Here is a 115343-nt window from a genome sequence, read left to right as displayed (position 1 = left end):
GAAGAGAAACAACCGGAAGTAGAAAAACCAGATACTGAAACAATTAAAGATGGAGAGTACAGCGTTCCGTTTAAAGTGTTAAAAGATCAAACAGATGAAGAATCTAAGATGAATACTTACATGGTAAATCCAGGGGTATTAAAAGTAGAAAATGGTAAGAAAAAAGCAATTGTAACACTAAAAAGTAGCTCATTAATTAAAAATTTCCAAACGGAAAAAGATGGTGCGTTTGTTGATGCAAAAGTAGTGAGTGAAGATAAAGAAAAAGATACAAGAGTAGTAGAGTTTGAAGTAAACGACTTATCTAAAAAACTAAATACAAAAGTATTTATCGAAATGGCATCAAGAAACTATAAGCAAACACATGATGTGCAACTTTTATTTGAACAAGATAAGCTTGAACAAATTAAAAATGAAGAGAAACCAGAAGTAGAAAAACCAGAAGTAGAGAAACCAGAAGTAGAGAAACCAGAAGTAGAGAAACCAGAAGTAGAGAAACCAGAAGTAGAGAAACCGGAAGTAGAGAAGCCAGAAGTAGAAAAACCAGATGCTGAAACAATTAAAGATGGCGAATACAGCATCAATTTTAAAACATTAAAAGATCAAACAGATGAAATATCAATGATGAACACATATACAAAAAGTCCAGGTGTGTTAAAAGTAAAAGATGGTAAGAAGTATGTATCATTTACGTTAACGAATAGCGCTTGGATTACAAAGTTTGAATTTGATAAAAATGGTTCGTTTGTTGATGCGAATGTATTAAGTGAAGATACGAAAGCTGATACACGTGTAGTAGAAGTGGAAGTAGCAGATTTATCGAAAAAATTAAACGCAAAAGTAAAAGTCGACATCGATTCAATGAATTATCATCATTTCTATGATATTCAATTTGCATTTGATAAAGATAGCATTAAACCGTTAGATAACCAAGGCGGAAATGATAACCAAGGCGGAAACAACAACCAAGGCGGAAACAACAACCAAGGCGGAAACGACAACCAAGGTGGAAACGACAACCAAGGCGGAAACGACAACCAAGGCGGAAACGACAACCAAGGCGGAAATGATAACCAAGGTGGAAACAACAACCAAGGCGGAAACGACAACCAAGGTGGAAACAACAACCAAGGCAATAATACAACAATTGATCCAAACGCTCTTAAAGACGGTGAATACAGCATTGGCTTTAAAGTATTAAAAGATCAAACAGATGAAATATCAATGATGAATACATACACAAAAAGCCCAGGTGTATTGAAAGTAAAAGATGGTAAGAAATATGTATCGTTTACATTAACAAATAGTACATGGATTACAAAGTTTGATTTTGAGAAGAATGGCTCGTTCGTTAATGCAAAAGTATTAAGTGAAAATAAAGAGCAAAATACAAGAGTAGTAGAAGTAGAAGTAAATGATTTGTCTAAAAAATTAAATGCAAAAGTAAAAGTAGATATTGATTCAATGAATTATCACCATTTCTACGATGTTCAATTTGTATTTGATCAAGATAGTATCAAAGCTTTAGGGAACCAAGGTGGAAACGATAACCAAGGCGGAAACGACAACCAAGGTGGAAACGATAACCAAGGCGGAAACGATAACCAAGGCGGAAATGACAATCAAGGTGGAAATAATACACCGAAAGTAATAGTTGATCCGAAAAATTTAGTAGATGGTCAATATGATATTACATTTAAAGTGTTAAAAAACAAAACAGAAGAACTTTCAAAGATGCATGACTATACTGTAAATCCAGCAAAATTAATCGTTAAAGATGGTAAAAAGTACATTGAGATGACGCTGAAAAATAGTGCGTGGATTACGAAATTCCAAACAGAAAACAATAGTCTTTTTGCTGATGCAAAAGTAGTAAGTGAAGATAAAAATGCAAATACGCGAGTAGTACAATTTGAAGTAGAAGATTTATTTAAAAAATTAAATGCAAAAGTGAAAGTAGACATTGATGAGATGAACTACCATCATTTCTACGATGTCCAAATTCAATTTGATACAAATAATATTGGTGCGTTAGGAACAATTAAAGAGGATCCAAAAAAAGATCCGAAAAATGATCCGAACAATCCAGTGATTACACCGAAAGTAGATAATGTAAAAAAAGTAGATAATCCTGATTTTAACCGAAATGCAGATGATAAGAAGAAAAAAGAAGATCAAAAAAATGATCCAAAAAAAGAGAAAAACTCAAAAACGGCAGATACAGCACAACTAGGTTTATACATGGTGCTATTGCTTGGGTCACTTGCTTTACTAGTTCGTAAATATAGAGCAGGAAGATTGTAATTTTTGGAGTCTTGATGCATGTTCGCATGCATCAAGACTTGTTTCATATTGTTTGGAAAGGAGTGGTGATTGAGAGTGAAGAAAATTGCTAGTGTACTAATGGCTATCATTCTATTAGTGAGTGTAGCTGGATGCTCGGCGCCCAAAAAAGAAGCAGCAAAACAGGTAAAGAGTGAGAGTAAAGAGAGAATTGTTGCAACGACAGTTGCTGTTACTGAAATTATGGATGCGTTAGAAGTAGATTTAATTGGTGTACCAACAAGTACTAAAGATTTACCAAAGAGATATAAAGGTTTACCTGAAGTTGGGAATCCGATGAGTCCTGATATGGAAAAGGTAAAATCATTAAAGCCGTCAGAAGTATTATCCGTGACAACACTTGAATATGAATTAAAGCCAGTTTTTGATGGTGTAGGTATGAAAGCAAACTTTTTAGATCTAACAAGTTTAAAAAATATGCAAAATTCCATTAGTAATTTAGGTAAGCAATATGGACGTGAAAAGCAGGCTGAAGCAGTTGTAACTAAGTTAGATAACAAGGTTGCAGAGATTCAAAAAGCAGTAAAGGGAAAGAAAGAACCGACAGTGCTTATTTTATTAGGTGTACCGGGGAGTTATTTAGTAGCAACAGAGTATTCTTACATTGGAGATTTAGTGAAACAATTAGGTGGTAAAAACATTGTACAAGGTGAACAAGTAGAGTATTTAGCTTCTAATACAGAGTATTTAAAAAAAGCTGATCCAGACATTATTTTACGAGCGGCACATGGTATGCCTGATGAAGTTGTAAAAATGTTTGATAAAGAATTTAAAACAAATGATATTTGGAAACACTTCGCTGCAGTTAAAAATAATCGTGTTTACGATTTAGAAGAGCGTTTATTTGGAACGACAGGAAATTTAGCAGCGACTGAAGCGCTAGATGAATTGAAAAAAATGATGTATCCGTGATGCATTTTAATATAAAGGAAGATTAGCATGAATAAAAAATTTTGGAGTTTCTTTATTGTTACTGTATTACTCATCATTATGACTTTGTTGTCAGCGACGAAAGGTAGTTTAGAAGTAGGTATTATTGACCTTGTACAAGGAATATTTACAGGGGCAAATGAAGATGTTGAAGTGATTAAAGATTTACGTTTCCCACGTATTATTATTGCACTATTTACTGGAGCAGCTCTTGCTGTTTCGGGCGTGCTCTTCCAAGCTGTCATGAAAAATCCACTTGCTGATGCTGGGGTAATCGGGATATCTTCAGGAGCAAGTTTTATGACACTTGTTATTATTACGCTATTCCCGCAATTCTTTTTCTGGACGCCGGTATTCGCCTTTCTAGGTGGTGCGTTTGCGTGTTATCTCGTTTATTCGTTTTCATGGAAATCAGGATTAAGTCCACTTCGCATTATTTTAATTGGTATTGCCATTAATGCGATGTTCACTGGATTAAATGAATCGTTCATTACGATTTGTGGATACTTCATTAAGAGTATTAAGCAAACGACGACTTCTAATATAACGATGAAGACGTGGGGCGATGTAGAAATAATGGTTATTTATGGAACAATTGGTCTTATTCTTGCACTGTTTGTCGGAGCTTGGTGTAACTTATTATCTCTACAAGATAAGACTGCAAAAAACTTAGGCTTGCACGTGACGAGAGTTCGTCTTATTATTTCTGCCATTGCAGTACTCTTAGCGGCAGTATCAACAGCAATTGCAGGTGTTATCGCTTTCGTAGGATTACTCGTTCCGCACATTTCAAGACAACTAGTTGGTTCAGACCATAAAGCATTAATTCCATTTTCTGCTCTTGCAGGGGCGTTATTAATTTTGACGGCGGATACGATTGGAAGGTTAATTGTGCCACCTAACGAAATTCCAGCAGCGACGATTATGGCAGTTATTGGTGGCCCATTCTTAATATTCTTGCTTAGAAAGAGTGATAAAGTTCATGGAAATTAAAAATGTAACCTTTTCGTACGATAATGTAACGGATCGATTAAAGTCGGTTAGTAGTGAAATAGAGATTGGTAAAATTACAACAATTATTGGACCAAACGGTTGCGGGAAATCAACATTACTTGGTGTGATGTCAAGAAATCACGATCCTCGTAGTGGAGAGGTAATACTTGATGGGAAGGCAATTAGCCAATATAAACCGAAAGAGTTTGCTAGAAAGTTAGCCGTTGTCCATCAACAAAATGAAGCACCGGCAGATATGACGGTAGAGAAATTAACAAGCTTTGGCCGTATGCCTCATAAAAATATATTTTCTTCGCAAACTGATGAAGATAGAGAAGCAATAGAAAGGGCTTTAGCATGTACGAATTTGCTAAGTAAACGTGATAAGGAAATTCATGCTTTATCTGGTGGAGAAAGACAGCGTGTTTGGATTGCCATGACGTTAGCTCAGAAGACGCCAATGCTCTTTTTAGATGAACCGACAACATATTTAGATATTTATTATCAACTTGAAATATTAGAGTTAGTAAAAGAATTAAATGAAGCACAAGGATTGACAATCGTTATGGTATTACACGATATTAATCAGGCGATTCGCTATAGTGATCATATCATTGTTATGAAAGACGGCGAAATTGTTACAAAAGGCAAGCCGAATGATGTTGTGACAGAAAGTATGATAAAGACGATATACGGTGTAGATGTCGTTGTAAAGCGAGATGAAGATACAGGATTGTATATGGTCCCAATGGGTATTTAAACATGCGAACAATCCGTTTTGAGGTGATAATTTGAGTAGCAAAAAAGAAAGGAAGAAGAATTCTTTTTTTCAACGAATACTTACAGTTGTTTTTTTAGGTACCTTTTTCTATTCAGTATATGAATTAGGTGATATTTTCATGGATTACTATGAAAATCGTAAAGTAATGGCCGAAGCACAAAACATTTATGAAAAAAGTCCGATGGAAGAGCAATCACAAGACGGGGAAGTGCGTAAACAGTTCAAAGTTCTGCAGCAAATTAACCAAGAAATAGTTGGATGGATTACGATGGATGATACACAAATTAATTATCCAATCGTTCAAGCAAAAGACAATGATTACTATTTATTTCGAAATTATAAAGGTGAAGATATGAGAGCAGGAAGCATTTTTATGGACTATCGTAATGATGTGAAATCTCAAAATCGAAATACTATTTTATATGGTCACCGTATGAAAGATGGTTCTATGTTTGGAAGTTTAAAGAAAATGTTGGATGAAGATTTCTTCATGTCGCATCGTAAATTATATTACGATACATTATTTGAAGGATATGATCTTGAAGTGTTTTCGGTGTATACAACAACAACTGATTTTTATTACATTGAAACGGATTTTAGTAGTGATATGGAATACACATCATTTTTGGAGAAAATTCAAGAAAAATCGCTGTACAAAACGGATACAAAAGTGACAGAAAGTGATCAAATCGTAACACTTTCGACGTGTGACTATGCACTTGATCCAGAAGCGGGAAGATTAGTAGTACATGCGAAACTAGTAAAAAGACATTAAATAAAAAAAGTATAGAATATGAGAAGTGGTAACACTCTTCATATTCTATACTTTAAAAAAGAAATATGCTTACTGTGCTGCAGCCATTGGCATACGTACAACTTTTACATCATAGTAAGCAATTTTATTATCAAGAATATAGTCTGGCATCCCGCCTTGATGTGAGTGAGCATCTTTAAATGCTGAGCTCTTTGTCCAACCTTGGAAATCTTCTTTTGCATTCCAGCGAGTGCTAATTGTTACTTCATCATAATCAACTGTATTTTGCGTTAAAAGAACTTCTAATCCTAAAAATCCTGACATTGTTTCGACTTTACCTACTTTATTAAAACGCTCAATTAATTTATGGCCATTTCCCTTTGTAATTTTAGTTGTATTTGTAACAATAATCATGTTTATTCCTCCTATAAATGTGTAGCCTTTATTTTCAAGAACTCATATACATTAAATGATAATGAAAATCATTATCATTGTCAATAGTAATTTTCATATAAATGTAGAATTAAGGATGAATTTACTATTATATAAATAATTTGACCATATAGTTAATGAAGTTATATATTATTAAAATAAAACAAAATAAGAAATATACACAAGCAAAGTATGGTTTATACCTTGCTTTCGCAATACTATGAACAAGGAGGGGATTATGGTCGAATCACTGTTACTTAGTATCGTTATTATTATTACACTAGGCATCGCCTCACAATGGACTGCATGGCGCTTCCAGCTCCCTGCTATTGTTGTTATGGCAGTTGCCGGATTATTAATTGGTCCAGTTTTCGGTATTATTAATCCAAAAGAGGTGCTTGGAGATGTTTTTAGTCCACTCGTATCACTTTCTGTTGCCATTATATTGTTTGAGGGTAGTTTAAGTTTAGATGTACGTGAACTGAGGGGACTATCAAAACCAGTATTTCGTATTGTTACGTTTGGTGCGTTTATTGCTTGGATTGCTGGCTCACTTGCAGCCCATTACGTCGCTGGATTAGATTGGGCGGTTGCATTTATTATTGGAGGACTTTTTATTGTGACAGGTCCAACTGTAATTATTCCGTTGTTACGCCAAGCACGATTAAAGCCAAGGACAGCTGCAATTTTAAAGTGGGAAGGGATTATCGTTGATCCGTTTGGAGCATTACTTGCTGTATTCGCCTTTCAAATTGTAAATTTCTTAACGAAAGAAAATGTACACTTACATACGTTACTATATTTCTTTGCAGGTTCGTTATTTGCAATGGTACTTGGGTATGCGTTTAGTATTTTTATGAGTTATATGATTTTAAAAGGGAAAGTACCAGAATATTTAAAGGCACCGATTTTGCTCGTTACGGTATTACTATGCTTCGGCATTGCAGATGAAGTCATGCATGAAACAGGTATGCTAGCCGTAACAGTAATGGGGATTACACTTGCACGGATGAAGAAATATATTTCTTCTATCGGTGATATTCGTCATTTTAACGAAAATATTTCCGTACTATTAACATCGACTGTTTTCATCATCTTAACAGCATCACTTCCAAGAACGACGATTATGGAGATTTTTAGCTGGCCTATTATTAGCTTCGTACTTATGATGATATTTGTTGTTCGTCCTTTATCAATTTGGGTATCGACAATCGGAACAGAGTTAACAAAATCAGAAAGGGCGCTAGTTGGTTGGATTGCGCCGCGAGGTATTGTTGCATTAACGGTTTCAAGTTACTTTGCGACGGAGTTATTACAAGAAGGGTATAAAGATGCTTCTATATTAACAGCACTTACATTTGCACTCGTAATTACGACCGTTTGTGCTCATGGATTTTCAATTGGATTTTTAGCAAAAAAATTAGGATTAGCCAATACACAGCCACCAGGTATTTTAATTTCAGGAGCTAGTACATTCTCAACTGCATTCGCTATGCATTGTAAAGAGATGGGGATTCCGAGCTTAATCGTAGATGTATCGGAAGAACATTTGCAATGCGCAAAGGTGAAAGGGCTTAATACATATAACGGCCAAGTACTCTCAGAGCAGTTGCAATTTGAAGTAGATATGAATCAGTATGAATACTTAATTTCAGTTACAGATACGGATTCTTACAATGTATTAGTCGCAAACACATATGTACCGCAGTTTGGACATCATAATACATTTTTACTTCCGATTCATGATGTGGAAAAGATTGAGCAAGAACGCATCTCTCTTTCGAAAAAAGCTCATTTACTGTTTGGTCAAAATGAAATTTATGAAGAGTTAGATAGAAAAATTGAAGAGGGTTATACATTTAAAACGATACAAGTTGAGGAAGAACAAAAAATTAATAAAGAAGAGAGCGATTCAGAGGATGTAATATTATTTATTCGTCACGATGATGGTAGTCTTACTTTTTCAACATTGTATAAATATATAGCGGTTATACCAGGAGATGAGCTAGTTGTACTAGCAAAGCAATAATATGGTATAGTGAAACGAGGCTTTTTTCAGTCTCGTTTTTTAAATGCTTCCTACTAATAGAAAGCATTCAAATGGAAAGGAAGACATTACATGCGATCTGAAGTAACTATAAAAATAAAACCGAAGTTTATAAAAGAAATTAAAGGTGGATATCCACTTATTTTAAAAGATGCAATTCAAAATTTAAATGATGTACGTGAAGAAGGGACAATCATCAACGTAGTGGATGAGAAGAACCAATTCATCGGAAAAGGCTATTATGGAAAACAAAATAAAGGATATGGATGGATTTTAACGAGAAAAGAGAAGGAGGAAGTGAATCAATCTTTCTTTGAAAGTAAAATCAAATCTGCTTTACATAAACGAAAAGATTTTTATAAATCAAATGATACAACAGCATTTCGTGCCCTGAATGGTGAAGGTGATGGCCTTGGCGGTTTAATCATCGATTATTATGACGGCTATTACGTAGTAAGCTGGTATAGTGAAGGGATTTATACTTTCCGAGATGAAATTATAGCAGCTCTTCAAAAAGTAGCAAATTTCAAAGGGATTTATGAGAAAAAGCGTTTTGATACGAAAGGGAAATACATTGAAGGTGATGATTTCGTCGCAGGAGAGCGCGGTGAGTTCCCACTTATCGTAAAAGAGAACGGTGTAAACTTTGCTGTATATTTAAATGACGGGGCGATGGTTGGTGTGTTTTTAGATCAGCGTAACGTTCGAAAACAAATTCGTGATAAATATGCAAAAGGAAGAACGGTTCTAAATATGTTCTCTTATACTGGGGCTTTCTCTGTATTTGCAGCGCTTGGCGGAGCGAGTAAAACAACGAGTGTGGACCTTGCAAATCGTAGTTTAAGTAAAACGATTGAGCAGTTTAGTGTAAATGAAATTGATTATGAAGCACAAGATATTATTGTAGAAGATGTATTTCTGTATTTCAAATATGCAGCTAAGAAAAAGATGAAATTTGATATGGTTGTACTTGATCCCCCAAGCTTTGCACGCTCGAAAAAATATACGTTCAGTGCGGCGAAAGATTATAAAAACTTATTAAAAGAAACAATTGCGATTACAGAAAATAACGGTATTATCGTTGCTTCTACAAATTGTAGCGCATTCGATATGAAAAAGTTTAATGGCTTTATCGATACAGCATTTAAAGAAATGAACGGTAAATATAAAATATTAGAAGAACATTCTTTACCAGAAGATTTCCGTACAATTGATCAATTTAAAGAGGGAGACTATTTAAAAGTAGTTTTCATCGAAAAAATTAAAGGTTAATGAAAATAAGAAAAGGAGCTCAAGTTTAAATGAGCTCCTTTTCTTATTGAATGATATTTTGGACTCTGCCAACTTGCCCGTCCTGCAATCGTACTTTAATGCCGTGCGGATGAGAGGGTGAGTTAGTTAAAATATCTTTTACAATTCCTCTTGTTAGCTTGCCTGTACGTTGATCTTGTTTTAATACAATATCAACTTCAAGGCCTGATGAAATGTTAGATCGTTTTTGCCCGTTCATTTATACACCTGTACGTCTACGTTGGTTGTTTGTTTTCTTCGTTTGTTGGTTTTGTAATTTTTTCGTTTCTTGACTTTGACTTCCATTATTTGAGCCGTTTCCATTTCCTTGCTTTTTCTTTGCAAGTTGTTCGCGCATTAAATCAGCTAAGCTTACTTTTTTGTTTTCTGACATGATAAGTCTCCTTTATATAAAGTTAATTATGAACAATAGTAGTGAATTTCATCATATCATTGTTAGGGAAGGAAGGGAAGTTGGTTTGAAAATTCATATAATTCTTTCCAGTATTCATTCGTTACGATACAATTAAAATGTTAATGTTTGTAAAAAAAAGGGGATAGAAATATGTCACATCATATTTTATTAGTTGAAGATGATATCTCAATTCAGGAGATGGTTGAAACATATTTAGTAAAAGAAGGTTTTCAAGTTACAATCGCATCTGATGGAGAAGAAGGAGTTAACGCATTTTTAAAAGGTTCATTTGATTTGATTATCCTCGATATTATGATGCCAAAGTTAGATGGCTTAGAGGTTGTGCGAATCATTCGAGAAAAAAGTGCCGTTCCGATTTTAATGATGTCAGCGAAAGATACAGATGTTGATAAAGCTGTTGGATTAGGACTTGGAGCAGATGATTACATTTGTAAGCCATTTTCTATGATTGAATTGGCTGCACGTGTAAAAGCGGGGATTCGGAGGTCTACGAAATATTCGGCTACAGAAACAACAGAAAAGAGGATTCAGATTGGTGATTTAACAATCGATCCAATTAATTTTACGGTTGAAAAAAATGGGAAGCATCTCAAACTTACGTTAAAAGAATTTGAGATTTTAAAACTGTTCTTAAAGAATCAAAATCGTGTATTTACAAAAGCACAAATATATACGTTAGTTTGGAATGAAGAGTATTACGGTGACGATAACGTTATTAATGTTCATATGAGAAGATTACGTGAGAAAATTGAAAGTGATCCATCTAATCCAGAATATATTAAAACATTATGGGGCATCGGCTATAAGTTGGAAGTGATGTAGTATGGTTGTATTTTTAACAGTGGTGATTATTATATTGCTTATCGTTATTTATGTGCAATATAAAATTAGAAAAAATAGTAGTAGGAATTTACGCCACACGTATGAGAAGTTAAATCGAATTGTAAAAGAACAAACTGGTGAGAAGCTATTAATTATGACAGATGATCTAGAATTGCAAAAGTTATTAGTGGCGATTAATCATTTATTAGATGCAAAACAGAAAACGAATGCAGATCATGCGAAAGTGGAAATTTCGATGAGAAAAATGCTTTCAAATATTTCACATGATTTGAAAACACCACTAACAGTTATTCTTGGATATACCGAAATGTTAAATAAGGATAAAACGATAAATGAGGAAGAGCAGCAAATATTACTCGAAAAGGTGCATGTAAAAACACTAGAAGTGATGGAACTGATTCATAAGTTTTTTGATTTAGCAAAATTAGAATCCGGTGACAAAGCAATCGAGATGACAAAAGTAAATATGAATGAAGTTTGCCGCGAGAAGATTTTATCTTTTTATGATTTAGTGACGACGAAAGGATTTCAAGTTCATATTGATATACCAGAAAGAAATATATTTGCACTTGGAAATGTAGAAGTATTAGGTAGAGTATTGAATAATTTAATATCCAATGCAATTACATATGGAGACGATGGAAAGACACTTGGTGTGACGTTAAGAGATGATGAAACGAGTGTGTATATAGATGTATGGGATACAGGAAAAGGAATTGATGAATCTCATATTGATAAAGTGTTTGAGCGTATGTACACACTTGAAGATTCCAGAAATAGATTGTACCAAGGGAGCGGTTTAGGGTTAACGATTACGAAAAGACTTGTGGAAGCGATGGATGGAAAAATACATCTTTCTAGTAAGCCGTATGAAAAAACAATTTTTACTGTTGTATTAAAAAAGATGCTGTTTTAGCTTGTAGAGAAGTAGATTCTACAAGCTTTTTTTCAGCGTAAGGAATTTGTAAGGAACGGGTAAGAAAAAAGAGAATTCCGTTGTCTATTATAGAAGTATAAGGTAGTGCGAAAGGAGATAGTGACATGACATATATATTAAAAACGAATCAGTTAACGAAAGTGTTTAAAGGGAAAGAAGTAATTTCTAGCGTTAACATGCATGTGAAAAAAGGTGAGATATATGGTTTCTTAGGACCGAATGGTGCAGGTAAAACAACGATTATGAAAATGATTACAAACTTAATAAAACCGACGAGCGGTGATATTGAAATTTTTGGTGAGAAGCTAACGGATACATCTTATGAATTGTTAAAGCGCATGGGGACAATTATCGAATATCCAATTTTTTATGATAAATTAACGGCGAAGGAAAACCTAGAATTACATTGTGAATATATGGGGTATTACGATAAAAACGCAATTGATCATGCTTTACATTTAGTGAAGCTGCACGGTATAGATGATAAAAAAGTAAAAGATTTTTCATTAGGGATGAAGCAAAGACTTGGTATTGCAAGGGCGATTATGACGAAGCCAGAATTACTCATTTTAGATGAGCCAATTAACGGATTAGATCCAATTGGTATTAAAGAATTAAGAGATTTATTTAAAATGCTTTGCAAAGAATATGGTATTACGTTATTAGTCTCTAGTCATATTTTAGGCGAGATGGAACTAATGGCAGATACAATCGGTATGATTCAAAATGGAAAGCTAATAAAAGAAGTTTCAATGAAGAGTATTAACGGAAAACAAACAGAGTACATTGAAATTACTGTTCCTGATGTGAAGCGTGCAGCTTATATTTTAGAAGATAAACTCGCTATAAAAAATTACAAAATAATGAGTGGAAACATGATTCGTGTGTATGAATTGAAGGCGACGCAGCAAGCCATTTCAAAAGCACTCATTATGAACGATGTAGAAATTGAAAGTATTAATAAGAAACATAGTTCTTTAGAGGAGTATTTCTTATATGTAATGGATGGAGAGGGCATTCATGCTTAATGGATTGTTAGTGAATATAGTAAGTGGATTGATCGTAATGTTCATAAGTGGGATTTTATATTATAGAAAACCTGAGCGGAAATGGATTTTAATTTTATTAGTGATAGGAATGTTAAGCGTAGTTACTGCTGGAATTAGAATGTTAGTAGCGTAGAGGCAGTTATATAAGGAATGGAGGCATGGTTTACATGTTTAAATTAATGAAGCTTGAATGGAAGAAACATCAATTATCTAGTTATTTTAAAAGTGTAGCAATTTGTATTATAGCAATTTTCACCGTAGTAAACCTCATGGCGTTGGGAGCGAAAGACGAGGTAGATGGGCTATTCTCTGACTTCACGCAACAAATGGTTTTAATAAACACTGTTATTAGGATAACATTCATTATTTTTAGTTCGGTCATTTTATCACGTTTAATAATTGATGAGTATAAGAACAAAACAATACAACTATTGTTTATGTACCCACTGCAAAGAAAAATGCTAATGAGGGCGAAATTAACAATTGTTTTTTGTTTTTGTTTTGTGAGCACGATTATCGCTACTTTCAGTATTAGTTTACTCGTATATTTTGTGAGTCCAATGATGGGGCTGATTGAAACGCCAGCTACGATAGGTGAAATAATAGCTATCGTTCCAGCTACTTTTATAAATGCATTTATGATATCTGGTATAAGTTTAATTCCTTTATTTTTTGGGATGAGAAAGAAATCGACACCGACAACAATTACTTCTGCAGTAATAATTGGGATGCTAATTAGTAGTAACTTTGGTTCTGGAAACGGTCAAGTAAGTATGTTTAATTTTATCGCTATCCCAATAGTGCTCTGTTTATTAGGGATTTTTATTAGTTATCTTTCATATCGTAAAATCGACAAGATTGATGTGGCGTGAAGCAAGCTTAAAACAACAACGAACTGGGGTATGAATAGTGGAAAAAATAATAGTAATTGCAATTTTAAGTTAATTTAAGTGGCTTACATGAAAGGAGGACTATCATGCTACGTCTTATGAAGCTAGAATTGAGGAAGTTTAAGCTTGGATGGTATGTGAAGAGAGCGGTTATTGCAAATATCGTTATACTGGCACTACTAATCTTCGTTAGTATCGTTGCTCAAATAGAAGGGGATCCAAAAATAAGGGATCCGCAGATAATTTTGTCGATGGCTAGTGCGTTAGTAAGAGCAACATTTATTATTTTTGGTGGCGTACTAATAGCCAAGTTAATAATTGATGAATATAAAAGTAAAACAATACTACTCATGTTTTCTTATCCAATTAACCGAAAGAAAATGATGGTTAGTAAGTTGGCTATTACAGCGACATTAACATTTATAACAGTTATTTTATCGAACATTTTAGTAGTAGGAATTTTCTTTGGGATAGATAGTTATTTTTCAATTCTTCCTAATTCATTCACAGTAGATCAATTGATTCAAGAAGGGATAAATCTTATTCCTTTAGCCATTGCCACGGCAGGAATAAGCTTAATTCCTCTATATTTCGGGATGCGTAAACGTTCTGTGCCAGCTACAATCGTTTCTTCTATTATCGTTGTATTAATCGCAATTAATAACCCGCCCATATTTCCTATAGCGACGTTTCTTCCTCTTCAATTCACATTTGCAGCGATTGGAGTTGCGATTGCATATTACGGAATTAAAAATATAGAGAAGGAAGATATAACAGTATGACAAGAATACGTAAAAAAGAGTTGGCGTTATACCAACTCTTTTTTGTATATGTATGCTTCGTTACTACTCTGTAAATTTATAGTGTTTGCTTAAATACTCTTGCACTCCTGGAGAAATGTTAAAGTTATTAGAACCTTTATATTCGATAGTAAACTCTCCATCTTCAATTGTTTCAAAGGCGATTGCATAGCTATCCATTTTAGAATCGTAAGAAGTATTTTTGACTTCTGCATCTAGATCAAAGTATTTTGTAATATATTCTTTTGATTCCGTAACTGCTGTTTGTTTTCCCCAAGGGGTACCATAACTTGTGAAATAAAGAGATACACCGATAACTCCAATGATAGAAGTTAGTAAGAGAGTTCTTATTGTTATTTTTTTGTTTTTTGTATTCAATTTAGTTCCCTCCAATTAATATGAATTTATCTTAACGTATTTTCTCATAAAATACCATTTAGTAGAAAATAGTTTCACATGAAACAAGTTACAGAAAAAGACAAGGTGCATAAACACCTTGTCTTTTTCTGTCGTTACATTTGGGGAGCTTCCATTCCAGTAGCAGCCCATTCTTCTTTTTCAGGACCATAAACGCCAGGGACTGTTAAGCCAGCTTGACGCATTAAAACAGTCATCTGTCCGCGGTGGTGATTTTGATGATTGATGAGTGTCATTAAAAATATAGAATTCGGCATAGGACGACCAAAGAAGTTATTAATAGTAGCTAAGTCTTTATCAGTCCACTCACTTTGAAGTGCTTCAATAAAAGCCGTATTCACTTTGCGATACCCATCTGCAATTGTTTTTGCTGAAGTTGGTACAGGATAATCTTTCGTTTCTCCTTCAAACTTAAGTCCTGTCCCTGATAGCATAATAGGAAGTGCTGTAACGATATGCCAAGCGACTCTCCCTAAAGTCCAGTGCCCAGGTGCAATTTCTTGTGATAAAGATTCATCGGTTAATGCATCGAGCATCTTCTGAGTAGACTCAGCCTCGTATGTCCATGATGTTAAAAAATCTTCAATAGTTTGGTACATAGTTATCCCTCCTGTTTTTCGCTCGTATATTAAATTCGTGAGAGATAATATAATCCCTGTTTCATAAGCGATACTTAATTAAGCATTGCTACAATATAAAAATAATTAGAGAATATTTGTAAAAGTGTCAGAAAACCGCTCTATTCATTCGTATATATAATGAATAGAGAATGGAGTAAAGAGTGGTGATAAGGGTGAAGGATATAGAAATAGTAGAAGGTCTTCGAAAACAAGACATGTTAGCGTTACATACAGTCATTGATCAATATGGAGATTTAATTTATAAGGTGGTTCATAGTGTTTTAGATACGGCACAGAGTAAGGTGCTAGTGGATGAATGTGTTGACGATATTTTATTAATCGTTTGGTACAACATTAATAGTTATGATGAAAATCGTGGGAAGTTTAGAAATTGGCTTATATCTGTTGCGAAATTTAAAGCCATTGATTATAAACGAAAAAGTAATAAGGTCTATCAATTACAAGAGTTTCAGCAAGACATATATGTAGAAGGAAAAAATGTTAATTTAAAAAAAGAAGAGCTAGATTGTAATTTTTTCATTTTGATTAAAGAATTGAACGAAGAAGATAAGAAAATTTTTATAAAAAGGTATTTAGATGAATATAGTGTACAAGAAATAGCGCTTGAGTTCGGTATGACACGAGATACGGTGTATAGCAGGCTTTCAAGAGGGAGAAAAAAATTGAAGAAGATGTTGGGAGGGAATAGGGATGAATAAAGAAAAGTTCCTTCAGGAATTAAATAATTTGCAGTATAGTGATGATTTTGTAGATGACGATATAAATGATGAAAAAATAGATGAAAAGAAAATAAATCGTACAAAAGAAGTTGTAACAAAAAAAATTTTAATGAAACGATGTCATGAGGTTGTAAAAGAAGGATTACAGGGAAGTGAAGAGATTTTATATAGTATGTTTGCTGAAAATCCTCGCGTGAAAAATTGGCAGACAGGAACAGCGATGAGCTTAGGGGTAGGCGTTCTTGCAATGAACTTCGGTATTAATAATATGCTAATCGTTACAAATGAACGATTGTACGTGTTTTTTGTCGATCGTTATTATAATGACGTTGATCTAAAGGTATGTTTATTAAATGAAATAGCTTCTATGAAAACAATATTAGACCGTAAAGGTGGAAGTGAATTTCTGTATATAAAGTATAAAAATAATAGAGAATACGTATTGTTAGGAAACGCTGATGATTACAGAGAGCTATTTCAAATAGTAGGTGGATTGAAAATGGCAAGCGGAATAGAACTAAGGTTACAGGATAAGAAATTAAAGAGACAGTTAACTTTAAAACGAAGTGTGTTTAATATAATCATGTATTCAATTGTTATATACTTTATTTACAAAGCTTATATTAATTTTATCCCGCATTAACGGACAGTAAAACCCCCACTGATTAAAGCTTCGCTTTTGCATCTGCAAAGTGATCGTTATTGCTTGTTGATGGATCAAACATAACTGTTGGTGCAATTTGCTCTAATTCATTTTTAATAGCTTTACTACGGAATGAAGCTATGATAATTAAATCTGGTTTTAGACGGCTGATTTCCTCTAAGTTTGGTTGTTGAAGTGTCCCAACATCTACAACATCCTTACTCGGTTTTGTTTCTGTATTTACCCATGTATTATAATTCTTAATGTCTGCCATCCATACTGGCTGAACACCAAGTGCTAATAAGTCTTCTGAATATCCCCACTCAAGTACAACAACTTTTTTCGCTGATTTATCTAACTTCGTTTCCCCTTCAGCGTGTTTAATTGTTATAGCTTGATTTGTATTGTCCGCTTTTGTTTCTTTTTTCTCCTTTTTTTGTTGTTTGTATCTGATATACGATTTATACAAATTTTAATATATTGTATTGAAGTGCATACGTGTATCAAGGTTGAAGGAGCTGAAATTCCTTTAATGAGGAAGGCGAAAGTACAAGCGAAGGGAGAGCGTATTGCATGTAATATTTATTAGAATGTAAGGAAAAAAACTTTGTTTATAAAAGGTTTGTTCCAGAGCGGGTAGTTGATAAGGAAAATAAAAACTGATTTTTATTAGAAAGATATTTTTAATTAGTGGGCTTACTTAAAAAATCGAACACGAAGGAGGGTCAACATGTCTTTATGGAGTAATAATGCAAATGGATATTGTGGATGTAATAATCAAAATGGTGTGCATGTTGATTCATGCTGTTTTAGTTGCGATGGGACAGTTCCTAAGCTCGGTCCAACAGGCGAAACGGGAGCAACGGGAGCAACGGGAGCAACGGGAGCAACGGGAGCAACGGGAGCAACGGGAGCAACGGGAGCAACGGGAGCAACGGGAGCAACGGGAGCAACGGGAGCAACGGGAGCGACAGGAGCGACAGGAGCAACGGGAGCGACAGGTTCAACGGGAGCGACAGGTTCAACGGGAGCAACAGGAGCAACAGGAGCAACGGGAGCAACAGGAGCAACAGGAGCAACGGGAGCGACAGGAGCAACGGGAGCAACGGGAGCAACGGGAGCGACAGGAGCAACAGGAGCAACGGGAGCAACAGGAGCAACGGGAGCAACAGGAGCAACGGGAGCGACAGGAATAACAGGAGCAACGGGAGCGACAGGAGCAACAGGAGCAACGGGAGTAACGGGAGCAACAGGTCCAACAGGAGCAACGGGTGAAACAGGAGCGACGGGAGTAACAGGTACAAGTATAACTGCGACGTATGCATTTGCGAATAATACATCAGGAGCGGCAATATCAGTGCTTCTTGGTGGGACAAATGTCCCACTTCCAAATAATCAGAATATCGGTCCAGGAATTACAGTTTCGGGGGGGAACACAGTATTTACGGCCGCAAATGCAGGGAATTATTATATTTCATATACAATTAATATAACGGCTTCATTATTAGTTAGTTCGCGAATTACAATTAATGGTGCACCGCTTGCTGGAACTATCAATTCCCCTGCATTAGCAACGACTTCATTTAGTGCGACAATTATTACGACTTTGGCAGCGGGTAGTGCAATTAGTTTGCAGTTGTTTGGATTGTTAGCTGTTGCCACATTATCAACGACTACACCTGGTGCAGTTTTAACGATTATAAGATTAAGCTAAGTAACGTGAACTCTCTTATTCTTTTAAAATGAGGAGAGTTTCTACATATAATAAGAAGTTAAGGAAGTAAAGCATAGTTATATAGAAGTCAGAATATTATGATTGTAACGATGTTACGACTATAATATAATGAAAACAACCATCATGAATGAACATTCATTTATTTTCACAAATATTGGAAGGAGGAATGAGAGTGGAAAAACCTTGGTTGCAGAGTTATCCAGAGGAAATCCCAGGTACGATTTCATATGATATTCAGCCACTTCATGGATATTTAGAGAAAATGGCTGCTCGTTATCCAGAAAAGAAAGCGCTTCACTTTTTAGGTAAAGATGTTACATTTTCAGATTTCCATGACAAGGTAAAGAAATTTGCGAATTACCTTCAAAGGCTTGGCATTGAAAAAGGCGATAGAGTTGCGATTATGTTACCGAATTGTCCGCAATCTGTAATTGGTTATTATGGTACTTTGCTTGCGGGGGGGGTTGTTGTACAAACGAATCCTCTTTATACAGAAAGAGAGCTTGAGTACCAACTTCATGACTCAGGGGCAAAAGTTATTCTTTGCCTGGATTTAGTGTTTCCGAGAGTTACTAATGTTCAAACGGCAACAAAGCTTGAGCATATTATCGTAACCCGTATTGCAGATTTTTTACCATTCCCTAAAAATTTACTTTATCCATTTGTACAAAAAAAGCAGGCAAATCTTGTTGTGAATGTGTCGGAAAGCGAAACGATTCATCTTTGGAAATCGGTAGAAAGAGAAAGTAATGCTGATGTTGAAGTTTCATGTGATCCTGAAAATGATCTAGCCCTTTTGCAGTATACAGGGGGAACGACAGGGTTTCCAAAAGGGGTTATGTTAACGCATAAAAACCTCGTTTCGAACACTTTAATGGGAGCGCATTGGTTATATAATTGTAAAGAAGGAGAAGAGGTAATTCTTGGTGTTCTTCCGTTTTTTCATGTGTACGGGATGACAGCTGTAATGAATTTAAGTATTATGCAAGGATATAAAATGGTGCTTATTCCGAAGTTTGATATGAAAATGGTTTTTGAAGCAATTAAGAAACATAAAGTTACACTATTTCCAGGAGCACCAACCATTTATATTGCTCTATTAAATAGTCCTCTTTTAAAAGAATATGATATTTCTTCAATTCAGGCTTGTATTAGTGGTTCTGCACCGCTTCCTGTAGAAGTGCAGGAGGAGTTTGAGAGAGTTACAGGTGGTAAATTAGTAGAGGGTTATGGATTAACGGAGTCATCACCAGTTACACATGGGAATTTTTTGTGGGAAAAGCGTGTGCCGGGAAGTATTGGGGTACCGTGGCCGGATACAGAGGCAATCATCATGTCACTTGAAACAGGAGATTCATTACCTCCAGGTGAAATTGGTGAAATTGTTGTAAAGGGCCCACAAATTATGAAAGGGTATTGGAATAAGCCAGAAGAAACGGCAGCTGTACTGCAAGATGGCTGGCTCCATACAGGTGATGTAGGATACATGGATGAGGATGGCTTTTTCTATGTGAAAGATCGTAAGAAAGATATGATCGTTGCTAGTGGCTTTAACGTATATCCTCGTGAAGTAGAAGAAGTGTTATATGAACACGAAAAAGTGCAAGAAGTGGTAACAATCGGTGTTCCTGATCCGTATCGAGGGGAAACTGTAAAAGCGTTTGTTGTTTTGAAAGAAGGCGCTGAGTGTTCTGAAGAAGAATTAGATCAGTTTGCACGTAAATATTTAGCAGCTTACAAAGTTCCGAAGGTATATGAGTTTAGAAGTGAGTTGCCGAAGACGACAGTCGGAAAAATTTTACGCCGTGTCCTAATAGATGAAGAGAAGAGAAAGAATGAGGATGAGCAAACGGGCTAAGGCCCTTTCTTTTTGAAAAAATAGGATTGACACTTTTCTAAATAGTCAGTATTATAAGAATATGAATGACTATTCATTCAGTCATCTTCTTGAAGGGGACAGTAAAGTGAAGAAAAATAGACCGAAATACAATCAGATTATTGATGCTGCAGTCATTGTGATTGCGGAGAATGGATACCATCAAGCGCAAGTTTCTAAAATTGCAAAGCAAGCTGGGGTAGCTGATGGCACGATTTATTTATATTTTAAAAATAAAGAAGATATATTAATATCCTTATTCCAAGAGAAGATGGGAGAATTTGTTGAAACAATTCGTCAAAAAATAGCAGGAATTGAAAGCGCTGTAGCGAAGTTATTCATGTTGGTAGAAACGCACTTCTTGCTGTTGTCACAAAATGATCCTCTTGCTATCGTTACGCAATTAGAGCTAAGGCAGTCCAATCAAGACTTGCGCCTTAAAATAAATGAAGTATTAAAAGGCTACTTACAAGTTATGGATGAAATTTTAGAGACAGGTATAAAGCAAGGTGAATTTCAGGCGGATTTAAACGTTCGCGTGGCAAGACAAATGATCTTTGGAACAGTAGATGAAGTTGTGACCAATTGGGTAATGAGCGATCATAAGTATGATCTGGTCGCACTTTCAAAAACGGTACATGGGCTACTTATTGCAGCTTGTGGTTATCGTCAATAATGGGAGGGATCATGTTGAAATTCCTATCTGTAAAAGTTGAAGATCATATCGCGGTGGCGACGTTAAATCATGCGCCAGCTAATGCGATGTCTTCACAAGTTATGCATGACGTTACTGAATTAATCGATCAAGTGGAAAAGGATGATAACATTCGTGTTGTTGTTTTACATGGTGAAGGACGCTTCTTCTCAGCAGGGGCAGATATTAAAGAATTTACATCTGTTACTGAAGCTAAGCAAGCAACAGAGTTAGCACAGCTTGGACAAGTTACGTTTGAGCGTGTTGAAAAATGCTCAAAACCAGTTATTGCGGCAATTCATGGAGCGGCACTTGGCGGCGGCCTTGAGTTTGCTATGTCTTGCCACATGCGCTTTGTAACTGAAAGTACAAAGCTTGGTTTACCTGAATTAACACTTGGATTAATTCCTGGTTTTGCAGGTACACAGCGCTTACCACGTTATGTTGGTAAAGCGAAAGCTTGTGAAATGATGTTAACAAGTACACCAATTACTGGTGCAGAAGCATTACAATGGGGACTTGTTAACGGAGTGTTTTCTGAAGAATCCATTTTAGAAGATACGCTTAAAATTGCAAAACAGATTGCTGGAAAAAGCCCAGCAACAACTCGTGCTGTGCTAGAGTTATTACAAACGACAAAATCGTCTCATTATTATGAAGGTGTACAGCGTGAATCACAGATTTTTGGTGAAGTATTTACGAGTGAAGATGGAAGAGAAGGCGTAGCAGCGTTTTTAGAAAAACGTAAGCCTTCATTTAGTGGTAGGTAGTCCAATTATTTTTTTAATAAAAATTAACAGAATTTTAAAATTGATAGAATCTTTCTGAAAAATAAGGGGGTAAATGGAATGAACATCTACGTACTCATGAAACGAACATTTGATACAGAAGAAAAAATCGTAATTAAAAACGGTGCAATTTACGATGGCGAAGCGGAATTCATCATCAACCCTTACGATGAATATGCGATTGAAGAAGCGATTCAAGTAAGAGATGCACAAGGTGGAGAAGTTACTGTTATAACAGTTGGTGGCGAGGATAGTGAAAAAGAACTTCGCACAGCATTAGCGATGGGCTGCGATAAAGCGGTACTAATTAACATTGAAGATGATGTTGAGAATGGTGACCAATTTACAACAGCAAAAGTGCTTGCTGAATATTTAAAAGATAAAGATGCAGATTTAATTTTAGGCGGAAACGTTGCGATTGACGGTGCATCTGGACAAGTTGGTCCACGCGTAGCTGAAGCGTTAAATATTCCGTACGTAACGACAATTACAAAACTTGAGATTGACGGTACAAACGTGAAGATTGAGCGTGACGTTGAAGGTGATACAGAAGTTATTGAAACGTCATTACCAGTTTTAGTAACGGCACAACAAGGTTTAAACGAACCGCGTTATCCATCGCTTCCAGGTATTATGAAAGCGAAGAAAAAGCCACTAGAAGAAGTAGAATTAGATGATTTAGATCTAGAAGAAGATGATGTGGAAGCAAAAACAAAAACAATTGAAATCTATTTGCCTCCTAAGAAAGATGCAGGAAAAGTGTTACAAGGCGAGCTGCAAGATCAAGTAAAAGAACTTGTATCGTTGCTCCATACAGAAGCGAAAGTAATCTAATAAAATACGAAATTATATATGCAGGAGGGAAAATCTATGGCTCGTAAAGTATTAGTAATGGGTGAAGTTCGTGATGGATCGCTACGTAACGTTTCGTTTGAAGCGGTAGCAGCAGCAAAAACAATTGCAGAAGGCGGTGAAGTGGTAGGTCTTCTAGTTGGAGACAGCGTTGCCTCTTTTGCAAATGAATTGATTCATTACGGTGCAGATCGCGTTGTGACAGTTGAAAATGATAAATTAAAATCATATACATCTGATGGATATGCACAAGCGTTTTTAGCTGTATATGCTGAAGAAAAGCCAGAAGGCATTGTATTTGGACATACGGCACTTGGTAAAGATTTATCACCAAAATTAGCAGCGAAATTAGAAGCTGGTTTAATTTCTGACGTAACGGCTTTAGAAGTTGAAGGTGGAAATGTTATCTTCACTCGTCCGATTTACTCTGGTAAAGCATTTGAGAAGAAGATTGTAACAGATGGTATATTATTTGCGACAGTGCGTCCAAATAACATTGCAACTCTTGAAAAAGACGAGTCTCGCACAGCTGACGTGTCTTCTATTACAGTTGATGTGAAAGATTTACGTACAATCATTCAAGATGTTGTCCGTAAAACTGCAGAAGGTGTTGATCTTTCTGAAGCGAAAGTTATTATAGCTGGCGGACGTGGTGTGAAGAGTGAAGAAGGATTTAAACCGTTAAAAGAATTAGCTGACGTACTAGGCGGCGCTGTTGGAGCATCTCGTGGTGCTTGTGATGCAGAGTACTGTGATTATTCATTACAAATTGGTCAAACAGGTAAAGTTGTTACACCAGACCTATACATTGCATGCGGGATTTCTGGTGCGATTCAGCATTTAGCTGGTATGTCTAATTCAAAAATAATTGTTGCGATTAATAAAGATCCAGAAGCTAGTATCTTCAAAGTAGCTGACTATGGTATTGTCGGTGATCTGTTTGAAGTATTACCTCTTTTAACAGAAGAGTTTAAAAAGTTAAAAGTACATTCATGATTTGAGTACCCTTGAGTTCCAAGTGAAGTACCCCTATATATAGAAAAAGGTGAGAGATCCCCTGTCTCTCATCTTTTTAGTATTTCATCCATATTTTTATATAGTATAAAGGAACATTTTTTTGTTACAATACATAACGATACATAATATTCGCCACGTATAAAAGTTAATGATATACTCTTGGTAGAATATACTTGAAGGAGGAAATAAAATGGCAATTATAAATGCAAATGACCAAAGCTTCGCAGCTGAAACTAGCGAAGGTGTTGTACTATTAGATTTCTGGGCGCCTTGGTGCGGACCTTGTAAAATGATCGCTCCTGTATTAGAGGAAATCGATTCAGAGTTAGGCGAGAAAGTAAAAGTAGTAAAAGTGGACGTTGATGAAAACCAAGAAACTGCTCGTCAATTCGAAGTAATGAGCATTCCAGCTCTTTTCGTATTAAAAGACGGTAAAGTGGTTGATCAAGCGTTAGGATATAAACCGAAAGAAGCGTTAGTAGAATTAGTTTCTAAACACTTCTAAAATAAAGAAGCTACCATTTGGTAGCTTTTTTTATTTTCTTTTTTACAACCTTTCCGTTACAATAAAAGAACGTATGTTGGGTGTTTTGGCATAGTATGTTTTTATGTGAAAATAAAAATGATAAGCATGTAGAAATGGAGGGAGACGAGTGCACGAGCATTTAAAAGAGAAGTTAGCAATTTTGCCCGATCAACCTGGTTGTTATTTAATGAAGGATAAGCAGGGAACGGTTATATATGTCGGAAAAGCAAAGGTACTCAAAAATCGTGTGCGCTCGTACTTTACTGGTTCGCATGATGGGAAAACACTTCGGCTTGTTGGAGAAATTGTTGATTTTGAATATATTGTGACTTCCTCAAATTTGGAGGCTCTTATTTTAGAGTTAAATTTAATAAAAAAATATGATCCAAAATATAATATTCAATTAAAAGATGATAAAACATATCCTTTCATTAAAATTACAGCTGAAAAACAGCCGCGCTTACTCATTACGCGAAATGTAAAAAAGGATAAAGGAAAGTACTTTGGGCCTTATCCAAATGCGCAATCGGCACATGAAACAAAGAAATTATTAGATCGTATGTATCCACTTCGTAAATGTTCAAATATGCCAGATAAAGTTTGCTTGTATTATCATATGGGTCAATGTTTAGCACCTTGTGTGAAAGAAGTAACGGATGAGCAAAACAAAGAAATTGTTGATGAAATTATTAAATTCTTAAACGGTGGGCATAAAGAAATTCGTTCAGAATTAGAAACGAAGATGTATGAGGCTTCAGAAAAGCTAGAATTTGAACGGGCGAAAGAGTTGCGAGATCAAATTGCTCATATTGATGCAATTATGGAAAAGCAAAAGATGATTATGAGTGATTTAGTGGATCGTGATGTGTTTGGATATGCAGTTGATAAAGGGTGGATGTGTGTTCAAGTTTTCTTCGTTCGAAAAGGAAAGCTAATTGAACGTGATGTTTCTATGTTCCCGATTTATGATGAACCAGAAGAGGGATTTTTAACTTTTATCGGTCAATTTTATGAAAACAGTAGTCATTTCAAGCCGAAGGAAATTGTTGTTCCAGGAAGTATAGATTCAGAATTAGTAGAGCGCTTTTTAGAAGTTGAAGCGACACAGCCGAAGCGTGGGAAGAAAAAAGACCTTGTAGAATTAGCAAATAAAAACGCAAAAATTGCACTAGAAGAGAAATTTCACTTAATTGAACGTGATGAAGAGCGGACGGTTAAAGCCATTGATAATTTAGGGAAGCAGCTGGGCATTGAAACCCCATATCGTATTGAAGCGTTTGATAACTCGAATATTCAAGGGACAAATCCCGTTTCCGCAATGATTGCTTTTATCGATGGGAAACCAGCAAAGAAAGAATATCGGAAATATAAAATTAAAACGGTTCAAGGTCCTGATGATTACGAATCTATGAGGGAAGTTGTAAGACGCCGTTATACGAGGGCGCTTAAAGAGAATTTACCTTTACCAGATTTAATCATTATTGATGGTGGAAAAGGCCATCTGGCCGCTACAAGTGATGTTCTGGAGAACGAACTCGGTTTATATATTCCGATGGCAGGGCTTGTAAAAGATGACAAACATAAAACCTCCCATTTAATTATTGGAGATCCACCTGAACCTGTGATGCTTGAGAGGAATAGCCAAGAATTTTATTTATTGCAACGCATTCAAGATGAAGTGCATAGATTTGCAATTACATTCCATCGCCAGTTGCACGGGAAATCGGTCATTCAATCAGCATTGGATGATATTCCAGGAATCGGCGATAAACGAAAAAAGGTATTGTTAAAACATTTTGGCTCGTTAAAAAAGATGAAAGAAGCTTCCATAGCTGAATTTGTCGAAGCAGGTATGCCGAAAAATGTTGCAGAGATGATATATACTTATTTAACAGATAAGAAGACGTTGTAGTTTACAACGTCTTCTGTTTTTTGGTATAATTTCTGAAGATTTAAAATAAACTCATCTGAATGAATATACAAAAAAGTCAACTAAACTTATATGTCTAGTTGACTGTAGGTAGATGCTACACTTCAATGAGATCTTTTATATCCCATTTAACAAGAAATGTAATAGAGTCTGAACGCTTTTTCTGTTCCTCATAGGACTCTGCAACGACGTTTCTTTGTCTTTGAATTTGCTCGGCGATAAATCCAGCTTCTAATTGATAAGATGAATGTCTTTTTTGTTTTTGACGCTCAGTAATAAGTGTACCTTTAAGTTGAAACTGCATTTCACGACGTTTATGTTCAATGATGCTTAAAGTGCCCCAACCAGCTTTTTCAAAAAACTGAATGACTTCTTCAATTGTTTCTAGCGGATATTTTCTCGCAAGGTTTCTACCGGCCCAGTATAAAATACCATCTAAATCGTTACCAATTAAATCAGGTAGTAATTCTTCACGTAGCAATTCATAAGCGAAGGCGTTCAATGAAACATCTTCTAAAGATGTTATATCGATTGTATTTTTGCTCACAATATTCCCCTCTTTCTATAGGGATTATTATATAACATTTTTCATTTATAAAAATAGATTTTTCTTTGGGGAAATCTGAATATATAAGAAAAAAAAAGAATTGGCAAATTATATGCAAATTATGTATACGTTTTCTTGACGCTTCGACAAAAATAGGGGTAAAATGAACTTGGTATTAAATTATGCTGAAATATTTTGAATAATTTTTTCAGTTTTTCTTATGCCAATAGTGAAAAAACATTATTGTTGTAAATTAATCTGAAAACAGCAGTCAAACATTCAAGGGGGTAATGGGGACATGAAAGGCCGCGAGTATACGTTTCGTAAGTGGCACTCATTAATGGGGGTCATTCCGGTTGGTGTCTTTTTGACGCAACATTTAATTGTAAACAACTTTGCAACAAGAGGAGCAGAGGCTTTTAACAAAGCTGCAGGCTTTATGGAGCTCCTTCCATTCCGGTATGCGCTAGAAATTTTCATCATCTTTTTACCTATACTGTACCATGCTATATATGGCTTATATATTGCATTTACAGCTAAGAACAATGCGGTATCTTACGGCTATTTCCGTAACTGGATGTTCGTCTTCCAACGAATTTCAGGTATCGTTACGCTGATCTTCATTTCTTGGCACGTCTGGGAAACTCGTATTCAAGCATTGTTAGGTAAAGAGGTAAACTATGATATGATGGCAGATATTTTAAACAACCCATTTATGTTTGGTTTCTATTTAGTTGGTGTTGTTTCAACAATTTTCCACTTTGCAAATGGACTATGGACATTCTGTATAAGCTGGGGAATTACAGTATCTCCACGTTCACAAAGAATCTCTACTTATGTAACATTAGCTATTTTCTTAGGTCTATCTTATGTAGGTGTGAGTGCATTATTAGCGTTCATCGATCCACAGCTAGCAAACCAGTAAGGAGTGGGAGAGCATGAAAGGGAAACTTATAGTAGTCGGCGGTGGCTTGGCCGGCTTAATGGCAACGATTAAAGCGGCAGAAGCAGGAGTAAATGTTGAACTATTTTCTTTAGTACCAGTAAAACGTTCACATTCTGTATGTGCCCAAGGTGGAATTAACGGTGCCGTAAATACAAAAGGTGAAGGGGATTCTCCATGGATCCACTTTGACGATACAATTTATGGTGGGGACTTCTTAGCGAACCAACCACCAGTTAAAGCGATGTGTGATGCAGCACCTGGTATTATTCATTTAATGGACCGCATGGGTGTTATGTTCAACCGTACGGAAGAAGGACTTCTGGATTTCCGTCGTTTCGGTGGAACACAACATCACCGTACAGCATTTGCTGGCGCAACAACTGGTCAACAATTACTATATGCATTAGATGAGCAAGTACGTCGTCATGAAGTAGCAGGACTTGTAACGAAATATGAAGGTTGGGATTTCTTACGAGCTGTTGTAGATGATGAAGGTGTGTGCCGAGGAATCGTCGCGCAAGACTTACAAACTATGGAGATAAAAAGTTTCCAAGCTGATGCCGTGATTATGGCAACAGGGGGCCCTGGTATCATCTTTGGAAAATCAACAAACTCTATTATTAATACAGGTACAGCAGCGTCTGCTGTATATCAACAAGGTGCATATTATGCGAACGGTGAGTTCATTCAAATTCATCCAACGGCAATTCCTGGAGACGATAAGTTACGTCTTATGAGTGAATCTGCACGTGGTGAAGGTGGACGTGTTTGGACGTATAAAGATGGTAAGCCATGGTACTTCTTAGAAGAAAAATATCCAGCTTACGGAAACCTTGTACCTCGTGATATTGCAACGCGTGAAATCTTTGATGTTTGCGTAGAGCAAAAACTAGGTATTAACGGTGAAAACATGGTGTACTTAGATCTTTCTCATAAAGATCCGAAAGAACTAGATATTAAACTTGGTGGAATTATTGAAATCTATGAGAAATTTACAGGTGATGATCCTCGTAAACTACCAATGAAAATCTTCCCAGCAGTTCACTATTCAATGGGCGGATTATGGGTTGATTATAAGCAAATGACAAGTATTCCAGGTTTATTTGCAGCAGGTGAGTGTGATTATTCTATGCACGGTGGTAACCGCCTTGGTGCGAACTCATTATTATCAGCAATTTACGGTGGTATGGTAGCAGGACCGAACGCAATTGAGTATATGAAAGGTCTTTCTAAATCATCTGATGCTGTTTCATCTACTGTATATGAGCAAAATGAATTAATTGAAACAGAGAAATTTAACAATATTTTAATGCTTGATGGTAACGAAAATGCATATGTTCTTCATAAAGAGCTTGGAGAATGGATGACAGATAACGTTACAGTAGTTCGTGAAAATAAAAAGTTACTAGAAACTGATGCGAAAATTGAAGAGTTAATGGCGCGTTACAAACGCATTAACATTAACGATACAGCAAGATGGAGTAACCAGGGTGCTTCATTTACACGCCAACTTGCAAATATGTTCGAGTTAGCACGTGTTATTACAATTGGCGCATATAACCGTAATGAAAGCCGCGGAGCGCATTACAAACCAGAATTCCCAAATCGTGATGATGCAAACTTCTTAAAAACTACGATGGCGAAATTTGAGGGAGAAGGAAAGGCACCAGCATTCCATTACGAAGAAGTGGATGTTTCATTAATTAAACCACGTAAACGTGACTATTCCTCAAAACATGATGTAGCTGCTAAGGGTGAAGAGAAGGGGGATAAACAACATGTCTGAGAAAACAATCCGCCTCATCATTACGAGACAAGATGGCCCAGATGCACAAGAGTTTGACCAAGAGTTTGAAATTCCATATCGTCCTAATATGAATATTATTTCGGCGCTTATGGAAATTCGCCGTAATCCTGTCGACTCAAAAGGGAACCAAACAACTCCGATTGCATGGGATATGAACTGCTTAGAGGAAGTATGTGGAGCATGTTCGATGGTGATTAACGGAAAACCACGTCAATCATGTACAGCCCTTATTGACCAGTTAGAGCAGCCAATTCGCTTAAAGCCGATGAAGACATTCCCGATTGTACGTGATTTACAAGTTGACCGTAGCCGTATGTTTAACGCGTTAAAACGTGTTAAAGCTTGGATTCCAATCGACGGTACGTACGACCTAGGACCAGGTCCGAGAATGCCAGAGAAAAAGCGTCAATGGGCATATGAACTTTCGAAATGTATGACATGTGGTGTTTGCTTAGAGTCATGTCCGAACGTAAACAGTAAGTCTGACTTTATTGGTCCAGCACCGCTTTCACAAGCACGTTTATTTAACTCGCATCCAACTGGTGAAATGCATAAAGCAGATCGCTTACGTGCAATTATGGGTGATGGAGGACTTGCAAACTGTGGTAACTCTCAAAACTGTGTGCAATCATGTCCGAAAGGTATTCCATTAACAACTTCAATTGCAGCATTAAACCGTGATACAACAATTCAATCGTTCAAAGATTTCTTTGGTAGCGACAATAACTATTAATAAATATTGCCTCTTCATGTTGAAGAGGCAATATTTATAACTTTATATTTCTGTTTATTCAGTTTATTTTAAGGGCGAAAAGGAGAGGGAACGATGAAGAGAATTTCTTATATTGAAGACTTTGAGCAATGGGAAAGTGGTTTTTCATTTTATAATCCTGTCAAAGTTCGTTTTGGTGAAGTAGATATGTTTGGACATGTAAATAATGTCGTTGCTTTTACATATTTTGAAGAAGCGCGTATCGCATTGTTTAAAGAACTCGGATTTATGCAAGAATGGACACATGAATCATCAGAAACGATGATAGTCGTCGCAGATCTACAATGCAATTTTATTAAACAAATTTATTTTGATGAGCAGTTGAAAGTATACGTAAAGGCGGGAGCGGTTGGGAATTCCTCTTTAGATTTACACTATATGGTCAAAAATGCAGAAGGAGAAGTTTGTTTAGTTGGACGCGGTATGATGGTCCAAGCATCGAAAAAAACTGGAAGAGGCGAACCGTGGCCTGAGGAATGGAAGGAATTGCTATTATAATAGAATAAAAGAAAAATAAGAGAGCGATTCGCTCTCTTATTTTTTGTCCTCCATCGCCTCTTCTAATGTTAGGTGGTGCTTATATATGTATGTGGCGTATGGATTACCGACGTAGCGTAAGTGCCACGGTTCATATGCATACTCTGTTGTTTTTGTTTTATCCTCTAAATAACGAATGACAAATCCGAACTCATGGGCATGTTCTGCAACCCATTTTCCTTCTGCTGTCTCTCCGAAGATTGGTTCTAATTGGAATTTAGCAGATTTTGAGCTAATATCCATTGCTAGACCGGTTTGATGCTCACTTGTTCCAGGAATTGCACTTACCGAATCAGCCTCAGCTTTTCCTTGGCGTTTAATATATGTATTATGTAATGACTGTTGGCGTTTGTAAGAACGGTAACCTGAAACTGCTGTAAGTTCTAAACCTTCTTCTTTCGCTGCTTGGAACATTTTTTCAAGAGCGTCTGCAGCATCTTTGCGAAGTAATGTTTTCTCTTTATCTTTTGGACTAGTAAATGGTACGTTCGGTTTCGTCAAATCTTCTGGAGTGTACCCATCTGGTAATTTACGATGTTTATTGACTAATACAAGAGCAGAATCTGGATTTGTTACAACGGAAAAATTATCATCTAGTTTCTTTGCATTATGATCAGCTTTTTGAAAAGCAGGAATCTCTTCTTTTTGGTGGTTATTATGTTTTTGATTTTCGACAGCTTTCGCTTCGTTTTGTAGTGGTGATTTAGAACCAAAGTAAACGAAAGATGTGATACCGATTACAATAGTAGCGGCAGAAATAATTATTATTTTTTTCATGATGCCCTGTAATCACAGTCCTTTCTTAATAAAATATGTATCGTTTTTATTATAAGTCTAGTTTGTTGAAAAAGAAATATAAGAGTCGTAACGTAATAGAAATGCAAAGAAAATGTCAGAAAATGTGTGAAAATGTAGTATTTTTTCATATAATTCATTTCTTATCTTTCATGAAGTTCATTTTTTATGTAATATATGTATATAAGAAGATGTAGCGATTATTGAGAATAAAAGACCTCTGGTATAGACTAGGAGTGGATGGGAATGGATTTTGCAACAATTATTGGAATCATTTTAGGAGTATTAGCGGTAGTCGTAGGGATGGTCGTCAAGGGCGCTGACATAACAGCCTTACTAAATCCTGCCGCAGCACTAATTATTTTCGTCGGTACATTTGCTGCAGTGTGTATTGCATTTCCGATGAATCAACTAAAAAGAGTTCCAAAATTATTTAAAGTTCTTTTTGGTTCAAATAAAAAAGATTTAAGTTATGAACAATTGCTAGAATTATTTGTTCATTGGACATCTGAGAGTAGAAAATACGGTATTTTGTCTTTAGAGCAACAATTAGATGAAATTGAAGATGAATTTCTTTTGCGTGGTATGAAATTTGTTATTGATGGTGTATCTGCAGAGGATTTAGAACAAATTTTAGAAGCCGAATTAGAAGCGATTGAAGAGAGACATGCAAAAGGGGCTGCTATTTTCTCGCAAGCTGGTACATATGCACCTACACTAGGGGTTTTAGGTGCTGTTATTGGTCTTGTAGCTGCACTTGGAAATTTAACTGATATTGAAAAGCTAGGGCATGCTATTTCAGGTGCGTTTATTGCAACGATTTTCGGTATTTTTTCAGGTTACGTATTATGGCATCCGTTTGCAAATAAATTAAAGCAAAAGTCTGCTGCTGAATTAGAGAAGAAACGTTTAATTATTGATTGTTTATTAATGTTACAAGAAGGTACATATCCGTTTATTATGAAGAACCGCATTTTAGGTGCACTTTCTGCAACTGAGCGTAAAAAGCTAGAAAAAGGAGCAGAAAAAAATGCGGAGTAAGAAAAATAGAAGAGGTAAAAAGAAAAAACATGATGAGCATATCGATGAAACTTGGTTAATTCCATATTCTGATATGTTAACGTTGTTATTTGCATTGTTCATCGTATTATTCGCAATGAGTAGTATAGATGCTGCGAAGTTTAAACAGATGGCAGTTGCTTTTCGAAGTGAGTTAGCCGGTGGAACAGGAAATAAAGAATTTTTAAGCGATCAAAAACCAAATGAGGAAAAAGAATTATCAGCAAATAGCCTTGAGGCAGAACAAGCAAAAAAACAAGCGGAAGATAGAGCTAAAGAAAAAAAAGAAATGGATGAGTTGAAAGCATTACAAAAAAAGATTGATCAATATATTAATGAGAAACAACTATCCTCTTCTTTTCAAACTAAGTTAACTGAAAAAGGATTAATGTTAACGATATTAGAAAATGTACTATTTGATTCAGGGAAAGCAGATGTGAAGTTGGAATCGTTAGGGATTGCAAAAGAGATGTCTAACCTACTTGTTTCAGCATCACCTCGTGAAATTACAGTGTCGGGTCATACAGATACGGTTCCTATCGCAAATGCTCAGTTTGCATCAAACTGGGAGTTAAGTACACAGCGTGCAGTTAATTTTATGCAGGTGTTACTCCAAAATAAAGAATTGCAACCAGAAAAATTTAGTGCAGTTGGTTATGGAGAATACCGTTCAATTGCACCAAATGATACGCCAGAAGGAAAAGCGAAAAATAGACGTGTAGAAGTATTTATTTTACCTTTAACAAGAAATATGCAATAAAAGAGGATGGCGAAGGCCATCCTCTTTGTTATTTTGCATCAAATGATTTTAAATTGTCACGACGGATTTTGTCTTTTTCTGCATCTGATTTTTTGAAATTATAGTCATATAGAGCACCTTCCCAATCACCGTACATTGGATTAGGGAAAATGATGAATTTCTCACCAAATTGTGCTTTTGATTCTGCTACTGTTTCATTGCGATCTTTCACAGATTTTCCATCAAAACCAGTGAAATCAGATAAGTTGTCACCGAAGAATAGGACGATGTCATGTGTTTGAGAAACAAGTTCACGACGCTTTTCTTTCCCTTTTTCTTTCGGGTCCTGTAGTAATATATGTTCTTTCGTCGCTTGAGGAGCACCTACGCGCTCAAGGTTTTTAATTGTTGCATCTAGTTGATTTGTTTTACGATTTGAGATGTAGTAAATATCTACACCTTTAGACTCTGTATATTTTAAGAAATCAATAGCGCCTGGAAGAGCTTCAGCTTCAGCCTTATTAATCCAATCGTCCCATTTATAAGGATAGCCTTTTCCTGTTTTTACGCTCATTGCTTGATGGGGACTGTTATCTAAAACAGTTTCATCTAGATCAAGTACGATAGCAGGTTTTTTTTCTGTCCCTTTTGCAAGAGCTGCATCAAGCTTTAATTGACCAATATTGTAGCCTTGGTAGTAAAGTGCTTTCGTTTCGCCAGCTGTTTGATACCATAAATCGGCCATCAATTGCTGGTCTGTTAATTGTACTTTCTCTTCTTTTGCCACTGTTTTCTCAGCTGTTCCTGAACATGCTACAAGCGATGTGGAAAGAACGGCTATAGATAATAAACTGGTAATACCCCTCTTCATCTTCATATGTATCCTCCTCGATGTTAGAAAATCATTTTATATTATATATTAAAATATGATATTTTTTTATGAACATTTGCATATTGTCTTTTGTATATGTAGTAGTTTGTCCTATATTAGAAAGGTCAGTTAAATAATAATAATAATTGTTTTGACAAGTTTTATTGTCGTAATGACAATTATAATTGACAAAAACAGGATTTTTATTTACAATTTTAACTAAATGAAACAAATGATGGGTTAGATGTAGTGATACATATAAGAGAATGAAATATAGTACTATATTTCATTCTGAACAATCATAGGCTTTAACAGAGGGTACGAATGATACTAAAGGGGAGGCTTTATACATTGAGTTTACAAATTCAAAACTTAACAAAAATATTCGGAGAATCTAAAGCGGTTAATGGTTTGCAAATCTCGTTACCGAAAGGTGAAGTGTTAGGGTTACTTGGCCGAAATGGTGCAGGGAAAACAACGACAATTAAAATGTTACTAGGTTTATTAACGCCAAATGAAGGTTCTATTACGTGGGATGGAAAATCATTTGGTGATAGTGGGGTAACAATTGGATATTTACCAGAAGAAAGAGGATTATATACAAAAAGTAGAGTAATAGATCAGTTGCGATATTTTGGCAGATTAGAAGGAATGACGAAAAAAGAAGTGGATCTTGCAATTGATTACTGGTTAGAGCGCTTAGCAATCCCAGAATATAAATTCAAAACAGCAGGAGAACTTTCGAAAGGGAACCAGCAAAAAATTCAATTGATTGCTGCTCTTCTTCATGATCCAGAACTTCTTATTTTGGATGAACCATTTAGCGGACTTGATCCAGTTAATGCTGGAATGTTGGCTAGTATTATTGGAGAACAAGTACAGAGCGGAAAGACAATTATTTTATCTAGTCACCGTATGGAGCAAGTAGAGGCTTTTTGCCAACATGTATGTATTTTGAAAAAAGGTGAAGCGGTCGTAGAAGGACAATTAAGTGATATTAAGAAAGAATACGGTTTTCGTAATTTAACAATCGAAGATACAAAAGAGAATGAAAAAGGATTAGAAGCTATACATGTTTCATATGAAAAGCAACAAGGCCTTCTTTATGTGAAAGTACAAGATGATGCAGAAGCTCTAAAGATTTTGCAACAATTGCAAGAACAAGGTGTTGGTTTACGACAATTTAAAATGTTAGAGCCGACGTTAAACGAAATCTTTGTAGAGAGGGCGAAATAAAGATGCGTAAATTTTCTCATGTATTTTCATTTTATTTTAAAGAAGCATTTTTATCTAAAAAATCATTAATTACGAGTGCGATTTTATTTTTGGTTGTGTTTGGGATTTTTGCATTTAATCATTTTACTTCAGGCGATGATAAAAATAAGGATAAAGATAAAATTGCAGTTGTAGTAGAGAGTTCCACATACAAAGTACAAAAAGAAGAGCTAAATAAGCTATTGCCATCAGCAAAAATAACGGTCGGTTCAAAAGATGATTTTGATAAACTACATAAGCAAGTAGAAGAGGGAGATTTAGATGGTCTATTCCATGTGACGGAAAAGGATGGGACCCCAGCAGTTACATATATGTATAATGGATTTCCAAGCCAAGCGACTTCTGCGATTATGGCGGGTTATTTAAAACAACAATATACGAAGGTGACGATTGCAAAAAATAATGTTTCACCAGAAATTGCGCAGCAATTACAAGCAGAAATTCAAGTGAAGCAAGAAGCGATAAAAGATCGTACATCTTCTTTCGGAATTGCATATTTCTTTACATTTGCTTTGTATATGTTTATTGTAGCTTTCGGAAATACAATCGCAATGAATATTGCATCTGAAAAGGCGTCACGTGTAATGGAAGTAATGCTTCCGAAAGTAAAGCCTCTTACGATGATGTATGCGAAAATTTTGGCGGTTGTTTCAACGGCGTTATTACAACTTGTAATATTGGCGTGTGGTTATCTTATTCCTTATTTGTTAGGTTGGGTCGATTTAGAAAGTGCTTCATTACTTGGTGTTCCAATTGACTTTACAAAATTAGATGCAAAGGTTATAAGTATGTTTCTTGTTTATTTCATTACGGGGTATTTACTTTATGCGATGATGTACGCTGCGGCTGGAGCTGTTGTGTCTAAGACAGAGGATTTACAAGCTGTATCTTTCCCGATAATGATTTTGATCATGGCTGCATTCTTCATTAGTATTAAATCATTAAGTGATCCAAATAGTACTATTGTTGTTGTAAGTTCGTATGTTCCGTTTTTCACACCGATGGTCACCTTCTCGCGGATTGTAGCCGGTGAAGCAGGTATGCTAGAGATTACGATAACATTAGTAGTTTTATTGGCGACAATTGGTATATTAAATGCTGTTACAAGTCGTATCTATGTAAATGGTGTAATGAATTACTCTGATAAAGTGAAGTTTAAAGATTTAGCGAAATTTATAAAGCGTCAATAATAGAGGGAAAGCATGATTTTCTAATGGAATCATGCTTTTTCTTTATGTATAAATTAAAAATAGTATATAATAATAAGAGTTGTCTTTTAATAGAATGAATAAAAAGGAGGGTGTGCAGATGGGAATTAGTAGTCGTTTTACAGTAGGTGTTCATATGTTAACGTTACTTGCAATAGATCGAAACTCTCGCTGTACCTCTGAATGGATTGCTGGTAGTGTGAATACAAATCCAGTTGTGATTCGTCGCATTACAGGAATGTTGAAGAGAGCAGGACTTGTTGATGTACAAGCTGGTAAAGGTGGTACGACACTTGCTCGTGATTTAGATGAAATTACATTACTTGATGTATATAAAGCTGTGGAAGTTGTAGAAGAAGGACATCTATTTTCTTTCCATGAAAATCCCAACATTGAATGTCCAGTAGGAGCTAATATTCAATCGGTATTAGAGATTATTTTAATACAATCGCAAGAAGCGATGGAAAACGTACTTGCAAATGTAACGGTGCAGCAATTAGTTACAAATTTAAAGTCGAAAATTAAAGAATAAAAAAAAGCGAGCTTCCTCATGATGAGGGCTCGCTTTTTTTATTCGGAAATATTGAAAGTTCTATTTTTCCGTATTTAAAATAAACTTTCCTACAACAGCTGCTACGATACCACCAAAAATTGGGGCAACGATGAACACCCATAGTTGAGAAATTGCTTCTCCGCCAGCGAATAGAGCTGGTGCGATACTACGAGCTGGGTTAACAGATGTTCCAGTTAACGGAATACCTAATAAGTGAATTAATACTAATGTGAAACCAATTACTAGTCCAGCTAAAGAAGAACTTCCCTTTTTACCTGTTACAGCAACGATAACTAAAACAAATACGAAAGTTAAAATGAATTCAACTAAAAATGCTCCAGATAAACCAAGAGTTCCAAAACTATTTTGTCCTAAATTATCTAAAGGTAATTTAGCAGATCGTAAAATTGTTACTAACGTTGCAGTTCCTAATAAACCACCTAAAATTTGAGCTAATAAATAATAGCTAAGTTCCATAGCGTTCATTCTTTTGTTGATGAACATAGCGATTGATACTGCTGGGTTAATATGACATCCAGAAATTGTTCCAATGCTATATGCCATAGCCACGATAGATAATCCGAAAGCCATAGCGATACCTAATGTTCCAATTCCTTCAATTCCGCCACCAATGACAGCTACTCCAGTTCCGAATAATACAAGTACAAATGTACCAATAAATTCAGCAATTGCTTTTTTTAACATAATTTACCTCCTATTAATGCACATGAAAGGTATTATAACATAGGTTTTAGTATAAACAGCTAATGAAATACTATTCTGATAAGGCGAAATAGGGAGATAATAAAAATAGATATGGTTCTATGAAGAAGAACCATATCTATTTTTATGCTGATTTTTTTTGTTTAATGACTGGAACAGAACGGTTTAAAACACTATTTAAGATCATTCCTAGCATGATAATAATCATCCCAATCAGTGACAGCCCGCTAGGGAATGAACCATTTAAGAAAATAATCTCACCAAGCACAGTGAAGACCATCGTTCCAGCTTGTGTTGCTTCAACAGCTCCAAGTAAAGCAAGATTGTCTTTTGCTAAGTCAGTAGCAAAGAAAAATGTCATCGTCGCAATAACTCCGGAACATAATGCTAACAAAAATCCTTGCATCATTTGACTTGATGATGGAATACCGGTAGTAGAAAATCCGTATATACCAAGTAGGATTGTAATAGGGAGACTTCCGATTGCCATTCCTAATACACGTTGGAATGTATCAAGACGCCCGCCAACAAGTTCCATCATTTTTCGGTTACCGAACGGATATAAGAAAGCCGCTAATACGACAGGTAAAAATCCCGAGATGAACTGAGTCATTGTAATATGACCCGCTGCAGTCGCTTGCATACAAATTACACCAAGTAAAATAAATAATGCTACATATAAACTGCGAAGTGGAATTTTTCCACGTACAAGTTTTGTACCTGATTTCGTTTCTATTTTAACGAAAAATAATGGTGATAGTAGTAAACCTGCTAATATCGTAACTTGCCAAGTTCCAGCAACGAGCCAAGCTGGAGAAAAAACAGCTGCGAAACTTAATAAAGAATAGAAGCCGATGCCAGCGACCGAGCCCCACCCGATCCATACAAATGGATGTTTTTTTAATTCTGCCCATAAAGCTCCTAAGTTTTTGCGAAATAAAACGATAAGGAATAAAATAGGGAGAGCAAATAGAAAACGGAAGGAAGCAGTCCAAGCCCAGCTTGTTCCAGATACATTCATTGCTCTGTTAATAATAAAGGTTGCAGAAAAAAAGGCCGATGATAAAAGACCTAGTAATATTGCGCGCATGAAGTATGGCACTCCTTTCGGAATTGAGTATTTATGTATAGTATAATATACTTAAAGTTAATAAAAGTAAACTATTTTATATTTTAAGGTGGTTTTTATATATGAAAGAAAATGAAGATATGCAAACGAAAGAAGTAATTCAGCAAGTAGGTCAGCTATTAAGACAAATTCGAAATGAACAAAAATTAAGTTTAGAAGAATTAGCCCAAAAAACAGGGGTTAGTAAATTAACATTAGGGAAAATTGAGAGAGGCGAAACGAATCCAACGTTAGCTGTTATTTGGAAAATAACGAAAGGGTTATCGATTCCTTTATCGAGATTAATGGTTGTTGGAGAACCTGTAGCTGTTGCGCGCTGCGGAGAAGGATTTGCAGTAGATGTAGGACAAGCATGGCATTTAGAAACGATGTTCCGTTACACGAAAGAAACAGGGATGGAAATGCACCGTGCTTGTTTAAGAGCGAATAGTATATATGAACCGGAAGCTCATCATGAAGGAGCAATTGAGCTTGTAACAGTAATGAAAGGGAAAGTTTCTATTCAAGTTGAGAATGACGTATATGTGCTAAATGAGTTTGACTCCATTCAGTTTGAAGCTAATAAGAAACATAGTTATAAAAATGAAGAGGATGAAGTAGCGGTATTACATTTAACGATGAAATATTCTTCATGAAAAAATCCCCTATAGAAAAATCTATAGGGGATTTTTTATACGCTATGCTCAAATATATGAAAGAATGTTATTAGTAAGAGCGTGGCATAAGTAATAAACAAATAAAATAAACTAAAAACCCCGTCCCAAAACATAAAATAGCAATGACCCAAAGTATGCGAATGAGAGTAGAGCTAATATCAAAATATTCTCCTAAACCACCGCATATACCAAATAACATTTTATCAGTTTCGGATTTATATAACCTCTTCGACATATTATGATCCTCTCCTTTTTATATCACCGCTGTTATGTATGAGTGATACAGTGTACTTTTATTCTATATGGAAATTTATGAGAAGACCATTAGGTTATATTACATTTTTTTGTGAAAGGACAATACAGTGGATTAATTGTCTTAATTTTCAGTTGGTATTAAAATGAAAATGAGGGTGTGACGTATTTTCTAATATAAGGTGGGGAAATGGTAATGACATTATATTGGTTGACTAATGTAAAGCTTGAAACAGGTTATACATATGAAGAAGCGAAAATTTCACAAACGGAAACTGAGATATGCAGTCTTCTTATTGAAGATGGGCGAATTAAAAGAATTATAGCGGGAATCGCCCAAGAGGAAGGAACGTTAACTTTTGATGCTAATCGTTTATTAGTTTTACCAGCTTTTGAAGAGATGCATATTCATATTGATAAAACATATTATAGTGGGCCTTGGAAAGCTTGTATGCCAGCAGAAAATATTTTTACACGTTTTAATGAAGAAAAAACGATTTTACCAAAGCAATTAGCAACTGCTCAAGACAGGGCGGAAAATATGCTAGAGTTATTGCTTCGAAATGGCGCAACAAATATTAGAACGCATTGTAATGTGGATCCGGTTATTGGACTTCGTAATTTAGAGGCAACGTTAGCGGCTTTAGGAACATATAAAGATCGGTTGTCTGGTAGAATAGTTGCATTTCCACAACATGGATTATTGCGAAGTAATTCTATGCAACTTGTGAAAGATGCGATGCGTATGGGCGCACAATTAGTTGGCGGAGTGGACCCAGCTACAGTAGATAATGATATTGAAAAATCATTACATACGATTATGGACATTGCGGTAGAATTTAATGCGGATGTTGATATTCATTTGCACGATGCGAATAATCTTGGAACGTTTACAATGAAGAGATTAGCAAGTCTAACGGAAGAAGCAGGATGGCAAGGTCGTGTAACAATTAGTCATGCGCTTGGACTTGGTGGTGTTACTGATAAAGAAGCTGAAGAAGTGGCAGAAAGACTAGCAGCATTAAAGATTGATATCACTTCAACCGTTCCAATCGGTAAACAAGTAATCCCAATTCCATTATTAGATCGAAAAGGAGTTAAAGTTTCATTAGGAAATGATAGTATTACAGATCATTGGTCTCCGTTCGGCACAGGTGATATGCTTCAAAAGGCAAATCGATTGGCAGAACGATTTGGTTGGAGTGATGAAAGGTCTTTAGGGAAAGCTCTTCGTTTTATTACTGGAGGGAAAGAAACGTTAAATAATGAAGGAAAACGAGTGTGGCCGAATGTAGGGGATGAGGCAAGTTTTGTTTTAACGAATGCAACATGCGCCGCGGAAGCAGTGGCTCGTCAAACAGAGAAGCGTGTAGTTATGTATAAAGGGAATGTTGTTATAGGGGATTTAGATCAAGTGAAATCTGATAATCTTGTATAGAGGAATCGTTTAGATGTTTTTAGAAGGGTTCTAATTGTGAAAATAGAACCCTTCTTTTTTATTTAGTAGAAACAGGGAAGTACTATACTTCCTTATAAGGAAGCAAGAAGGGATGAAAAGTTTGGACAATCAACATAATCAAAATCATATTATGGGAACTTTGCAATGGTTTATTTTTTTATTAGCAAACTCAATCGCGCTACCAATTGTCGTTGGCGGATTATTTCATCTTACGACGGAAGAAGTATTTTATTTAATGCAGCGTACGTTTTTCGTAGTTGGTATATCTTCTTTTTTACAAGGATGGCTTGGACATAAGCTTCCGATTGCGGATGGACCAGCTGGATCTTGGGTTGGTGTATTTACCGTGCTTGCTTATGCAACTGTAGGGCAGGATCAATTACATAGTACATTGCAAATTTTAGAATTAGGAATGATGGTTGCGGGAGTTGTTTTAATAGGGCTAGGAGTAACGGGAGTTATCGGGCGTATTTTATTTTTATTTACGCCGCTCGTGACAGGGACGTTCTTACTTTTATTATGTTTACAATTAAGTGGTGTATTTTTAAAAGGAATGCTAGGAATTACAGCTACTGTTTCTCAAATTGATGGATTTACAGCATTAATTGCTTTTGGCATATTTTTATTCGTAGTCATACTCTCCAACTTCGGAAAAGGGTTTGTTAAAAGTTATGCGGTTTTAATAGGGTTAATTAGTGGCTGGATTATTTTTCTCATTGCAGGAAAAGTGACGATCCCATCTCAAGTAACTCATTTTGTGCAACTTCCACATATATTCGCGTGGGGAATTCCAAAATGGAATACAGGTATGGCTGTATCAAGTTTCGTTATGGTATGTATTTTAGTTTCAAATACAGTGGCAGCTATTATAGCAATTAATCAAGCTACCATTCATAAAGCGACTATTGAACAAAAACAGTTGAAGGATGGAACGTGGGTTGGAGGGATTTCACATATCATTTCCTCTGTATTTTCAACTGTAGGTGTCGTTCCGTTACCAGCAACGGCAGGGTTTATACGCTTAACAAAACAAAAATATATACGATCGTTCTTAATGGCATGTGCGTTACTAGTCGTAATGTCTCTTTTTCCAAGTATCATTCGTTACTTAGCGTCTTTACCATCCGCTGTCGCATCAGCCGTTTTAATGGCTTCGTTCGTACAGTTAATTGGAATTGGATTTAATAATATAAAACAAGTGCCAATCAGCGAAAGGAATGTAACGATTTTAGGAGTTGCTATATTATTTGGAAGTGGTGTTATGTTTTTACCGTCTGGAGCACTCCAATCCTTGCCGTCTGTGATGCAATATATATTCGGAAATGGTTTGTTCGTAGGTACAGTTGTCAGCATATTACTAGAACAAATATGGCGTACTGAAAAGTAAGTGGATAAAAAGAGTGTACGCACTGTATAAAAGTCTAAAATAACATAAGAAATAAAGCCCATTTTCATTCACCACCTGCACATTTCGTTCATACAATATCTTGACTAAATAAACACCCAACTTACACATATACAGCTCTGGCTTAAGCAAGGAGGGTTATACCAGTTGAAGGAAAAAGCGTATCAATCTAAACCGTTACTCACAAAGAGAGAAAGAGAAGTATTTGAATTACTGGTTCAAGATAAAACGACGAAGGAAATTGCAGGTGAACTGTTTATAAGTGAAAAAACAGTACGTAATCACATCTCAAACGCAATGCAAAAGCTAGGGGTTAAAGGACGTTCACAAGCAGTTGTTGAGCTTCTTCGTATGGGAGAGCTCGAACTATAAGAAAGCAGCCGACTTTTATACAAAAGGTCGGCTATTTTTCTGTTTGTTTCATGCTCCATATGAATGATAAGAATGTTTCATACATAAATAGGTAGTAAGGAGGGGATATGTTGAAAAGGGTATTATTAGTTTCAACAAGCGCTCATGATTTGAATGGACACCCGACTGGTTTGTGGCTGGAAGAGCTCGCAGCTCCTTATCATTTATTTAAAAAAGCTAAGTTCGATGTTGATATTGTGTCGATAAAAGGCGGGAGAGTACCAATTGATAGAGTGTCTATTCCGAATGGCATACCTCGTGAATTTAAGCATGTCGCTTCTTTATTGCAAAATACGAGGGCGATTTCAACTGTTCACTCTTCAGAGTATGATGCGGTATTATTTTGTGGTGGGCACGGGGCGATTGTAGATTTTCCAGGTAATCCATATGTAGCAAATTTAATTGAGAATATGTACAATAATAACCGGATCGTAGCGGCTGTTTGTCACGGGGTAAGTTCTTTAGTTGGTGTGAAAAATAAAGATGGCTCGTTTTTTGTTGCCGGTAAGCGTATAACAGGTTATACAAACGATGAAGAAAAAGCTGTACATTTAGAAAATCGAGTTCCGTTTTTGCTAGAAAGTAAGTTGAAAGAAGGAGGGGCTTTATTTTATGTAGCACCTAATTTCACGCCGCATGTTGTAGTAGGTTATTCCTTAGTTGTCGGTATTGGTTCGATGATATATGGGAAGTTGGCTGATCGTTATAGCGTAAAAAAACTATTGATTATTTCAATTATCATATTTGTAGCGGGTTCTATTATTGGATTTATGAATCAATCTTATGCGATTACCATTCTTGCAAGATTAGTGCAGGCGAGTGGGGGCGCGGCGTTTATTGCGCTTAGTATGATTGCAGTGGCAAAATTAGTTGCTCCCGCTAAGAAGCCTGGTGCATTAGCGATGATTAGTTCTTCTATTGCATTAGCAATAGGCATTGGTCCTTTAGTTGGCGGGGCTATTACAAATACATTAGGGTGGCCATATTTATTTTTATTTATGGTTATTTCAGTAGTTGGGATTTTCTTGCTTATAAAATTTATGCCAGAAGAAGCGCAGCATACGGATGAAGCGTTTCATTTTGATTACATTGGAGCGGCGTTATTATTTGCATTCATTACGACTGTTTTATTAGGTGTCAATATTAATAGTTGGCTATTTGTGTTATCGGTAGCTTTCTTATTTTTATTCACGGTTCGTATGAAGAACGCGGAGCATCCATTTATTGATATTGAGTTATTTTCGAACAAACCATTTCTTCGTTTAATAGCGGTCGGGTTTATAATTAATGTGGCGTTATGTGCTAGTCTATTATTATTGCCATCACTGTTAGGAAGAGTGCACGGATTGTCGCCATTCGTTATCGGAATTGCATTGTTTGTTGCATCACTCTTTGGTATTGTATCTAGTTTTATTACGGGGAAGATTGTCCCTTCGTTTGGAAATGTGAATATGATTTATGTAGCGTCTGTCATTATGATCGTTGGCTTTTTAATTTTAGGGCTTATTCCGAACGGGAACTTAATCATTATTTTAGTGGCGGTTATTTTAACATTTATGAGTTATTCAGCTATTCAAGTATCATTAAACACATTTATACCGAAAACATTACATCCAGCTAAAGTTGGAGTCGGTCTTGGTTTATATAATTTAATTAACTTTTTCGGTATGGCATTTGGACCAGCTGTAGCGAGCAAAGTTATGGAAGCTACAAATAGTTATCGTTTGAATTTTATTTTAATCATCATTTTAATTTCTGCTCATTTCTTCTTATTAATAGGAATGTCTTCTTTCCAAAAAAAGATGGAGCAATAAAGTGAAACTTTAATTAGTGGGGGGGCATCCCCCACTAATTATTAGCCTACACCAATCGGACTTTTACGGGCAGCCCGATCCCCCATATAACTTCTTTGCTTTCGCTGAATTTTGAGGTGGGGGTCTTACTGCCTGGCAAATAGCGGGGTAAATACGCAATTTATATAGAAGAAACCGACTTTCATATAGAAGGTCGGTTATTTTTCTGTCTTGCAAATTATGAAAAAAAGGAGCAAAATAAAAAAGGTCCTGATCTATATAGGTACAAATGAAAATTTTTATACAGGGGCACTTTAAGTTAGCGAACTTAAAGTGTGTAAAATATACTGATAAACATAAAAGATGATGAATGAGAAAACGGGTGATTAAGTTGAATAGAGCGATCGGTGTTATTGATTCGGGAGTGGGCGGTTTAACAGTAGCGAAGGAATTAATTCGTCAGTTGCCGAAAGAGCGTATTATATATTTAGGGGATACAGCACGTTGCCCTTATGGTCCGCGTTCTCGTGAAGAAGTGCGTCAATTTACGTGGGAAATGACGGAGCATTTATTAGATTTAAATATCAAAATGTTAGTTATTGCGTGTAATACAGCAACTGCGGTTGTATTAGAAGAAATGCAGAAACAATTACCAATTCCAGTAGTTGGAGTTATTCATCCAGGATCACGTACAGCTTTAAAAGTGACAAATACGTATCATGTTGGGATTATTGGAACGATTGGAACAGTAAAAAGTGGCGCCTATGAAGAGGCGCTAAAGTCTATTAATAACCGTGTTATGGTAGAAAGTTTAGCGTGCCCACCTTTCGTTGAGCTTGTAGAGAGTGGGAATTTCGAAAGTGAAATGGCGTATGAAGTTGTAAGAGAAACATTGCAACCGTTGAAAAGTACTGACATTGATACGCTTATTCTAGGATGTACACATTATCCGATTTTAGGTCCTGTTATTAAAAAGGTAATGGGGGATCAAGTACAATTAATTAGTTCGGGTGATGAAACAGCGCGTGAGGTAAGCACGATTTTATACCATAGTAAGATGCTAAATGAGGGAGAAGAACAAAGTGATCATCTCTTCTTAACGACTGGTAAAATAGGCCTGTTTAAAGAAATTGCATCAAAGTGGTTCGGTCAGCCGATTGAAAATGTGAAGCATATCAATTTAGAAACAGAATAATAGTAGATTCATATAAGAGAACTCCTGAAAAATCAGGGGTTTTTTCTGTATAAGTAGCCATAGCTTGTTCTAAAACATGAAACAGCTCGTATACATAATAGTACAAACTTAGATTTTAGGGGGGAATGGCATGCCTAAATCCACTTTTAAATGGGTTGTTGGTGCTACTGTGAGTGCGATTTTATTATCAGGGTGTGGCTTGTTAAATCAAGAGAAAGCGACAGAACAAATTGATCCGCCAAAAAAAGTTACGTATACAGAAGGTGAAAAGAAAGAAACTGCTAAAAAAGATAAACAAGGGCAAACAGTAAATAGAGAGTTATACCTCGTTGATAAAAATGGATATGTCGTACCGCAAACTATTGCAATGCCTACTCCGAAAGCGAATGAAGTTGTACAGCAAACGTTAGAGTATCTTGTGAAAGATGGACCAGTTACAAATTTATTGCCAAATGGATTTCGAGCAGTCCTTCCAGCGAATACGACGATGACCTTGAATTTGAAAAAAGGCGGGACAGCAGTAATTGATTTCTCTAAAGAAATGAAAAATTATTCAAAAGAAGAAGAACGTCAAATTGTTGAATCAGTAGCGTGGACTTTGACTCAATTTACAGAAATAAAACAAGTGCAGTTCCAAATAAATGGTGAAAAGTTAGTGAAGATGCCTGTTGCGGGTACACCGCTAGGTGAAGGTGTAAGTCGTGCGAATGGAATTAACTTTGATGATGAACAAGTAGCAGATGTGACGCATACAAAACCGGTTACACTTTACTTTATGGCGCAAAATAATAATAAGCAGCAATATTACGTACCGGTAACAAGGCGCGTTGCAGAAGGAAAAGAAAATGATTACTCGGCAATTGTGGATGAGCTTGTAAAAGGTCCGATTCAAGGGTCGCTACTAAATGATTTTAATCCAGGAGCTAAGCTTATTACGAATCCAAAAGTGGAGAACGGAAATATTACATTAAACTTTAATGAAAATATATTTGTGAACCCAGACAAAAACATGATTTCAAATTATGTGTTGAAATCGTTAGTCTTATCTTTAACGGAAAAACAAGGTGTGAAAAATGTTTCTATTGAAGTGAATGGGAAAGCAAATCTTATGGATGAGAAAGGTGAAAAGTTAATAAAACCTGTTGATCGTCCACAAAACGTGAATACAGGTAGTTTTTAATCGCGAATAATTTGATATACTTATGTAAGAAAGGGGAATTGCTTTTTGAGTTCCCCTTCTTTTATTGTTATACATATCGTACATTTAAATTTGGCTATACTAATGAGAGTATTTATGAGGGGGTTATTTTTATGCGAGTAGATGGTAGAGGAAAAGCAGAGCTACGCCATATACATATTCATACAAATTATTTAAAACATCCAGAGGGATCAGTACTAATTGAAGTTGGGGATACAAAGGTAATTTGTTCAGCGACAATTGAAGAGCGTGTACCGCCGTTTATGCGCGGAGAAGGAAAAGGCTGGGTAACAGCAGAATACTCAATGATTCCACGTGCGACAGAGCAACGTACAATCAGGGAGTCAAGTAAAGGGAAAGTAACAGGGCGTACAATGGAAATCCAGCGTTTAATTGGACGAGCATTACGTGCGGTTGTTGATTTAGAAGCGCTTGGCGAAAGAACGGTTTGGATTGACTGTGATGTAATTCAAGCGGATGGCGGAACGAGAACAGCTTCTATTACAGGTGCTTATGTAGCGATGGTATTAGCTTTTGAAAAATTATTGCAAGCAGAAAAAGTATCTAAAATTCCGGTGAAAGATTATTTAGCGGCAACGTCAGTAGGTGTTGTTGAAGAACAAGGTGTTGTTTTAGATTTAAATTATGCTGAAGATTCTAAAGCAGACGTTGATATGAACGTTATTATGACTGGAAAAGGTCAGTTTGTTGAAGTGCAAGGAACTGGAGAAGAAGCGACGTTTAGCAGAGCTGAATTAAATGAATTACTTGATGCTGCTGAACAAGGGATTTTCCAACTTGTTGAAAAGCAAAAAGAAGCGTTAGGTGACATCGTATCTCATATAGAGTAGAGGTGGAAAATATGAAGCAAGTTGTTGTAGCGACGAAAAATCTTGGGAAAGTACGTGAGTTTGCTGAGTTATTTGAGAGATTTGACTTAGAAGTGAAATCTTTACACGATTTTCCTCATATTGAAGAAGTCGAAGAAACTGGTGAAACATTTGAAGAAAACGCAATTTTGAAAGCGGACAGTCTTAGTAGACAGTTGAATTCCATCGTAATTGCGGATGACTCAGGTCTTATTGTAGATGCCTTAAACGGGAAACCAGGTGTATATTCAGCTCGTTTTGCTGGAGAGCCGAAAGATGACCAAGCGAATATCGATAAAGTGTTGCAAGAGTTAACTGACATCGATTTAGAAAAACGTACAGCTCGTTTTTACTGTGCACTAGCGGTTGCTTTCCCTGAGGCAGATAAAGAGCCGGTTATTGTAAACGGAACGTGTGAAGGGAAAATCTTAGAACAGCGCCGCGGGGAAAATGGTTTTGGATACGATCCGATTTTTTATGTAGAAGAATATAAAAAGGCAATGGCGGAACTAAGCTCAGATGAGAAAAATGCCATTAGCCACCGCGGACGCGCTCTTCGTAAATTAGAAGAGAAAATCCCGGAATGGTTTTTAGAAGAATAAGGGAGAGAGATTGATGAAAGCTTTAATCGTAAGCGATAGTCATAGCTCTGTGAAGGAATTACAGCAGTTAAAAGAGAAATATGAAGGGAAAGTAGATGTCATGATTCATTGTGGTGATTCAGAGCTAACGCCTGCTCACGAAGAGCTACAAGGTTTCCAAGTTGTAAAAGGGAATTGTGATTATGCTAACTTTCAAGATGAAATTGTAACTGATGTAGATGGAATTCGTTTCTTAGTTGTACACGGTCATCGTCATGATGTGAAAATGACGTTACAAACGTTAGCGTATCATGCAGAAGAAGTAGGAGCACAAGTAGCGTGCTTTGGACATTCTCATGTATTAGGGGCAGAATTACTTGATGGGATTTTATTTATTAATCCAGGAAGTATTTTGCTCCCGCGCTCTCGTGTGGAAAAGACATTCGCTTTATTAGAAATGGATGAAAATCATATAGAAGTTCGTTTTGAAACATTAGATGGACAGCTGGTGGAACAAGCAATTTTTAAAAGAGGATAAGAAAAATTATCCTCTTTTAAAAAAGTGTTGACTTTATAAGTAGTTATGAATATAATAAATATTGTCGATAGGGCAACGGCGCTAACGAAGAAAAATAAAATAACATATGCGGGTGTAGTTTAGTGGTAAAACAAGAGCCTTCCAAGCTCTGGTCGAGAGTTCGATTCTCTTCACCCGCTCCATGTCCCAGTAGCTCAGCCGGATAGAGCATACGCCTTCTAAGCGTACGGTCGGGAGTTCGAATCTCTCCTGGGACGCTAAAAAAACCTTGTTATCTTTTGATAACAAGGTTTTTTGTTTGTTTTAAATTAGTTATTAATAAATTTTTCAAAGACAAAACCGTAATCTTTCACGTTATATTGCTTTTTCGTATCAACGAGCCAGTTAAAGGCGATCTCGTTCATCTCTTTAAACTGTTCTGCTAAATTTACTTGTGCATTTGAAATACGGCTGAAAGCGTTAGATGCCATATCTAAACTTTTATGTGCATACTGCAATGTAATGTCGTTGTCGTATGAAATTTCTTCGATTTTAAGAAGAGCCTTATATAAATCTTTTAATTCTTCAATATGTTTTTTATGAACATCAATTGAGTAATGCTCATCTCCCATTTGAAATTTAATTTCTACATCTAAATCAATCGTTCCTGCAGTTTCAAGTGCTACGTTTTTAATTTGATATTTACTATAGCTAAAGCGGCGTAATGTACGTTTTTTGCTTGTGGCACTTGTACCATCTAAGTGAATTAATCCTTTGTTTGTAAAGCAATATTCATCCGATTTTGATTTAATAAGAAAGTAAATTTTCTCCCCATCTTCATGCATTACGTAATCATCAGCATCGACCTTATCGTAATCTTTTGGTGTGATAACGGAACCTACATCGCTTAATCCTAAAACGTCAGCTGCCATTTTTTTGAACATATATAATCCCCCTTGTAAATTAAATTCTTAATTGTACAAAAATACATTAACATGATTTTAAACTTATTTTTGAAATCTTACAACTCTGTAAGGTAAGTGTAAGGAAGTTCGATGGTAACAAATTACTAATCTTATATAATGAAGATAACAACGATAAATGAGGAGGAAGAGATGATGAAAGGATTAATCGTAACGGGTTTAACAGTAGCTTTTGGGTTTGTGGCGTATGAAAAGTTAACATATGTAATTGATGTTGTAAAACATTTAGTAGCGTAGAAAAAACTGCCATGAGAGGGAAAGGGAATGAGTGAATGAATGGAATGGTTATTTGGAATTATAGGTACTTGTAGTGTAGTTTTATTGTTCTTTGTCCCAAGTGGTATACTTAGTTCGACAACGAGTTTGTTCTTTTTAAGTTTGTTTGCTTGTACGATGCTTATTATTATGTTTTTAATGAAGCGAAGTAAACCAATCTTCTATTTTAGCATGATTGTTATGGCAATTATTGTTCTCCAAATTATTACCCTTGTTATATACCCCACAATTATAAAAGCTTTCCATTAATGATGAACCCTCTGCCGTCTGTTGCTGAGGGTTTTTGTTTGTGAAAAATGAATTTCATTTAGAAGTTTGTTGCTTTTTTGTTATGAAAATAGAATATTCCTATATTTCAAATAAATAATTTTGGAATGTTGTGTTCTCATTACGCATTTGATATATTTACTTTGAAGATCATTAAAATCTAGAAAAAGAGGCGGACGTATGGATAAAAAAGAAAATACGGTCGTATTGTTTCCGCAACTATCAGAACGCTATATTGATAAAGGTTTTTTAGCGTTGAAAGAGCGGGAATTCGAAGATGCATTGCGCTGCTTTGAAATATTACGTCAGTATAATGCAGAAACGGAACAAACAGAATTAGCTTCCGTTATTTGTTTGCTAGAATTAAAACGTATGGAAGAAGCGAAAGAAAAATGTGAGCAGTTGCTTGAAACAGGAGCTGTATTATTTGGTGATATTCTTGAAACGTATGTAACTATTTTAGTTCAAACAAATGATTATGAAGGTGTCATTGAAACTGTTGAGGAAGTTTTGCAAACGAAAGATATAATTCCTGAGCAAAAGGAAAAATTGGCGCAGCTTGCTTTGTTTGCGCAAGGGATGCTGAATGAAGAAGATACACCGCTAGTGGATTCGAATTTTGAATTAGAAGAATTTACCGATGGGCTTTTTGGAGAAAACTTTGGTCAAAAGCTAAGAGTGATCCAGAAACTTTCGTTAAAAGACCTGGATCTCGCACTTCCTACTTTAAAGAAATTTTTAATAGACGAAGATCAGCACCCTTATTTAAAAACTTCTATTTTGTATAAAATGGTAGAAAATCAAATAGAAGAAGAGATAGAAGTAGAGAAGTTTGGAAATACGATAAAGGTGATTCCAGCATTTACAGGTCATAATGAGGAGCAATCCGATAAAATTATACATAAATTCTCAAACCGATTAGAGCAAAATTATCCAGATATATTTAGTACGATGGTTACATACTGGAAAGAATTACAAATTAGCATTTTTCCGTTCCCTCTATTAATGGATAAAGTAGAAATTTGGGCTGCTGTCTTAGAGAGAATTGGAAGAAAGCGTTTCGGATTGGCTATTGATGAAGAAGAACTTATGACAGCGTACAATATTGAGTTTGAGGAATTTCATATTGCCTATCAATGGTTACTGCGCATTGAAAGAGAAGGGTATTTGCCCGTATAATTATGAAAAAGAATCGTTCAGTTATTGAAACGAGCACATTCTATGTTATAATGTAAGGGTTGCAAAAGGCAGAAATCTGCCTGTTTGTAAGAGAAGAGGAGTATAATTCTCTTACTTAATATGTTTCATATTAGTCTCGAACAAAATATACCGTAGTTGTCTTTTAGACAATTAGTAGATTGGAACATTGTATCTGAAAGCTTTTTGCTAGAGGGTTATTTGTACATTTGTTATTTCAAGAAAGAGATAATAAAAATTTTGATCTATAGAGGTATGTGCATACATTATTATAGTTGGAGGGAAAGAATAAATGTCTACAAAATGGGAAAAATTAGAAGGTAACGTTGGCGTTTTAACAATCGAAGTTGATGCTAAAGAAGTAAATAACTCTATCGACGCTGCATTCAAAAAAGTAGTAAAAACAATTAATGTACCAGGTTTCCGTAAAGGGAAAATGCCTCGTCCATTATTCGAACAACGCTTTGGTATTGAATCTTTATACCAAGATGCTTTAGATATCATCTTACCAAAAGCATACGGTGAAGCAATCGATGAAGCTGGTATCTTCCCAGTTGCTCATCCTGAGATTGACATCGAGAAATTCGAAAAAGGCCAAAACTTAATTTTCACTGCAAAAGTTACTGTAAAACCTGAAGTTAAATTAGGTGATTACAAAGGTTTAGCAGTAGAAAAAGTTGAAACAACTGTAACTGACGAGGATGTAGAGAACGAAGTAAAAGCTTTACAAGAGCGTCAAGCTGAACTAGTTGTTAAAGAAGACGGAACTGCTGCAGATGGTGATACAGCTGTAATCGACTTCGAAGGTTTCGTTGATGGCGAAGCATTTGAAGGCGGAAAAGGCGAAAACTATTCTCTTGCAATCGGTTCTGGTACTTTCATCCCAGGTTTCGAAGAGCAAGTAATTGGTCTTAAATCTGGTGATTCTAAAGAAGTTGAAGTATCATTCCCAGAAGAGTACCATGCTGCTGAATTAGCTGGTAAACCAGCAACATTCAAAGTAACAATTCACGAAATCAAAACAAAAGAACTTCCTGAGTTAAACGACGAGTTCGCTAAAGATGCTGACGAAGAAGTTGCAACTCTTGATGAATTAAAAACAAAACTTCGTACAAACTTAGAAGAAGGCAAAAAGCACGAAGCTGAGCACAAAGTACGTGACGAAGTAGTAGAATTAGCTGCTGCTAACGCTGAAATCGACATTCCAGAAGCTATGATCGACACTGAGTTAGATCGTATGGTTCGTGAATTCGAGCAACGTTTAAGCCAACAAGGTATGAATCTTGAGCTTTACTACCAATTCACAGGTACTGACGCTGACAAATTAAAAGAGCAAATGAAAGAGGATGCACAAAAACGTGTAAGAATCAATCTTGTTCTTGAAGCTATCATTGAAGCTGAAAACATCGAAGTTACTGAAGAAGAAGTAACTGCAGAAGTTGAAAAAATGGCTGAAATGTACGGTATGCCAGTAGACGCTATCAAGCAAGCTCTTGGAAGCGTAGACGCTTTATCTGAAGATCTTAAAGTGCGTAAAGCTGTAGACTTCTTAGTAGACAACGCTGCATAATAAAATAACAAGGCGCGATTTTAATCGTGCCTTGTTTTATAAATATAGAAATATATTTATAAAACTTTTCGATGAAGAAGGAAAAGTGCCTTTGTAAGTCGAATATACATATTTCAAAAGTTTTAAAATTTTTTTATTTGTACATAACTAGTCATATTATTTGTATTTCTCGCTACGTAGTGACATAATATGTATTTACATACGATACATTTATCGTGTACATACGAAGGCAAGAGGTTAGCACTTTGTAAGGGGTGTGAAAATATGTTTAAATTTAATGATGAAAAAGGTCAATTAAAATGTTCTTTCTGTGGTAAAACACAAACGCAAGTTCGAAAGTTAGTTGCAGGTCCAGGTGTTTACATTTGTGACGAGTGTATCGAGCTTTGTACTGAAATTGTACAAGAGGAGCTTGCGAAGGACGAAGAAGTAGAATTCAAAGATGTACCGAAACCGGTAGAAATTCGTGAAATCTTAGATGAGTATGTCATCGGACAAGATAACGCGAAAAAAGCACTAGCGGTAGCGGTATATAACCATTACAAACGCATTAATTCTAACAGCAAAATTGATGATGTAGAATTAGCGAAGAGTAATATTTCACTTATTGGGCCAACTGGTAGTGGTAAAACATTATTGGCACAAACATTAGCGCGTATTTTAAATGTTCCATTTGCAATCGCGGACGCAACATCTTTAACAGAAGCTGGATACGTTGGGGAAGATGTAGAAAACATCTTACTAAAACTAATTCAAGCGGCTGATTACGATGTAGAAAAAGCGGAAAAAGGAATTATTTATATTGATGAGATTGATAAAGTGGCACGTAAGTCCGAAAATCCATCAATTACACGTGATGTATCTGGTGAAGGTGTACAGCAGGCACTTCTGAAAATTTTAGAAGGTACTGTAGCGAGCGTTCCACCTCAAGGTGGTCGTAAGCACCCGCATCAAGAGTTTATTCAAATTGATACAACGAACATCCTATTCATTTGTGGTGGAGCGTTTGATGGCATCGAGCCTATTATTAAACGTCGCCTTGGTGAGAAAGTAATTGGATTTGGTGCTGAGAAGAAAAATGCTGATGTAAATGAGAAGCATGTTTTATCTCACGTTTTACCAGAGGATCTTTTAAGATTCGGTTTAATTCCGGAGTTTATCGGTCGTCTTCCAGTTATTGCGAACCTAGAGCCGCTTGATGAAGATGCTCTTGTAGATATTTTAACTAAACCGAAAAATGCACTTGTTAAGCAATTCCAAAAATTATTGGAGCTTGACGATGTTGAGTTAGAGTTTGAAGAAGGTGCACTAGTTGAGATTGCGAAAAAAGCAATTGAACGTAAAACAGGTGCTCGTGGACTTCGTTCTATTATTGAAGGCTTGATGCTTGATGTAATGTTCGAACTTCCATCTCGCAAAGATATCGAGAAGTGTATTCTTACGAAAGAAACAGTAGCTGATAATGAACCGCCGAAATTGGTGTTACAAGACGGTACTGTACTTGATACAAAAACATCTGCATAATGCGAAGAAGAAACAGCAATTTTTATAATTGCTGTTTTTCTTTATGTTTAGCACTATTCCTCCCAGGAAATACTAAAAGGTAAAACATAGCGGGAGGAAATGAATTATGAGCTGGACAAATATATTTTTACTTGTTCAACTTGTTTTTGGCGTAATTGTCGGATTGTATTTTTGGCATTTACTTCGAAATCAGCGAACACAAAAAGTTTCAATTGATCGAGAATCGAAAAAAGAATTAGAGCAGCTTCGTAAAATGCGTGAGGTTTCTTTAACAGAGCCGCTTGCGGAAAAGGTACGTCCTACATCCTTTATAGACATTGTAGGGCAAGAAGACGGGATTAAGTCGTTAAAAGCGGCTCTTTGTGGTCCTAATCCGCAACATGTGATCATATACGGTCCGCCAGGTGTCGGAAAGACAGCGGCAGCACGCCTTGTATTAGAAGAAGCGAAACGAAATCCGAAATCTCCATTTCGTACAAATGCAACATTTATCGAACTTGATGCGACGACAGCTAGGTTTGATGAGCGTGGTATTGCGGATCCATTAATTGGTTCAGTGCATGATCCTATTTATCAAGGAGCAGGTGCAATGGGACAAGCGGGTATCCCGCAACCGAAAAAAGGGGCTGTAACAGATGCGCATGGTGGTATTTTGTTCATTGATGAGATTGGTGAATTACATCCAATTCAAATGAATAAAATGTTAAAAGTGTTAGAAGATCGGAAAGTGTTTTTGGAAAGTGCGTATTATAGTGAAGAAAATTCGATGATTCCAACGTATATACATGATATTTTTCAAAAAGGTTTACCTGCAGATTTTCGCTTAGTTGGTGCAACGACACGTTCACCAGAGGAAATTCCTCCTGCAATTAGGTCGCGTTGTTTAGAAGTGTTCTTCCGTGAGTTAGATACAGAAGAAATTCAAAAAGTAGCGAAAAATGCAGCTGACAAAGTGGAGATGCAAGTAGGTGAGAACGGTATCGAAATGATTGGAATGTATGCAAGAAATGGGCGAGAAGCAATTAATCTCGTGCAAATTTCTGCTGGTATGGCGATAAATGAAGAACGACCTTTCATTAAAGATGAAGATATTGAATGGGTTGTTCATTCTAGTCAGCTTACACCAAAGTACGAAAAACGTATTTATCCAATTCCGAGAATCGGTCTTGTGAACGGGCTTGCTGTATATGGGCCGAATACAGGTGCGTTATTAGAAATTGAGGTAACAGCTATTCCTGCGAAAGATAAAGGATCAGTAAATGTCACTGGAATTGTAGAAGAGGAAAGTATTGGAAATCAAACGAAATCAATCCGCCGTAAAAGTATGGCGAAAGGTTCTGTTGATAATGTGTTAACAGTACTTCGTTCTCTAGATGTGTTGCCAGAAGGGTATGATATACATATTAATTTTCCTGGTGGTATCCCGATTGATGGTCCTTCAGCAGGTATTGCTATGGCAACAGGTGTCTATTCAGCAGTGCATCGTACGTATGTGAATAATGAAGTAGCGATGACAGGTGAGATAAGTATCCACGGAGAAGTGAAGCCTATTGGTGGTGTGTACGCAAAAATAAAAGCTGCGAAAAAAGCGGGAGCTAAGAAAGTCATCATTCCGGCTGAAAACATGCAACCATTTTTGTATACAATAAAGGGAATTGAGATCATTCCTGTTCGCAAATTAAAAGAAGTATTTGAATTAACATTTATGCAGGAAAATATGCATCGTGAGCTTGATGCACATAATGATTTGGACGAAACAGATGCACAATCAATGTGAGAATATACAATAATAAAAATTTGCCAGACTTCGTTTAAGTTTGTATGCTTAAGCGGAGTCTTTTTTCTTTTCGTGAGGCACAAAAAAACAGGGGATTAACAATTGCGAAGAATCTCTGCAATTGCATCTAGATGTATTGTAATATAAAATAGTTGAACAGGAGTTTAATTTATTATGGAGGTGCTATGTCTAGTATGAATACGAATGAAAGAATTGTGCCCCTCCTACCATTAAGAGGCATTCTCGTATATCCAACGATGGTTCTGCATCTTGATGTAGGACGTGATAAATCGATACAAGCACTAGAGCAGGCGGCAATGGATGAAAATATCATCTTTTTAGCAATGCAAAAAGAAATGAATATCGACGATCCGAAAGAAGATGACATATATAGTGTAGGTACAGTGGCGAAAGTGAAGCAAATGTTAAAATTGCCGAACGGTACGCTTCGTGTCCTTGTAGAAGGTTTACATAGAGCAGAAGTAGTAGAGTTTATCGAAGAAGAAAATATAGTGCAAGTTTCTATTAAAACGGTAACGGAAGAAGTAGAAGATGATTTGGAAGAGAAGGCTCTTATGCGTACGTTACTGGAGCATTTCGAACAATATATTAAAGTTTCGAAAAAAGTTTCAAATGAAACATTTGCAACGGTAGCTGATGTAGAAGAACCGGGAAGACTAGCTGATTTAATTGCTTCTCACTTACCGATTAAAACGAAGCAGAAACAAGAGATTTTAGAGATTGTATCTGTGAAAGAGCGACTACATACACTTATTTCAATTATTCAAGATGAACAAGAGTTACTTAGCCTAGAAAAGAAAATTGGACAAAAAGTGAAACGTTCAATGGAGCGCACGCAAAAAGAATATTTCTTACGTGAGCAAATGAAGGCAATTCAAACTGAACTTGGTGATAAAGAAGGCAAGGGCGGGGAAGTTGAAGAACTTCGTGAGAAAATTGAACAGTCGGGAATGCCTGAAGAAACAATGAAGGCTGCACTGAAAGAATTAGATCGTTATGAAAAATTACCTGTAAGTTCTGCTGAGAGTGGTGTCATTCATAATTATATTGATTGGTTATTAGCTCTCCCATGGACAACAGCAACAGAGGATATGATTGACCTCACTCATTCGGAAGAAATTTTAAATAAAGATCATTACGGTCTTGAAAAAGTGAAAGAGCGAGTACTTGAATATTTAGCTGTACAGAAGTTAACGAATTCATTAAAAGGGCCAATTCTTTGTCTAGTAGGACCTCCTGGGGTTGGGAAAACTTCGTTAGCTCGTTCTATCGCAACATCGTTAAACCGTAATTTTGTACGTGTTTCTCTTGGTGGTGTGCGTGATGAATCTGAAATTCGTGGTCACCGTCGTACATATGTAGGAGCGATGCCAGGACGTATTATTCAAGGTATGAAGAAGGCGAAAACAGTTAATCCAGTCTTCTTATTAGATGAGATTGATAAAATGTCTAACGATTTCAGGGGAGACCCATCAGCGGCGTTACTTGAAGTGTTAGATCCAGAACAAAACCATAACTTCAGTGATCATTACATTGAAGAGCCATATGATTTATCGAAAGTTATGTTCGTTGCAACTGCTAATACACTTGCAAGTGTTCCGGGCCCATTGCTTGACCGTATGGAAATCATTTCAATTGCTGGTTATACAGAACTTGAAAAGGTGCACATTGCTCGTGAGCATTTATTGCCGAAACAATTAAAAGAGCACGGTTTGCGAAAAGGTAATTTGCAAGTACGTGATGAAGCGCTTCTTGAAATTATTCGTTATTATACACGCGAGGCTGGTGTTCGTACGTTAGAGCGTCAAATTGCAAAAGTTTGCCGTAAAGCAGCAAAAATTATCGTTACAGCAGAACGCAAGCGCATTGTTGTAACAGAGAAAAATATTGTTGATTTACTTGGTAAGCATATATTCCGTTATGGTCAAGCTGAAAAAACAGACCAAGTTGGTATGGCAACAGGTTTAGCTTACACAGCAGCGGGCGGCGATACACTTGCAATTGAAGTGTCTGTAGCGCCAGGAAAAGGGAAATTAATTTTAACAGGGAAACTTGGGGATGTTATGAAAGAATCCGCACAAGCCGCGTTTAGCTATATTCGTTCTCGTGCAGAAGAACTTCATATTGATCCGGATTTCCATGAGAAAAACGATATTCATATTCATGTTCCAGAAGGAGCAGTTCCAAAAGATGGACCATCAGCAGGTATTACGATGGCAACGGCACTTATTTCTGCACTAACAGGTATTCCTGTAAGTAAAGAAGTTGGTATGACAGGTGAAATTACACTTCGTGGTCGTGTATTACCGATTGGTGGTTTGAAAGAAAAAACATTAAGTGCTCACCGCGCGGGATTAACAAAAATTATTTTACCGGCGGAAAATGAGAAAGATTTAGATGATATTCCAGAGAGCGTAAAAGAAAACCTTACGTTTGTGCTTGCATCTCATTTAGACGAAGTATTGGAGCACGCATTAGTAGGAGTGAAACAATGAAAGTAACAAAAGCAGATATTGTAATTAGTGCCGTTAAACCGGAACAATATCCAGACAGTGATTTACCAGAAATTGCCTTAGCAGGTCGTTCTAATGTCGGGAAGTCTTCCTTTATTAATAAAATTTTAAATCGTAAAAAGTTAGTACGTATTTCTTCTAAACCAGGAAAAACGCAAACGCTGAACTTTTTCTTAATCAATGAAATGATGCATTTTGTTGACGTTCCAGGTTATGGATATGCGAAAGTATCTAAAACAGAGCGCGCGGCATGGGGCAGAATGATTGAAACTTACTTTACAACACGTACGCAATTAGACGCAGCTGTATTAGTAGTTGATTTACGTCACCAACCAACAAAAGATGACATTATGATGTATGATTTCTTAAAGCATTATGAAATCCCAACAATTATTATTGCAACGAAAGCCGATAAAATTCCGAAAGGGAAATGGCAAAAGCATTTAAAAGTTGTAAAAGAAACGCTTGCTGTTGAAATTGGCGATGAAATCGTTCTATTCTCTTCTGAAACAGGACTTGGAAAAGAAGAAGCATGGAAAGCAATTCATAAAATGACAAAAACAAAAAACGCGTGACGAATGTCGCGCGTTTTTTTTTATTTACTAAACTTTTAGCGTACGTTTAATGTAACTTCAATATTTCCTCTTGTTGCTTTAGAGTAAGGACATACACCGTGAGCGGCTTCTACAAGTTCTTGTGCTTCGGCATGAGAAACACCAGCAACATGTACGTCAAGTACAGCAGATAGTCCGAAACCACCATCTGTATCTTTACCGATAGAAACGTGTGCAGTCACTTCTGTACTTTCCACCTTCATACGTTTTGTACGAATTACAAGTTGTAATGCACTATCAAAGCAAGCTGCATAACCAGCTGCAAATAATTGTTCTGGATTTGTTGCTTCTCCGCCTGCGCCACCTAGTGCTTTTGGCATTTTTACATCAAGATTTAATATGCCATCATCTGAAACTACCTTACCGTTTCTTCCACCTGTTGCTGTTACTGAAGCAGTATATAATTTATCCATGTTTATTCCCCTTTTCTGTCATTAATTTTTTTCATTGTTTCAATTAATGTGTTTAATTGGATTAATAAAGAATGATATTCTTGCTCTGTAATGCCTAAATTTGTAGCCATCGTTGTTGGTAATGAACAAGCTATTCCTTTTAAATCTTTACCTTGTTTTGTTAATTCAATACAAACTTTTCGCTCGTCTTCTTTTGAACGAACACGTTGTACAAGTTTTAATGATTCCATACGTTTTAACATAGGTGTTAAAGTACCAGAATCTAAAAATAGACGTTCTCCAATTTCTTTTACTGTTAGTCCGTCTTGTTCCCAGAGTACGAGTAAAGTAATGTACTGGGGATACGTAATGCCCATTTCTTCTAAATAGGGGCGGTAAAAACGGGTAACCTCTCTAGAACAAGCGTAAATAGAAAAACAAAGTTGGTTATCTAGATGCAAAGGATTTTCTTTCATAGGCAACTCCTTGTATTTTTGGATTGTGCACAATTTAATTTTGTAAAACCAATATAACGAAAAAGAAATACAATGTCAATTGCATTGCATCGAGAAAGTGAGTACTATATTTTGGAACAATCATACATATTTTCCTTCATGATGAAAGAAGATAGAAAAGATGATGTTATAATTAATATGGAATAGTTTCCATCACTTGATTATGAGGACTTTTTTTGGTAACGTACAAATAGAGTTGTTATTTTATAATTATTATAAAGTAGAAAGTTCTTTATTAATCTTACTGAAGCTCCTTTATTACATATGGAGAATAAATAAAAAATAATCAGTTGTTCACACGATTGTCAGATTCATAAGAGGAAAGTTGTATTATGATAGTAGATAAAGTGATAAAACGGGTGAAGGGGGACATGCTGCGTGCATATTCTTGTTGTTAGTGTAAATTATCGAACAGCCCCTGTAGAATTTCGTGAGAAACTCACATTTCAGGCAGCAGAGCTAGAGCAAGCAATGACTACATTACAAAACCAAAAGAGCGTGCTAGAAAATGTCATTGTATCAACTTGTAATCGCACTGAGATTTACGCTGTTGTCGATCAATTACACACGGGACGGTATTACATTAAGAAGTTTTTAGCTGATTGGTTTCAGCTTGAAATAGAAGAAATCGCACCATACTTGTCTATTTTTGAACAAGATGGCGCAATAGATCATTTATTCCGCGTAACGTGCGGTTTGGATTCTATGGTTGTTGGAGAGACGCAAATTTTAGGTCAAATAAAAGATAGCTTTTTAGAAGCACAACAAGTAAAAGCGACAGGTACAATTTTTAATGAGTTGTTTAAGCAAGTGGTTACGTTAGCAAAACGTGCGCACTCAGAAACAACGATTGGTGAAAGTGCGATGTCTGTTAGTTATGCTGCTGTTGAGCTCGGAAAGAAAATATTTGGCGATTTAACAGATTGTCATGTACTTATTCTTGGTGCGGGTAAGATGGGTGAACTTGCACTGCAAAACTTATACGGAAGTGGAGCTCGTAAAGTAACGGTTATGAATAGGACGCTTACGAAAGCGGAAGTGATGGCTGAGAAATATATGGGACATGCAAAGCCTTTAAGTGAATTGCAATGTGCATTATTAGAAGCGGATATTTTAATTAGTTCAACGGGTGCATCAGAATATGTCATTACGAAAGAAATGATGACAAAAGTAGAGAGAATGCGCTCTGGTCGTCCGTTATTTATGGTTGATATTGCAGTACCACGTGATATTGATCCGGCGATTGATGAATTAGAAGGCTCTTTCTTATATGATATCGACGATCTGCAAGGTGTAGTTGAAGCAAACCGTGCTGAACGTTTAAAAGAAGCAGAGAAAATTCAATTTATGATTGAAGAAGAAATGGTTTTATTTAAAACGTGGTTAAGTACGCTAGGTGTTGTACCGTTAATATCAGCTCTTCGTGATAAAGCGCTAGCAATTCAAAGTGATACGATGGAAAGTCTTGAGCGAAAAATACCAAACCTTAGTGATCGTGAGAAAAAAGTAATTAGTAAACATACGAAAAGTATTATTAACCAATTGTTAAAAGACCCAATTTTAGTAGCTAAAGAATTAGCTGTTGAAGAGGGAGCTGGCGAAAAATTAGCTTTATTTGCGAAGATTTTTGATTTAGAAGTGGAAGAAGCGGGAAATACGGAAGAAGTAGAACATAAAAGAGCGTGGACACCATCCGTTCCATCTTTATAACTTGGAAGGATGATCGGATGAGTTTTTTAAATAACAGTATTATTTATCATATTGCAATTATTTTATATGCTTGTAGCATTAGTTTATATTTTATAGATTATTTCCAAAGTAACCGAAAGGCGAACCGCTTTGCTTTTTGGTTACTTTCGATTGTATGGGTTCTGCAGTCTATCTTTATGTTGCTTAGGGCTACAGATTCAGAAACGAATCCTATTTTAACTTTATTATCAGGGATTTATTTTTATGTTTGGTTATTGATTACGATGTCATTAGTCATTAATCGATTTATGCGTATTGACTTTTTAGTCTTTTTTACAAATGTTGTAGCATTTGGCGTAAGCGCTTTTTCTATTTTTACACCGCTCGGGAAGATGTCGCCAGTACTTGCAGAGCAATTAGTTTCAGAACTTGTATACGTGCATGTCGGTATGGCGATTATTTCTTATGCAACGTTTACTGTATCGTTTATTTTTTCTATTATGTATTTATTGCAATACCGACTATTAAAAAAGAAAAAGTGGAATGCGAGATTAAGAAGATTAGGAAATTTGCCGAAGCTTGAATCTATGTCTTACGGATTAAATTTATTTTCTGTTCCGTTTTTCTTATTAGCAATTATATTAGGATGCATATGGGGATATACAAAATTGGATAATTTCCATTGGTATGATACGAAAGTAATTGGGTCTTTTGTCGTTCTATTTGTATATTGCGTGGGCTTATATTTACGAGCAGCAGATGTGTTGCAAGGTAAGAAAATTGTGCAGTGGAATATCGGGGCATTTCTCGTAATGCTAGTTAACATTTTTCTATTAAGCAGTTTATCTAATTTCCACTTTTGGTATTTATAATGAGGAGAGAGAATTATGCGCAAAATTATTGTAGGTTCACGAAAGAGTAAACTAGCATTAACACAAACTAATTGGTTTATTGATCAATTAAAAGCGCTCGGTTTACCATATGAATTTGAAGTGAAAGAAATCGTCACAAAAGGTGATGTTATTTTAGATGTTACTCTTTCAAAAGTAGGCGGAAAAGGTTTATTTGTAAAGGAAATTGAACATGCGTTACTTACGAAAGAAATTGATATGGCTGTACATAGTATGAAAGATATGCCAGCTGTACTTCCAGATGGATTAACGATTGGTTGTACGCCAAAGCGCGTTGACCCTCGTGATGCTTTTATTTCTAAAAACGGAGAATCGTTTAAAGACTTAGCAGAAGGCGCGATCTTAGGAACGAGTAGTTTGAGACGTAGTGCACAACTACTAGCTGCGAGACCAGATTTACAAGTGAAATGGATTCGCGGGAATATCGATACACGCTTACGTAAGTTAAAAGATGAAGATTACGATGCAATTATTTTAGCGACAGCTGGATTACAGAGAATGGGCTGGGACGGAGAAGTTATTACAGAACATTTAGATGAAACGTTATGTGTACCAGCCGTAGGACAAGGTGCATTAGCGATTGAATGTCGTGAGGATGATACGGATTTACTTCAGTTGTTAGCGCATATTAATGATGCAGTAACAGAAAGAACAGTGGCTGCTGAACGAGTATTTCTTCATAAACTTGAAGGTGGATGCCAAGTTCCAATCGCTGGATATGCAACTCTTAAAGAAAATGATGCAATCGAATTAACAGCGCTTGTCGGTTCTATGGACGGTTCTGTTTTATTGAAAGAGATAGTAGTAGGTAATGATCCGAAGCAAGTTGGATTAGAGGCTGCGGACCGTTTAATTAAACAAGGAGCAAAAGAGCTCATCCTTGCTGCAAATAAGGAGCAACAATAAATATGAACGCTCTCGCTGGCAAAACAGTATTGATTACACGTGCCCAGCACCAAGCGAAACAAATGAGTGTAGCAGTGAAAGAAAGGAGCGGAATTCCATTGGAAATTCCGCTTTTGCGTATGGAAGGTACGTCTCATAGGCAAATTCAACACATAGCAGGGCAGCTACATTCGTATGACTGGGTTATTTTCACGAGTAAAAATGGTGTAGCTTTTTTTCTAGATGGTTTAGAAACAAAAATACCATTAACTATTAAAATCGCTGCGGTAGGCGTGAAAACAAAATTAGAGTTAGAAAAAAGGGGCTATCAAGTTCATTTTGTTCCGACCTCGTTTGTTGCAGAAACATTTGCCGAAGAGTTTCTAAAAGAGTTAAGTGGAAACGAGCGTATTTTATTTCCGAAAGGGAATTTAGCAAGAGATGTAATCCCGGTTAAACTTAGGGAGTTTGGTGTTTTTCTAGATGAGTTAATTGTATATGGTACGAAGGTGAATGTAGAGAAAAAACAAGAACTTATAACAGCATTGAAATTAGGGGAAGTAAATATTATTACATTTACGAGCCCTTCAACTGTTGATAGTTTTGTTCGTTTACTTGAGGGTACAAACTGGAGAGAATGGACGAAAAAATGTACAATTGCTTGTATAGGGCCTATTACGGAAAAAGAGGCGAACCTCTATTTTTCACATGTTATTGTGCCAAAAGAGTACACTGTAGAAGCATTACTGCAATGCATTTGTGAATCTATAAAATAAAAGAATGGGGATAGAAATCTATGAATTCTTTACAATTTAATCGTCATCGTCGTTTAAGACAAAGCGGGGGCATGCGTGCGCTTGTACGTGAAACATTTTTACATACAGAAGATTTTATTTACCCTATTTTTGTATTAGAAGGAGAAAATACTCGTAATGAAGTTCCTTCTATGCCAGGCGTATATCAAATGTCTTTAGATTTATTGCAAGCTGAAATGCAAGAGGTCGTTGATTTAGGTATTCGTTCTGTTATTGTATTTGGTTTACCTGCTGAAAAGGACGAAGTTGGATCATCGGCATATTGTGAGCATGGAATTGTACAGCGTGCAATTAAGCAAATTAAAGATGAGTTCCCAGAGCTAGTAGTAGTTGCAGATACATGTTTATGTCAATTTACAAGCCATGGTCATTGCGGTGTTATTGAAGATGGCGTTATTTTAAATGATGAGTCTCTTGCAGCTCTTGCAAAAACAGCTGTAAGTCAAGCGAAAGCAGGGGCAGACATTATTGCACCATCTAACATGATGGACGGATTCGTAACAGCAATTCGCCATGCATTAGATGAAAATGGTTTCGCGCACGTACCAGTTATGTCGTACGCTGTGAAATATTCATCAGCATTTTACGGACCGTTCCGTGATGCAGCACATGGTGCACCGCAGTTTGGTGACCGTAAAACATATCAAATGGACCCAGCGAACCGTATGGAAGCATTCCGTGAAGCAGAATCAGATGTAATGGAAGGGGCCGACTTCTTAATTGTAAAGCCAGCTCTTTCTTATCTAGATATCGTTCGTGATGTGAAAAATAACTTTAACTTACCAGTCGTTGCTTATAACGTAAGTGGTGAATATTCGATGATTAAAGCAGCAGCACAAAATGGTTGGATTAATGAAAAAGAAGTTGTACTTGAGAAATTAATTAGCATGAAACGCGCAGGAGCAGACTTAATTATTACGTATCATGCAAAAGATGCAGCAAGATGGTTACAAGAAGGAGGCGCTAAATAATGAAAAAATTTGATAAATCGATTGCGGCGTTTGAAGAGGCTCAAAATTTAATGCCTGGAGGCGTAAACAGCCCTGTCCGTGCTTTTAAGTCTGTTGGTATGAATCCGCTGTTTATGGAGCGCGGAAAAGGCTCTAAAGTATATGATATCGATGGGAATGAATACATCGATTACGTATTATCGTGGGGACCTTTAATTCATGGTCATGCGAATGATCGTGTTGTTGAGGCTTTAAAAGCTGTTGCTGAAAAAGGAACAAGCTTTGGTGCACCAACAGAAATTGAAAATAAATTAGCGCAGCTTGTTATCGAGCGTGTACCATCAATTGAGATTGTGCGTATGGTTAACTCTGGAACAGAGGCGACAATGAGCGCGCTACGTTTAGCTCGTGGTTACACTGGACGTAACAAAATTTTGAAATTCATTGGTTGTTATCACGGTCATGGTGATTCTTTATTGATTAAAGCAGGTTCGGGTGTAGCAACGCTAGGTTTACCAGATAGCCCTGGTGTACCAGAAGGTGTAGCGAAAAATACGATTACAGTAGCGTATAACGATTTAGAAAGTGTAAAATATGCTTTCGAACAATTCGGTGATGACATCGCTTGTATAATTGTAGAACCAGTGGCAGGGAATATGGGTGTTGTTCCCCCTCAACCAGGGTTTTTAGAAGGACTTCGTGAAGTGACAGAGCAAAACGGTGCACTACTTATTTTTGATGAAGTAATGACAGGATTCCGTGTTGCTTATAATTGTGGACAAGGTTACTACGGTGTAACTCCTGACTTAACTTGTTTAGGTAAAGTAATCGGTGGTGGCTTGCCGGTAGGAGCATACGGTGGGAAGGCAGAGATTATGCGTCAAGTTGCACCAAGCGGACCGATTTACCAAGCTGGAACATTATCGGGTAATCCACTTGCAATGACAGCAGGTTATGAAACGTTAGTGCAGTTAACGCCAGAATCATATGTGGAATTTGAGCGTAAAGCAGAAATGTTAGAGGCTGGACTACGTAAGGCAGCTGAAAAGCATAATATCCCGCATCACATTAATCGTGCAGGTTCTATGATTGGTATTTTCTTTACAGACGAGCAAGTTATTAATTATGATGCAGCAAAATCTTCAAACTTAGAATTCTTTGCAGCTTACTATCGTGAAATGGTAGAACAAGGTGTATTTTTACCACCTTCTCAATTTGAAGGTTTATTCTTATCGACAGCACATAGTGATGCAGATATTGAGGCGACAATTGCGGCGGCCGAAATTGCAATGTCAAAATTAAAAGCATAATTTCTTAGAGAAAATCGCTTTCCATTAGGGGAGCGATTTTTTTTATTCATAAAGTAGCCTTAGGGAACATAAATCTGTAATGACATATAGTTTGGGAGGGGGAAAAGAAGTGGCAACAGATCATTCATTACGATTTTCATTAAAAGAATCTGTTTGGTTCCAGAAGGGACAGGAAGTCGAAGAACTTTTGTCAATTTCGTTAGATCCAGACGTTGAGATAGAGGAGCTCGATCATGAAGTTATCGTGAGGGGGCAATTAGATTTAACGGGAGAGTATGTTGCAAGGCAAGATGATTCAGCTTATTCATTAAGAGAGCTATCACCAGCAAAGGCAATTGATTATGTAGAAACAAGGGCAGACGGGGTTAATGAGCTTGTCCATTCCTTTCCGCTCGAAATATCAATTCCAAGAAATCGAGTGAAAGTAATTGAAGAATTATATGTATCAATCGAGGAATTTGATTATGAATTAAAGGAAAATGGTTGCTTACAACTATTAGCGGATATATCTATTACAGGTTTATGTGACGAAGAAAGAACCGAGGATGAAGAGGAAGAGACTGTGTATGCCGAGTTGGAAGCTGATTCAGCTGAAGAAGATGAAAGTAGACCTGCGCCGCACGAAGAGGTACCAGCCTATAAAGAATCAGATGGATGGGAAGATTATGCATTTGAGCCGTTTCAGTTAGAAGAAAGAAAAGAGCAAGAAATAGAAGAAGAGGAATTAGAAGAACATGAACTTGTGGAGCGTGAAGAGGAGCAAGAAAAGACGCCACAATTTGAATTGTTCGGGCGGAAAAATTTCAAGAAAGAAAAAGCGAAAAAGCAGGAAGAGCCAGAGGAAGAAGCATATTCACAGCGAGATGAAAATGCACTTTATTTAACGAAATTATTTACGAAAGAACCAGAAGAAGAATTTACGAAGTTAAGAATGTACTTCGTACAAGAAGGAGATACAATTGAATCGGTTGCAGAACGTTATGAAACGACTGTACAAAGCTTATATCGTGTAAATCAATCAGAAGATATATATTTAACTACAGGGCAAATTATATATATTCCTGTTTCAAAAGCAACAGTGAAATAAGTGAGTGAGTTTTTTCACTCACCTCTTTTCTTTTCCTAGAAGCTATGTTTTGAATAAGAAAGGGTTATTCGTATGGATATTGAATTACGAAATCGCTATGAACCCATTGTGAGGCAATATAGATTGGACACTCAGCATATGGAAGAGCACGGAAGTGTAATGAAAATTTATACGAATCAAGGTCCGTATGCGTTAAAGAAAATACAAGATAGAAAATTAGAGCGGAATAATTTTTTACACCATATTCAATATTTGAAGGAGAAAGGTTTTTCGAATTATGTACCTATCTATCACACGACGGACGGGAATTATGTTTTAAGTGATGGGGCGTATAGCTATTATTTAATGCCTTGGTTAGAACGTGCGGAAGGAAATGGCGAAGATAATGATCAATACCATAAGATGTTTCAAACGCTCGGGACGTTGCATCAAAAAACGGTGAAAGAGGAGACTTATACAGAAGAAGATTTAGAAAAACATTATACAAATATATCCGACCGTTGGGAAAATGATGGTGAGATATTAGAAGAGTTTCTTGTAGAATCAGAAGCGAAGTGGTATATGTCTCCATTTGAATTACAATATTGTACGTATTATCACCACGCTATGAGAGCACGTGAGTTCGCAACGAAACAATTAAGTGAATGGCATGATGCAATGAAAGAAAAGGAAAAAACACGTACTACTTTCGTTCATGGAAATGTATCGCTTAATCACTTTTTATTTGATTATGAACGAAACGGTTATTTTATTAGTTTAGAAAAGTCTCAGTTTGCTACACCGGTACAGGATATCGTCAGCTTTTATTCAAGGTCTTTGAACACATATCCAATTGCGCGGAGCGACCGCTTTGAATGGTATCAAATGTATCAAAAAAATTTTCCATTTACGAAAGAGGAGCAGCTTCTTATGTTTGCGTATATGACGTACCCGTCGCATTTTATTCGGCAAATTCAGTCGTATACGAAAAGAAGAAAGAGTCGTAATGAAGAAAATGAGCTTCGCGGGGTAAAAATTCTGCAGCAATCGCATTGGCTCATTAGTAATACAGAATATTTCCTTTCGCAATTACAAGCTGCCCAGCAAGGGAACGGATAAAGAAGATAAGTAGGGAGAACCCTGCTTATCTTTTTTTATTAGTTCCATAAAGAGATAAAAGCCGTAGTTTCAAATTTATCTTGACGAATAAGGTTTCGTTTTTTACACTATTGTATATAATAATTAACAATCACATAAATGCATTGAAGGGGAAGAGTATAACATGAAACGTCTTCAGAGAGGGGAACCATTGGCTGGGAGGTTCTCTAGATAGTTATGTTAGAAGGTAGCCCTGGAGCATCTTTTCTGAACGGAATGATTCTTATTAGGAAAAGACGGATTTGTCCGTTATCAAATTAAGAGTATAAGCAAATTCTGAATTTGTTTGTAAATAAAGGTGGTACCGCGATGTCCCTCGTCCTTTTTTGGATGAGGGGCATTTTTTATTTTAAGGAGGGAAAATAATGTCAAACACGGAAAATAATTTACCAACTAAATATGATCATATGTCCGTTGAAGAAGGCCTTTACAAGTGGTGGCTTGAAGGCAAATATTTCGAAGCAACAGGAGATGAGAAGAAACAACCATATACAATTGTAATTCCACCTCCGAACGTAACTGGTAAGTTACACTTAGGTCACGCTTGGGATACGACGCTTCAAGATATTTTAACTCGTACAAAGCGTATGCAAGGTTACGATGTATTATGGCTTCCAGGAATGGACCATGCTGGTATCGCAACGCAAGCGAAGGTAGAAGGAAAACTTCGTGAAGAAGGTATTTCACGTTACGATCTTGGTCGTGAGAAATTCCTTGAAAAAGCTTGGGAATGGAAAGAAGAATACGCTTCTCACATTCGTCAACAATGGGGAAAAGTTGGTTTAGGACTAGACTATTCTCGTGAACGCTTCACATTAGACGAAGGTTTATCTAACGCTGTTAATAAAGTATTCGTTCAATTATATGAAAAAGACTTAATTTATCGCGGTGAGTATATCATCAACTGGGATCCAGCAACACGCACAGCTCTTTCTGATATTGAAGTAATTCATAAAGAAGTTCAAGGTGCATTCTACCATATGAACTATCCGTTAACAGACGGTTCTGGTCACATTCGCCTTGCAACTACTCGTCCAGAAACAATGCTTGGTGATACAGCGGTAGCAGTTCATCCAGAAGATGATCGCTACAAACATTTAATCGGAAAAACAGTTACACTTCCAATCGTAGGCCGAGAGATTCCGATTATTGCTGATGAATACGTAGAAAAAGACTTCGGAACAGGCGTTGTGAAAATTACACCAGCTCATGACCCGAATGACTTTGAAGTAGGTAACCGTCATGACTTACCACGTATTTTAGTAATGAACGAAGATGGAACGATGAACGAAAAAGCTGGTAAGTATAACGGTATGGATCGTTTCGAATGCCGTAAAGAGTTAGTGAAAGACTTACAAGAAGCTGGCGTATTAGTAGAAATCGAGCCTCATATGCACTCAGTAGGTCATAGTGAGCGTAGCGGTGCAGTTGTTGAGCCTTATTTATCAACACAATGGTTCGTAAAAATGGCTCCACTTGCAGAAAAAGCGGTAGAACTTCAACAAAAAGAAGAAGAAAAAGTAACGTTCGTACCAGAGCGTTTTGAAAACACATACTTACGCTGGATGGAAAACATTCATGACTGGTGTATTTCTCGTCAATTATGGTGGGGACACCGCATTCCAGCTTGGTATCATAAAGAAACTGGTGAAGTATACGTAGGTACAGAAGCGCCAGCAGATCTTGAAAACTGGAATCAAGATAATGACGTGCTTGATACATGGTTCAGTTCAGCATTATGGCCATTCTCAACACTTGGCTGGCCGAATGAAGATGCAGCAGACTTTAAAAAGTTCTATTCAACAGATGCTTTAGTAACTGGTTATGATATCATCTTCTTCTGGGTATCTCGTATGATTTTCCAAGGTTTAGAGTTTACAGGAGAGCGTCCATTTAAAGATGTATTAATTCACGGTTTAGTTCGTGATGAGCAAGGACGTAAAATGAGTAAATCTCTTGGTAACGGTATTGATCCGATGGATGTTATCGAGAAGTACGGTGCAGATGCAATGCGTTACTTCTTATCAACAGGAAGTGCACCAGGTCAAGATTTACGTTTCAGCATGGAAAAAGTAGAATCTACTTGGAACTTCATTAATAAAATTTGGAACGCATCACGTTTCGTATTAATGAACATGGATGACATGAAGTATGAAGAAATCGATTTAACTGGTGAAAAATCAGTTGCAGATAAGTGGATTTTAACTCGCTTAAACGAAACAATCGAAAGTGTAACACGTAACATGGATAAATATGAGTTCGGTGAAGCTGGTCGTTCATTATACAACTTCATTTGGGATGATTTCTGTGACTGGTACATTGAGATGGCGAAACTTCCACTATACGGTGAAGATGAAGCAGCTAAGAAAACAACTCGTTCGATTTTAGCTTACGTATTAGACCAAACAATGCGTCTATTACATCCATTCATGCCATTTGTAACAGAGAAAATTTGGCAGCATTTACCGCATGAAGGCGAGTCTATTACAGTAGCAGCATGGCCAACAGTTCGCGAAGATTTACAAGATAAAGAAGCGGCAGCAGAAATGCACCTTCTAGTTGATATCATTCGCTCTGTTCGTAACATCCGTGCGGAAGTAAATACACCAATGAGCAAAAAAGTTCAAATGCAAATTAAAGCAAAAGACGAGGTAGTACTAGCTCAGCTTACGAAAAACAGTTCTTACATTGAGCGTTTCTGTAACCCAAGTGAACTAACAATTAAGATTGATTTACAAGCGCCAGAAAAAGCGATGACTGCAATCGTATCAGGTGCAGAGTTATTCTTACCGTTAGCTGATCTTATCAATCTTGATGAAGAGAAAGCGCGTCTTGAAAAAGAACTTGAGAAGTTCGATAAAGAAGTAGAACGTGTACAGAAGAAACTTTCAAACCAAGGATTCGTAGCGAAAGCTCCTGCAGAAGTTATTGACGGAGAGCGTGCGAAAGAGCAAGATTACCTAGAAAAACGCGAAGCGGTTCGTCAACGTCTAGCGGATCTTGAGAAATAAAAATGTTTTTCAGAGACTCACTATATTGGTGAGTCTCTTTTCTTTGCGTATAATAGAATTAAGAAGTTTGTCTTTTGAAAGGGGAATAGCAAACGTGATACATACATACGAAGAAGCGATAAACTGGATTCATAGCCGATTGAAATTTGGGATAAAACCAGGGCTAGAAAGAATGCAATGGATGTTAGAAGAACTCGGAAATCCAGAGCGTCATATAAAATGTGTTCATCTTGCCGGCACAAATGGAAAAGGTTCAACTTTAACATATATGCGCTACATGTTAGAAGGCGCGAAATATAAAGTAGGAACGTTTACATCGCCTTACATAGAAACATTCAATGAACGTATTAGTGTAAACGGAATACCGATTGCAGATGAAGAGATTGCGGAACTTGTAAATATGGTAAAGCCAGTCGTTGAAAAATTAGATGAGACGGACTTAGGAGAAGCGACTGAGTTTGAAATCATTACAGTAATGGCAATTTATTATTTCGGTAAAGTTAATTTCTGTGATGTTGTTTTATTTGAAACGGGGCTTGGGGGAAGATTTGATTCTACAAATGTTATTCATCCGGTTCTCACGATTATTACGAATATCGGCCACGATCATATGCATATTTTAGGCAATACACTAGGAGAAATTGCATATGAAAAGGCAGGGATTATTAAGTCTGGTGTTCCAGTTATTACTGGTGTGAAAAATGAAGAAGCATTGCAAGTAATTCAAAAGGTTGCTAAGGAAAATCATGCAAGCTTATATGAACTTGGAAAACAGTTTACAACACTACATAAACATTCTAATAAAGATGGGGAACACTTTGATTTTGATTGTCCATTTGCCTCGTTTAAAAATGTTCGGATTTCAATGAAAGGCATTCACCAAGTAGGCAATGCAGCACTAGCGCTTATGGCAGTAATGTATTTAAAAACATATTTATCATTTTTAATTAATGAAGAGGAGATGAAAGTTGGCTTACAAGAAGCATACTGGATTGGTCGATTTGAAAAGTTACAAAGTAATCCAGATATTATAATAGATGGTGCTCATAATCCAGAAGGTATTGAAAGTCTTGTAAAAACAGTAGAGGCACATTATAAAAAGAAGAATGTAATAGTTTTATTTACTGCTCTTGGTGACAAACAGTTACATAACATGGTAGGGCAATTAGAAAAAGTTGCTGATGAAATAATATTTACGACGTTTGCCTTTGATCGTGCCATTTCTGCTGACAAGCTTGCATCGTATTCACAACAAGAGTCAAAATTAGTTTTTGAAGATTGGAAAGAGGCAATTGATACAAAGGTTGACAGGATAGGAGAACATGATGTTTTTATCATAACAGGTTCTTTGTATTTCATTTCCGAAGTTAGAAAATATATTCGCGAGAAAAACTAGATAGTCTTTGCTATCTAGTTTTTTGTTCTACAAATGAAGTCAAATGCATACATATAAGATAATAATATAGGGTTATTTGACGAATTCCTCTGACAAATATCTCGTTTTTTTGTGGAATGAATATGATATGATGCGGACAATGACAAGAGGTGAGGTGTGAGTGTATGGACAAGCAATCACGAACGATCTCGGTGAAAGTAAATGGAACAGAAGCGAAGTATGAGGAAAAAAAGAAGGATGAGTTTGACTGGATGATAGCAGAAAGTGAGAGACCGAAAAATGTAGTTCCGTTTCAAAAAGCGAAATCAGTATCTATGGAAAAATATCGAAAGAAGTGGAGCAATACAATAATCGCAATCGTTGCAACTGCAATAATTATCGGTACTGCATTTGGGATGGGTATGATTCATTTATTAACTGGACAAGGGACGACAGGAGAAGGTAAGGTAACGGCTTCGAAGCAGACAGGTAATGAGGAACAAAAGGTGGGTGGAACGGCAGAACAAACACCAACACCGAAAGAGGAAAAACCAAAAGCACAGGTAGGAACGTCATTAGAACCAATGAAACTATTTTTCGTTCAAGGAGGGCTTTATTCCTCTGAAGAAAAAGGACAGGCTGCTATTGAAGAGTGGAAAAGTAATGGGGGCGTGGCTACTTTGAAACCGAGTGGTGATAAGTATGCGTTAGTTGTTGCTATTACGAGCGATGAACAGGCTGTTAATCAATTAATAGATCAGTATAAGCAAGATGGTGTTTCAGTTTTGAAAAAAAATTGGGATATTACAGATAAAGCATTGCTCAAAAATGATAAAGAAGTAGGAATGTTTTTAGCGAAAGTGCAGCCATTATATACTCATTTAGCAAAATATGTGTCCAGCGTACAAACTAGTGGAAAAAGTAATCCAAAAGATATAGAAGCGATTCAAAAAGAGTGGAAAGCTATGGAAAAGGAAGGGAAGAGTATGAAGCGTGAAGATGCAAAGAAGCTTTATACGTATACGTCAATAGCGGTGCAAACGATTAAGGAAGGGAAGAGCGATAAGGAATCTGTAGCTAAATTAAATCAAGTTATTATTGATGGTATACTTTCGTATGAAAAAATGGTTTCACAAAAAGTGAAATAATAGGATAATGAAATGACGAAGAAAGAAGTACATATACTTCTTTCTTTTCTTTTGAATTTAGAACAAAGTGCTTTCTGTATGGGCAGCATATAATCGTATTTAAAAAGAACTATTATTTTGTTTAGAGAAAATGATATTTCTAGAATTTGTGGGGAAACTATTCCTTTGATACGATTGATTTGAATTATTCTGCTTCATGTGAGAAGGGAAGGAGAAAATATGAGGAAAATTATTTTAGCTTCAGGGTCACCTAGGAGGAAGGAACTGCTTGAATTAGCAGATGTGCCATTTGAAATCGTTGTTAGTGAAGTAGAAGAGACGATTGGTGCATATTCATCACCTTCTGATATTGTTATGTCGCTTGCTTTGCAAAAAGCATCTGCTGTGGCAGAAAACCATAGTAATCACGTTGTACTAGGTGCAGATACAATTGTTACATATGATTCGCGTATTCTTGGAAAGCCGTCTAATGAGGCTGAGGCGAAAGAAATGTTACGATTATTATCGGGGAAAACACACGAAGTATACACAGGTGTTGCAATTATATCGAAAGAAAAAACGGTAACTTTTTATGAACGTACAGAAGTAACATTTTGGGGATTAACAGAAGAGGAAATAGACGTATACGTTGCATCGAAGGAACCACTTGATAAAGCAGGGAGCTATGGAATTCAAGGTAAAGGGTCTATTTTTGTTCAACATATTCAAGGGGACTACTACAGTGTAGTTGGCTTGCCAATTGCGCGTCTTGTCCGTGAATTAAAACAGTTTGATAGCGATGTAACCCATGCGTAAAATTGCATGGGGTTTTCTTTAGGAGAAATCGTAAAAAAAAGGGGTGGAGAGATGAACGGTATTCGTGATGTTGTGAGAGAAGAACAGCCACGGGAGCGTTTATTGTTAGAAGGAGCAGGAAGTTTATCGAATCGAGAACTTCTTGCAGTTTTACTCAGAACGGGTTCTAAAGAAGAAACGGTGTTAACGTTATCAGATAATATTCTCCATCATTTTGACGGCTTACGAATGTTAAAGGATGCAACGTTAGAAGAGATGATGAGCATTCATGGTGTTGGGATTGCAAAGGCGTCGCAGCTTATGGCTGCTTTTGAATTAGGTAGAAGAATGGTACGTTTAGAATATCAAAATAGATATAGTATTCGAAGTCCAGAAGATTGTGCGAGTTATATGATGGAAGAGATGCGTTTTTTGCAACAGGAGCATTTTGTTTGTTTATATTTGAATACGAAAAATCAAGTGATACATAGGCAAACTATTTTTATTGGAAGTTTAAATACGTCGATTGTGCACCCAAGGGAAGTTTTTAAAGAAGCGTTCCGTCGGGCAGCAGCCTCTATTATATGTCTTCATAACCATCCCTCAGGAGATCCGGCGCCGAGCCGTGAAGATATTGAAGTTACAAAACGATTAGTAGAATGTGGTCGAATTATCGGAATTGAAGTACTTGATCATATCATAATAGGTGACCATAAATTCGTGAGTTTAAAGGAAAAAGGTCATATTTAAGACTATTCTTTTTACTTATTTTGTTTTATAATGTGATTTATGAGTTTTTTGTAGAAAATTATCTACAAAAAGGATGCAGATATAAAAAAACGTACTGTTTTTATAAATATAAAGTAAGAAAAATGAGTCCGTGAAAATAAGAAGGGAAGATAAATGATATGTTTGGATTTGGTGGATTTACTCGCGATCTTGGAATAGACTTAGGAACAGCGAATACGCTTGTATATGTGAAAGGGAAAGGTGTAGTTTTACGTGAACCTTCAGTAGTAGCATTACAAACTGATACGAAACAAATCGTTGCGGTAGGTAGCGATGCAAAACAAATGATTGGTCGTACACCAGGAAACGTAGTGGCACTTCGCCCTATGAAAGATGGTGTAATTGCTGATTACGAAACAACAGCAATAATGATGAAATACTACATTCAACAAGCTCAAAAATCAAATGGATTCTTCTCACGTAAACCATACGTAATGGTATGTGTACCATCTGGTATTACAGCTGTAGAAAGACGTGCAGTAATCGATGCGACTCGTCAAGCTGGTGCTCGTGATGCTTATCCAATCGAAGAGCCATTTGCAGCAGCAATTGGTGCAAACTTACCTGTTTGGGAGCCGACTGGTAGTATGGTTGTTGATATCGGTGGTGGTACAACAGAAGTTGCAATTATTTCTTTAGGTGGTATTGTAACAAGTCAATCAGTTCGTGTTGCTGGTGATGATATGGACGATTCAATCATTCAGTACATTAAGAAAAGCTACAACTTAATGATTGGTGAAAGAACAGCAGAAGCACTAAAATTAGAAATCGGTTCTGCAGGCGAGCCAGAAGGTATTGAGCCTATGGAAATTCGCGGTCGTGATTTAGTAAGTGGTTTACCGAAAACAGTACTAATTCAACCAGAAGAAATTGCAGATGCATTAAAAGATACAGTAGATGCAATTGTAGAATCAGTTAAAAATACGTTAGAAAAAACTCCACCTGAATTAGCAGCGGATATTATGGACCGCGGTATCGTATTAACGGGTGGCGGGGCATTACTACGTAACTTAGATAAAGTTATTAGTGAAGAAACAAATATGCCAGTTCTTGTTGCAGAGGATCCATTAGATTGCGTAGCAATTGGAACGGGTAAAGCATTAGACAATATCGACCTTTTCAAAACTGCTGCTCGATAATATTGCAAAATAAAAATCAATGAAATTAAGAGGGTGTGAACGTGCCACAGTTTTTCTTAAACAAAAGATTAATTGTTTTGTTAGTTAGTATTATTCTTCTCGTGGCATTGATTGGAATCTCATTGAAAGAACGGAACAGTTTATCATGGCCAGAGCAGTTTATAAAAGATACTGTCGGTGTTGTAGAACGTGTATTCCAAAAGCCAGCGAATTATGTTGCCGGATTCTTCGAGAATGTAGAAGATGTAAAGCGCACGTATGAAGAGAATAAAAAGCTGAAAGCAAAATTAGATTCTACCGCAGATTTATCTGCCGTAGTGAAAAATTTAGACGATGAGAATAAAAAACTACGAGAATTAACTGGTAAAGAAAAGTCCCGTGGTGATTATACGGAAGTACAAGCTAGTGTGGTTTCTCGTAATCCCGATAAATGGTACGATTTAGTTGGAATTGATAAAGGAGCACAGCAAGGGATCAAAAAAGATATGGCTGTTGTAACTCCGAAAGGTTTAGTTGGACGCGTAAAAAGTGTATCTCAGTTTACATCGTCAGTAGAGTTGTTAAGTTCGATGAGCCGAACAAACCGTGTTTCTGCTATTGTACAAGGACAAGAAAATATCTTTGGATTAATTGAAGGTTACGATAAAGAAAAACAACTACTTCTTTTCACAAAGATTAGCTCTGATGCAGAGGTACAAAAAGATCAACTAGTTGTAACATCTGGACTTGGTGATATCTTCCCTAAAGGTCTTGCGATTGGGAAAATTGTTGATGTTCAGCCAGATCCATACGGTTTAACAAAAACGGCTTATGTAAAACCATCCGCTGATTTGAATGATGTAGAGCATATTATAGTTGCAAAACGTGATATGCCTACAGCGCCGTTAGAATAGGAGGGAGAGAAGAGATGATGACGATTTTAAAAAGAGCAGCTCTTCCTCTTTTGCTCCTTTTTGTTTTTTTATTTGAAAATATGTTCTCTACTGTTGTTCCAACAGACGTCTTTTGGAAAGGCAGTATAGCAGCACCGCATTTCTTTATAATTGTGTTATGTTTTATTACAGTGTACTATAGTCCGGTTCAAGGGATTTACTACGGACTATTATTTGGTTTCTTATTTGATACCGTATACACGGAACTTGTCGGTATATATATATTTGCTTATCCGATTTTAGCTTATTTAGTTTATAGTGTGATGAAAGTATTACAATTGAATTTATTTATTGTCGCTTCTATCGTACTGGCTGGCATTGCAGCATTAGAGTATTATGTGTATGGGTTTTTAACTTTGTTAGGACGTACTCACATGTCAGCATCTGTCTTTTTCACAGATCGTCTCCTTGCTACTTTATTGCTAAATGGAATTTTCTTATTAATAGTTTGTTTCCCACTGAGACGATATTTAGTGCGTCTTTCAAAAGCGATAGAAGAAAAAGAAAAAAGGATTTTCTAATTTTATGTCGAATTGAATCGGTGGGGTGAACTTTAGTGGAAGAAAAAAAGCAACAAAATGTAACGATAAAAGGGACAAAAGATGGAATAACACTTCATTTAGATGATTGCTGTTCATTCTCTGAGCTACTAAAAGAATTGGATGAAAAGCTTTCTACACATTACTATGAGAGTGACGGACGTTCTTTAATTGAAGTGCGTGTTAAAGTAGGAAATCGCTATTTAACAGAAGTACAACAAGAAGAGATTCGTACGTTAATTCGCAATAAGAAGAACCTTGTTGTAGAATCAATCGAAAGTGATGTTATAACAAAAGCAGAAGCAATAGCTTGGAAAGAAGAAACAGAAATTGTCCCTATTTCCAAAATTGTTCGCTCTGGACAAGTGTTACATGTAAAAGGCAATTTATTATTAATTGGAGATGTTAATCCAGGCGGAACGGTTATCGCTGGGGGGAATATTTTTGTCTTGGGATCATTAAGAGGAATTGCACATGCGGGGTATGATGGAGATTCAGAAGCTGTTATTGCTGCATCTATTATGAACCCTATGCAACTCCGAATTAGTGATGTGACAATGCGGGCTCCGGAAGAGAAAGAAGACGGAGCAGAGGCGGCAGAATGTGCGTACATTAATGAGAATAATCACATTGTTGTCGATCGCCTGCAACTTCTCACTCATCTTAGACCTAATTTAACAAAGTTAGAAAGGGGAATTGTATAGCTGTGGGAGAGGCAATAGTAATTACATCTGGAAAAGGCGGAGTAGGTAAAACTACAACGTCTGCGAACATTGGTACAGCCCTTGCGTTATCTGGAAAAAAAGTGTGTTTAATTGATACAGATATCGGTTTACGCAATTTAGACGTAGTAATGGGGCTAGAAAATCGTATTGTATTTGATCTTGTTGATGTCGTTGAAGGGCGTTGTCGTTTACCTCAGGCTCTTATTAAAGATAAGCGTTTTGATGATCTTTATTTATTACCTGCAGCACAAACGAGCGATAAATCGGCGGTAACACCTGAACAAATGGATGAATTAATACAAGTATTACGTCAAGATTATGATTACATATTAATTGATTGTCCTGCGGGGATTGAGCAGGGGTTTAAAAATGCAGTAGCAGGTGCGGATAAAGCAATCGTTGTAACAACACCAGAAGTATCCTCAATGCGTGATGCGGATCGTATTATCGGGCTTTTAGAGAAAGAGGATATTGAACCACCGAAACTTGTCATTAACCGTGTGCGTAGTCATATGCTTCATGAACAGGATATGTTAGACGTTGATGAAATCGTACGTACACTGTCAATCGAGCTTCTTGGAGTTGTCGAGGATGATGATGAAGTTATTCGTGCTACGAATACAGGTGAACCTGTAGCGCTGCAACCTAGCGGGAAAGCAGCAATAGCTTATCGTAATATTGCAAGACGCTTGTTAGGTGAGAATGTACCATTACAAGCATTTGAACAAGAAAAAGTATCGGTATTTACAAAGATGAAAAATTTCTTTGGAATCCGTTAAAAGCACTTCGCATAAATGCGGAGTGCTTTCTTTTTTCTTCGCATGAATATCTTCCTTCTATAACTCATACATATGTACAAACTGTATATAACTGTTTCTATTTGAATAAGGCTAACGAAAGAAAGGAGACAGTATGAAGAATAGACGTGTGGAAGAAATTAAAAAGCGGATTGCGAAAAGGAAAGCAGAGCAAGAATTGCTAGAAGAAGAGCAGTATTTTGCGGGAGGAGATTTTGATAGCGAAACGGTCTTTATTGAAGAGGGGGAGAAGGAAATTCATCCTCTATTTCGAAAAGAAGTTTTTCTCTTCAAAGTTTTGCTATCAGCAATATTAGTTCTTTCGGTTGCTATTTTATTTAAGAACGCACCTTCTTCTTTTGATGGTACTAGAGCTGTTACAGAAAAAGTTATGCAAGAAGAATTTCAATTTGCTACTATATCGAAATGGTATGAAAATCAGTTTGGAAAACCTCTCGTGTTCTTTTCTCCAAATGAGAAAAAAGAAGAGGCTATTCAGCAAAAGGATTATGCGATTCCTGCCTCTGGAAAGGTGATGCAAGGATTTCAAAAAAACGGCCAGGGTGTATTTGTTCAAACGGCTACAAATGCAACGGTGGAGTCAGTAAATGAAGGTATAGTTGTTTTTGCGGGCAAGAAAGAGGAACTTGGAAATACAGTTCAAATTCAGCACGCTGATGGTACGGAGTCATGGTATGCAAATTTAAATGATATGTCAGTAAAATTATATGATTACGTTTCAAAGAAACAAAAAATTGGAATAGTGAGTAATGATGAAAATAATAAAAATGGCAAATTTTATTTTGCAATAAAAAAGAATGAAAAATTTATTGATCCAATTCAGGTGATTTCATTTGATTAAATATAGGGATGTTTTCACGAAAATTTCTGTGCATCCGTTGTTTTGGGTTATTATTGTCATTGGTATTTTTACAGCACGTTTTAAAGAGTTACTATTACTATTTTGTATCGTTTTAGTTCATGAACTTGGGCATGCTTTTGCCGCAGCGTATTATAATTGGCGTATTAAACAAATTCAGCTTTTGCCGTTTGGTGGCGTAGTTGAGATGGAAGAACATGGGAATAAATCTTTAAAAGAAGAATTAATTGTCGTTATGGCGGGGCCAATTCAGCATATATGGATGATTGCGGTCGCTTACATTTTGTATAAAGCGGGCTGGGTAACTGACGATTTGTACCATTTCTTTGTATGGAATAATGTCATTATTTTAGGGTTTAATTTATTGCCTATTTGGCCACTTGATGGTGGAAAAGTATTATTTAATGTATTATCATATCGTTTTCCCTATTTACAAGCACATGAAAAGATGATGAAATTGTCATGTGTTTTTTTTAGTGTAATATTAGGATGGCAGTTACTTTGGAATAGTAATAACATTATGATGTGGGTATTACTCGTTTTTCTAGCGATTTCTTTATATCAAGAATGGAAACAAAGACGGTACGCATTTATGCGTTTTTTATTAGAGCGTTATTATGGGAATAAAAGAGATATTGAAAAAATAGCACCTATTGAGGTGAAAACGGAAGATCATTTATATACGATTTTCACAAAATTTCGCAGAGGATATAAACACTCTATTATCGTCCATGGAAAATATAAAGAGCATTACACATTGGACGAAAATGAATTGTTGTATGCGTATTTTGCTGAAAAACGAACAACCTCATCTGTTGAAGAATTAATTGGTTAGTGTTGACGACGACACTAACCTTTTATATTGTAAGGAAAAGAAATGAAAAGTGAGGAAAGAATTTTGAAGACGTTATATATTAACTACACTGGTTCGGAAAAGCGTGTTGCGATAGAAGAGAAACAAAAAATTGTAGAGCTTTTATGGAAACGGAATGAAGAGCAGGAGATTGTCGGACATATTTATGTTGGGCGTATCGTAAGAACAATTGCTGGAATGAACGCAGCCTTTGTAAATATCGGATTAGAAAAACATGCATATCTTTCATTTGATGATGTACCATCTTCATATCGCATACATGAAGGACAGGCGATACTTGTACAAGTTGTGAAAGAGGCAATTGATACGAAGGGGCCAAAATTAACGGCGAAGATAGAAGTTACCGGAAAATATGTCGTTTACATGCCCTATGATGACATGCGCGCTGTTTCTCGGAAAATAAAAAATAATAAAAGAAGACAACAGTTACTGGGAATTGAAGTAGAAGGAACAGGTGGATACATTTTCCGTTCTGCTTCTGAAAAAGGAACGATCGATGAAATACAAGCTGAAATGCAAGGGTTGCAGCAGTTATATGAAGAGTTAAAAAGAAAAGAAGATCAAGGGAAGGCGCCCTTACTACTTCATCAACCAGCGACGTTTTTAGATCGTGTATTTCAGGAGAACCCAATTGAAACAATTGAAAAAATAGTTGTAGATACGAGAAGTATAGTAAAAGAATTAGAAGAAAAAGTAGGGAAAGAAAGAGTATCCTTTTATAATGAAAAATCTTCGATGTTTAACCACTTTGGAATAGATCGTGAAATCGAGAAAGCACTTCAAAAAATTGTGTGGCTACCAAATGGTGCCTATCTAATTGTAGAACAAATGGAGACGATGACTGTAATTGATGTGAATACAGGTAAATTTACTGGAAAACAAAATTTACAAGATACCGTATTTCGCACAAATGAAATGGCTGCTGAAGAGATTGCTCGTCAATTAAGACTTCGTGATATTGGCGGGATGATATTAATTGATTTTATTAATATGAAAAGACGGGAAGATAAAGAGAAGGTAAGAGAGCGTTTAATGATAGCTTTACAAGATGATCGCACATATACAAGAGTGCTTGGGTTTACAGAGTTAGGTATTTTAGAGATGACGCGTAAGCGCAAGAAACATTCGTTACGTGACGTATTATTAGAAGAGTGTGCGCCTTGTAAAGCGACAGGTTACGTTATATCTAATGAAACAATTGCGTATGAGCTAGAGAGAGAGCTTATTACTTATGGTAATATAGAGGATGAAGCTGTATTGATTGGTGCTTCAAAAAAAGTACAAAAACATTTTTCACAAAAAGAATTACAAAAAAATATTCCATTTGAAATTTATTTCAAAGATGATATTATCGAAAAGTACGCTATTATCCGTTTTGGAAGTAAGAAAGAAATTGTAGAACGGAAAAAATAGTTAGCAGAACATTCATTGACAATAGTCAATGAGTCATGGTAATATTTTTATGTTATAGTTTATAGCACCTAAACTGCTATATGCTACAACCGCACAAGACAGGTTCCCTAAAGACATTTTATGTCTACCTCGTTTTTGGCGAGTCTTAGTAATTAAGAGGAGGTGCAAGTATGTACGCAATTATCGAAACAGGTGGAAAACAAATTAAAGTTGAAGCTGGTCAAGCAATCTACATTGAAAAATTAGATGTTGAAGCTGGTGAAACTGTTACTTTTGACAAAGTTCTTTTCGTTGGTGGCGAAAACGTGAAAGTTGGTAGCCCAGTTGTAGAGGGTGCAACAGTTACTGCGAAAGTTGAAAAACAAGGTCGCGCTAAGAAAATCATCGTTTTCAAATACAAAGCGAAAAAGAACAATCGTAAGAAACAAGGTCATCGTCAACCTTACACTAAGCTAGTAGTTGAAGCTATCAACGCTTAATTCTGGTTAAGATGATTAAGATTACGATAAGTCGCACGAAACTAGGAAGTATCCGATCATTTAAAATGACTGGACATGCCAATTATGCGCCACATGGACAAGATCTTGTCTGTGCTGGAACTACAGCGGTTGTGTTTGGTTCTATAAATGCAGTGGAAGAACTTTGTAATGTGCAGGCAACTATTGAACTCGGAAGTGATGGCGGATTCTTGACGTATGAATTGCCTAATGATTTAGACGTTCATACAGCAGAAAAAGCACAAATACTTTTAGAAGGATTGGTTGTTTCACTTAAGACGATTGAACTTGATTACGGAAAGTATATCCGTTTAATAGAAAAAGTGCAGGAGGTGTAACGTATGTTAAGATTAGATCTTCAGTTTTTCGCATCTAAGAAAGGTGTAGGTAGTACAAAGAACGGTCGTGACTCTCAGTCAAAACGTCTTGGTGCTAAACGCGCAGATGGTCAAACGGTTTCAGGTGGTTCAATTCTTTACCGTCAACGCGGTACAAAAATTTATCCAGGTGTTAACGTTGGTCGTGGTGGCGATGACACTTTATACGCGAAAGTTGACGGCGTAGTACGCTTTGAGCGTCTTGGTCGTGACCGCAAACAAGTGAGCGTATATCCTGTTGCTCAAGAAGCATAAGAACTCACGGAAAACTCTAACCTGAGTGCAGGTTAGAGTTTTTCTATATTAAGGGGTATCTAAATGAATGAAAAATGGACAATTATAGATGCGTTGAGCCACTCGAGACATGATTGGCTCAATCGTTTGCAGATGGTTAAAGGAAATCTTTCCCTTGGAAAAGTGGAAGAGATTCATAGGCTCATCGATCGTTTTGTCCAAGAAGCGAGACAAGAATCCAATCTGATGGGGCTATCAATGCCTTGATTTTCAGAGTGGATTTTAACATATAATTGGAAACAGCAACCGTGCTTATTGGAGTACGAAGTATTAGGGAAATTACATAACTTATCTCATCTAGATGAGACTGTATGTACATGGACGAATCAGTTTTTCTTAATGCTTCAGCATAGTTTAGACGTATATGTTGAAAATTATGTTTGTATCACAATTGAAAGTGACGCGGAGAATGCTCGTTTCTTTTTTGATTTTCGTGGAAAGCTAACGAATGTAGAAGAACTACAAACGTGGCTTGCGAACGAAAACAATAAATGGTATTCCATTTCTTATACAGTACGAGACGAAGAAGTCTCAGTTATATTACAACTAATCGAAAAAAGTGTGGTGAAATAATGTTTGTAGATCAGGTCAAGATATATGTAAAAGGCGGCGACGGTGGTAACGGAATGGTTGCGTATCGTCGTGAGAAGTATGTACCTAAAGGTGGCCCAGCAGGTGGCGACGGTGGTAAAGGTGCAGATGTTGTTTTTGTTGTTGAGGAAGGCTTACGTACATTAATGGACTTCCGCTACCAACGTCATTTCAAAGCTGATCGCGGTCAGCACGGAATGAGTAAAGGTCAGCACGGTCGTAAATCTGAAGATTTAATCGTAAAGGTTCCACCAGGAACAATAGTGAAAGATGAAAAAACAGGTGAAATTCTTGCCGATTTAGTAACGCATGAACAAACAGCTGTAATCGCAAGAGGTGGCCGTGGTGGCCGTGGTAATTCACGTTTCGCAACAGCGACGAACCCAGCGCCAGAAATCGCTGAGAACGGGGAACCAGGTCAAGAACGTGATGTCACGCTAGAACTTAAAGTGCTAGCAGATGTTGGACTTGTTGGATTCCCAAGTGTGGGTAAATCTACATTATTATCTGTTGTATCATCAGCACGTCCGAAAATTGCAGAATATCACTTTACAACAATCGTTCCGAATCTTGGTGTTGTTGAAACTGGTGATAACCGCAGCTTCGTTATGGCTGACCTTCCTGGACTAATTGAAGGCGCACACTCCGGCGTTGGACTTGGACACCAATTCTTACGTCATATCGAACGTACACGTGTAATTGTACACGTTATCGATATGTCTGGTTTAGAAGGACGTGAGCCATATGAAGATTATGTCACAATCAATAATGAACTAAAAGAATACAATATGCGTTTAACTGAGCGTCCACAAGTTGTTGTTGCAAACAAAATGGATATGCCAGATGCAGAAGAAAACTTACAAGCATTTAAAGAGAAATTGGGAGACGAAGTGAAAATTTTCCCAATCTCAGCTGTAACGAAACAAGGTGTTCGTGACTTACTATTTGAAGTAGCGAACTTATTAGAAACAACACCAGAATTCCCAATGTACGATGATGTAGAAGAATCTGAAGCAAGTGTAATGTACAAATTTGAATCTGAATCTAATTTTGAAATTACACGCGAAAGTGATGGCACATTTGTTATTTCTGGTTATGACATTGAGAAAACATTCAAGATGACAGACTTCTCACGTGATGAATCTGTACGCCGATTTGCTCGTCAAATGCGTGGAATGGGTATTGATGAAGCCCTTCGTGCACGTGGTGCAACAGACGGAGATATTGTGAAAATTCTTGAATATCAATTTGAATTTATCGATTAAGACTGCCGAAATATGGCGGTCTTTTTTTTTTTCGTTATTTGAGTCCAGTAAAAACCCAATTCATATAGGTGAACCATAAGTCGATATAGGAAAAAATCCCCATTGATTAAAGTTTCAATTTATAATAGAAAAAGGAGTGATTTTAGAAGAATATTTTATGGGGAGAAAAGGAATATGTATAAAATATTAATTGTAGAAGATGATGAAAAAATTGCAGAGATATTAGAGGAGCATTTAGAAAGGTATGGATATCAATCTTTCAGAGTGAGCGATTTACGGCATATAAAAGATGAGTTTGTAAAAGTAAGTCCTCATCTTGTGTTACTTGATATTAATTTACCATACTTTGATGGCTTCTACTGGTGCCGCCAAATCCGCACTGTATCGAATGCGCCGATTATTTTTGTTTCTGCAAGAACAGGGGAAATGGATCAAGTAATGGCGATTGAAAATGGCGGAGATGATTACATTACAAAGCCATTCCATTTAGATATTGTAATGGCAAAGGTGAAAAGTGCACTCCGCCGCGGGTATGGTGAGTATGCTTTGGCCGCGGAAAGTGACTGCTTAGGTGTTAATGGATTGTTATTATTCCCATCACAGCACACAGTAGAGTGGAAAGGTCAACAAACGGAACTTACAAAAAATGAGTTTTATTTATTAGAATGTTTAATGAAACAAGCAAATCAATACGTGACACGTGAAGAGCTGTTAGAGGCTTTATGGGATGAAGTAGCTTTTGTTGATGATAATACATTAACCGTGAATGTAAAGCGTGTAAGGAAGAAACTTGAGGAGTTAGGCATTAAAAATGCAATTGTCACAAAGCGTGGGTACGGTTATGCTCTTCTTACTGAGTGGGGCGAAGGGCATGAAGGTTAAAAATTACCTCATAGAACGTTTTTCCTTAATCCTTTCTTACATTATAAGCCTTTGTTTATTTGGACTCGTATTGCAGTTGCAAAGCCTTTTAGAAAAGCGTGCGCTGGACTGGAGTACATGGTTATACGGACTTTTATTAGGGACAGTTGTGTTTAGTGTATACCTTATTTACGATTACCGAAAACGAAGTGTGTTTTTAAAGAGGATAGAACAGTATATTGCCGGTGGACATACATTACATGACTCTTTACTTATCGATACTTCTTATACGTCAGAGCAAGAAATGGTTGTTGAAGCGTTTACGCTATTAAGGCAGCAATATATGAATGAAGTTCATAAGCAGCATGCAAAAGAGCAACAGCAAATGATTTTTATGAACCAGTGGATCCATCAAATGAAAACACCAGTATCCGTTATTGAATTATTGTTACAGAAATATGGTAAGGAGCACCGTGAAGCAAGGGGAACGATTGAAAGTATTCGTGAAGAAAATAACCGTATTTTAAATGGGTTAGATTTAGCGTTACATATGGCAAGGTTAGATCAATTTTCGAAAGACTATAAAGTAGAAGTAGTAAATGTTATAGAGGTCATTCGAGATATTATTAATGAAAATCGGAAGTCGTTCATTCAATCTTCTGTATTTCCGAAAATGATGTTTGAAGAAGAGACTTGTATGATTGCGTCTGATAGAAAGTGGCTTAGTATCGCGATGAGCCAAATTGTTGTGAATGCAATTAAGTATACAAAAATTTCAGAAGCAGAGAAAAAAGAAATTCAATTTCAAATTGAAGAGAAAGATCAAAAGGTGTTATTACATATTAAGGACAATGGAATTGGTATTCCTGAGCAAGATGTAAAGCGTATATTTGATCCGTTCTTTACGGGAATAAACGGCCGTAAAACAAGGGAAGCGACAGGTATGGGTTTATATATTACGAAGGAAATCTGCGGTAATTTACATCATGGAGTGTATGTACAATCAACTGAAGGGGAAGGAACAACAGTTACGTTCCAATTTGCAAAAGATGAAGAATATCATACATTAATGAGAAAAATGACAAAACTGTAAGATAACAAAACGTTTTGTAAGGGAAATCACTCGTTTCTTTTTCTTATTTTTCTTATAGTAAATGTAAGAAGAAAACACGTAGGGGGATTAGAAATGAGTGTTCTTGAAGTAAAAGGATTAACAAAGGTGTACCAATCAAAAGGTTCAGTAGCGACGACTGCTTTAAATGATATAAATTTTAAAATTGAAGAAGGCGAGTTTGTAGGGATTATGGGGCCTTCAGGAAGCGGAAAAACAACGCTTTTAAATTTATTAGCAACAATTGATAAGCAAACTTCAGGTCATGTGCTTGTAAATGGTGAAGAAATTAATCAAATGCGTGCTGCAAAATTGGCGGAATTTCGCCGTACACATCTAGGATTCATTTTCCAAGATTTCAACTTACTTGATACATTATCGATTAAAGAAAATATTATTTTGCCGCTTGTAATGGCGAAGAAATCTGTAAAAGAAATTGATGCGAAAGTACTTGAAATTGCGAGGTTTTTAAACATTGAAGAAATTTTAAATAAAAAAGTATACGAAGTATCAGGTGGACAACAACAACGTGCAGCAGCTGCAAGGGCGATTATTCATGAACCAACATTAATTTTAGCGGATGAGCCAACAGGAAACCTAGATTCTAAGTCAGCGAAATCATTAATGGGAGCACTTCAAGATTTGCATGAGCAAAAGAAAGTAACGATTGCAATGGTAACACATGATCCAGTAGCCGCTAGTTATTGCGAACGTATCCTTTTCATACGTGATGGAGAGATTTTTTCAGAAATACATAAAGGAAGAACGAAGCAAGCCTTTTTCCAAGAAATTTTAGACGTACTTGCGATGCTAGGAGGAGAATATCATGAACTTTCGCCAGCTCGCGCTTAATAACGTAAAAGGAAATTGGCGTAATTATAAAGCGTTTCTTATTAGTAGTTGTTTATCGATTGTCGTATTTTTCATGTATGCTTCCTTCATTTATCATCCAGATGTCGTAAGCGGTAATATTAGTATGAAGACGATGATTACAAAAGGGTTAGAATCGATGAATTATATTGTAGTCATCTTCTCAGCACTCTTTATTTTATATGCGAATTCAACGTTTTTACGAGCAAGAAAAAAAGAATTTGGCTTATTAACGTTAATAGGTGGAACAAAGTCTCAGCTCGGCCGAATGATTATATTAGAGCAACTGATGTTAGGGAGTATTGCCATTGTAGTAGGTATTGGGATTGGAATGCTTTGTTCAAAACTTTTCTTCCAAGCACTCAGTGTCTTACTAAAAATTGATAAAACACTGCCGCTTGTGTGGAATGGAAAAGCAGTTCTTACTACAGTTGGCATATACTTTGTCCTCTTTTTAATACTATCATTGTTTAGTGTTTGGACAGTAGGCCGCTTGCAAATTATTGATTTATTAAGAGAGGCAAGAAAACAAAAAGTAGAACCTTTTGCATTTACATGGTTAGGGGTAGTTGGTATAGGCTGTATTATTGCTGCGTATATACTTTGTTTCCAAGTAACAATTATGAATTTCATTATGTATTTCTTACCAATTGTCGGACTGACGATTGGCGGAACGTATTTACTATTTACGCAAGGAAGTACAGTCGTATTAAAGGCATTGCAAAAACGAAAACAATCTTTTTATACGTATCCCAATATGTTTGTACTTAGCAATCTTATTTATAAAATGAAAGATAATGCTCGTTTTCTATTTGTTATTTCTATTATTACGGCGGTTGTTTCTTCAGCGGTTGGTACGCTTTATGTATATTTTGAAAATATGAGTGCGAAAACGATAGAGCTTACACCGCATGCTATTTCATATGAGGAAAAGGGACTAAATACGCATAGCCTGATTAATGAAGAAAAAGAACAAGAGATTGTAAAAAAACATGGGTTTGAAGATGCACGAAAAGTAACTTACGTAAAACTACCTGCAACACAGAAAATAATGTTGTTTAACAGTGAACGTGAAGTACCAATGACGATTATTTCAGAAAAAGAATATAACGCGGAAGTACGTGAACAAAAGAAAGAGCAAATTACAGAGGTTCATAATGCACCAGGTAGTGCGACGATGGTTATGGTTGATGCAGCAAATGAACTTATGAAGATAGATCGTACGAAACCGTATGAATTTACAATCAACGGACAAAAGCAGTCTGCTCAATTAAATGAGCCAACGTCATATTCTGTTTTTAATGATAGCGAATATCTCATTGTGAATGATCAAGATTTTGAGAAATACGAAAAGCTCGTACCAGATGAAGAAAAGACGAAATATTATGGTTATTATATTGAAGACTGGAAAAGTACGGAAGACCTTGTGCTAGATTTGAAAAAGGAAATTGCACCAGAAAAGCAAGGGGAATTGAGAAACGCAGTGTTCGCTTATAAAGATATAAGAGAAGGTGGAGCAATTACAATGTTCATCGGCTTCTTCGTAGCAGTACTGTTCTTCTTCTTTGCTTGTAGCATGACATACTTTAAATGGTTTAATGATAAAGAACAAGATCGTATTCAATTTAAGTCATTAAAAAGAATTGGTATGACAGATAAAGAAATTCGTAAAATTGCAATTCGACAAATGGGTGTTATCTTCTTTATCCCAATTTTAATCGGTACAATTCATAGTGGATTTGCTCTTCATACGTTAGGAAAAATGCTTTATATTGATTTGTGGAAATCAGGTGCGATAGTAATTGGAGCATATATTTTAGCTTCTACAATTTACTTTATGATTGCGCAAAGAGGATATTTAAAACACGTAAAAAGCTAGGGGAACCTCTAGCTTTTTACGTGTGTAGTAAGTTACAGGAGGACGATAGATGAACATTCGGCAACTAGCGCTGCAAAATATAAAGGGAAATTGGCGTAATTATAAAGTGTTTTTCTTAAGTAGTTGTTTTGCCATATTAGCTTCTTATGCATACATGTCTGTCATTGTACATCCGTATATGCAAGAGACGATGTGGTATCAAAATGTACGCTGGGGGCTTATCATATGTAACGTTATAATTATTTCTTTTTTCGTCATATTTATTTTGTATTCTACTTCTATTTTCATAGAAGCACGTAAGAAAGAATTAGGGTTATATATGTTAATGGGAGCAACGAAATCTAAAGTAATAGGAGTGATTATGACCGAGCAAATATTGATCGGAATTTTCGCTAATATTTTCGGTATTGGGCTTGGCATGATTTCTTTAAAACTCTTTTTTATGGTATTTAGTATGTTACTTCATCTTCCGAAAGAACTCCCTGTCATATTTGACATGAGAGCGATTGGTGTAACGTTTGTTACATATATGCTTGTCTTTGTTCTGTTATCTTTTATAAGTGCTTTACGTATATGGAATATAAAAATCATACGGTTATTAAAAGAATTTCGAACAGATAAACGAGAGAGGAAAACATCAAAGTGGCTTTGTTTATTCGGTTTTGCTTGTTTAGGGACGGGATATGCGTTAGCGCTACAAGTGACGATGACAACGATAGCATTATACTTTTTTCCGGTTGTTATACTCATTTCTTTTGGGACGTATTTTTCATTTACACATGGCGCTACACAAATATTAGAAGTGATAAAAAGAAATAAAAGGATTATGTATACATATCCGTATTTATTTATAGTGAATCAATTGTCACATCGAATGAAGGAAAATAGTCGCTTTTTCTTTCTGTTGTCTATGGCAACAACGTTTGTCGTTACGGCGACAGGTACGGTGTTCTTATATTTTTCTAGCATGCAAGATATGTGGCGTGGCGGAGGAGTACACTCATTTTCATACATAGAAAAAGGCACTTCTGCTCATGAAGTTTTCGAGAAAGACAAGGTTGAAAACTTATTACATCAATATGGATATGATGATTTTCAATATATGAGTTTTGTTGGAGTGTATGCATCTTTTCAGTCCAATAAGGGAGAAACAGAGGTAGCGCCGCTTATAAAGGAAAGTGAATACAATCAAGAGGCGAGAAAACAAAAACAGAAAACGTATCATCCTAAAAAAGGAACAGTTACACTTGTTTATTATAATAAACGCAATCATCCGAATGTATATAATCAAAAAGAGATTCAATTACAAGTAATAAATCAAACATATCAATTTGCATTTAACGGTCAGAAAGAAGGGGTACAATTTAACTATCACCCTTCGCACATTAATGGTCTGTTTTTCGTCATGAATGATGAAGATTTTGAGATTATATCAAATACAATTACGGATTCTGAAAAAATGATATATAGAGGTTACACATTACCAAATATCGAAAATACGAAAGATTTGAATGCAGATTTACGGAAACATATGAAACAAGATACAAATGATGCATTTCGAAGTAATATGGAGTTATATGTGAATATGAAAGAGTTCGGTAATATTACTCTATTTGTAGGCTCATTCATTAGTATATTATTCTTCCTTACTTCATGCAGTATCGTATATTTTAAATGGTTTCATAATATTGCATCGGATCGTAAACAGTATGGTGCACTCTCTAAACTTGGGATGACAAAGGAAGAGGTGTGGAAGATTTCTCGTTGGCAATTATGTATGCTATTTTTTGCGCCTATTGTAGTAGGGAGTATGCATAGTGCAGTTGCGTTATATACGTTTCATAATACGATCTTTATGGACGGTTCATTAAGAAAAGTAGGCTTGTTTATTTTATTTTACATTGCTGCATGCATTATGTATTTCTTCTTCGCTCAAAGAGAATATAGGAAACATTTAGACTAGCGAATGCTAGTCTTTTTTAAATATTCGAAATTTACATAGAAGAATATTTAAAATTGTGGTATAACAGTAAGAAAACGAAAAAGAGAGGGAAAAGACGATGATTCGAGTAGGATATTTAGGACCAGAGGCAACATTTACAAATATGGCGGTGAGTCGTTTTTTTCCGGAAGCAGAGCATGTACCGTATCGAACGATTCCAGATTGTATTGATGCAGCTGCAAATGAAAATGTAGATTATGCGGTTGTACCGTTAGAGAACGCCATAGAAGGTTCAGTTAATATAACGGTTGATTATCTCGTACATGAGCAGCCACTTTCCATTGTAGGAGAAATTACAGTGCCAATTCAGCAACATTTACTCGTACACCCGCAGTACGAAGGAGTGTGGAAAGAAGTATACGCTGTGCATTCTCATCCGCATGCCATTGCACAGTGCCATAAGTTTTTAAATGAAGAATTAAAAGGAGTAACTGTTCGAGATATGACATCCACAAGTGCCGCTGCACAATATGTGAAAGAACATCCTGAAGAAAAAATTGCAGCTATTGCAAATGAAGCAGCGGCAGAAAAATACGGATTAACAATTGTAAGGCGTGATATTCATACGCATAAAAACAATCATACACGTTTCCTTGTTCTCCATAAGAAAAAGAAAGCAGTAATCCCAAATAACGGAGAAAACCGAGGAGAGAAAACGACGCTTATGATAACGTTACCTGCTGATTACGCAGGGGCACTATATCAAGTGTTATCAGCTTTCGCATGGAGAAAATTAAACTTATCCAAAATTGAATCGCGCCCGATGAAAACAGGCCTTGGAAATTACTTTTTCTTAATCGACGTCGACAAAGCATATGATGATGTATTATTGCCAGGCGTAACAATGGAACTTGAAGCACTCGGTTTTTCTGTTACTGTGCTGGGGAGTTATTCTTCTTATTGGTTGTAAGGGGAGTGTTTGTCGTATTTTGTAGTTAAGTCGATATAATTTCGGTCGCTAGTATACCGTATGATAGATAAATAGAGTCCCACCTATAAAAGGTGGGATTTATTATTTTAACTTCGAAAGACGATCCTCTAACTGACTACGCCAAATCCCGGCTAGTTCTTGTACAGCAAGAACCTTCTCAATGCCATCTTTATCTTTCCTATTATGAAAATAAATTTCGTTAGAGAACAAAACAGATACATTGTTTGATGGACGCTCTAGTAATGTAATTTTAGAATCTTTACGCACAGTACCTTCTTGAAGAACGCGGCATAAGTAGCCAGTATATCCAGTTGCTACAATGCGTGGTAAAATGCCAGGAATACCGACACGTTTTGAAATTGTGCTACAAGGTACGCGAGCTTGTGTTACTTGAATGATTGCTTCGCCTAGTTGATATGTATCTCCGATGCAAACATCACGCTCTAACATATTTGTTACGGTAATGTTTTCGCCAAATGTGGAAGCTGGAAGTGTAGTTTGAAATTCCTCTTCCCATAGTGCGTAATGCTCGTGTGGGTACACACAAACTGCGCGATCAGGTCCCCCGTGGTGTTTTAAATCCGCTACATCATCACCACGGAATCCGTCTTTTGAGAGGAAGGCCTCTTCTGTAGGATCTTTACATATACCTGTTATCATTTCTTTATCTTCGCCATATTTCATTTGTTTCGGTTTACCAGTGCTAAAGTGAACGAGTTCAATTCCCATAGTTGATCTCCTTTACAATTGATTTCAATATTATATCACTAAAAAAGCACAGAGAATGATGAAAAACTCTGTGCTGTACATTAATTAATAAACGAGAAATCCAGCTCGATCTAGTGCCTCACAGGCAGCATCTAATTTCTCTTTAGAATCTGCTTCGATTGTATGTAAGTGAATACCATCTGTTAGTTGCGAAAGATAGGAAGCGTTTGTGTTTTCGATTTTTTGTAAATATTGTTCTACATCGAAGCGATTACTTACCATAATCGATGCTGTTAAGTCGCCGTATACAGGATGCTCAACTTTTACGTCTTTAATTGTAACGCCGTGGTCAACTAACATAGTAAGTTCTTGACGTACTTCTGCCGGTTTATGTTGGCATACGATTACGCGTTCAAAAGCTTGTTGTCTTGTTTGTGGCTTTAAATATAAATACCCTTGTGCAGTCGCAATAATTGGTTCATTTCGTGCTTTTAGTAAGGAAATGTCTTGAACGATAACTTGCCTACTTACGTTTGTCTTTTTAGATAGTTCATTCCCTGATAACGGTTCATTTGCAGCAAGAAGCCACTCAAGGATGAGTTGTCGTCTTTCTTCGCCTAAAATCTTTTTTTGATCATTTTGTTTCATTATGATTTAACACCTCTATAAAATTGATTTCCAATTGTGTGTAGTGCATGAATAGTTGTATCAATTTGTTCTTTCGTTGTGTGATGTCCGAAAGAAAAGCGGACATATTGTTTTGCCTCTTCATACGTTTTTCCAATTGCAAGCATTGTTTTTGAAGGGTCTTGTTTACCGACTTGGCAAGCACTTCCAGTTGAAATGGCTATACCATGACGGTTACATTCTAACATTGTATACTGACCTTCTATTCCTTTTATTGTAACCCCAATAATATGTGGTAAACAAGAAGTAGAATGTCCTTTCACTTCAATTTCTAGAGGAAGTGTTTGTAATTGCTCTAAAAAATAAGATCGTAATTGTTTAAAACGAAAGCTCTCTTCCTTTTGATTCTTTAATATATGCTCTGCGGCTGTTAAAAAAGCAGCGATTCCAGGAACGTTCACTGTACCAGGGCGAAAGCCTTTTTCATGAGAAGTTCCCGGAAATACTTGTTCCCAGCGAACTTGCGGATTTATATAGCAAGCTCCAACTCCTTTTGGTCCGTATATTTTATGGGCTGAAACAGAAAGACTATCAATCTCCATCGCTTTAACGTCTATTGGAAGTTTACCAAAAGTTTGAACACAATCCGAATGAAATAAAACATTATATTTTTTTAAAAGTGCTCCGATCTCTGCAATGTTTTGAACGGTCCCGATTTCAGAGTTTCCGTGCTGTATACTTGCTAGAGCAGTATCTTCTGTAATAGCTGCTTCTAAATCTACTAAATGAATTATCCCACTTTTATCAACAGGAATCTCAGTAATAGTATAACCTTGCGATTGTAAGGATTGAAAATAACTTCGAATCGATGCGTGTTCCATAGGTGTCGTAATAATGTGCTTTCCATTTCTAGCATTTAGAAGGGATTGAATCGCAAGGTAGTTAGATTCTGAACCGCCGCTTGTAAAGAATACACCTTGTTCCTTACCCCCAATCATTTCTGCAAATGTTTCTCTACAAACTTGTAATAAAGATGATGCACTTCCGCCGATATCGTGTAAACTTTGTTCATTTCCGAAATATGTTTTTGCCGCTGCTATATATGTTTCTAAAGCTTCTTCGCTCATAGGTGTTGTCGCTGCATAATCTAGATATATCATCATGTAATTTCCTCTCTTCAGTAAGAGTGACATTTGTTTTCGTTTTTAGAATGGTAGTGAAAATAAGAATTGTAAAAAAACTCTTGTCATTATTTTAAAACTATGTAAATATAGGTGTCAAGACAGTTGGGAAGTGTAAAGTGGGAGGCAACAATTATGCCAAGTGCAGATGTCTTGATTATTGGAAGTGGCGTTGCGGCGCTTCGTGTTGCGAAAGAGCTTTGTCACGAAAAGAATGTGATAATTATCACAAAAAAAACAGGACGTAATAATAATACACATTTAGCTCAAGGAGGAATTGCAGCAGCTGTTGCTACATATGACGATCCGAGTGGGCATTTTGAAGATACATTAGTGGCAGGTTGCCATTATAACAACGAAGAAGCAGTTCGTTATTTAGTTGAAGAGGGACCGAAAGAAATAAGTAAGCTTATTACGAATGGAATGAAATTTGATGGGGATGAAAAAGGGATCCACCTTGGTAAAGAAGGGGCGCATCGAAAACGGCGCATTTTACATGCCGGAGGAGATGCAACTGGTAAAAATCTATTAGAGCATTTAATACAAGAAGTAGTTCCGAACGTTACTGTCGTTGAGCATGAAATGGTGCTCGATTTCATTATAGAAAATAATAAATGCATAGGAGCTTTAACGCGAAATAGTGAAGGGAAGCTGAAGCGTTACTATGCTGATAATACGGTGTTAGCATCAGGAGGGATAGGTGGTTTGTACGCCTTTACATCGAATGATGAGACAATTACAGGCGATGGACTTGCGATGATATATCGAGCTGGGGGGGAACTTGTTGATTTAGAATTTGTACAATTTCATCCGACGATGTTATACGTGGACGGGCGATGTTGTGGTCTCGTTTCTGAAGCAGTCCGTGGTGAAGGAGCTGTCCTTATAAATGGAAAAGGACAGCGTTTTATGATGGATATACATCCCGGGAAAGATCTCGCACCGCGTGATGTAGTGGCAAGGGCTATTCATGAACAACTTCTTGCAGGTGAAAAAGTGTACTTAAACATCGAAACCATTCAAAACTTTGAACAACGTTTTCCGACCGTCTCATCATTATGTAAAAAGAATGGTATTGATTTAAAAGAAAATTCTATTCCGGTCGTACCGGGCGCTCATTTTCATATGGGCGGCGTGAAGACGAATTGTGACGGAGAGACGTCCATTTCAAACTTATATGCGGTCGGTGAAGTGGCTTGTAATGGAGTTCATGGTGCGAATAGATTGGCGAGTAATTCATTATTAGAAGGTCTTGTGTTTGGAAGACGAATAGGAAAACACATTTTAGCTAAGCCAGCAGAGGAAAGAAAAAATGTGCCGGAAGAGAGAGGGAAAAGTTTTATAGCTCTTAATCATTTACCGTTGAAAGAAGAAATACAAGAATGCATGATGAAATATGTTGGGATTGTGCGAACTGAGAAAAATTTATCATATGCTCAGAGATGGTTTAGTAGGTACGGTGTGCGAAATATGATCTTACAATATGATGCACTTACAAATGAAGAGATAACGCTTATTAATATGTTAACAGTTTGTGAGCTTATAACAGTATCAGCTTTGCAAAGAGAAGACAGTATTGGTGGTCATTATCGCATTGATTATCCAGAAAGAAATAGCGTGAAAAAAGAGATTATCCGAGTGAGAAGAAAACTACAACTTGTTTAATAAGGGGAAGAGGGGTTTTATGAATACGTTAAAAGTTAAGGAAGCATTAAATCGATTTTTTCTAGAAGATATAGGAGAAAGAGATGTAACATCTCAGCTTATCTTTCCCGATAATGCACTTGCGAAAGGAACGTTTCTTGTAAAGGATACAGGGGTATTTGCAGGGTGCTTAGTAATTGAAGAAGGATTTAAATTAATTGATCAGAGAATTGGAGTTGAACTTCATAAAAAAGATGGGGATCTTGTAGAAAAAGGAGAAATAATTGCAACCGTGCAAGGCCCAATCGCATCATTATTAACGGCAGAGCGCGTTATATTAAACGTTATTCAGCGTATGAGCGGGATAGCGACGATGACACGTAAGGCGGTTTTTGCTTTAGATAGCAGTCATACACGCATTTGTGATACGAGAAAAACGATGCCAGGACTACGTATGTTTGATAAATATGCTGTAGTATGCGGGGGCGGATTTAACCACAGATTCGGTTTATATGATGGTGTCATGATTAAAGACAATCATATTGCTTTTGCTGGCTCGATTACAAAAGCTGTTACATCGGTGAAAGAAAGATTGGGACATATGGTGAAAGTAGAAGTCGAAACAGAGACAGAGGCGCAAGTAAGAGAAGCAGTAGAGGCCGGCGCAGATGTTATTATGTTCGATAATCGTACGCCAGAAGAGATTCGTGAGTTTTCAAAAATTGTACCAAGTGCCATCGTCACGGAGGCTTCAGGTGGTATTACAATTGAAGATTTATCAAAATACGGAAAAACAGGGGTAGATTATATTTCACTTGGAGCGTTAACACATTCAGTGAAAGCACTTGATATTAGTTTTAATATTGAGGCCTAATGAGAGTGGTTTAGAGGGGGAGAATCATAAATGGGTATTTTAGAGAAAGTTCAGCCAATCGAAGTAATGTTACCAGAGCGTTATCAAACGATGTCTATATTAGAGATGGAAGAGCGTGTCCGTGAAATTAAAGAAAAAATGGGGGCATTACTATTTATTCCAGGACATCATTATCAAAAAGATGAAGTGGTGCAATTTTCAGATGCAGCAGGGGACTCACTTCAACTCGCGCAAGTTGCAGCGAATAATAAAGAGGCAAAATATATTGTGTTTTGTGGTGTGCACTTTATGGCAGAAACGGCAGATATGTTAACGACAGATGATCAAATTGTCATCTTACCAGATATGCGTGCCGGCTGTTCTATGGCAGATATGGCAGATATTGAACAAACAGAAAGAGCGTGGAAAGAGCTCGCGAAATTATTTGGGGATACGATGATTCCATTAACGTATGTAAATTCAACAGCTGCGATCAAAGCGTTTTGTGGTCGTAATGGAGGGGCAACAGTAACCTCTTCAAATGCAAAACAAATGGTGTCTTGGGCGTTTACACAAAAAGAGCGTCTCGTCTTTTTACCAGACCAACATTTAGGAAGAAATACAGCGTATGATTTAGGTATTCCGTTAGAAAAAATGGCAGTGTGGAACCCGCATACAGATTCATTAGAGTACGATGGAGATATAGAAGAAATTCAAGTGATTTTATGGAAAGGCCATTGTTCTGTTCATCAAAACTTCACTGTGAAAAATATTGAAAATGTGCGAAAAAATCATCCGGATATGAATATTATTGTTCACCCTGAATGTTGTTATGAAGTGGTTGCTGCTTCTGATTATGCAGGATCAACGAAATATATTATTGATATGATTGAAGCAGCTCCGGCGGGAAGTAAGTGGGCGATTGGTACAGAGATGAATTTAGTGAACCGAATTATTCAGCAACATCCAGATAAAGAAATTATTTCGCTAAATCCGTTTATGTGTCCTTGCTTAACGATGAACCGAATTGACTTACCTCACCTGTTATGGGTACTTGAGAACATAGAAAGAGGAGAACAAATTAACGTTATTCGTGTAGAGAAACAAGTAACAGAAGAGGCAGTTCTTGCATTAAATCGTATGTTAGAGCGCGTTTAAAGCAGCGGGATTTCCGTTGCTTTTTTTCGTACATATAATCATAACAAGGATGGAATAGGCATACATTGTGTTGAGGAAATCATTGCGGTTTTTCTATGCTTATTCCACTTCGAATCATATTGAAAATAGAAGAAGTGATAAAAGTAAAAGAAGTTAATGTTGTTTAGAAAGTGTTACTTCAAAGTGTTTTTACTTATAGATAAGTTATACAGGAGGGGGAAAATTTGAAAATTCATATCGTGCAAAAAGGGGAGACCCTTTGGAAAATTGCAAAAAAGTACGGAGTGGATTTTGAAACGCTAAAAAAAACAAATACACAGCTTAGCAATCCAGACCTAATTATGCCAGGGATGAAAATTAAAGTGCCATCGCATAGCGTTCATGTGAAACAACAAACTGGATCGGGTTCAGCGCCCCCGAAACAATATGTAAAAGAGGTGCAGCAAAAAGAGTTTGCATCAACACCAACGCCACTTGCAATAGAAGATGAAGATGAGATCACGTATCAATCAACACCTATTACACAACAACCAGCTATGCAACAAACGCAAAAAGAAATGCAGATAAAACCGCAAAAAGAAATACAGGTGAAGCCGCAAAAGGAAGTGCAAGTGAAGCCACAAAAAGAAGTGCAAAAAGAAATTCCGATTCAAAAAGAGAAGCCAGTTGAAAAGCCGCCTGTCATTCAAAAACCACCTGTTGTAGAGAAAGTAGAAAAACTAAAACCTACTACAAAAGAAAATACTAAATTTTCTATCAATGTGTTACCACAGCCACCGCAACCACCAATTAAAGCGAAAAAAGAATATAAAATTTCAGACGTAATAAAAAAGGGAAGCGAGTTAATTGCTCCTCAAATTAATAAAATGAAACCTAACAATGTCATTTCTCCGCAAACGAAAAAAGACAATATAGGAAACATAGTGTCACCGCAAGTGAAGAAAGAGAATGTAGGGAATATAGTGTCGCCGCAAGTGAAGAAAGAGAATGTAGGGAATATAGTGTCGCCGCAAGTGAAGAAAGAGAATGTAGGGAATATAGTGTCGCCGCAAGTGAAGAAAGAGAATGTAGGGAATATAGTGTCGCCGCAAGTGAAGAAAGAAAATGTAGGGAATATAGTGTCGCCGCAAGTGAAGAAAGAGAATGTAGGGAATATAGTGTCGCCGCAAGTGAAGAAAGAAGAAATGTAGGGAATATAGTGTCGCCGCAAGTGAAAAAAGAAAATGTAGGAAGCATAGTCTCATCAAACGTATCAAAAGAAAGTGTTATTATCCCGCAAGTAATACCGCCTAATATTCAAGTGCCGAATATAATGCCAATAATGGATAACAATCAACCACCAAATATAATGCCAATAATGGATAACAATCAACCACCAAATATAATGCCAATAATGGATAACAATCAACCACCAAATATGATGCCGATAATGGATAACAACCAAATGCCAAATATGATGCCGATAATGGATAACAACCAAATGCCAAATATGATGCCGATAATGGATAACAACCAAATGCCAAACATGATGCCGATAATGGATAACAACCAGATGCCAAACATGATGCCGATAATGGATAACAACCAAATGCCAAACATGATGCCAATAATGGATAACAATCAAATGCCGAACATGATGCCAATAATGGATAACAATCAAATGCCGAACATGATGCCGATAATGGATAACAATCAAATGCCGAACATGATGCCGATAATGGATAACAATCAAATGCCAAACATGATGCCGATAATGGATAACAATCAAATGCCGAACATGATGCCATATCAACAGCCAATGATGCCGCCATATCCGCAGTATCAGCAACAAAATCCATACAATCAAATGCCGTATCAACAAATGGCACCGCAATATACTTCTATGCCAAATCCAAATATGATGCCAATGGATAATAATATGCCACCACTTGTACAAGGGGAAGAAGATTGTGGATGCGGAGGAGAGAGTAGGTTATATAGTCCGCAACCGGGTGGACCACAATACGCCAATCCTTTATATTATCAACCAACTCAGCCAGCATATGCACCACAGCCAGGAACGATGTATTATCAGCCGGACCCACCAAACGTATTTGGAGAACCAGTTTCAGAAGAAGAGGACGAAGAGGAAGTTTAAAAAAAGGTGGGGTTATTCCCACCTTTTTTGTATTCGTGATAGTCAGGAATATGGTGAATTTACATTAAGTGCTAGAAAATTCCTAGTGAAATATTAACAGTGTAAAAACCCTCTCTGTTACTCATCATAAGGGGGAGCTTTTCGAAAGAGAAGTTCATTCTAACAGAGGGGGTTTTTGTATTGAATACGAAAGTAAAGGTTATTGCTGCTTCTTTGTTAGTTACCAGTGCATTAGCTGCATGTGGTACACCAAAAGATAATAATGCGATGGATGGACGTAACTACAATTACGAGCGTACATCTTATAATGATACACACCAGTATCGTGATAATGTAGCGCGTAACGATCGTTCTACAGATTATGTAACATATAGAAACGGTCGTAACGATACAGGATATAATAATTATTACCGTGATGTAAATTACAATGGGCAAATTGCTAATCCACATCCAACTCGTAATATTACAATGAACAATTCATACATTAACAATGATGGTAAAACTGCGGAGAAAATTACGAATCGTGTGAAACGTATGAATAACGTAGACCGAGTTTCTACAGTTGTATATGGAAACGATGTAGCGATTGCGGTAAAACCACGTAATACAGCGACGAATGAAACAGCGATGGCGAACGAAATTCGTCAAGCTGTTGTGAATGAAGTTGGAAATAGAAACGTATATGTTTCTGTAAGAAATGACATGTTTACTCGTGTCGATGCAATGAGTACGCGTTTACGTAACGGCACAGCTACAAACGATTTTAATCGTGACATAACAAATATGTTCCGAGACATTCGTTACGGTCTGACTGGTACTATGCGATAACAAATTAAAGAGGAAGGGATAGCCCTTCCTCTTTATTCATCGTCGTCTTGTAAACGTCGTTTTTTTATAAAATAACTAACGGAGTAAGACGCTAAAAAGCATATGAAGAGAATACCACCTGTTAAAATAGCTTCAAATAGAGGTCTTTCTGGACTGAAAATGATATAAATAATAGCCATGATAATTCCTACAATAAGAGAGCGTAAAATAATTTTGTAATAAGGAGTTAACTTTATTTCATTTTCGCTTTCTTCTACATCGATAGAAACGCTTAACTGTAAATAACTAAGTACAATACTTGTAAGAATAAATAATAACCACAATGGAGATTTCGTAATTTGATCCATTCCTTCTGTGAATCCGATATAGCCTAAAATTCCGATTATACCAATTGATTGAAAAAGAAAGGCAATACGTATGTTTTTTAACATTTGAAGTATGAGGCGTTCATCTTTAATTTTTTTCAAGACATTCATCCCCTGTTTATATTTATAGTATTAATTGTAACATATATATTGCATTAATCCATTTATAATTTACATAAATTTCAATTGGTTGAAAGAGGAAGAAAAATATATTTAGAAATATATTGCGCTTCTACCTTGTTAATGTTATATTAGCAAAGCGATGAGCTAATTTACGTAAGTCGAGAGATATGCTTAAGTGCTAAACACGCGAATGTGGTCGCCTGGTCTTTCGCCGTAAACGCATCAGACGCCTGCTTTGCAGGCGTCTTTCATTTTATATAAAAGTAAATGATACATGCAGATGAGGATTAACCCTTATCTGCATTTTTTGTCCCGCATTAACGGGCAGTAAGACTCCCACCTCAAAATTCGGCGAATGCGAGGGAGTTAGGTGGGAGATCAACTGCCCGTAAAAGCCCGATTGGTTCAACTAATAATCAGTGGGGGGATGAACAAAACCCCCCACTGATTAAAGTTTCACTTTATTTTCCTTAGAAATTTAATGCTATTGTTTATATGGATAAAACCCCCATTTCCGGAAAAGCTACAAATGAAAGTATGATTTTGCCTAGAAGAGGTGAACGGAAATGAAATGGATGCTAATTGCAGTGCAAGCTTTCGTTGTGATGTTTTGCTTAGCTTATGGATCCGATGTGAGGGCAGAAATAACAGAAAAAGTACCTGAAGTTACAATTTTATTAGAGCGTATGTATGTTGATGGAGAAGTAAGCGAGGAAATACTGACAGAAAAAGTAGCGGATTTAGAAAAGTTTTTGCAGCAATATAAAGAATGGCAACTTGTTGATCGTGATGATGTGCAAATCGTATTACAAAGGAAAGTTGATGATATTTCTCCTTTACTGAAAACGAGCGGTTATTTTGGTGTTTCAGAGGAGGGGATATTGCAAATTTTTAAAGGGGTACCGAAAAGTGATAACGCGATCCATTCCTTCTTTCAAATTGATATGAAAAAGCTTGAGAGTTATGAGCGAGCAAAACTAAAGCGTGGTATTCGTATTAAGTCAAAAGAAGGATTCGTGAAGACAATCGAAAAAATGAAGCAATACGCAGTGCAAAATAATAAAAAAAGCAGCTCAGGGTGAGCTGCTTTTTTTATTTATTCTTAGCTAAAATCTCTTTTGCGATTTCATCAATTAGCATATCTTTTCCGATTGGATTGAATGCTTTCGTATTGAAGGCTTCATTCGATACTTCATATACGTGATTGTTTTTTACTGCTTTATTATCTTTCCAAACCGCACTGTTTTTATAGTCTTCGTACACTTTATCAGCTTCTCCGCCGAAGTTTACAATAAACATTTGATCAGGCTGGAATGCAACAAGACCTTCTAGTGATACTTGTGCCATCGTTTGTTTTAAATCTGTACCTTTTGTTGCTGGAAGCTTTAAGTCGTTAAAGATGATGTCACCGTATCCGAAGCTACCGTATACACGGAAGTTTTGTGGTGTAACTGCAACGAACATAAAGTTCTCATCTTTTGTTTTCTCTTTAATTTTTTTAGATAAAGAGTCTGCTTTTTTATCGTAATCTGCAATCCATTTGTCTGCTTTCTTTTCTTCGTCAAATAGTTTACCTACTTCTTTAAACTTACCGCGCCAGTCTTCTAGATTTGTTTCCAGAACAACTGTCGGTGCCACTTTTTCTAGTTGATCATAAATTTTCAATTGACGATTGTTTAAAATAATTAAGTCTGGTTTTAAAGCAGTAACAGCCTCTAAATCAACTTTAGGTGCCCAATACCAGCCAACTGCTTTTACTCCGTCTAACTTTTCAGTTAAATGATTTTGGATTTTATCTTTATATGTGTTTGCTGTGCCAACAGGTTTATGTCCAAGGATTAATAATTCCTCTGTTGATCCAGATAAATCAACAATTCTCTTTGGATTAGCTGGAATTGTTGCTTCCCCTTTAGCATGTTTTACAACTTTTGTTTTCGGTTGTTCTTTTGTTTTTTCTTCTTCTTTTTGAGAAGAACAGCCAACGATAGAAAGAACAACTAGCATGATAGTAAATAAAATAAATAGCTTTTGTTTCATCCTGATGTAACCCCTTTAATTAATATTGATAATCATTATTGACTCCTGTATAGTAATGTTCTTTTTGTATTTATGTCAATAGAAAAAAACGGAAATTGTAAACGGGGAACATTTGTTGGGGCAGTCTCGCTTTTCTATTGTTAAATATGTTAAAATGGAATACATGATTTGAGAGGGAGAGATCGTATTTTGTTTGAATATGTTACAGGTTACGTGGAGTATGTAGGACCGGAATATGTCGTAATTGACCATAATGGAATTGGTTATCAAATTTTCACACCAAATCCGTATGTATTTCAAAGAAGTAAGCAAGAAATCCGTGTCTATACATATCATTATGTGAGAGAAGATATTATGGCACTTTACGGTTTTAAAACACGTGAAGAGCGTTTATTATTTACAAAATTGTTAGGTGTATCGGGGATTGGACCAAAAGGTGCTCTTGCAATTTTAGCTTCTGGTCAAACCGGACAGGTCGTTCAAGCGATTGAACATGAAGATGAGAAGTTCTTAGTGAAGTTCCCAGGCGTCGGAAAGAAAACAGCGCGCCAAATGATTTTAGATTTAAAAGGAAAACTAGCAGATGTTGTACCAGATGCGTTTGTTGATTTGTTCTCAGATACTGAAAGTTTTGATACGAAGAAAGGTTCATCAGTTGAACTTGATGAAGCACTGGAAGCACTGCGTGCACTTGGCTATGCAGAACGAGAAGTCTCTCGCGTTGTACCAGAGTTATTAAAAGAATCACTAACGACGGATCAATATATTAAAAAGGCACTTAGTCTTTTACTAAATGGTAAGAGGTGAGTATAATGGACGAACGTCTCCTTTCAGGGGAATCTGGATACGAAGATGCGGATTTAGAGTATTCATTACGGCCACAGACGCTCCGTCAGTACATTGGCCAAGATAAAGCGAAACATAATTTAGAAGTGTTTATTGAAGCGGCGAAAATGCGTGAAGAAACGTTAGATCACGTACTTTTATATGGCCCACCTGGAATTGGTAAAACGACGCTTGCGAATATTATTGCCAATGAAATGGGTGTTAACATTCGAACGACGTCAGGTCCCGCAATTGAAAGACCAGGAGATTTAGCAGCTGTATTAACAGCGCTTCAGCCAGGAGATGTATTATTTATTGATGAAATTCATCGTTTGCATAGATCTATTGAAGAAGTGCTATACCCAGCGATGGAAGACTTTTGCCTTGATATCGTTATTGGGAAAGGACCATCAGCTCGCTCTGTACGCCTAGATTTACCTCCATTTACGCTAGTTGGGGCAACGACGCGTGCAGGTGCATTATCAGCACCACTTCGTGACCGTTTCGGTGTACTTTCACGATTAGAGTACTATACAGTAGATCAGCTTTCTGCGATTGTAGAACGCACAGCAGAAGTGTTTGAAGTTGAAATAGATTCGTTAGCTGCATTAGAAATTGCAAGACGTGCCCGTGGTACACCTCGTATTGCGAATCGTCTATTACGACGTGTACGTGACTTCGCACAAGTTCGCAGTGACGGAACGATTGCGATGGAAATTACACAAATGGCGTTAGAACTATTACAAGTAGATAAATTAGGACTTGATCATATCGACCATAAATTACTGCTTGGTATTATTGAAAAGTTCCGCGGTGGTCCAGTTGGATTAGAAACTGTTTCAGCAACGATTGGGGAAGAATCTCATACGATTGAAGATGTGTATGAGCCGTATTTATTACAAATTGGCTTTTTACAAAGAACGCCAAGAGGCCGGATCGTAACACCGCTCGCATATGAGCATTTCGGAATGGAGATGCCCAAAGTATGACGGAGATGCCAAAGCTGCTTATTACAGCTGGTATTTTGCTCATTGTTGTTGGATTAGCTTGGAAGTTCATAGGAAGGCTTCCAGGCGATATTTTTGTGAAAAAAGGTAACGTTACCTTTTATTTTCCTATCATTACATGTATTGTGTTAAGTATTGCATTATCTTTCATTATGTATATAATAAATCGATTCAAATAAGAAATAGGTGGATACAGTTATGGATATTAATCTGTTTGATTTTCATTTACCAGAAGAACTCATTGCACAAATTCCGCTTGAAGAGCGTGAAACATCAAGATTGATGGTGTTAGACCGTGAAACAGGAGATATTGGGCATAAACATTTTACAGACATTCTTTCTTACTTACAAGAGGGGGATTGCTTAGTTTTAAATGAAACGAAAGTGATGCCAGCTCGCTTGCACGGTGTGAAAGAAGATACAGGTGCACACATTGAAGTGCTTCTTTTGAAACAAGAGGAAGGCGATAAGTGGGAAACGCTTATAAAGCCAGCGAAGCGTGTAAAAGAAGGAACTGTCATCTCTTTTGGTGAAGGAAAGTTAAAAGCAACTTGCATTGGAACAGCAGATCAAGGTGGGCGTCAACTTGAGTTTTCATATGACGGCATCTTTTATGAAATTTTAGACGAGCTTGGAGAAATGCCACTTCCTCCATATATTAAAGAGACGCTAGAAGATCGCGATCGTTATCAAACGGTATATGCGAAGGAAATCGGTTCAGCAGCAGCACCGACGGCTGGCCTTCACTTTACAGAAGAGTTACTTGAGAAATTGAAGCAAAAAGGCGTCGGGTTAGCATTCATTACACTCCATGTAGGACTTGGAACTTTTAGACCAGTTTCTGCAGATACTATTGAAGAGCATCATATGCACGCAGAGTATTACCATATGTCTGAAGAGACTGCGGCGTTATTAAACCGCGTGAAAGAGAATGGCGGCCGTATTATTACTGTAGGTACGACATCAACTCGTACGTTAGAAACGATTGCGACAGATAATAGTGGTAAGCTTTGCGCAGCTTCTGGCTGGACAGATATTTTTATGTATCCAGGATATGAATTTAAAGCAATTGATGGTTTAATTACAAACTTCCATTTGCCGAAATCAACATTAATTATGCTTGTAAGTGCATTTTCAAATAGAGATAATGTACTTCATGCTTATAATGAAGCAGTAAAAGAAAAATATCGTTTCTTTAGTTTCGGTGATGCGATGTTCGTTGCATCTCACGCTAAAATGAGAAACAAATAAAAGGAGTAAATTATGACAGCAATTCGTTATGAATTTATTAAAACTTGTAAACAAACGGGTGCGCGTTTAGGTCGAGTGCACACGCCACACGGCTCATTTGATACACCGACATTTATGCCAGTTGGTACACTTGCAACAGTTAAAACAATGTCACCAGAAGAATTAAAAGCAATGGATTCTGGCATTATTTTAAGCAATACGTATCATTTATGGCTACGTCCAGGCCACGAAATTATTCGTGAAGCAGGTGGCTTGCATAAGTTTATGAACTGGGATCGTGCAATCTTAACGGATTCAGGTGGATTCCAAGTATTTAGCTTAAGTGATTTCCGACGTATTGAAGAGGAAGGTGTTCATTTCCGCAATCACTTAAATGGCGATAAATTATTCTTATCTCCAGAAAAAGCGATGGAAATCCAAAATGCATTAGGTTCAGATATCATGATGGCATTTGATGAGTGTCCACCGTTCCCAGCTACTTTTGAATACATGAAAAAGTCGGTAGAGCGTACAAGCCGCTGGGCAGAGCGTTGCCTAAAGGCGCATGAACGTCCGCAAGATCAAGGTTTATTCGGTATTGTACAGGGCGGGGAGTTTGAAGAACTTCGTCGTCAAAGTGCGAAAGATCTTGTTTCAATGGACTTCCCTGGCTATGCTATCGGCGGTCTATCTGTTGGTGAACCGAAGGATATTATGAATCGTGTTCTTGAGTTTACAACACCACTTCTTCCTGATGATAAACCACGTTACTTAATGGGTGTAGGTTCTCCTGACTCGTTAATTGATGGTGCGATTCGCGGTGTTGATATGTTTGACTGTGTACTTCCAACTCGTATCGCTCGAAATGGTACATGTATGACAAGTGAAGGCCGCTTAGTTGTGAAAAATGCGAAATTCGCTAGAGACTTCGGGCCGCTTGATCCGAACTGTGATTGCTACACATGTAAAAACTATTCTCGTGCGTACATTCGTCACTTAATGAAATGTGATGAAACGTTCGGAATTCGTTTAACGTCTTATCACAACCTTCATTTTCTGTTAAACTTAATGGAGCAGGTGAGACAAGCTATTCGTGAAGACCGTCTTGGCGATTTCCGCGAAGAGTTCTTTGAACAGTATGGCTTTAATAAACCGAATGCTAAAAACTTCTAATACATAATTTAAAAGGAGGAACACAAGATGAATGCAGGTATGATGAATATCGTTATGATTGTTGCGATGTTTGCGATTTTCTATTTCTTATTAATTCGCCCGCAACAAAAGCGTCAAAAAGCAGTTGCACAAATGCAAAATGAAATCAAAAAAGGTGATGCTATCGTAACAATCGGTGGTTTACACGCTACAATCGAATCAGTGGATGAAACAAAAATTGTTGTTAAATCTGGTGGTGCACACTTAACTTTCGATCGCAATGCGATTCGTGAAGTTGTGAAAAACTAATGATGAAGGCCCTGCATGAAATGTGCAGGGCCTTTTTTTAACTATTTTGTTTTGACATATTTACACCGAAAATACCTCCGAGTGTACTCGCACCCATCAATGCTAATTGGTAGAGTAACTGTGAGTTCGATAAAGTTTGAGAGAAGCCTAAATAGTTAACGAGAAAGACGAGAATAGCGAATGTAAGGCCTGTTGTGAAACCTACTAGCCATCCTTTTCCTTGTGCCTTTTTACCAGCAATAAATCCGGACATAAGCATAGATAGAAGGGCTATTATAAAAATAATAATTACTAATGTCCCTTCATTAATATTCGTAAATTTTAATAAAAGAGCCATGATCATACTTGTAATAGATGCGAGGATTAATAGGGTAATAATACCGAAGCCGATTGCGCTCGATAATTTTTTCGTTCCATCCATTATGCATTCCCCCTTTTTAATACAAGCATATTTTCATTTTGTTTAAGTTAGACTAGTTTCTTTTTTTGTAGGGGAGCCTATAAGTAAAAAAAGGGGATGTAGAAATGGAATGGGTATCAATAATCGGACGAACAATGCTTTTGTATATAATCATTTTAATTATTTTTCGTCTTATGGGTAAACGTGAAATTGGAGAATTAAGTGTATTAGATTTAGTTGTATTCATTATGCTCGGTGAAATGGCTGTAGTGGCAATCGAAAATACAGATAAATCACTTTGGCATCAATTAGTTCCAATGACTTTTCTTATGTGTATACAAATCATTTTGTCGGTCATTTCTTTAAAGTTTCAGCGTTTTCGGCATTTAATAGAAGGGGAGCCTGCGATTCTTGTGAATGCAGGTAAAATTGATGAAAAAAAGATGCGGAAGCAGCGATATAACATAGATGATTTATTGATGCAACTACGTGAGCAAGGAATCGGAGATGTGCGTGATGTAGAATACGCTATTTTAGAACCATCTGGAAAGTTATCTGTCTTTCAAAAACAAAAAAGTAAAAAGAGCAAAAATGATACACCAATTTTTACACTCCCACTAATTATTGATGGAGAAATTCAATACAATCATTTGCAAATGATCGAACATACAGATGGGTGGCTCGTTGAGAAACTGAATAACTTAGGTTATAAAGATGTGAAACGGATTTTATATTGTAGTTTTCAAAATGGACAGTTTTTCGTTGATTTGAAAGAAAATTAGAGGCTTACCATTTTGAATGGCAAGCCTGCTTACTTCAAAAATGAAAGTTTCCGAATGATAGGGAGACGACTTAATTCTTCTTTTCGAATGAGTTTGAAAACGAAGAGGAGAACGATATAAACGATTGTTGTTAAAGTGATTTCCCATAATGTTTGTATGCCAAGTGAATGAGAAAAAACGATATACTTATGAAGATAAAAACCGAAGGTACCAGCAATCCCGATAGCAATTCCGCCGAAAATATAGTCTTTTGCATAAATGGTAAATGCAATTTTCTTTAAAACAGTGGCGTAGTGAAGGAATGTTACGGTTACTATATTTGCTGCGATGGCGAGGGCAACCCCCATCATTTGGAACTCTGGGCGTGAAGCGAGTACAAAGATAACGATTAATTTTACGATAGCGCCAATAAATGTGTTCATCATAGCAGCGCGTGCTAAGTTTAAAGCTTGCAACACAGATGTAAGGGGGCTTTGAAAATAATGAAATAAAAAGCAAGGTGCAAGAAGCTGGATGAAAGCGGCCGCGTTGTCTGATCCGTACATGAGAGTTAAAACTGGAGAAGCAAATACATATAATATAACGACTGACCATCCGCCGGTTATTAAGGAAATTCGAAGTGCTTGTTGTAATCGGTGTTCTACTAATTTGTGTTGTCTCTTTGCCATTGCCTCGCTAATTGATGGGACGAGTGCTGTAGAAAGAGCATATGTAATAAAGGCTGGCAGTGATAGAAGTGGGAACGCATATCCGTTTAATATACCGTATTGCTGAGTTGCGACAGAAGCAGCAACGCCGGCGATCGCTAAGCTTTGCATAACGACGATAGGTTCAAAGAAATAAGAAACGGAACCAATTAAACGGCTTCCTGTAGTTGGTAAAGCAATGTCCATAAGGGAATAAAATGTATTTTTGCTCTCCTTTACAGTAGTGAAAAATCCAGAGCGTATAGATAAATGTTTTTCGCGTTGGAATAAAGTAAGTAAAAATAATAAAGATGCAACTTCACCTAGAACAGCTGATAGCATGGCACCGGCTGCAGCATATTCTACGCCGTAAGGTAAAAATAACCGAATGCATACAGCGATAATTGTAATGCGGACAACTTGTTCTATGACTTGAGCGTAAGCGCTCGGCTTCATGTTTTGTTTCCCTTGGAAATAACCACGTAAAACGGAAGAAACTGCAATAACGGGGACGACAGGTAAAATAGCCATTAATGGATAGTAAGTTCTTTCATCTGTTAATAATGTTTTTGCTAAAATAGGTGTGAGTAGCATAATCCCAATTGTTAAAATGATACTAATAATGGATGTAACGGCTAGTGAGACAGTTAATATTTTTTTAACTCTTTGCTTATCGTTCACTGCTTCTGCTTCTGCTACAAATTTTGCGATTGCAACAGGAAGGCCAATTTGTGTTAATGTAATTGCTAAAATGAAGGTGGGGACAGCCATCATATAAAGGCCGACGCCTTCTTCGCCTAAAATACGTGCCATTACAATGCGGTTAATAAATCCAAGGATTTTTGTAATAAAACCGGCTATCATTAAAATAAATGCGCCTTTTAAAAAGCTTTGTCTCGTCATACTCTTCTCCTACCTTCTCAAAATCAATGGAATGATTTACAATAATTTATATGCACGTATGAGACAAGAATGACAAGCATTTAAGAGAGTGAAGTATGAATGGTACTCTTGAAAGAAGTTATTACTGTCCATTAGAGCGGGATTAAAAGCGACTTTTCGTGCTGAAATAAGAAGGAGATGTTATATATGTTGGATAAAGAGGCTTTGGTAGAATCATACCGCGGACAGTTACAAGTCGTTTTAGAAAGTAAAGTAGAAGAGTTTCAAATGTTCGGTTACGACCGAGTGACAGATAATGATATTTGGAAGTTTCTCAAGGCGAAAAAGTGGAAAAAGATAGATAGTGATGTTAGGTTATATGAATTAGTAAATGATGTATTAAGAGTAAGTACTAATGAATATATGAATTATTTAACTGTTGAAGCATATCAAGCACCACTTTGGTCGTTTGATGAATATGAAAATAAATAACCGACTGTAATTGGTTTGTTCTTCCTTTTGCAGTATAATGATAGGTATTGATAAAGAGGAATTAATTATGTCTAAGATTATATATAAAGGAGGTAGTGAAGAGGAAAAATAAATAATGAATAGTGTAGGTATTGTGAAAAGCTTACCGACACAGCTAGTGATGAACTAGCGGAAATACATGTATTTTATAGAAAGTAAGTCTACTAACTAGGCGTATGCACACGTGCGAAAATGAATCGTAAGAGATTTATTGAAAGTGTTAGTAGCAGAAAGAGGGTACATATGGCAAAGCGTGGTACAAGAATTGCCGCCTTTTTCCTCATCGTTTTATTAATTGGTGGAGTAATTGGTGCGGCAGGAAAAGACATAGCAAAAGGAATTAGTCTAGGACTAGACCTTCGCGGTGGTTTTGAAATTCTGTATGAAGTAAAACCAGCCAAAAAAGGTGATAAAATCGATCGTGATGCACTTGTAAGTACAGTAGGTGCTCTTGAAAATCGTGTCAATGTTCTTGGTGTAAGTGAGCCGAACATTCAAATCGAAGGGGAAGATCGAATTCGTGTACAGCTTGCTGGTGTACAAGATCAGCAAAAAGCACGTGAAATGTTATCAACACAAGCGAAACTAACATTCCGTGATGTGGATGATAACCTTCTTATGGACGGAACGGATTTAAAAGGCGGCGGAGCGAAGCAAACATTTGATGAGCAAGGCCGTGCGAGCGTAGGTCTTACACTAAAAAGCGCTGAA

The 115343-nt window shown here is 36.6% G+C and carries 116 protein-coding genes, 2 tRNA genes, 3 pseudogenes and 2 other annotated features (2 of these 123 only partly in view); of the genes and pseudogenes, 99 read left to right on the top strand and 22 right to left on the bottom strand.

All coding sequences use genetic code 11. The features are described 5' to 3' along the window. The 5 genes from MHH59_RS22660 to srtB form a co-directional block, all read left to right on the top strand. Positions 1 to 2304: the 3' portion of an NEAT domain-containing protein gene (locus MHH59_RS22660; protein ID WP_340852386.1), read on the top strand. 957 nt of this gene lie to the left of the window's left edge; 2304 of the gene's 3261 nt are visible here — the last part of the coding sequence; its start codon lies beyond the left edge, outside the window; it ends in the stop codon at positions 2302 to 2304. A gap of 69 nt (positions 2305 to 2373) precedes the next feature. Beyond that, positions 2374 to 3255 carry a heme ABC transporter substrate-binding protein IsdE gene (gene isdE / locus MHH59_RS22655; RefSeq protein WP_002165009.1) on the top strand — a complete coding sequence of 294 codons (882 nt, stop codon included), beginning with the start codon at positions 2374 to 2376 and terminating at the stop codon, positions 3253 to 3255. Between the two features lie 27 nt (positions 3256 to 3282). Continuing rightward, positions 3283 to 4266 carry a FecCD family ABC transporter permease gene (locus MHH59_RS22650; RefSeq protein ID WP_002015421.1) on the top strand — a complete coding sequence of 328 codons (984 nt, stop codon included), beginning with the start codon at positions 3283 to 3285 and terminating at the stop codon, positions 4264 to 4266. Further along, a complete protein-coding gene (locus MHH59_RS22645; protein ID WP_002165010.1) occupies positions 4256 to 5026 on the top strand; it encodes an ABC transporter ATP-binding protein in 771 nt (256 codons plus the stop codon). Before MHH59_RS22650 ends, MHH59_RS22645 begins: the two co-directional genes overlap by 11 nt. A 31-nt stretch (positions 5027 to 5057) precedes the next feature. Then, positions 5058 to 5822 (top strand): class B sortase, encoded by a 765-nt coding sequence (srtB, locus tag MHH59_RS22640; RefSeq protein WP_078177704.1) that lies wholly within the window; start codon positions 5058 to 5060, stop codon positions 5820 to 5822. Between the two features lie 69 nt (positions 5823 to 5891). On the opposite strand, the gene isdG is transcribed toward srtB, so the two are convergent. Continuing rightward, positions 5892 to 6215 (bottom strand): heme oxygenase, encoded by a 324-nt coding sequence (isdG, locus tag MHH59_RS22635; RefSeq protein ID WP_002015426.1) that lies wholly within the window; start codon positions 6213 to 6215, stop codon positions 5892 to 5894. Between the two features lie 256 nt (positions 6216 to 6471). On the opposite strand from isdG, the gene MHH59_RS22630 reads away from it, so the two are divergent. Both MHH59_RS22630 and MHH59_RS22625 read left to right on the top strand, forming a co-directional pair. After that, positions 6472 to 8262 (top strand): cation:proton antiporter, encoded by a 1791-nt coding sequence (locus MHH59_RS22630; RefSeq protein WP_002165011.1) that lies wholly within the window; start codon positions 6472 to 6474, stop codon positions 8260 to 8262. A gap of 90 nt (positions 8263 to 8352) precedes the next feature. Then, entirely contained in the window at positions 8353 to 9552 is a 1200-nt protein-coding gene (locus MHH59_RS22625) for a class I SAM-dependent rRNA methyltransferase (RefSeq protein ID WP_002015430.1), read from the top strand. A 43-nt stretch (positions 9553 to 9595) separates the two neighbouring features. Here MHH59_RS22625 and MHH59_RS22620 read toward each other — a convergent pair whose 3' ends face one another. Together MHH59_RS22620 and MHH59_RS22615 are read right to left on the bottom strand one after the other, a co-directional pair. Further along, entirely contained in the window at positions 9596 to 9790 is a 195-nt protein-coding gene (locus MHH59_RS22620) for a YwbE family protein (protein ID WP_001014315.1), read from the bottom strand. Then, on the bottom strand, positions 9791 to 9964 hold the full coding sequence (locus MHH59_RS22615) for a hypothetical protein (protein WP_002015431.1): 174 nt from the start codon (positions 9962 to 9964) through the stop codon (positions 9791 to 9793). 171 nt (positions 9965 to 10135) lie between these two features. On the opposite strand from MHH59_RS22615, the gene MHH59_RS22610 reads away from it, so the two are divergent. The 6 genes from MHH59_RS22610 to MHH59_RS22585 all read left to right on the top strand — a co-directional run bounded on the left by MHH59_RS22610 (position 10136) and on the right by MHH59_RS22585 (position 14507). Then, positions 10136 to 10828 (top strand): response regulator transcription factor, encoded by a 693-nt coding sequence (locus MHH59_RS22610; protein WP_002015432.1) that lies wholly within the window; start codon positions 10136 to 10138, stop codon positions 10826 to 10828. 1 nt (position 10829) lies between these two features. Further along, positions 10830 to 11765 carry a HAMP domain-containing histidine kinase gene (locus MHH59_RS22605; RefSeq protein WP_002015433.1) on the top strand — a complete coding sequence of 312 codons (936 nt, stop codon included), beginning with the start codon at positions 10830 to 10832 and terminating at the stop codon, positions 11763 to 11765. Positions 11766 to 11890: 125 nt separating this feature from the next. Then, entirely contained in the window at positions 11891 to 12814 is a 924-nt protein-coding gene (locus MHH59_RS22600; protein ID WP_078213680.1) for an ABC transporter ATP-binding protein, read from the top strand. Continuing rightward, a complete protein-coding gene (locus MHH59_RS22595; protein ID WP_002143307.1) occupies positions 12807 to 12968 on the top strand; it encodes a hypothetical protein in 162 nt (53 codons plus the stop codon). The genes MHH59_RS22600 and MHH59_RS22595 overlap by 8 nt, the downstream gene beginning before the upstream one ends. A 34-nt stretch (positions 12969 to 13002) precedes the next feature. Beyond that, positions 13003 to 13707 carry an ABC transporter permease gene (locus MHH59_RS22590; protein WP_002165013.1) on the top strand — a complete coding sequence of 235 codons (705 nt, stop codon included), beginning with the start codon at positions 13003 to 13005 and terminating at the stop codon, positions 13705 to 13707. Between the two features lie 104 nt (positions 13708 to 13811). After that, entirely contained in the window at positions 13812 to 14507 is a 696-nt protein-coding gene (locus tag MHH59_RS22585) for an ABC transporter permease (protein WP_088037951.1), read from the top strand. A gap of 63 nt (positions 14508 to 14570) precedes the next feature. Here MHH59_RS22585 and MHH59_RS22580 read toward each other — a convergent pair whose 3' ends face one another. Together MHH59_RS22580 and MHH59_RS22575 are read right to left on the bottom strand one after the other, a co-directional pair. Next, positions 14571 to 14903: a YfjL-like protein gene (locus MHH59_RS22580; protein WP_002165015.1), complete on the bottom strand. Its 333-nt coding sequence runs from the start codon at positions 14901 to 14903 to the stop codon at positions 14571 to 14573. A 134-nt stretch (positions 14904 to 15037) separates the two neighbouring features. Continuing rightward, a complete protein-coding gene (locus tag MHH59_RS22575; RefSeq protein WP_340852371.1) occupies positions 15038 to 15541 on the bottom strand; it encodes a DinB family protein in 504 nt (167 codons plus the stop codon). Positions 15542 to 15726: 185 nt separating this feature from the next. Between MHH59_RS22575 and MHH59_RS22570 the strand changes: the two genes are divergently transcribed. Continuing rightward, on the top strand, positions 15727 to 16281 hold the full coding sequence (locus MHH59_RS22570) for a sigma-70 family RNA polymerase sigma factor (protein WP_002165016.1): 555 nt from the start codon (positions 15727 to 15729) through the stop codon (positions 16279 to 16281). Next, on the top strand, positions 16274 to 16945 hold the full coding sequence (locus MHH59_RS22565; protein ID WP_002165017.1) for a hypothetical protein: 672 nt from the start codon (positions 16274 to 16276) through the stop codon (positions 16943 to 16945). Before MHH59_RS22570 ends, MHH59_RS22565 begins: the two co-directional genes overlap by 8 nt. A gap of 40 nt (positions 16946 to 16985) precedes the next feature. Here MHH59_RS22565 and MHH59_RS22560 read toward each other — a convergent pair. Beyond that, a pseudogene (locus MHH59_RS22560) lies at positions 16986 to 17414 on the bottom strand (ABC transporter substrate-binding protein); the annotation flags it as partial. A 261-nt stretch (positions 17415 to 17675) separates the two neighbouring features. On the opposite strand from MHH59_RS22560, the gene MHH59_RS22555 reads away from it, so the two are divergent. From MHH59_RS22555 to uvrC, 8 genes are all read left to right on the top strand, one after another. Then, positions 17676 to 18659 carry a BclA C-terminal domain-containing protein gene (locus tag MHH59_RS22555; protein WP_340852370.1) on the top strand — a complete coding sequence of 328 codons (984 nt, stop codon included), beginning with the start codon at positions 17676 to 17678 and terminating at the stop codon, positions 18657 to 18659. A 193-nt stretch (positions 18660 to 18852) separates the two neighbouring features. Next, positions 18853 to 20538 (top strand): long-chain-fatty-acid--CoA ligase, encoded by a 1686-nt coding sequence (locus MHH59_RS22550; RefSeq protein WP_002165019.1) that lies wholly within the window; start codon positions 18853 to 18855, stop codon positions 20536 to 20538. A 106-nt stretch (positions 20539 to 20644) separates the two neighbouring features. Next, positions 20645 to 21232, top strand: a complete 588-nt coding sequence (locus MHH59_RS22545) for a TetR/AcrR family transcriptional regulator (protein ID WP_012261773.1) — start codon at positions 20645 to 20647, stop codon at positions 21230 to 21232. A gap of 11 nt (positions 21233 to 21243) precedes the next feature. Next, positions 21244 to 22020 carry an enoyl-CoA hydratase gene (locus tag MHH59_RS22540; RefSeq protein ID WP_002088868.1) on the top strand — a complete coding sequence of 259 codons (777 nt, stop codon included), beginning with the start codon at positions 21244 to 21246 and terminating at the stop codon, positions 22018 to 22020. A gap of 78 nt (positions 22021 to 22098) precedes the next feature. Beyond that, entirely contained in the window at positions 22099 to 22872 is a 774-nt protein-coding gene (gene etfB, locus MHH59_RS22535; protein WP_002184882.1) for an electron transfer flavoprotein subunit beta, read from the top strand. 36 nt (positions 22873 to 22908) lie between these two features. Further along, positions 22909 to 23886 carry an electron transfer flavoprotein subunit alpha gene (gene etfA, locus MHH59_RS22530; protein WP_002015402.1) on the top strand — a complete coding sequence of 326 codons (978 nt, stop codon included), beginning with the start codon at positions 22909 to 22911 and terminating at the stop codon, positions 23884 to 23886. 211 nt (positions 23887 to 24097) lie between these two features. After that, positions 24098 to 24412, top strand: coding sequence for a thioredoxin (gene trxA / locus MHH59_RS22525; protein ID WP_000974757.1), 315 nt, complete (start codon positions 24098 to 24100; stop codon positions 24410 to 24412). Between the two features lie 148 nt (positions 24413 to 24560). Further along, on the top strand, positions 24561 to 26345 hold the full coding sequence (gene uvrC / locus MHH59_RS22520) for an excinuclease ABC subunit C (protein ID WP_002129304.1): 1785 nt from the start codon (positions 24561 to 24563) through the stop codon (positions 26343 to 26345). Between the two features lie 115 nt (positions 26346 to 26460). Here uvrC and MHH59_RS22515 read toward each other — a convergent pair whose 3' ends face one another. Beyond that, positions 26461 to 26910, bottom strand: coding sequence for a YslB family protein (locus MHH59_RS22515; protein ID WP_002015405.1), 450 nt, complete (start codon positions 26908 to 26910; stop codon positions 26461 to 26463). A 298-nt stretch (positions 26911 to 27208) separates the two neighbouring features. Here MHH59_RS22515 and sdhC point away from each other — a divergent pair, with 298 nt between their 5' ends. From sdhC to MHH59_RS22495, 4 genes are all read left to right on the top strand, one after another. Then, positions 27209 to 27835, top strand: a complete 627-nt coding sequence (gene sdhC, locus MHH59_RS22510) for a succinate dehydrogenase cytochrome B558 (RefSeq protein WP_002015407.1) — start codon at positions 27209 to 27211, stop codon at positions 27833 to 27835. A gap of 13 nt (positions 27836 to 27848) precedes the next feature. After that, positions 27849 to 29642 carry a succinate dehydrogenase flavoprotein subunit gene (sdhA, locus tag MHH59_RS22505; protein ID WP_002034228.1) on the top strand — a complete coding sequence of 598 codons (1794 nt, stop codon included), beginning with the start codon at positions 27849 to 27851 and terminating at the stop codon, positions 29640 to 29642. Next, positions 29635 to 30396, top strand: a complete 762-nt coding sequence (gene sdhB / locus MHH59_RS22500) for a succinate dehydrogenase iron-sulfur subunit (protein ID WP_002088861.1) — start codon at positions 29635 to 29637, stop codon at positions 30394 to 30396. The genes sdhA and sdhB overlap by 8 nt, the downstream gene beginning before the upstream one ends. Positions 30397 to 30489: 93 nt before the next feature. Further along, positions 30490 to 30933 (top strand): acyl-CoA thioesterase, encoded by a 444-nt coding sequence (locus MHH59_RS22495; protein WP_002088859.1) that lies wholly within the window; start codon positions 30490 to 30492, stop codon positions 30931 to 30933. A gap of 36 nt (positions 30934 to 30969) precedes the next feature. Here the strand turns inward: MHH59_RS22495 and MHH59_RS22490 are convergent, their stop codons facing one another. Next, the gene (locus MHH59_RS22490) at positions 30970 to 31749 is read right to left on the bottom strand and encodes a M15 family metallopeptidase (protein WP_340852368.1); all 780 of its coding nucleotides are present in this window, start codon (positions 31747 to 31749) and stop codon (positions 30970 to 30972) included. A gap of 264 nt (positions 31750 to 32013) precedes the next feature. Here MHH59_RS22490 and motA point away from each other — a divergent pair, with 264 nt between their 5' ends. Next, positions 32014 to 32808, top strand: a complete 795-nt coding sequence (motA, locus tag MHH59_RS22485; protein ID WP_002129301.1) for a flagellar motor stator protein MotA — start codon at positions 32014 to 32016, stop codon at positions 32806 to 32808. Then, positions 32798 to 33586: a flagellar motor protein MotB gene (motB, locus tag MHH59_RS22480; protein WP_002184884.1), complete on the top strand. Its 789-nt coding sequence runs from the start codon at positions 32798 to 32800 to the stop codon at positions 33584 to 33586. Before motA ends, motB begins: the two co-directional genes overlap by 11 nt. Positions 33587 to 33614: 28 nt before the next feature. On the opposite strand, the gene MHH59_RS22475 is transcribed toward motB, so the two are convergent. Continuing rightward, the gene (locus tag MHH59_RS22475) at positions 33615 to 34442 is read right to left on the bottom strand and encodes a 5'-nucleotidase, lipoprotein e(P4) family (RefSeq protein ID WP_002129299.1); all 828 of its coding nucleotides are present in this window, start codon (positions 34440 to 34442) and stop codon (positions 33615 to 33617) included. Positions 34443 to 34787: 345 nt separating this feature from the next. Between MHH59_RS22475 and MHH59_RS22470 the strand changes: the two genes are divergently transcribed. From MHH59_RS22470 to MHH59_RS22460, 3 genes are all read left to right on the top strand, one after another. After that, positions 34788 to 35672 (top strand): ABC transporter ATP-binding protein, encoded by an 885-nt coding sequence (locus MHH59_RS22470; protein WP_016120853.1) that lies wholly within the window; start codon positions 34788 to 34790, stop codon positions 35670 to 35672. Positions 35673 to 35674: 2 nt separating this feature from the next. Then, positions 35675 to 36901 carry an ABC transporter permease gene (locus tag MHH59_RS22465; protein ID WP_002167617.1) on the top strand — a complete coding sequence of 409 codons (1227 nt, stop codon included), beginning with the start codon at positions 35675 to 35677 and terminating at the stop codon, positions 36899 to 36901. Positions 36902 to 37019: 118 nt separating this feature from the next. Then, complete coding sequence (locus tag MHH59_RS22460) at positions 37020 to 37451, top strand: Rrf2 family transcriptional regulator (RefSeq protein ID WP_002088848.1); 432 nt, start codon at positions 37020 to 37022, stop codon at positions 37449 to 37451. A 60-nt stretch (positions 37452 to 37511) separates the two neighbouring features. On the opposite strand, the gene MHH59_RS22455 is transcribed toward MHH59_RS22460, so the two are convergent. Then, complete coding sequence (locus MHH59_RS22455) at positions 37512 to 38177, bottom strand: aquaporin (RefSeq protein WP_002067333.1); 666 nt, start codon at positions 38175 to 38177, stop codon at positions 37512 to 37514. A 142-nt stretch (positions 38178 to 38319) separates the two neighbouring features. Then, positions 38320 to 39285, bottom strand: coding sequence for a DMT family transporter (locus MHH59_RS22450; protein ID WP_340852363.1), 966 nt, complete (start codon positions 39283 to 39285; stop codon positions 38320 to 38322). A 101-nt stretch (positions 39286 to 39386) separates the two neighbouring features. Here MHH59_RS22450 and MHH59_RS22445 point away from each other — a divergent pair, with 101 nt between their 5' ends. After that, positions 39387 to 39959, top strand: a complete 573-nt coding sequence (locus MHH59_RS22445) for a helix-turn-helix domain-containing protein (protein ID WP_002034214.1) — start codon at positions 39387 to 39389, stop codon at positions 39957 to 39959. Between the two features lie 70 nt (positions 39960 to 40029). Here the strand turns inward: MHH59_RS22445 and MHH59_RS22440 are convergent, their stop codons facing one another. Continuing rightward, the gene (locus tag MHH59_RS22440; protein ID WP_002129290.1) at positions 40030 to 40215 is read right to left on the bottom strand and encodes a PspC domain-containing protein; all 186 of its coding nucleotides are present in this window, start codon (positions 40213 to 40215) and stop codon (positions 40030 to 40032) included. 213 nt (positions 40216 to 40428) lie between these two features. On the opposite strand from MHH59_RS22440, the gene MHH59_RS22435 reads away from it, so the two are divergent. From MHH59_RS22435 to MHH59_RS22385, 11 genes are all read left to right on the top strand, one after another. After that, positions 40429 to 41670 carry an amidohydrolase family protein gene (locus MHH59_RS22435; RefSeq protein WP_002129289.1) on the top strand — a complete coding sequence of 414 codons (1242 nt, stop codon included), beginning with the start codon at positions 40429 to 40431 and terminating at the stop codon, positions 41668 to 41670. Positions 41671 to 41782: 112 nt separating this feature from the next. Continuing rightward, positions 41783 to 43078, top strand: a complete 1296-nt coding sequence (locus tag MHH59_RS22430; RefSeq protein ID WP_002167618.1) for a purine/pyrimidine permease — start codon at positions 41783 to 41785, stop codon at positions 43076 to 43078. Positions 43079 to 43243: 165 nt separating this feature from the next. Then, positions 43244 to 43468 (top strand): spore germination transcription factor GerE, encoded by a 225-nt coding sequence (gerE, locus tag MHH59_RS22425; protein WP_000659484.1) that lies wholly within the window; start codon positions 43244 to 43246, stop codon positions 43466 to 43468. A gap of 107 nt (positions 43469 to 43575) precedes the next feature. Next, positions 43576 to 45321 carry an MFS transporter gene (locus MHH59_RS22420; protein WP_340852360.1) on the top strand — a complete coding sequence of 582 codons (1746 nt, stop codon included), beginning with the start codon at positions 43576 to 43578 and terminating at the stop codon, positions 45319 to 45321. Between the two features lie 361 nt (positions 45322 to 45682). Continuing rightward, positions 45683 to 46495, top strand: a complete 813-nt coding sequence (gene racE, locus MHH59_RS22415; protein ID WP_002015338.1) for a glutamate racemase — start codon at positions 45683 to 45685, stop codon at positions 46493 to 46495. 130 nt (positions 46496 to 46625) lie between these two features. Next, entirely contained in the window at positions 46626 to 47675 is a 1050-nt protein-coding gene (locus MHH59_RS22410; protein WP_002129281.1) for a GerMN domain-containing protein, read from the top strand. A 131-nt stretch (positions 47676 to 47806) separates the two neighbouring features. Then, entirely contained in the window at positions 47807 to 48544 is a 738-nt protein-coding gene (gene rph, locus MHH59_RS22405; protein ID WP_002015340.1) for a ribonuclease PH, read from the top strand. An 11-nt stretch (positions 48545 to 48555) separates the two neighbouring features. Further along, positions 48556 to 49164 carry an XTP/dITP diphosphatase gene (locus MHH59_RS22400; protein ID WP_002143277.1) on the top strand — a complete coding sequence of 203 codons (609 nt, stop codon included), beginning with the start codon at positions 48556 to 48558 and terminating at the stop codon, positions 49162 to 49164. Positions 49165 to 49177: 13 nt separating this feature from the next. After that, complete coding sequence (locus MHH59_RS22395) at positions 49178 to 49681, top strand: metallophosphoesterase (protein WP_002129278.1); 504 nt, start codon at positions 49178 to 49180, stop codon at positions 49679 to 49681. Positions 49682 to 49789: 108 nt separating this feature from the next. Then, positions 49790 to 49863, top strand: a tRNA-Gly gene (locus MHH59_RS22390). 1 nt (position 49864) lies between these two features. Then, positions 49865 to 49938 (top strand) — tRNA-Arg (locus MHH59_RS22385). A gap of 51 nt (positions 49939 to 49989) precedes the next feature. Here the strand turns inward: MHH59_RS22385 and MHH59_RS22380 are convergent. Beyond that, the gene (locus MHH59_RS22380) at positions 49990 to 50604 is read right to left on the bottom strand and encodes a PH domain-containing protein (protein ID WP_000473869.1); all 615 of its coding nucleotides are present in this window, start codon (positions 50602 to 50604) and stop codon (positions 49990 to 49992) included. Between the two features lie 315 nt (positions 50605 to 50919). On the opposite strand from MHH59_RS22380, the gene MHH59_RS22375 reads away from it, so the two are divergent. The 7 genes from MHH59_RS22375 (at position 50920) to yihA (ending at position 60363) form a co-directional block, all read left to right on the top strand. Beyond that, entirely contained in the window at positions 50920 to 51168 is a 249-nt protein-coding gene (locus MHH59_RS22375) for a hypothetical protein (RefSeq protein WP_001983650.1), read from the top strand. A gap of 198 nt (positions 51169 to 51366) precedes the next feature. Continuing rightward, entirely contained in the window at positions 51367 to 52365 is a 999-nt protein-coding gene (locus MHH59_RS22370; protein WP_002034206.1) for a hypothetical protein, read from the top strand. Between the two features lie 310 nt (positions 52366 to 52675). Further along, a complete protein-coding gene (gene tig, locus MHH59_RS22365) occupies positions 52676 to 53953 on the top strand; it encodes a trigger factor (RefSeq protein WP_002015345.1) in 1278 nt (425 codons plus the stop codon). Positions 53954 to 54217: 264 nt separating this feature from the next. After that, positions 54218 to 55477 (top strand): ATP-dependent protease ATP-binding subunit ClpX, encoded by a 1260-nt coding sequence (gene clpX, locus MHH59_RS22360; protein WP_000472285.1) that lies wholly within the window; start codon positions 54218 to 54220, stop codon positions 55475 to 55477. Positions 55478 to 55583: 106 nt separating this feature from the next. Further along, entirely contained in the window at positions 55584 to 57254 is a 1671-nt protein-coding gene (gene lonB / locus MHH59_RS22355; RefSeq protein ID WP_002034202.1) for an ATP-dependent protease LonB, read from the top strand. Positions 57255 to 57439: 185 nt separating this feature from the next. Next, a complete protein-coding gene (gene lon, locus MHH59_RS22350) occupies positions 57440 to 59770 on the top strand; it encodes an endopeptidase La (protein WP_002034201.1) in 2331 nt (776 codons plus the stop codon). Further along, positions 59767 to 60363: a ribosome biogenesis GTP-binding protein YihA/YsxC gene (yihA, locus tag MHH59_RS22345; RefSeq protein WP_002088829.1), complete on the top strand. Its 597-nt coding sequence runs from the start codon at positions 59767 to 59769 to the stop codon at positions 60361 to 60363. The genes lon and yihA overlap by 4 nt, the downstream gene beginning before the upstream one ends. Positions 60364 to 60398: 35 nt before the next feature. Here yihA and MHH59_RS22340 read toward each other — a convergent pair whose 3' ends face one another. Then, positions 60399 to 60815: an organic hydroperoxide resistance protein gene (locus MHH59_RS22340; RefSeq protein ID WP_002015349.1), complete on the bottom strand. Its 417-nt coding sequence runs from the start codon at positions 60813 to 60815 to the stop codon at positions 60399 to 60401. A gap of 2 nt (positions 60816 to 60817) precedes the next feature. Then, positions 60818 to 61270 (bottom strand): MarR family winged helix-turn-helix transcriptional regulator, encoded by a 453-nt coding sequence (locus tag MHH59_RS22335; protein ID WP_002190790.1) that lies wholly within the window; start codon positions 61268 to 61270, stop codon positions 60818 to 60820. Positions 61271 to 61687: 417 nt separating this feature from the next. Between MHH59_RS22335 and hemA the strand changes: the two genes are divergently transcribed. The 32 genes and pseudogenes from hemA to pheA all read left to right on the top strand — a co-directional run bounded on the left by hemA (position 61688) and on the right by pheA (position 95146). Next, a complete protein-coding gene (gene hemA, locus MHH59_RS22330; RefSeq protein ID WP_002129273.1) occupies positions 61688 to 63019 on the top strand; it encodes a glutamyl-tRNA reductase in 1332 nt (443 codons plus the stop codon). Positions 63020 to 63036: 17 nt separating this feature from the next. After that, a complete protein-coding gene (locus tag MHH59_RS22325; protein ID WP_002015354.1) occupies positions 63037 to 63870 on the top strand; it encodes a cytochrome c biogenesis protein in 834 nt (277 codons plus the stop codon). A 15-nt stretch (positions 63871 to 63885) separates the two neighbouring features. Continuing rightward, complete coding sequence (gene hemC / locus MHH59_RS22320) at positions 63886 to 64815, top strand: hydroxymethylbilane synthase (RefSeq protein ID WP_002034194.1); 930 nt, start codon at positions 63886 to 63888, stop codon at positions 64813 to 64815. 2 nt (positions 64816 to 64817) lie between these two features. After that, positions 64818 to 65570 (top strand): uroporphyrinogen-III synthase, encoded by a 753-nt coding sequence (gene hemD, locus MHH59_RS22315; RefSeq protein WP_002129270.1) that lies wholly within the window; start codon positions 64818 to 64820, stop codon positions 65568 to 65570. A gap of 20 nt (positions 65571 to 65590) precedes the next feature. Beyond that, positions 65591 to 66580, top strand: coding sequence for a porphobilinogen synthase (gene hemB / locus MHH59_RS22310; protein ID WP_002015358.1), 990 nt, complete (start codon positions 65591 to 65593; stop codon positions 66578 to 66580). Next, entirely contained in the window at positions 66580 to 67869 is a 1290-nt protein-coding gene (gene hemL / locus MHH59_RS22305) for a glutamate-1-semialdehyde 2,1-aminomutase (protein WP_002034163.1), read from the top strand. Before hemB ends, hemL begins: the two co-directional genes overlap by 1 nt. A gap of 79 nt (positions 67870 to 67948) precedes the next feature. After that, the gene (gene spoVID / locus MHH59_RS22300) at positions 67949 to 68956 is read left to right on the top strand and encodes a stage VI sporulation protein D (RefSeq protein ID WP_002015360.1); all 1008 of its coding nucleotides are present in this window, start codon (positions 67949 to 67951) and stop codon (positions 68954 to 68956) included. Positions 68957 to 69028: 72 nt separating this feature from the next. After that, on the top strand, positions 69029 to 70054 hold the full coding sequence (ysxE, locus tag MHH59_RS22295) for a spore coat protein YsxE (RefSeq protein ID WP_002129265.1): 1026 nt from the start codon (positions 69029 to 69031) through the stop codon (positions 70052 to 70054). A 134-nt stretch (positions 70055 to 70188) separates the two neighbouring features. After that, positions 70189 to 70420: a binding site (T-box leader), on the top strand. A gap of 38 nt (positions 70421 to 70458) precedes the next feature. Beyond that, a complete protein-coding gene (locus tag MHH59_RS22290; RefSeq protein WP_002129263.1) occupies positions 70459 to 73104 on the top strand; it encodes a valine--tRNA ligase in 2646 nt (881 codons plus the stop codon). A gap of 94 nt (positions 73105 to 73198) precedes the next feature. Next, entirely contained in the window at positions 73199 to 74500 is a 1302-nt protein-coding gene (locus MHH59_RS22285; RefSeq protein WP_340852356.1) for a bifunctional folylpolyglutamate synthase/dihydrofolate synthase, read from the top strand. Positions 74501 to 74664: 164 nt separating this feature from the next. Beyond that, positions 74665 to 75627 carry a hypothetical protein gene (locus MHH59_RS22280; RefSeq protein WP_002129259.1) on the top strand — a complete coding sequence of 321 codons (963 nt, stop codon included), beginning with the start codon at positions 74665 to 74667 and terminating at the stop codon, positions 75625 to 75627. A 219-nt stretch (positions 75628 to 75846) separates the two neighbouring features. Continuing rightward, complete coding sequence (locus MHH59_RS22275) at positions 75847 to 76422, top strand: Maf family protein (RefSeq protein WP_002129258.1); 576 nt, start codon at positions 75847 to 75849, stop codon at positions 76420 to 76422. Between the two features lie 51 nt (positions 76423 to 76473). After that, positions 76474 to 77151 carry a DNA repair protein RadC gene (gene radC / locus MHH59_RS22270; protein ID WP_002015368.1) on the top strand — a complete coding sequence of 226 codons (678 nt, stop codon included), beginning with the start codon at positions 76474 to 76476 and terminating at the stop codon, positions 77149 to 77151. A 158-nt stretch (positions 77152 to 77309) separates the two neighbouring features. After that, positions 77310 to 78329: a cell shape-determining protein MreB gene (gene mreB / locus MHH59_RS22265; RefSeq protein WP_002015369.1), complete on the top strand. Its 1020-nt coding sequence runs from the start codon at positions 77310 to 77312 to the stop codon at positions 78327 to 78329. 41 nt (positions 78330 to 78370) lie between these two features. Beyond that, positions 78371 to 79222 (top strand): rod shape-determining protein MreC, encoded by an 852-nt coding sequence (gene mreC, locus MHH59_RS22260; protein ID WP_002129256.1) that lies wholly within the window; start codon positions 78371 to 78373, stop codon positions 79220 to 79222. Between the two features lie 14 nt (positions 79223 to 79236). Beyond that, positions 79237 to 79782 carry a rod shape-determining protein MreD gene (gene mreD / locus MHH59_RS22255; RefSeq protein ID WP_002015371.1) on the top strand — a complete coding sequence of 182 codons (546 nt, stop codon included), beginning with the start codon at positions 79237 to 79239 and terminating at the stop codon, positions 79780 to 79782. A gap of 35 nt (positions 79783 to 79817) precedes the next feature. Further along, the gene (minC, locus tag MHH59_RS22250; RefSeq protein ID WP_002015372.1) at positions 79818 to 80504 is read left to right on the top strand and encodes a septum site-determining protein MinC; all 687 of its coding nucleotides are present in this window, start codon (positions 79818 to 79820) and stop codon (positions 80502 to 80504) included. Between the two features lie 2 nt (positions 80505 to 80506). Then, positions 80507 to 81304 (top strand): septum site-determining protein MinD, encoded by a 798-nt coding sequence (gene minD / locus MHH59_RS22245; protein WP_000503308.1) that lies wholly within the window; start codon positions 80507 to 80509, stop codon positions 81302 to 81304. Between the two features lie 133 nt (positions 81305 to 81437). Continuing rightward, positions 81438 to 82184 carry a M23 family metallopeptidase gene (locus tag MHH59_RS22240; protein ID WP_002034147.1) on the top strand — a complete coding sequence of 249 codons (747 nt, stop codon included), beginning with the start codon at positions 81438 to 81440 and terminating at the stop codon, positions 82182 to 82184. Next, the gene (locus tag MHH59_RS22235; RefSeq protein WP_002088816.1) at positions 82177 to 83037 is read left to right on the top strand and encodes a M50 family metallopeptidase; all 861 of its coding nucleotides are present in this window, start codon (positions 82177 to 82179) and stop codon (positions 83035 to 83037) included. The genes MHH59_RS22240 and MHH59_RS22235 overlap by 8 nt, the downstream gene beginning before the upstream one ends. Positions 83038 to 83079: 42 nt before the next feature. Further along, positions 83080 to 84489 carry an Rne/Rng family ribonuclease gene (locus MHH59_RS22230; protein WP_002015376.1) on the top strand — a complete coding sequence of 470 codons (1410 nt, stop codon included), beginning with the start codon at positions 83080 to 83082 and terminating at the stop codon, positions 84487 to 84489. A gap of 77 nt (positions 84490 to 84566) precedes the next feature. Continuing rightward, positions 84567 to 84645: a sequence feature (ribosomal protein L21 leader region), on the top strand. 14 nt (positions 84646 to 84659) lie between these two features. Beyond that, positions 84660 to 84968: a 50S ribosomal protein L21 gene (gene rplU / locus MHH59_RS22225; protein WP_000270907.1), complete on the top strand. Its 309-nt coding sequence runs from the start codon at positions 84660 to 84662 to the stop codon at positions 84966 to 84968. An 11-nt stretch (positions 84969 to 84979) separates the two neighbouring features. Then, entirely contained in the window at positions 84980 to 85324 is a 345-nt protein-coding gene (locus tag MHH59_RS22220) for a ribosomal-processing cysteine protease Prp (RefSeq protein WP_002138477.1), read from the top strand. A 3-nt stretch (positions 85325 to 85327) separates the two neighbouring features. Further along, positions 85328 to 85618: a 50S ribosomal protein L27 gene (rpmA, locus tag MHH59_RS22215; RefSeq protein WP_000944957.1), complete on the top strand. Its 291-nt coding sequence runs from the start codon at positions 85328 to 85330 to the stop codon at positions 85616 to 85618. 63 nt (positions 85619 to 85681) lie between these two features. Next, positions 85682 to 86230: pseudogene (locus MHH59_RS22210) on the top strand (Spo0B C-terminal domain-containing protein). Then, the gene (gene obgE / locus MHH59_RS22205; protein WP_002015378.1) at positions 86230 to 87513 is read left to right on the top strand and encodes a GTPase ObgE; all 1284 of its coding nucleotides are present in this window, start codon (positions 86230 to 86232) and stop codon (positions 87511 to 87513) included. The pseudogene MHH59_RS22210 and the gene obgE overlap by 1 nt, the downstream one beginning before the upstream one ends. A gap of 174 nt (positions 87514 to 87687) precedes the next feature. Further along, complete coding sequence (locus MHH59_RS22200) at positions 87688 to 88395, top strand: response regulator transcription factor (RefSeq protein WP_002034150.1); 708 nt, start codon at positions 87688 to 87690, stop codon at positions 88393 to 88395. Then, positions 88385 to 89467, top strand: coding sequence for a HAMP domain-containing histidine kinase (locus MHH59_RS22195; RefSeq protein ID WP_033707976.1), 1083 nt, complete (start codon positions 88385 to 88387; stop codon positions 89465 to 89467). The genes MHH59_RS22200 and MHH59_RS22195 overlap by 11 nt, the downstream gene beginning before the upstream one ends. Before the next feature lie 93 nt (positions 89468 to 89560). Next, positions 89561 to 90337 carry an ABC transporter ATP-binding protein gene (locus tag MHH59_RS22190; protein WP_002015381.1) on the top strand — a complete coding sequence of 259 codons (777 nt, stop codon included), beginning with the start codon at positions 89561 to 89563 and terminating at the stop codon, positions 90335 to 90337. Further along, a complete protein-coding gene (locus tag MHH59_RS22185) occupies positions 90312 to 92234 on the top strand; it encodes an ABC transporter permease (RefSeq protein ID WP_098632387.1) in 1923 nt (640 codons plus the stop codon). The genes MHH59_RS22190 and MHH59_RS22185 overlap by 26 nt, the downstream gene beginning before the upstream one ends. Positions 92235 to 92283: 49 nt before the next feature. Beyond that, positions 92284 to 94197 (top strand): ABC transporter permease, encoded by a 1914-nt coding sequence (locus tag MHH59_RS22180; protein ID WP_340852354.1) that lies wholly within the window; start codon positions 92284 to 92286, stop codon positions 94195 to 94197. Between the two features lie 97 nt (positions 94198 to 94294). Then, on the top strand, positions 94295 to 95146 hold the full coding sequence (pheA, locus tag MHH59_RS22175) for a prephenate dehydratase (RefSeq protein WP_340852353.1): 852 nt from the start codon (positions 94295 to 94297) through the stop codon (positions 95144 to 95146). A 102-nt stretch (positions 95147 to 95248) separates the two neighbouring features. Here the strand turns inward: pheA and MHH59_RS22170 are convergent, their stop codons facing one another. The 3 genes from MHH59_RS22170 to MHH59_RS22160 all read right to left on the bottom strand — a co-directional run bounded on the left by MHH59_RS22170 (position 95249) and on the right by MHH59_RS22160 (position 97665). Continuing rightward, positions 95249 to 95896, bottom strand: a complete 648-nt coding sequence (locus MHH59_RS22170) for an MOSC domain-containing protein (RefSeq protein ID WP_078178156.1) — start codon at positions 95894 to 95896, stop codon at positions 95249 to 95251. An 84-nt stretch (positions 95897 to 95980) separates the two neighbouring features. Then, complete coding sequence (locus MHH59_RS22165) at positions 95981 to 96523, bottom strand: transcription repressor NadR (RefSeq protein ID WP_002034157.1); 543 nt, start codon at positions 96521 to 96523, stop codon at positions 95981 to 95983. Further along, a complete protein-coding gene (locus tag MHH59_RS22160; RefSeq protein ID WP_002034158.1) occupies positions 96523 to 97665 on the bottom strand; it encodes an IscS subfamily cysteine desulfurase in 1143 nt (380 codons plus the stop codon). The genes MHH59_RS22165 and MHH59_RS22160 overlap by 1 nt, the downstream gene beginning before the upstream one ends. A 153-nt stretch (positions 97666 to 97818) precedes the next feature. Between MHH59_RS22160 and nadB the strand changes: the two genes are divergently transcribed. From nadB to MHH59_RS22135, 6 genes and pseudogenes are all read left to right on the top strand, one after another. Further along, positions 97819 to 99348 carry an L-aspartate oxidase gene (gene nadB / locus MHH59_RS22155; RefSeq protein ID WP_078178154.1) on the top strand — a complete coding sequence of 510 codons (1530 nt, stop codon included), beginning with the start codon at positions 97819 to 97821 and terminating at the stop codon, positions 99346 to 99348. A gap of 19 nt (positions 99349 to 99367) precedes the next feature. After that, positions 99368 to 100201, top strand: coding sequence for a carboxylating nicotinate-nucleotide diphosphorylase (nadC, locus tag MHH59_RS22150; protein WP_002034160.1), 834 nt, complete (start codon positions 99368 to 99370; stop codon positions 100199 to 100201). A gap of 30 nt (positions 100202 to 100231) precedes the next feature. Further along, positions 100232 to 101338, top strand: coding sequence for a quinolinate synthase NadA (gene nadA, locus MHH59_RS22145; protein WP_002034162.1), 1107 nt, complete (start codon positions 100232 to 100234; stop codon positions 101336 to 101338). A gap of 224 nt (positions 101339 to 101562) precedes the next feature. Further along, positions 101563 to 101719 (top strand): annotated as a pseudogene (safA, locus tag MHH59_RS30885) (SafA/ExsA family spore coat assembly protein); the annotation flags it as partial. A gap of 829 nt (positions 101720 to 102548) precedes the next feature. After that, positions 102549 to 103475 (top strand): hypothetical protein, encoded by a 927-nt coding sequence (locus MHH59_RS30880; protein WP_445290619.1) that lies wholly within the window; start codon positions 102549 to 102551, stop codon positions 103473 to 103475. A gap of 180 nt (positions 103476 to 103655) precedes the next feature. Continuing rightward, positions 103656 to 104303: a YhcN/YlaJ family sporulation lipoprotein gene (locus MHH59_RS22135; RefSeq protein WP_002034140.1), complete on the top strand. Its 648-nt coding sequence runs from the start codon at positions 103656 to 103658 to the stop codon at positions 104301 to 104303. 32 nt (positions 104304 to 104335) lie between these two features. On the opposite strand, the gene MHH59_RS22130 is transcribed toward MHH59_RS22135, so the two are convergent. Continuing rightward, positions 104336 to 104770 (bottom strand): hypothetical protein, encoded by a 435-nt coding sequence (locus tag MHH59_RS22130; protein ID WP_002129237.1) that lies wholly within the window; start codon positions 104768 to 104770, stop codon positions 104336 to 104338. A 587-nt stretch (positions 104771 to 105357) separates the two neighbouring features. Here MHH59_RS22130 and MHH59_RS22125 point away from each other — a divergent pair. Continuing rightward, entirely contained in the window at positions 105358 to 105873 is a 516-nt protein-coding gene (locus MHH59_RS22125) for a BofC C-terminal domain-containing protein (protein ID WP_002167631.1), read from the top strand. Positions 105874 to 105883: 10 nt separating this feature from the next. On the opposite strand, the gene MHH59_RS22120 is transcribed toward MHH59_RS22125, so the two are convergent. Then, entirely contained in the window at positions 105884 to 106828 is a 945-nt protein-coding gene (locus MHH59_RS22120; RefSeq protein ID WP_002167632.1) for an iron-hydroxamate ABC transporter substrate-binding protein, read from the bottom strand. Between the two features lie 189 nt (positions 106829 to 107017). Between MHH59_RS22120 and ruvA the strand changes: the two genes are divergently transcribed. From ruvA to yajC, 6 genes are read left to right on the top strand one after another with little or no spacing between them, the layout of a single operon-like run. Beyond that, complete coding sequence (gene ruvA / locus MHH59_RS22115; protein WP_002088786.1) at positions 107018 to 107635, top strand: Holliday junction DNA helicase RuvA; 618 nt, start codon at positions 107018 to 107020, stop codon at positions 107633 to 107635. A 5-nt stretch (positions 107636 to 107640) separates the two neighbouring features. Further along, the gene (gene ruvB / locus MHH59_RS22110; protein WP_340852347.1) at positions 107641 to 108642 is read left to right on the top strand and encodes a Holliday junction branch migration DNA helicase RuvB; all 1002 of its coding nucleotides are present in this window, start codon (positions 107641 to 107643) and stop codon (positions 108640 to 108642) included. Beyond that, entirely contained in the window at positions 108639 to 108839 is a 201-nt protein-coding gene (locus MHH59_RS22105) for a DUF2905 domain-containing protein (protein ID WP_000138161.1), read from the top strand. Before ruvB ends, MHH59_RS22105 begins: the two co-directional genes overlap by 4 nt. 19 nt (positions 108840 to 108858) lie before the next feature. After that, a complete protein-coding gene (gene queA / locus MHH59_RS22100; RefSeq protein ID WP_340852346.1) occupies positions 108859 to 109911 on the top strand; it encodes a tRNA preQ1(34) S-adenosylmethionine ribosyltransferase-isomerase QueA in 1053 nt (350 codons plus the stop codon). A 12-nt stretch (positions 109912 to 109923) separates the two neighbouring features. Beyond that, the gene (tgt, locus tag MHH59_RS22095) at positions 109924 to 111063 is read left to right on the top strand and encodes a tRNA guanosine(34) transglycosylase Tgt (protein ID WP_002015319.1); all 1140 of its coding nucleotides are present in this window, start codon (positions 109924 to 109926) and stop codon (positions 111061 to 111063) included. 27 nt (positions 111064 to 111090) lie between these two features. Continuing rightward, positions 111091 to 111351: a preprotein translocase subunit YajC gene (gene yajC / locus MHH59_RS22090; RefSeq protein WP_002015317.1), complete on the top strand. Its 261-nt coding sequence runs from the start codon at positions 111091 to 111093 to the stop codon at positions 111349 to 111351. Positions 111352 to 111388: 37 nt separating this feature from the next. On the opposite strand, the gene MHH59_RS22085 is transcribed toward yajC, so the two are convergent. Continuing rightward, positions 111389 to 111772 carry a TIGR04086 family membrane protein gene (locus tag MHH59_RS22085; protein ID WP_002015315.1) on the bottom strand — a complete coding sequence of 128 codons (384 nt, stop codon included), beginning with the start codon at positions 111770 to 111772 and terminating at the stop codon, positions 111389 to 111391. A gap of 104 nt (positions 111773 to 111876) precedes the next feature. Here MHH59_RS22085 and MHH59_RS22080 point away from each other — a divergent pair, with 104 nt between their 5' ends. Next, the gene (locus tag MHH59_RS22080) at positions 111877 to 112533 is read left to right on the top strand and encodes a DUF421 domain-containing protein (protein ID WP_002143230.1); all 657 of its coding nucleotides are present in this window, start codon (positions 111877 to 111879) and stop codon (positions 112531 to 112533) included. Positions 112534 to 112562: 29 nt separating this feature from the next. On the opposite strand, the gene spoVB is transcribed toward MHH59_RS22080, so the two are convergent. Further along, complete coding sequence (gene spoVB, locus MHH59_RS22075) at positions 112563 to 114122, bottom strand: stage V sporulation protein B (protein WP_002015313.1); 1560 nt, start codon at positions 114120 to 114122, stop codon at positions 112563 to 112565. 186 nt (positions 114123 to 114308) lie between these two features. Between spoVB and MHH59_RS22070 the strand changes: the two genes are divergently transcribed. Both MHH59_RS22070 and secDF read left to right on the top strand, forming a co-directional pair. Further along, positions 114309 to 114593, top strand: a complete 285-nt coding sequence (locus tag MHH59_RS22070; RefSeq protein WP_002112000.1) for a post-transcriptional regulator — start codon at positions 114309 to 114311, stop codon at positions 114591 to 114593. A gap of 282 nt (positions 114594 to 114875) precedes the next feature. Further along, positions 114876 to 115343, top strand: partial view of a protein translocase subunit SecDF gene (gene secDF / locus MHH59_RS22065; protein ID WP_003191552.1) — the start only. It continues 1797 nt past the right edge of the window; the window shows 468 of its 2265 coding nt (coding positions 1-468); its start codon is at positions 114876 to 114878; the stop codon falls past the right edge of the window.

Source organism: Bacillus sp. FSL E2-0195 (assembly GCF_038003645.1).
Lineage (GTDB): Bacteria > Bacillota > Bacilli > Bacillales > Bacillaceae_G > Bacillus_A > Bacillus_A mycoides.
This window is presented reverse-complemented; position numbering and strand designations above follow the sequence as displayed.

What these genes read in the sequence shown, in the direction of transcription:
- yihA (WP_002088829.1), top strand. Translation starts at nt 59,767, where the DNA reads ATGAAAGTAACAAAAGCAGATATTGTAATTAGTGCCGTTAAACCGGAA.
- MHH59_RS22185 (WP_098632387.1), top strand. Translation starts at nt 90,312, where the DNA reads ATGAACTTTCGCCAGCTCGCGCTTAATAACGTAAAAGGAAATTGGCGT.
- MHH59_RS22160 (WP_002034158.1), bottom strand. Translation starts at nt 97,665, where the DNA reads ATGATGATATATCTAGATTATGCAGCGACAACACCTATGAGCGAAGAA.
- MHH59_RS22420 (WP_340852360.1), top strand. Translation starts at nt 43,576, where the DNA reads ATGTTGAAAAGGGTATTATTAGTTTCAACAAGCGCTCATGATTTGAAT.
- MHH59_RS22380 (WP_000473869.1), bottom strand. Translation starts at nt 50,604, where the DNA reads ATGTTCAAAAAAATGGCAGCTGACGTTTTAGGATTAAGCGATGTAGGT.
- MHH59_RS22495 (WP_002088859.1), top strand. Translation starts at nt 30,490, where the DNA reads ATGAAGAGAATTTCTTATATTGAAGACTTTGAGCAATGGGAAAGTGGT.
- sdhB (WP_002088861.1), top strand. Translation starts at nt 29,635, where the DNA reads ATGTCTGAGAAAACAATCCGCCTCATCATTACGAGACAAGATGGCCCA.
- rpmA (WP_000944957.1), top strand. Translation starts at nt 85,328, where the DNA reads ATGTTAAGATTAGATCTTCAGTTTTTCGCATCTAAGAAAGGTGTAGGT.
- MHH59_RS22540 (WP_002088868.1), top strand. Translation starts at nt 21,244, where the DNA reads ATGTTGAAATTCCTATCTGTAAAAGTTGAAGATCATATCGCGGTGGCG.
- pheA (WP_340852353.1), top strand. Translation starts at nt 94,295, where the DNA reads ATGATTCGAGTAGGATATTTAGGACCAGAGGCAACATTTACAAATATG.
- trxA (WP_000974757.1), top strand. Translation starts at nt 24,098, where the DNA reads ATGGCAATTATAAATGCAAATGACCAAAGCTTCGCAGCTGAAACTAGC.
- MHH59_RS22565 (WP_002165017.1), top strand. Translation starts at nt 16,274, where the DNA reads ATGAATAAAGAAAAGTTCCTTCAGGAATTAAATAATTTGCAGTATAGT.
- MHH59_RS22455 (WP_002067333.1), bottom strand. Translation starts at nt 38,177, where the DNA reads ATGTTAAAAAAAGCAATTGCTGAATTTATTGGTACATTTGTACTTGTA.
- motA (WP_002129301.1), top strand. Translation starts at nt 32,014, where the DNA reads ATGGATTTTGCAACAATTATTGGAATCATTTTAGGAGTATTAGCGGTA.
- MHH59_RS22650 (WP_002015421.1), top strand. Translation starts at nt 3,283, where the DNA reads ATGAATAAAAAATTTTGGAGTTTCTTTATTGTTACTGTATTACTCATC.
- mreB (WP_002015369.1), top strand. Translation starts at nt 77,310, where the DNA reads ATGTTTGGATTTGGTGGATTTACTCGCGATCTTGGAATAGACTTAGGA.
- hemC (WP_002034194.1), top strand. Translation starts at nt 63,886, where the DNA reads ATGCGCAAAATTATTGTAGGTTCACGAAAGAGTAAACTAGCATTAACA.
- isdG (WP_002015426.1), bottom strand. Translation starts at nt 6,215, where the DNA reads ATGATTATTGTTACAAATACAACTAAAATTACAAAGGGAAATGGCCAT.
- lonB (WP_002034202.1), top strand. Translation starts at nt 55,584, where the DNA reads ATGAGCTGGACAAATATATTTTTACTTGTTCAACTTGTTTTTGGCGTA.
- queA (WP_340852346.1), top strand. Translation starts at nt 108,859, where the DNA reads ATGGATATTAATCTGTTTGATTTTCATTTACCAGAAGAACTCATTGCA.
- rph (WP_002015340.1), top strand. Translation starts at nt 47,807, where the DNA reads ATGCGAGTAGATGGTAGAGGAAAAGCAGAGCTACGCCATATACATATT.
- MHH59_RS22465 (WP_002167617.1), top strand. Translation starts at nt 35,675, where the DNA reads ATGCGTAAATTTTCTCATGTATTTTCATTTTATTTTAAAGAAGCATTT.
- MHH59_RS22340 (WP_002015349.1), bottom strand. Translation starts at nt 60,815, where the DNA reads ATGGATAAATTATATACTGCTTCAGTAACAGCAACAGGTGGAAGAAAC.
- rplU (WP_000270907.1), top strand. Translation starts at nt 84,660, where the DNA reads ATGTACGCAATTATCGAAACAGGTGGAAAACAAATTAAAGTTGAAGCT.
- MHH59_RS22555 (WP_340852370.1), top strand. Translation starts at nt 17,676, where the DNA reads ATGTCTTTATGGAGTAATAATGCAAATGGATATTGTGGATGTAATAAT.
- MHH59_RS22085 (WP_002015315.1), bottom strand. Translation starts at nt 111,772, where the DNA reads ATGGATGGAACGAAAAAATTATCGAGCGCAATCGGCTTCGGTATTATT.
- sdhA (WP_002034228.1), top strand. Translation starts at nt 27,849, where the DNA reads ATGAAAGGGAAACTTATAGTAGTCGGCGGTGGCTTGGCCGGCTTAATG.
- MHH59_RS22070 (WP_002112000.1), top strand. Translation starts at nt 114,309, where the DNA reads ATGTTGGATAAAGAGGCTTTGGTAGAATCATACCGCGGACAGTTACAA.
- radC (WP_002015368.1), top strand. Translation starts at nt 76,474, where the DNA reads ATGAACGGTATTCGTGATGTTGTGAGAGAAGAACAGCCACGGGAGCGT.
- nadB (WP_078178154.1), top strand. Translation starts at nt 97,819, where the DNA reads ATGCCAAGTGCAGATGTCTTGATTATTGGAAGTGGCGTTGCGGCGCTT.
- MHH59_RS22460 (WP_002088848.1), top strand. Translation starts at nt 37,020, where the DNA reads ATGGGAATTAGTAGTCGTTTTACAGTAGGTGTTCATATGTTAACGTTA.
- MHH59_RS22335 (WP_002190790.1), bottom strand. Translation starts at nt 61,270, where the DNA reads ATGAAAGAAAATCCTTTGCATCTAGATAACCAACTTTGTTTTTCTATT.
- MHH59_RS22105 (WP_000138161.1), top strand. Translation starts at nt 108,639, where the DNA reads ATGACGGAGATGCCAAAGCTGCTTATTACAGCTGGTATTTTGCTCATT.
- MHH59_RS22195 (WP_033707976.1), top strand. Translation starts at nt 88,385, where the DNA reads ATGAAGGTTAAAAATTACCTCATAGAACGTTTTTCCTTAATCCTTTCT.
- MHH59_RS22200 (WP_002034150.1), top strand. Translation starts at nt 87,688, where the DNA reads ATGTATAAAATATTAATTGTAGAAGATGATGAAAAAATTGCAGAGATA.
- MHH59_RS22645 (WP_002165010.1), top strand. Translation starts at nt 4,256, where the DNA reads ATGGAAATTAAAAATGTAACCTTTTCGTACGATAATGTAACGGATCGA.
- MHH59_RS22370 (WP_002034206.1), top strand. Translation starts at nt 51,367, where the DNA reads ATGGATAAAAAAGAAAATACGGTCGTATTGTTTCCGCAACTATCAGAA.
- MHH59_RS22375 (WP_001983650.1), top strand. Translation starts at nt 50,920, where the DNA reads ATGGAATGGTTATTTGGAATTATAGGTACTTGTAGTGTAGTTTTATTG.
- spoVID (WP_002015360.1), top strand. Translation starts at nt 67,949, where the DNA reads ATGACATATAGTTTGGGAGGGGGAAAAGAAGTGGCAACAGATCATTCA.
- MHH59_RS22435 (WP_002129289.1), top strand. Translation starts at nt 40,429, where the DNA reads ATGACATTATATTGGTTGACTAATGTAAAGCTTGAAACAGGTTATACA.
- MHH59_RS22575 (WP_340852371.1), bottom strand. Translation starts at nt 15,541, where the DNA reads ATGTACCAAACTATTGAAGATTTTTTAACATCATGGACATACGAGGCT.
- tgt (WP_002015319.1), top strand. Translation starts at nt 109,924, where the DNA reads ATGACAGCAATTCGTTATGAATTTATTAAAACTTGTAAACAAACGGGT.
- MHH59_RS22595 (WP_002143307.1), top strand. Translation starts at nt 12,807, where the DNA reads ATGCTTAATGGATTGTTAGTGAATATAGTAAGTGGATTGATCGTAATG.
- MHH59_RS22600 (WP_078213680.1), top strand. Translation starts at nt 11,891, where the DNA reads ATGACATATATATTAAAAACGAATCAGTTAACGAAAGTGTTTAAAGGG.
- MHH59_RS22450 (WP_340852363.1), bottom strand. Translation starts at nt 39,285, where the DNA reads ATGCGCGCAATATTACTAGGTCTTTTATCATCGGCCTTTTTTTCTGCA.
- MHH59_RS22440 (WP_002129290.1), bottom strand. Translation starts at nt 40,215, where the DNA reads ATGTCGAAGAGGTTATATAAATCCGAAACTGATAAAATGTTATTTGGT.
- lon (WP_002034201.1), top strand. Translation starts at nt 57,440, where the DNA reads ATGTCTAGTATGAATACGAATGAAAGAATTGTGCCCCTCCTACCATTA.
- ruvB (WP_340852347.1), top strand. Translation starts at nt 107,641, where the DNA reads ATGGACGAACGTCTCCTTTCAGGGGAATCTGGATACGAAGATGCGGAT.
- MHH59_RS22410 (WP_002129281.1), top strand. Translation starts at nt 46,626, where the DNA reads ATGCCTAAATCCACTTTTAAATGGGTTGTTGGTGCTACTGTGAGTGCG.
- sdhC (WP_002015407.1), top strand. Translation starts at nt 27,209, where the DNA reads ATGAAAGGCCGCGAGTATACGTTTCGTAAGTGGCACTCATTAATGGGG.
- MHH59_RS22125 (WP_002167631.1), top strand. Translation starts at nt 105,358, where the DNA reads ATGAAATGGATGCTAATTGCAGTGCAAGCTTTCGTTGTGATGTTTTGC.
- MHH59_RS22165 (WP_002034157.1), bottom strand. Translation starts at nt 96,523, where the DNA reads ATGAAACAAAATGATCAAAAAAAGATTTTAGGCGAAGAAAGACGACAA.
- motB (WP_002184884.1), top strand. Translation starts at nt 32,798, where the DNA reads ATGCGGAGTAAGAAAAATAGAAGAGGTAAAAAGAAAAAACATGATGAG.
- MHH59_RS22230 (WP_002015376.1), top strand. Translation starts at nt 83,080, where the DNA reads ATGAAAAGTGAGGAAAGAATTTTGAAGACGTTATATATTAACTACACT.
- MHH59_RS22275 (WP_002129258.1), top strand. Translation starts at nt 75,847, where the DNA reads ATGAGGAAAATTATTTTAGCTTCAGGGTCACCTAGGAGGAAGGAACTG.
- hemD (WP_002129270.1), top strand. Translation starts at nt 64,818, where the DNA reads ATGAACGCTCTCGCTGGCAAAACAGTATTGATTACACGTGCCCAGCAC.
- MHH59_RS22395 (WP_002129278.1), top strand. Translation starts at nt 49,178, where the DNA reads ATGAAAGCTTTAATCGTAAGCGATAGTCATAGCTCTGTGAAGGAATTA.
- hemB (WP_002015358.1), top strand. Translation starts at nt 65,591, where the DNA reads ATGAATTCTTTACAATTTAATCGTCATCGTCGTTTAAGACAAAGCGGG.
- nadA (WP_002034162.1), top strand. Translation starts at nt 100,232, where the DNA reads ATGGGTATTTTAGAGAAAGTTCAGCCAATCGAAGTAATGTTACCAGAG.
- MHH59_RS22180 (WP_340852354.1), top strand. Translation starts at nt 92,284, where the DNA reads ATGAACATTCGGCAACTAGCGCTGCAAAATATAAAGGGAAATTGGCGT.
- hemL (WP_002034163.1), top strand. Translation starts at nt 66,580, where the DNA reads ATGAAAAAATTTGATAAATCGATTGCGGCGTTTGAAGAGGCTCAAAAT.
- MHH59_RS22445 (WP_002034214.1), top strand. Translation starts at nt 39,387, where the DNA reads ATGAAAGAAAATGAAGATATGCAAACGAAAGAAGTAATTCAGCAAGTA.
- spoVB (WP_002015313.1), bottom strand. Translation starts at nt 114,122, where the DNA reads ATGACGAGACAAAGCTTTTTAAAAGGCGCATTTATTTTAATGATAGCC.
- MHH59_RS22220 (WP_002138477.1), top strand. Translation starts at nt 84,980, where the DNA reads ATGATTAAGATTACGATAAGTCGCACGAAACTAGGAAGTATCCGATCA.
- MHH59_RS22585 (WP_088037951.1), top strand. Translation starts at nt 13,812, where the DNA reads ATGCTACGTCTTATGAAGCTAGAATTGAGGAAGTTTAAGCTTGGATGG.
- MHH59_RS22620 (WP_001014315.1), bottom strand. Translation starts at nt 9,790, where the DNA reads ATGAACGGGCAAAAACGATCTAACATTTCATCAGGCCTTGAAGTTGAT.
- obgE (WP_002015378.1), top strand. Translation starts at nt 86,230, where the DNA reads ATGTTTGTAGATCAGGTCAAGATATATGTAAAAGGCGGCGACGGTGGT.
- MHH59_RS22490 (WP_340852368.1), bottom strand. Translation starts at nt 31,749, where the DNA reads ATGAAAAAAATAATAATTATTTCTGCCGCTACTATTGTAATCGGTATC.
- MHH59_RS22290 (WP_002129263.1), top strand. Translation starts at nt 70,459, where the DNA reads ATGTCAAACACGGAAAATAATTTACCAACTAAATATGATCATATGTCC.
- etfB (WP_002184882.1), top strand. Translation starts at nt 22,099, where the DNA reads ATGAACATCTACGTACTCATGAAACGAACATTTGATACAGAAGAAAAA.
- etfA (WP_002015402.1), top strand. Translation starts at nt 22,909, where the DNA reads ATGGCTCGTAAAGTATTAGTAATGGGTGAAGTTCGTGATGGATCGCTA.
- tig (WP_002015345.1), top strand. Translation starts at nt 52,676, where the DNA reads ATGTCTACAAAATGGGAAAAATTAGAAGGTAACGTTGGCGTTTTAACA.
- mreD (WP_002015371.1), top strand. Translation starts at nt 79,237, where the DNA reads ATGATGACGATTTTAAAAAGAGCAGCTCTTCCTCTTTTGCTCCTTTTT.
- MHH59_RS22590 (WP_002165013.1), top strand. Translation starts at nt 13,003, where the DNA reads ATGTTTAAATTAATGAAGCTTGAATGGAAGAAACATCAATTATCTAGT.
- MHH59_RS22080 (WP_002143230.1), top strand. Translation starts at nt 111,877, where the DNA reads ATGGAATGGGTATCAATAATCGGACGAACAATGCTTTTGTATATAATC.
- clpX (WP_000472285.1), top strand. Translation starts at nt 54,218, where the DNA reads ATGTTTAAATTTAATGATGAAAAAGGTCAATTAAAATGTTCTTTCTGT.
- MHH59_RS22400 (WP_002143277.1), top strand. Translation starts at nt 48,556, where the DNA reads ATGAAGCAAGTTGTTGTAGCGACGAAAAATCTTGGGAAAGTACGTGAG.
- nadC (WP_002034160.1), top strand. Translation starts at nt 99,368, where the DNA reads ATGAATACGTTAAAAGTTAAGGAAGCATTAAATCGATTTTTTCTAGAA.
- MHH59_RS22630 (WP_002165011.1), top strand. Translation starts at nt 6,472, where the DNA reads ATGGTCGAATCACTGTTACTTAGTATCGTTATTATTATTACACTAGGC.
- MHH59_RS22120 (WP_002167632.1), bottom strand. Translation starts at nt 106,828, where the DNA reads ATGAAACAAAAGCTATTTATTTTATTTACTATCATGCTAGTTGTTCTT.
- MHH59_RS22610 (WP_002015432.1), top strand. Translation starts at nt 10,136, where the DNA reads ATGTCACATCATATTTTATTAGTTGAAGATGATATCTCAATTCAGGAG.
- MHH59_RS22280 (WP_002129259.1), top strand. Translation starts at nt 74,665, where the DNA reads ATGGACAAGCAATCACGAACGATCTCGGTGAAAGTAAATGGAACAGAA.
- MHH59_RS22190 (WP_002015381.1), top strand. Translation starts at nt 89,561, where the DNA reads ATGAGTGTTCTTGAAGTAAAAGGATTAACAAAGGTGTACCAATCAAAA.
- MHH59_RS22240 (WP_002034147.1), top strand. Translation starts at nt 81,438, where the DNA reads ATGAAGAATAGACGTGTGGAAGAAATTAAAAAGCGGATTGCGAAAAGG.
- ysxE (WP_002129265.1), top strand. Translation starts at nt 69,029, where the DNA reads ATGGATATTGAATTACGAAATCGCTATGAACCCATTGTGAGGCAATAT.
- MHH59_RS22325 (WP_002015354.1), top strand. Translation starts at nt 63,037, where the DNA reads ATGAGTTTTTTAAATAACAGTATTATTTATCATATTGCAATTATTTTA.
- MHH59_RS22605 (WP_002015433.1), top strand. Translation starts at nt 10,830, where the DNA reads ATGGTTGTATTTTTAACAGTGGTGATTATTATATTGCTTATCGTTATT.
- yajC (WP_002015317.1), top strand. Translation starts at nt 111,091, where the DNA reads ATGAATGCAGGTATGATGAATATCGTTATGATTGTTGCGATGTTTGCG.
- MHH59_RS22475 (WP_002129299.1), bottom strand. Translation starts at nt 34,442, where the DNA reads ATGAAGATGAAGAGGGGTATTACCAGTTTATTATCTATAGCCGTTCTT.
- MHH59_RS22625 (WP_002015430.1), top strand. Translation starts at nt 8,353, where the DNA reads ATGCGATCTGAAGTAACTATAAAAATAAAACCGAAGTTTATAAAAGAA.
- MHH59_RS22430 (WP_002167618.1), top strand. Translation starts at nt 41,783, where the DNA reads ATGAAAAGTTTGGACAATCAACATAATCAAAATCATATTATGGGAACT.
- MHH59_RS22170 (WP_078178156.1), bottom strand. Translation starts at nt 95,896, where the DNA reads ATGGGAATTGAACTCGTTCACTTTAGCACTGGTAAACCGAAACAAATG.
- MHH59_RS22615 (WP_002015431.1), bottom strand. Translation starts at nt 9,964, where the DNA reads ATGTCAGAAAACAAAAAAGTAAGCTTAGCTGATTTAATGCGCGAACAA.